This is a genomic window from Winogradskyella haliclonae (genome assembly GCF_014635865.1).
Taxonomy (GTDB): Bacteria; Bacteroidota; Bacteroidia; order Flavobacteriales; family Flavobacteriaceae; genus Winogradskyella; species Winogradskyella haliclonae.
In genome coordinates this window covers 633,658-749,000 of sequence record NZ_BMDQ01000001.1, presented here as the reverse complement: position 1 = coordinate 749,000, position 115,343 = coordinate 633,658, and the positions used below count along the sequence as shown (strand labels likewise).

Annotated in this window: 105 protein-coding genes (2 of these 105 only partly in view); 36 read left to right on the top strand and 69 right to left on the bottom strand. The window is 33.3% G+C overall.

Going from position 1 to position 115,343, the window contains the following annotated elements; all coding sequences use genetic code 11:
* The 17 genes from hemC to IEV10_RS03325 all read left to right on the top strand — a co-directional run.
* A protein-coding gene (gene hemC / locus IEV10_RS03405; protein WP_188373287.1) for a hydroxymethylbilane synthase crosses the window boundary here: on the top strand, nt 1-944 show its 3' portion. 634 nt of this gene lie to the left of the window's left edge; 944 of the gene's 1,578 nt are visible here — the last part of the coding sequence; its start codon lies off the left edge, out of view; the stop codon is at nt 942-944.
* A gap of 3 nt (nt 945-947) precedes the next feature.
* A complete protein-coding gene (hemE, locus tag IEV10_RS03400; RefSeq protein ID WP_188373286.1) occupies nt 948-1,979 on the top strand; it encodes a uroporphyrinogen decarboxylase in 1,032 nt (343 codons plus the stop codon).
* A gap of 65 nt (nt 1,980-2,044) precedes the next feature.
* A complete protein-coding gene (locus tag IEV10_RS03395) occupies nt 2,045-2,833 on the top strand; it encodes an EI24 domain-containing protein (protein ID WP_188373285.1) in 789 nt (262 codons plus the stop codon).
* Nucleotides 2,833-3,399, top strand: coding sequence for a GNAT family N-acetyltransferase (locus IEV10_RS03390; RefSeq protein ID WP_188373284.1), 567 nt, complete (start codon nt 2,833-2,835; stop codon nt 3,397-3,399). The genes IEV10_RS03395 and IEV10_RS03390 overlap by 1 nt, the downstream gene beginning before the upstream one ends.
* Nucleotides 3,400-4,302: an oxygen-dependent coproporphyrinogen oxidase gene (gene hemF, locus IEV10_RS03385; protein ID WP_188373283.1), complete on the top strand. Its 903-nt coding sequence runs from the start codon at nt 3,400-3,402 to the stop codon at nt 4,300-4,302. It begins immediately after the preceding gene.
* Nucleotides 4,303-4,355: 53 nt separating this feature from the next.
* Nucleotides 4,356-5,345 (top strand): porphobilinogen synthase, encoded by a 990-nt coding sequence (gene hemB, locus IEV10_RS03380; protein WP_188373282.1) that lies wholly within the window; start codon nt 4,356-4,358, stop codon nt 5,343-5,345.
* 358 nt (nt 5,346-5,703) lie between these two features.
* On the top strand, nt 5,704-7,098 hold the full coding sequence (locus IEV10_RS03375; RefSeq protein WP_188373281.1) for a sensor histidine kinase: 1,395 nt from the start codon (nt 5,704-5,706) through the stop codon (nt 7,096-7,098).
* Between the two features lie 11 nt (nt 7,099-7,109).
* The gene (locus IEV10_RS03370) at nt 7,110-7,796 is read left to right on the top strand and encodes a response regulator transcription factor (RefSeq protein ID WP_188373280.1); all 687 of its coding nucleotides are present in this window, start codon (nt 7,110-7,112) and stop codon (nt 7,794-7,796) included.
* A 106-nt stretch (nt 7,797-7,902) separates the two neighbouring features.
* Nucleotides 7,903-8,553, top strand: a complete 651-nt coding sequence (locus tag IEV10_RS03365) for a hypothetical protein (RefSeq protein ID WP_188373279.1) — start codon at nt 7,903-7,905, stop codon at nt 8,551-8,553.
* 112 nt (nt 8,554-8,665) lie between these two features.
* Nucleotides 8,666-9,784: a CNNM domain-containing protein gene (locus IEV10_RS03360; protein ID WP_188373278.1), complete on the top strand. Its 1,119-nt coding sequence runs from the start codon at nt 8,666-8,668 to the stop codon at nt 9,782-9,784.
* Nucleotides 9,784-10,257: a methylated-DNA--[protein]-cysteine S-methyltransferase gene (locus IEV10_RS03355; RefSeq protein ID WP_188373277.1), complete on the top strand. Its 474-nt coding sequence runs from the start codon at nt 9,784-9,786 to the stop codon at nt 10,255-10,257. The genes IEV10_RS03360 and IEV10_RS03355 overlap by 1 nt, the downstream gene beginning before the upstream one ends.
* Complete coding sequence (locus IEV10_RS03350; RefSeq protein ID WP_188373276.1) at nt 10,257-10,778, top strand: PaaI family thioesterase; 522 nt, start codon at nt 10,257-10,259, stop codon at nt 10,776-10,778. Before IEV10_RS03355 ends, IEV10_RS03350 begins: the two co-directional genes overlap by 1 nt.
* 12 nt (nt 10,779-10,790) lie before the next feature.
* Nucleotides 10,791-11,945 carry a serine hydrolase domain-containing protein gene (locus IEV10_RS03345; RefSeq protein ID WP_188373275.1) on the top strand — a complete coding sequence of 385 codons (1,155 nt, stop codon included), beginning with the start codon at nt 10,791-10,793 and terminating at the stop codon, nt 11,943-11,945.
* A 12-nt stretch (nt 11,946-11,957) separates the two neighbouring features.
* Complete coding sequence (locus IEV10_RS03340) at nt 11,958-12,917, top strand: hypothetical protein (RefSeq protein WP_188373274.1); 960 nt, start codon at nt 11,958-11,960, stop codon at nt 12,915-12,917.
* A gap of 41 nt (nt 12,918-12,958) precedes the next feature.
* A complete protein-coding gene (locus IEV10_RS03335; RefSeq protein WP_188373273.1) occupies nt 12,959-15,379 on the top strand; it encodes a penicillin acylase family protein in 2,421 nt (806 codons plus the stop codon).
* A gap of 1 nt (nt 15,380) precedes the next feature.
* On the top strand, nt 15,381-15,737 hold the full coding sequence (locus tag IEV10_RS03330) for a hypothetical protein (RefSeq protein WP_188373272.1): 357 nt from the start codon (nt 15,381-15,383) through the stop codon (nt 15,735-15,737).
* 12 nt (nt 15,738-15,749) lie between these two features.
* Nucleotides 15,750-16,463 (top strand): 3'-5' exonuclease, encoded by a 714-nt coding sequence (locus IEV10_RS03325; RefSeq protein ID WP_188373271.1) that lies wholly within the window; start codon nt 15,750-15,752, stop codon nt 16,461-16,463.
* A 49-nt stretch (nt 16,464-16,512) separates the two neighbouring features.
* On the opposite strand, the gene IEV10_RS03320 is transcribed toward IEV10_RS03325, so the two are convergent.
* Together IEV10_RS03320 and IEV10_RS03315 are read right to left on the bottom strand one after the other, a co-directional pair.
* The gene (locus IEV10_RS03320) at nt 16,513-21,156 is read right to left on the bottom strand and encodes an immunoglobulin-like domain-containing protein (protein WP_188373270.1); all 4,644 of its coding nucleotides are present in this window, start codon (nt 21,154-21,156) and stop codon (nt 16,513-16,515) included.
* A 257-nt stretch (nt 21,157-21,413) separates the two neighbouring features.
* Nucleotides 21,414-21,587: a T9SS type A sorting domain-containing protein gene (locus IEV10_RS03315; RefSeq protein ID WP_188373269.1), complete on the bottom strand. Its 174-nt coding sequence runs from the start codon at nt 21,585-21,587 to the stop codon at nt 21,414-21,416.
* 72 nt (nt 21,588-21,659) lie between these two features.
* Between IEV10_RS03315 and IEV10_RS03310 the strand changes: the two genes are divergently transcribed.
* A complete protein-coding gene (locus tag IEV10_RS03310) occupies nt 21,660-23,351 on the top strand; it encodes an ABC transporter ATP-binding protein (protein WP_188373268.1) in 1,692 nt (563 codons plus the stop codon).
* 339 nt (nt 23,352-23,690) lie between these two features.
* Here the strand turns inward: IEV10_RS03310 and IEV10_RS03305 are convergent, their stop codons facing one another.
* The 6 genes from IEV10_RS03305 to trhO form a co-directional block, all read right to left on the bottom strand.
* On the bottom strand, nt 23,691-24,344 hold the full coding sequence (locus tag IEV10_RS03305; RefSeq protein ID WP_188373267.1) for a CoA transferase subunit B: 654 nt from the start codon (nt 24,342-24,344) through the stop codon (nt 23,691-23,693).
* Between the two features lie 3 nt (nt 24,345-24,347).
* Nucleotides 24,348-25,049 carry a CoA transferase subunit A gene (locus IEV10_RS03300; protein WP_188373266.1) on the bottom strand — a complete coding sequence of 234 codons (702 nt, stop codon included), beginning with the start codon at nt 25,047-25,049 and terminating at the stop codon, nt 24,348-24,350.
* A 94-nt stretch (nt 25,050-25,143) separates the two neighbouring features.
* Nucleotides 25,144-27,501, bottom strand: a complete 2,358-nt coding sequence (locus tag IEV10_RS03295) for a penicillin-binding protein 1A (protein ID WP_188373265.1) — start codon at nt 27,499-27,501, stop codon at nt 25,144-25,146.
* A gap of 2 nt (nt 27,502-27,503) precedes the next feature.
* Complete coding sequence (locus tag IEV10_RS03290) at nt 27,504-28,001, bottom strand: gliding motility lipoprotein GldH (protein WP_188373264.1); 498 nt, start codon at nt 27,999-28,001, stop codon at nt 27,504-27,506.
* Nucleotides 27,985-29,172, bottom strand: a complete 1,188-nt coding sequence (locus IEV10_RS03285) for a PSP1 domain-containing protein (protein ID WP_188373263.1) — start codon at nt 29,170-29,172, stop codon at nt 27,985-27,987. Before IEV10_RS03285 ends, IEV10_RS03290 begins: the two co-directional genes overlap by 17 nt.
* A gap of 151 nt (nt 29,173-29,323) precedes the next feature.
* Nucleotides 29,324-30,388: an oxygen-dependent tRNA uridine(34) hydroxylase TrhO gene (gene trhO, locus IEV10_RS03280; RefSeq protein WP_188373262.1), complete on the bottom strand. Its 1,065-nt coding sequence runs from the start codon at nt 30,386-30,388 to the stop codon at nt 29,324-29,326.
* Between the two features lie 397 nt (nt 30,389-30,785).
* Here trhO and recA point away from each other — a divergent pair, with 397 nt between their 5' ends.
* The 4 genes from recA (at nt 30,786) to IEV10_RS03260 (ending at nt 34,381) form a co-directional block, all read left to right on the top strand.
* Nucleotides 30,786-31,793: a recombinase RecA gene (recA, locus tag IEV10_RS03275; protein WP_188373261.1), complete on the top strand. Its 1,008-nt coding sequence runs from the start codon at nt 30,786-30,788 to the stop codon at nt 31,791-31,793.
* A 103-nt stretch (nt 31,794-31,896) separates the two neighbouring features.
* On the top strand, nt 31,897-32,304 hold the full coding sequence (locus IEV10_RS03270; RefSeq protein WP_188373260.1) for a hypothetical protein: 408 nt from the start codon (nt 31,897-31,899) through the stop codon (nt 32,302-32,304).
* Nucleotides 32,305-32,325: 21 nt separating this feature from the next.
* Nucleotides 32,326-32,868, top strand: coding sequence for an RNA polymerase sigma factor (locus IEV10_RS03265; RefSeq protein ID WP_188373259.1), 543 nt, complete (start codon nt 32,326-32,328; stop codon nt 32,866-32,868).
* A 1-nt stretch (nt 32,869) separates the two neighbouring features.
* Nucleotides 32,870-34,381 carry an outer membrane beta-barrel protein gene (locus tag IEV10_RS03260; RefSeq protein ID WP_188373258.1) on the top strand — a complete coding sequence of 504 codons (1,512 nt, stop codon included), beginning with the start codon at nt 32,870-32,872 and terminating at the stop codon, nt 34,379-34,381.
* A 92-nt stretch (nt 34,382-34,473) separates the two neighbouring features.
* On the opposite strand, the gene IEV10_RS03255 is transcribed toward IEV10_RS03260, so the two are convergent.
* Entirely contained in the window at nt 34,474-35,220 is a 747-nt protein-coding gene (locus IEV10_RS03255) for a lysophospholipid acyltransferase family protein (protein ID WP_188373257.1), read from the bottom strand.
* A 103-nt stretch (nt 35,221-35,323) separates the two neighbouring features.
* Here IEV10_RS03255 and trpS point away from each other — a divergent pair, with 103 nt between their 5' ends.
* The gene (trpS, locus tag IEV10_RS03250; RefSeq protein ID WP_188373256.1) at nt 35,324-36,295 is read left to right on the top strand and encodes a tryptophan--tRNA ligase; all 972 of its coding nucleotides are present in this window, start codon (nt 35,324-35,326) and stop codon (nt 36,293-36,295) included.
* Here trpS and dprA read toward each other — a convergent pair.
* On the bottom strand, nt 36,292-37,407 hold the full coding sequence (gene dprA / locus IEV10_RS03245) for a DNA-processing protein DprA (protein ID WP_188373255.1): 1,116 nt from the start codon (nt 37,405-37,407) through the stop codon (nt 36,292-36,294). The genes trpS and dprA overlap by 4 nt on opposite strands.
* A gap of 194 nt (nt 37,408-37,601) precedes the next feature.
* On the opposite strand from dprA, the gene IEV10_RS03240 reads away from it, so the two are divergent.
* Genes IEV10_RS03240 through IEV10_RS14415 form a run of 3 tightly spaced genes read left to right on the top strand, consistent with a single transcriptional unit; the run spans nt 37,602 to nt 39,376 of the window.
* Nucleotides 37,602-38,540: an HU domain-containing protein gene (locus IEV10_RS03240; protein ID WP_188373254.1), complete on the top strand. Its 939-nt coding sequence runs from the start codon at nt 37,602-37,604 to the stop codon at nt 38,538-38,540.
* Nucleotides 38,541-38,593: 53 nt separating this feature from the next.
* Nucleotides 38,594-39,103, top strand: a complete 510-nt coding sequence (locus IEV10_RS03235; RefSeq protein WP_188373253.1) for an acyl-CoA thioesterase — start codon at nt 38,594-38,596, stop codon at nt 39,101-39,103.
* A gap of 54 nt (nt 39,104-39,157) precedes the next feature.
* A complete protein-coding gene (locus IEV10_RS14415) occupies nt 39,158-39,376 on the top strand; it encodes a DUF6515 family protein (protein ID WP_308694008.1) in 219 nt (72 codons plus the stop codon).
* Here IEV10_RS14415 and IEV10_RS03230 read toward each other — a convergent pair.
* The 22 genes from IEV10_RS03230 to IEV10_RS03125 form a co-directional block, all read right to left on the bottom strand.
* A complete protein-coding gene (locus IEV10_RS03230; protein ID WP_188373252.1) occupies nt 39,373-40,593 on the bottom strand; it encodes a murein hydrolase activator EnvC family protein in 1,221 nt (406 codons plus the stop codon). The two genes, IEV10_RS14415 and IEV10_RS03230, sit on opposite strands and share 4 nt — an antisense overlap.
* A 1-nt stretch (nt 40,594) precedes the next feature.
* A complete protein-coding gene (lolB1, locus tag IEV10_RS03225) occupies nt 40,595-41,383 on the bottom strand; it encodes a lipoprotein insertase outer membrane protein LolB1 (RefSeq protein ID WP_188373251.1) in 789 nt (262 codons plus the stop codon).
* Nucleotides 41,384-42,745: a tetratricopeptide repeat protein gene (locus tag IEV10_RS03220; RefSeq protein ID WP_229719578.1), complete on the bottom strand. Its 1,362-nt coding sequence runs from the start codon at nt 42,743-42,745 to the stop codon at nt 41,384-41,386.
* Nucleotides 42,746-42,765: 20 nt separating this feature from the next.
* Nucleotides 42,766-43,785, bottom strand: coding sequence for a sugar phosphate nucleotidyltransferase (locus tag IEV10_RS03215; RefSeq protein ID WP_188373250.1), 1,020 nt, complete (start codon nt 43,783-43,785; stop codon nt 42,766-42,768).
* A 22-nt stretch (nt 43,786-43,807) separates the two neighbouring features.
* Nucleotides 43,808-44,242, bottom strand: coding sequence for a dUTP diphosphatase (gene dut, locus IEV10_RS03210; protein WP_188373249.1), 435 nt, complete (start codon nt 44,240-44,242; stop codon nt 43,808-43,810).
* Complete coding sequence (locus IEV10_RS03205) at nt 44,239-45,696, bottom strand: oligosaccharide flippase family protein (protein WP_188373248.1); 1,458 nt, start codon at nt 45,694-45,696, stop codon at nt 44,239-44,241. Before IEV10_RS03205 ends, dut begins: the two co-directional genes overlap by 4 nt.
* Nucleotides 45,697-45,785: 89 nt before the next feature.
* Nucleotides 45,786-46,277 carry a hypothetical protein gene (locus tag IEV10_RS03200; protein ID WP_188373247.1) on the bottom strand — a complete coding sequence of 164 codons (492 nt, stop codon included), beginning with the start codon at nt 46,275-46,277 and terminating at the stop codon, nt 45,786-45,788.
* 52 nt (nt 46,278-46,329) lie between these two features.
* A complete protein-coding gene (locus IEV10_RS03195) occupies nt 46,330-47,022 on the bottom strand; it encodes a fibronectin type III domain-containing protein (protein ID WP_188373246.1) in 693 nt (230 codons plus the stop codon).
* Nucleotides 47,023-47,026: 4 nt separating this feature from the next.
* Entirely contained in the window at nt 47,027-50,839 is a 3,813-nt protein-coding gene (locus tag IEV10_RS03190; protein ID WP_188373245.1) for a PA domain-containing protein, read from the bottom strand.
* 213 nt (nt 50,840-51,052) lie between these two features.
* Nucleotides 51,053-51,916 (bottom strand): ATP synthase F1 subunit gamma, encoded by an 864-nt coding sequence (gene atpG / locus IEV10_RS03185; protein WP_188373244.1) that lies wholly within the window; start codon nt 51,914-51,916, stop codon nt 51,053-51,055.
* A gap of 56 nt (nt 51,917-51,972) precedes the next feature.
* A complete protein-coding gene (atpA, locus tag IEV10_RS03180; RefSeq protein WP_188373243.1) occupies nt 51,973-53,553 on the bottom strand; it encodes a F0F1 ATP synthase subunit alpha in 1,581 nt (526 codons plus the stop codon).
* 27 nt (nt 53,554-53,580) lie between these two features.
* The gene (atpH, locus tag IEV10_RS03175; RefSeq protein WP_188373242.1) at nt 53,581-54,117 is read right to left on the bottom strand and encodes an ATP synthase F1 subunit delta; all 537 of its coding nucleotides are present in this window, start codon (nt 54,115-54,117) and stop codon (nt 53,581-53,583) included.
* A 6-nt stretch (nt 54,118-54,123) separates the two neighbouring features.
* On the bottom strand, nt 54,124-54,618 hold the full coding sequence (locus IEV10_RS03170; protein WP_188373241.1) for a F0F1 ATP synthase subunit B: 495 nt from the start codon (nt 54,616-54,618) through the stop codon (nt 54,124-54,126).
* A 74-nt stretch (nt 54,619-54,692) separates the two neighbouring features.
* Complete coding sequence (gene atpE / locus IEV10_RS03165) at nt 54,693-54,902, bottom strand: ATP synthase F0 subunit C (protein WP_188373240.1); 210 nt, start codon at nt 54,900-54,902, stop codon at nt 54,693-54,695.
* A gap of 19 nt (nt 54,903-54,921) precedes the next feature.
* Nucleotides 54,922-56,127 carry a F0F1 ATP synthase subunit A gene (gene atpB, locus IEV10_RS03160; protein ID WP_229719577.1) on the bottom strand — a complete coding sequence of 402 codons (1,206 nt, stop codon included), beginning with the start codon at nt 56,125-56,127 and terminating at the stop codon, nt 54,922-54,924.
* A gap of 6 nt (nt 56,128-56,133) precedes the next feature.
* Nucleotides 56,134-56,529 (bottom strand): hypothetical protein, encoded by a 396-nt coding sequence (locus tag IEV10_RS03155; RefSeq protein WP_188373239.1) that lies wholly within the window; start codon nt 56,527-56,529, stop codon nt 56,134-56,136.
* A gap of 8 nt (nt 56,530-56,537) precedes the next feature.
* Nucleotides 56,538-56,789, bottom strand: a complete 252-nt coding sequence (locus IEV10_RS03150; RefSeq protein WP_188373238.1) for an AtpZ/AtpI family protein — start codon at nt 56,787-56,789, stop codon at nt 56,538-56,540.
* A complete protein-coding gene (locus tag IEV10_RS03145; protein WP_188373237.1) occupies nt 56,737-57,162 on the bottom strand; it encodes a bactofilin family protein in 426 nt (141 codons plus the stop codon). The genes IEV10_RS03150 and IEV10_RS03145 overlap by 53 nt, the downstream gene beginning before the upstream one ends.
* A gap of 11 nt (nt 57,163-57,173) precedes the next feature.
* Nucleotides 57,174-59,762, bottom strand: coding sequence for a type IX secretion system periplasmic lipoprotein PorW/SprE (porW, locus tag IEV10_RS03140; protein ID WP_308694006.1), 2,589 nt, complete (start codon nt 59,760-59,762; stop codon nt 57,174-57,176).
* Between the two features lie 180 nt (nt 59,763-59,942).
* Entirely contained in the window at nt 59,943-60,668 is a 726-nt protein-coding gene (locus IEV10_RS03135; protein WP_188373236.1) for an ABC transporter ATP-binding protein, read from the bottom strand.
* Nucleotides 60,669-60,680: 12 nt separating this feature from the next.
* A complete protein-coding gene (locus tag IEV10_RS03130; RefSeq protein ID WP_188373235.1) occupies nt 60,681-62,159 on the bottom strand; it encodes a DUF5687 family protein in 1,479 nt (492 codons plus the stop codon).
* Nucleotides 62,160-62,378: 219 nt separating this feature from the next.
* The gene (locus tag IEV10_RS03125) at nt 62,379-63,764 is read right to left on the bottom strand and encodes a hypothetical protein (RefSeq protein ID WP_188373234.1); all 1,386 of its coding nucleotides are present in this window, start codon (nt 63,762-63,764) and stop codon (nt 62,379-62,381) included.
* Between the two features lie 349 nt (nt 63,765-64,113).
* Between IEV10_RS03125 and IEV10_RS03120 the strand changes: the two genes are divergently transcribed.
* The gene (locus tag IEV10_RS03120; RefSeq protein ID WP_188373233.1) at nt 64,114-65,169 is read left to right on the top strand and encodes a ferredoxin--NADP reductase; all 1,056 of its coding nucleotides are present in this window, start codon (nt 64,114-64,116) and stop codon (nt 65,167-65,169) included.
* Nucleotides 65,170-65,190: 21 nt separating this feature from the next.
* On the opposite strand, the gene IEV10_RS03115 is transcribed toward IEV10_RS03120, so the two are convergent.
* Together IEV10_RS03115 and IEV10_RS03110 are read right to left on the bottom strand one after the other, a co-directional pair.
* The gene (locus IEV10_RS03115; protein ID WP_188374177.1) at nt 65,191-66,183 is read right to left on the bottom strand and encodes a glycosyltransferase family 9 protein; all 993 of its coding nucleotides are present in this window, start codon (nt 66,181-66,183) and stop codon (nt 65,191-65,193) included.
* A gap of 49 nt (nt 66,184-66,232) precedes the next feature.
* A complete protein-coding gene (locus tag IEV10_RS03110) occupies nt 66,233-66,841 on the bottom strand; it encodes a DUF4254 domain-containing protein (protein ID WP_188373232.1) in 609 nt (202 codons plus the stop codon).
* Nucleotides 66,842-66,911: 70 nt separating this feature from the next.
* Between IEV10_RS03110 and upp the strand changes: the two genes are divergently transcribed.
* Nucleotides 66,912-67,571 (top strand): uracil phosphoribosyltransferase, encoded by a 660-nt coding sequence (gene upp / locus IEV10_RS03105; RefSeq protein ID WP_188373231.1) that lies wholly within the window; start codon nt 66,912-66,914, stop codon nt 67,569-67,571.
* On the opposite strand, the gene IEV10_RS03100 is transcribed toward upp, so the two are convergent.
* Nucleotides 67,560-68,477 carry a DUF6427 family protein gene (locus tag IEV10_RS03100; protein ID WP_188373230.1) on the bottom strand — a complete coding sequence of 306 codons (918 nt, stop codon included), beginning with the start codon at nt 68,475-68,477 and terminating at the stop codon, nt 67,560-67,562. The two genes, upp and IEV10_RS03100, sit on opposite strands and share 12 nt — an antisense overlap.
* A gap of 41 nt (nt 68,478-68,518) precedes the next feature.
* On the opposite strand from IEV10_RS03100, the gene IEV10_RS03095 reads away from it, so the two are divergent.
* On the top strand, nt 68,519-68,746 hold the full coding sequence (locus IEV10_RS03095; RefSeq protein ID WP_188373229.1) for a DUF6341 family protein: 228 nt from the start codon (nt 68,519-68,521) through the stop codon (nt 68,744-68,746).
* Here IEV10_RS03095 and purD read toward each other — a convergent pair.
* Nucleotides 68,741-70,012 carry a phosphoribosylamine--glycine ligase gene (gene purD / locus IEV10_RS03090; RefSeq protein ID WP_188373228.1) on the bottom strand — a complete coding sequence of 424 codons (1,272 nt, stop codon included), beginning with the start codon at nt 70,010-70,012 and terminating at the stop codon, nt 68,741-68,743. The two genes, IEV10_RS03095 and purD, sit on opposite strands and share 6 nt — an antisense overlap.
* An 84-nt stretch (nt 70,013-70,096) precedes the next feature.
* On the opposite strand from purD, the gene IEV10_RS03085 reads away from it, so the two are divergent.
* A complete protein-coding gene (locus IEV10_RS03085) occupies nt 70,097-71,413 on the top strand; it encodes a phenylacetate--CoA ligase family protein (RefSeq protein ID WP_188373227.1) in 1,317 nt (438 codons plus the stop codon).
* Nucleotides 71,410-72,561, top strand: a complete 1,152-nt coding sequence (locus IEV10_RS03080; protein ID WP_188373226.1) for a glycosyltransferase family 4 protein — start codon at nt 71,410-71,412, stop codon at nt 72,559-72,561. Before IEV10_RS03085 ends, IEV10_RS03080 begins: the two co-directional genes overlap by 4 nt.
* On the opposite strand, the gene IEV10_RS03075 is transcribed toward IEV10_RS03080, so the two are convergent.
* The 11 genes from IEV10_RS03075 to IEV10_RS03025 form a co-directional block, all read right to left on the bottom strand.
* Nucleotides 72,558-73,967: an exopolysaccharide biosynthesis polyprenyl glycosylphosphotransferase gene (locus tag IEV10_RS03075; RefSeq protein ID WP_188373225.1), complete on the bottom strand. Its 1,410-nt coding sequence runs from the start codon at nt 73,965-73,967 to the stop codon at nt 72,558-72,560. The genes IEV10_RS03080 and IEV10_RS03075 overlap by 4 nt on opposite strands.
* Nucleotides 73,968-73,970: 3 nt before the next feature.
* On the bottom strand, nt 73,971-74,966 hold the full coding sequence (locus IEV10_RS03070) for a UDP-glucuronic acid decarboxylase family protein (protein WP_188373224.1): 996 nt from the start codon (nt 74,964-74,966) through the stop codon (nt 73,971-73,973).
* Nucleotides 74,966-76,264 carry a UDP-glucose dehydrogenase family protein gene (locus tag IEV10_RS03065; protein ID WP_188373223.1) on the bottom strand — a complete coding sequence of 433 codons (1,299 nt, stop codon included), beginning with the start codon at nt 76,262-76,264 and terminating at the stop codon, nt 74,966-74,968. The genes IEV10_RS03070 and IEV10_RS03065 overlap by 1 nt, the downstream gene beginning before the upstream one ends.
* A gap of 3 nt (nt 76,265-76,267) precedes the next feature.
* A complete protein-coding gene (locus IEV10_RS03060) occupies nt 76,268-78,235 on the bottom strand; it encodes a polysaccharide biosynthesis protein (protein ID WP_188373222.1) in 1,968 nt (655 codons plus the stop codon).
* Between the two features lie 75 nt (nt 78,236-78,310).
* Complete coding sequence (locus IEV10_RS03055) at nt 78,311-79,438, bottom strand: DegT/DnrJ/EryC1/StrS family aminotransferase (protein ID WP_188373221.1); 1,128 nt, start codon at nt 79,436-79,438, stop codon at nt 78,311-78,313.
* Between the two features lie 4 nt (nt 79,439-79,442).
* Nucleotides 79,443-80,045, bottom strand: coding sequence for an acetyltransferase (locus tag IEV10_RS03050; RefSeq protein WP_188373220.1), 603 nt, complete (start codon nt 80,043-80,045; stop codon nt 79,443-79,445).
* Complete coding sequence (locus tag IEV10_RS03045; RefSeq protein WP_188373219.1) at nt 80,038-80,643, bottom strand: sugar transferase; 606 nt, start codon at nt 80,641-80,643, stop codon at nt 80,038-80,040. The genes IEV10_RS03050 and IEV10_RS03045 overlap by 8 nt, the downstream gene beginning before the upstream one ends.
* A complete protein-coding gene (locus tag IEV10_RS03040) occupies nt 80,636-81,814 on the bottom strand; it encodes an O-antigen ligase family protein (RefSeq protein ID WP_188373218.1) in 1,179 nt (392 codons plus the stop codon). Before IEV10_RS03040 ends, IEV10_RS03045 begins: the two co-directional genes overlap by 8 nt.
* Entirely contained in the window at nt 81,801-83,045 is a 1,245-nt protein-coding gene (locus IEV10_RS03035; protein WP_188373217.1) for a glycosyltransferase family 4 protein, read from the bottom strand. Before IEV10_RS03035 ends, IEV10_RS03040 begins: the two co-directional genes overlap by 14 nt.
* Nucleotides 83,035-83,931, bottom strand: coding sequence for a UDP-3-O-(3-hydroxymyristoyl)glucosamine N-acyltransferase (locus IEV10_RS03030; RefSeq protein WP_188373216.1), 897 nt, complete (start codon nt 83,929-83,931; stop codon nt 83,035-83,037). Before IEV10_RS03030 ends, IEV10_RS03035 begins: the two co-directional genes overlap by 11 nt.
* A 1-nt stretch (nt 83,932) precedes the next feature.
* Nucleotides 83,933-84,571: a PIG-L deacetylase family protein gene (locus tag IEV10_RS03025; RefSeq protein WP_188373215.1), complete on the bottom strand. Its 639-nt coding sequence runs from the start codon at nt 84,569-84,571 to the stop codon at nt 83,933-83,935.
* 91 nt (nt 84,572-84,662) lie between these two features.
* Between IEV10_RS03025 and IEV10_RS03020 the strand changes: the two genes are divergently transcribed.
* Nucleotides 84,663-85,424 carry a LamG domain-containing protein gene (locus IEV10_RS03020; RefSeq protein ID WP_188373214.1) on the top strand — a complete coding sequence of 254 codons (762 nt, stop codon included), beginning with the start codon at nt 84,663-84,665 and terminating at the stop codon, nt 85,422-85,424.
* A gap of 15 nt (nt 85,425-85,439) precedes the next feature.
* Here IEV10_RS03020 and IEV10_RS03015 read toward each other — a convergent pair whose 3' ends face one another.
* The 3 genes from IEV10_RS03015 to IEV10_RS03005 form a co-directional block, all read right to left on the bottom strand.
* Nucleotides 85,440-86,546 (bottom strand): glycosyltransferase, encoded by a 1,107-nt coding sequence (locus IEV10_RS03015; protein WP_188373213.1) that lies wholly within the window; start codon nt 86,544-86,546, stop codon nt 85,440-85,442.
* A complete protein-coding gene (locus IEV10_RS03010; RefSeq protein ID WP_188373212.1) occupies nt 86,530-87,453 on the bottom strand; it encodes a hypothetical protein in 924 nt (307 codons plus the stop codon). Before IEV10_RS03010 ends, IEV10_RS03015 begins: the two co-directional genes overlap by 17 nt.
* Nucleotides 87,454-87,772: 319 nt before the next feature.
* Nucleotides 87,773-89,050, bottom strand: coding sequence for an O-antigen ligase family protein (locus IEV10_RS03005; RefSeq protein WP_188373211.1), 1,278 nt, complete (start codon nt 89,048-89,050; stop codon nt 87,773-87,775).
* 91 nt (nt 89,051-89,141) lie between these two features.
* On the opposite strand from IEV10_RS03005, the gene IEV10_RS03000 reads away from it, so the two are divergent.
* Nucleotides 89,142-90,413 carry a lipopolysaccharide biosynthesis protein gene (locus IEV10_RS03000; RefSeq protein ID WP_308694002.1) on the top strand — a complete coding sequence of 424 codons (1,272 nt, stop codon included), beginning with the start codon at nt 89,142-89,144 and terminating at the stop codon, nt 90,411-90,413.
* Nucleotides 90,388-91,692, top strand: coding sequence for a phenylacetate--CoA ligase family protein (locus tag IEV10_RS02995; protein WP_188373209.1), 1,305 nt, complete (start codon nt 90,388-90,390; stop codon nt 91,690-91,692). Before IEV10_RS03000 ends, IEV10_RS02995 begins: the two co-directional genes overlap by 26 nt.
* Nucleotides 91,693-91,700: 8 nt before the next feature.
* Here IEV10_RS02995 and IEV10_RS02990 read toward each other — a convergent pair whose 3' ends face one another.
* The 11 genes from IEV10_RS02990 to IEV10_RS02940 form a co-directional block, all read right to left on the bottom strand.
* Complete coding sequence (locus IEV10_RS02990) at nt 91,701-92,669, bottom strand: Gfo/Idh/MocA family protein (RefSeq protein ID WP_188373208.1); 969 nt, start codon at nt 92,667-92,669, stop codon at nt 91,701-91,703.
* Nucleotides 92,669-93,247, bottom strand: a complete 579-nt coding sequence (locus IEV10_RS02985; RefSeq protein ID WP_188373207.1) for an acyltransferase — start codon at nt 93,245-93,247, stop codon at nt 92,669-92,671. The genes IEV10_RS02990 and IEV10_RS02985 overlap by 1 nt, the downstream gene beginning before the upstream one ends.
* Nucleotides 93,248-93,252: 5 nt before the next feature.
* On the bottom strand, nt 93,253-94,524 hold the full coding sequence (locus IEV10_RS02980; protein ID WP_188373206.1) for a nucleotide sugar dehydrogenase: 1,272 nt from the start codon (nt 94,522-94,524) through the stop codon (nt 93,253-93,255).
* Nucleotides 94,525-94,658: 134 nt separating this feature from the next.
* On the bottom strand, nt 94,659-95,510 hold the full coding sequence (gene rfbD / locus IEV10_RS02975; RefSeq protein ID WP_262890108.1) for a dTDP-4-dehydrorhamnose reductase: 852 nt from the start codon (nt 95,508-95,510) through the stop codon (nt 94,659-94,661).
* Nucleotides 95,510-96,055, bottom strand: coding sequence for a dTDP-4-dehydrorhamnose 3,5-epimerase (gene rfbC / locus IEV10_RS02970; protein WP_188373204.1), 546 nt, complete (start codon nt 96,053-96,055; stop codon nt 95,510-95,512). Before rfbC ends, rfbD begins: the two co-directional genes overlap by 1 nt.
* Nucleotides 96,056-96,058: 3 nt before the next feature.
* Nucleotides 96,059-96,922: a glucose-1-phosphate thymidylyltransferase RfbA gene (gene rfbA, locus IEV10_RS02965; protein ID WP_188373203.1), complete on the bottom strand. Its 864-nt coding sequence runs from the start codon at nt 96,920-96,922 to the stop codon at nt 96,059-96,061.
* Nucleotides 96,923-97,936 carry a dTDP-glucose 4,6-dehydratase gene (gene rfbB, locus IEV10_RS02960; RefSeq protein ID WP_371862925.1) on the bottom strand — a complete coding sequence of 338 codons (1,014 nt, stop codon included), beginning with the start codon at nt 97,934-97,936 and terminating at the stop codon, nt 96,923-96,925.
* A 5-nt stretch (nt 97,937-97,941) separates the two neighbouring features.
* Nucleotides 97,942-99,048, bottom strand: coding sequence for a hypothetical protein (locus IEV10_RS02955; RefSeq protein WP_188373202.1), 1,107 nt, complete (start codon nt 99,046-99,048; stop codon nt 97,942-97,944).
* A 3-nt stretch (nt 99,049-99,051) separates the two neighbouring features.
* A complete protein-coding gene (locus IEV10_RS02950) occupies nt 99,052-100,743 on the bottom strand; it encodes a DUF6909 family protein (RefSeq protein WP_188373201.1) in 1,692 nt (563 codons plus the stop codon).
* A gap of 26 nt (nt 100,744-100,769) precedes the next feature.
* Nucleotides 100,770-102,272 carry a GH3 auxin-responsive promoter family protein gene (locus tag IEV10_RS02945; protein ID WP_188373200.1) on the bottom strand — a complete coding sequence of 501 codons (1,503 nt, stop codon included), beginning with the start codon at nt 102,270-102,272 and terminating at the stop codon, nt 100,770-100,772.
* Nucleotides 102,272-103,138, bottom strand: coding sequence for a M23 family metallopeptidase (locus IEV10_RS02940; protein ID WP_188373199.1), 867 nt, complete (start codon nt 103,136-103,138; stop codon nt 102,272-102,274). Before IEV10_RS02940 ends, IEV10_RS02945 begins: the two co-directional genes overlap by 1 nt.
* Nucleotides 103,139-103,253: 115 nt before the next feature.
* Here IEV10_RS02940 and IEV10_RS02935 point away from each other — a divergent pair, with 115 nt between their 5' ends.
* Nucleotides 103,254-103,436 carry a twin-arginine translocase TatA/TatE family subunit gene (locus IEV10_RS02935; protein WP_188373198.1) on the top strand — a complete coding sequence of 61 codons (183 nt, stop codon included), beginning with the start codon at nt 103,254-103,256 and terminating at the stop codon, nt 103,434-103,436.
* Between the two features lie 64 nt (nt 103,437-103,500).
* Here IEV10_RS02935 and IEV10_RS02930 read toward each other — a convergent pair whose 3' ends face one another.
* The 3 genes from IEV10_RS02930 to IEV10_RS02920 form a co-directional block, all read right to left on the bottom strand.
* Complete coding sequence (locus IEV10_RS02930; RefSeq protein WP_188373197.1) at nt 103,501-104,478, bottom strand: DUF4837 family protein; 978 nt, start codon at nt 104,476-104,478, stop codon at nt 103,501-103,503.
* A gap of 22 nt (nt 104,479-104,500) precedes the next feature.
* Nucleotides 104,501-106,177: a lytic transglycosylase domain-containing protein gene (locus IEV10_RS02925; protein WP_188373196.1), complete on the bottom strand. Its 1,677-nt coding sequence runs from the start codon at nt 106,175-106,177 to the stop codon at nt 104,501-104,503.
* A gap of 64 nt (nt 106,178-106,241) precedes the next feature.
* Entirely contained in the window at nt 106,242-107,429 is a 1,188-nt protein-coding gene (locus tag IEV10_RS02920; RefSeq protein ID WP_188373195.1) for a phosphoglycerate kinase, read from the bottom strand.
* Nucleotides 107,430-107,493: 64 nt separating this feature from the next.
* On the opposite strand from IEV10_RS02920, the gene IEV10_RS02915 reads away from it, so the two are divergent.
* Entirely contained in the window at nt 107,494-108,657 is a 1,164-nt protein-coding gene (locus IEV10_RS02915; protein ID WP_188373194.1) for a DNA polymerase III subunit, read from the top strand.
* 28 nt (nt 108,658-108,685) lie between these two features.
* On the opposite strand, the gene IEV10_RS02910 is transcribed toward IEV10_RS02915, so the two are convergent.
* From IEV10_RS02910 to IEV10_RS02890, 5 genes are all read right to left on the bottom strand, one after another.
* Entirely contained in the window at nt 108,686-109,210 is a 525-nt protein-coding gene (locus tag IEV10_RS02910; RefSeq protein ID WP_188373193.1) for an OmpH/Skp family outer membrane protein, read from the bottom strand.
* 224 nt (nt 109,211-109,434) lie between these two features.
* On the bottom strand, nt 109,435-110,283 hold the full coding sequence (locus IEV10_RS02905; RefSeq protein ID WP_188373192.1) for a class I SAM-dependent methyltransferase: 849 nt from the start codon (nt 110,281-110,283) through the stop codon (nt 109,435-109,437).
* Nucleotides 110,284-110,367: 84 nt separating this feature from the next.
* Complete coding sequence (mnmG, locus tag IEV10_RS02900) at nt 110,368-112,239, bottom strand: tRNA uridine-5-carboxymethylaminomethyl(34) synthesis enzyme MnmG (RefSeq protein ID WP_188373191.1); 1,872 nt, start codon at nt 112,237-112,239, stop codon at nt 110,368-110,370.
* A gap of 82 nt (nt 112,240-112,321) precedes the next feature.
* Nucleotides 112,322-112,732, bottom strand: a complete 411-nt coding sequence (ybeY, locus tag IEV10_RS02895) for an rRNA maturation RNase YbeY (protein WP_188373190.1) — start codon at nt 112,730-112,732, stop codon at nt 112,322-112,324.
* On the bottom strand, nt 112,725-115,343 hold the 3' portion of the coding sequence (locus IEV10_RS02890; RefSeq protein WP_188373189.1) for a DUF4175 family protein. The gene runs 933 nt beyond the window's last position; only the last 2,619 of its 3,552 coding nucleotides appear in the window; its start codon lies beyond the right edge, outside the window — the gene reads right to left on this strand; the stop codon is at nt 112,725-112,727. The genes ybeY and IEV10_RS02890 overlap by 8 nt, the downstream gene beginning before the upstream one ends.

Here is a 115,343-nt window from a genome sequence, read left to right as displayed (position 1 = left end):
AGATTAATCATCCTGAGACTGAGATAGGAACAACTATTGAGCGTGAATTTTTAAATCGTTTAGAAGGTGGTTGTACTGCTCCAATCGGTGCTATTTGTTATATCAATAAAGATAATGAAGTTCATTTTAAAGGTATTCTTCTAAGTAAAGATGGATCCAGAAAAATTGAAGTTACTAAAGTTATGCCATTTGGAAAACATGAGGGTATTGCTAAATTTTGTGCAGATTATGTTATCGAAAAAGGTGGAAAAAAGCTAATTGATCAATTACAACGTAGCGACAAAAAGACGACTATTTATTCGACCAAAACATTAACAGAAGACCAAAAGTTGTTGTTTCATAACGAAGTGGTTTCTGAAAGTAATGATGCTATAAAAATTAGCCTCAACAGAATCTCAAAAAAAGTTGTCAGAAACGAAATTCAGAATGTCATAATCACAAGTCAGAATGCTGTTGAAGCTTTATTAACTAACTTTTCTAATGAAGAGTTACAGTTCAAAAATATCTACTGTGTTGGGCGCCGCACCAAACGTACGATTGAGAAACGTATTGGTAAAGTTGCTCACATGGCACCAAATGTAAAGAAGTTAGCAGAATATTTAGTTGAATATATTGATGGGACTGAAGTCACTTATTTCTGTAGTGATTTACGTTTGGATGATTTACCAAACATCCTAACTAAGCATAACATTACGGTTAACGAAGTTGAGGCTTATCAAACCAAATATGATGCTGTAAAACTAGAGGATAATGTCGATGGCATTATGTTTTATAGCCCATCCACAGTTGACAGTTTCTTAAGGCAAAATCGTGCCAAAGGCATTGCATTTTGTATTGGAGAGACTACAGCAAATGCTGCAAAAAAACACTTTGAAGACGTTAGAATTGCAAAAGTACCAACGGTTGAAAGTGTCATAGAATTAGTAAACGAATACTACGTTTAAAATATGATTAAGAACGATTTATTTTTAAGAGCATTAAAGGGCGAAACTGTTGAACGCCCTCCAGTTTGGATGATGCGTCAAGCTGGTCGTTATTTACCAGAGTTTATGGAAATAAAGGCTAAGTACGATTTCTTTACACGTTGCCAGACTCCTGAATTGGCAAGTGAAATTACTGTACAGCCTATCCGAAGATACGGCATGGACGCTGCGATTTTGTTTAGTGATATTCTAGTGATTCCTCAAGCAATGAATATTGAGGTACAGATGAAACCAAATTTTGGTCCGTATTTACCTAATCCTATTCGTTCTCAAAAAGATGTAGATAATGTCGTTGTCCCTGATGTGACCGTAGAATTAGATTACGTTTACCAAGCTATAAAAGCCACTAAAGAAAAACTAAACAACGAAATTCCCTTAATAGGTTTCGCTGGTTCACCATGGACAATTTTATGCTATTGTGTGCAAGGGCAAGGTTCTAAAAACTTTGATAAGGCTAAAGAATTTTGCTTTACAAATCCTATTGCAGCACACAGTTTACTTCAAAAAATTACAGACACAACTATTGCTTATTTAAAAGAAAAAGTGAAAGCTGGCGTTAATGCTGTTCAAGTTTTCGATTCTTGGGGAGGCATGTTGTCTCCAGTAGATTATCAAGAATTTTCTTGGCAATATATTCAACAAATCATTGATGCTGTAAAAGTCGAAACACCAGTCATCGCTTTTGGAAAAGGTTGCTGGTTTGCCCTTGGCGAAATGGCAAAATCTGGTGCTTCGGCACTAGGTGTAGATTGGACATGTTCTGCTAGAAATGCACGTTATTTAACAGGTGGAAATATCACCTTACAAGGTAATTTTGACCCAACACGATTGTTTTCTCCACCTGCAGAAATCAAAAAAATGGTGCATCAAATGATTAACGATTTTGGAAAAGATAAATACATCGTTAACTTAGGTCATGGAATTTTACCAAACATTCCTTTAGATAACGCCAAGGCTTTTATCGATGCTGTTAAAGACTATAAAAGCCCAAACTAGCGTAACACAATGCCAGTTTAAGCGTCTGTTTAGTAGTTAACTCTATTATCAAAAACAAGAAAACGATGGTTCAAAACATCTTTAAAGGCTTACAAGTGTATTCAGGTGCTTATGCACTTATTTCTAAATTAAAACTTTGGAAATACTTTGTTATTCCAATACTAATAAGCGTTGTTGTTTTTATTTTGATATTTGTTTCTGCCTATGGACTCTCAGATAATCTTGGCGAATGGATAGCAGGTATATGGCCTTGGGAATTTGGCAAAGGTACTTTCACAGCTATCTCTACCTTTATTTCAGGAATTGTAATATTTGCTATTGGACTTATACTTTTTAAGCATATTATTATGGCGTTGTCCTCACCTTTTATGAGTCCCGTTTCAGAGAAGATTGAAGAATATTACACTGGCCAACCTGCAGAAAATCACACCAATGCCACATTTTCAAAACAACTCGTTCGCAGTGTTCGAATTGGATTAAGAAACTTAACTAAAGAGCTTATATACACGCTACCCATACTTTTATTAAAGTTTATACCAGTAGTTAATATTTTTTCAACGGCTTTATTATTTTTAGTTCAGGCGTATTATGCAGGTGTTTCTAATATGGATTACACACTAGAGCGTCATTTTAGTTATAGAGAGAGTATTGCTTTTATAAAAAAACACCGAGGATTAGCCATAGGGAATGGTATCGGGTTTTTACTCTTATTATTTATACCAGTAATTGGTGTTATACTCGTATTGCCATTGAGCGTTACCTCAGCATCAATAATCACTGTAGATTTATTGTTTGATGATGATGAAGGCGAACATATTGGTTTTGAGCCTTTTAAAATTATAGAAAATAGGTAATGATTGCACAATTCAATGGCTTTGAAATAAATCCTGTGCATACTGGAGATGCATGGAAGATTTGTGATTTAGTTGTTGCTAATGAAGACCGTTTTAAACGCTTTTTCCCAGAGACTCTTAAACAAAATTTGAGTCCTACTTTATCTCAATATTTTATTGAAGCAAAGGTAAAAGCCTTTGAAAACAAAGAGGTATTCTTATTTACTCTAAAACATTCTGAAACTAGGGAGCTTGCTGGACTTATTTACATAAAAGAACTCGATTGGAACAAAAAACAAGGCGAGTTTGCCTATTGTATTGGCTATAATTTTGAAAACAAAGGCTTAATCTCTCAATCTGTTAAAGCATTATCAAAACATGCTTTTGAAAATTTGGGTTTAGAAATACTTCAAATCATATCTCATAAAACTAACATTGGTAGCGTTAAAGTTGCAGAAAAAAACAACTTTAAATGGGTAAAAACTCTTAAAGAAAGTTATGCACCTCCTGGAGAAAAACCACTGGATATGGAGTTGTTTGAGTTATATATAGAATATGCCACATTTTGTAATAAAACAATGGTATAGATGAAAGATAAATTTTACGAATACATACAAATTTTACAAGACCGCATCACCTCAAAACTTGAGGAAATAGATGGTATTGCTAGGTTTCAAGAAGATTTATGGAAGCGCCCAGAAGGTGGTGGTGGACGCACACGAGTTATAGAAAATGGCCGTGTTTTTGAAAAAGGTGGCGTCAATATTTCTGCTGTTCATGGCGAATTACCTAAAACCATACAGCAACATTTTGGTGTAGCAGATGCCAACTTTTTTGCTTGTGGCTTAAGTCTGGTTTTACATCCTAAAAACCCAATGGTACCAACCGTACATGCCAATTGGCGTTATTTTGAAATGTATGATAACGAGGGAAATATTGCTGACCAATGGTTTGGCGGTGGCCAAGACTTAACACCTTATTATTTGTTTGATGAAGACGCTAAACATTTTCATCAGATTTGTAAAATAGCTTGCGACAGACATAACTCTGAATTTTATCCAAAATACAAAGCGCGTTGTGATGAGTATTTTTATAATGCACATCGCAACGAAGCTCGTGGTATTGGTGGTCTATTCTTCGATTATTGTAAAGCAAATGAGGCTATGCAAATGCAAGATTGGTATAATTTTGTAACCGAGGTTGGTGATAGCTTTCTTGATGCTTATGTTCCTATTGTAGAAAAAAGAAAAGATTTGGAGTATACAGAAGCACAACGCAACTGGCAAGAAATTCGTCGTGGACGTTATGTTGAATTTAATTTAGTGCATGATAAAGGCACATTATTTGGCTTAAAAACAAATGGACGGATAGAAAGTATTCTTATGAGTTTACCACCTCATGTACAATGGGTTTATAACCATAATCCAGAAGTTGGCAGTGAAGAAGAGCGCTTAATTAAAATATTAGAGAATCCCGTAGATTGGGTTTAGAGTTTGAGTGAGAAACTCATAACTTTACACTTACAACTTATGATTGAAAAGATATGTTCCCAATAAGAAGAAATAGAAGACTAAGAACCAATGAAGCTATTAGAAGTTTAGTAAGAGAAACCTATATCTCACCAAACGACTTCTTAGTACCACTTTTTGTTGTAGAAGGTTCTGGCATCAAAGAAGAAATTGATTCGATGCCTAATTATTACCGATACAGTTTAGATTTACTAAAAGACGAGATAAAATTACTTTGGAGTTTAGGTCTCAAGTCCGTTTTGCTCTTTGTAAAAGTCCCTGATACCCTTAAAGATAATAAAGGTACTGAAGCTTTAAATCCTGATGGATTAATGCAACGCGCTATTAAAACAGTAAAATCTGTTTGTCCAGATATGTTGGTGATGACAGACGTCGCACTTGATCCATTTTCTTCTTACGGGCATGATGGAATTATCGAAAATGGAAAAATCATAAACGATACTACTGTTGAAGTTTTAGCCGAAATGAGTATTTCTCATGCTGAGGCAGGTGCTAATTTTGTAGCGCCAAGCGACATGATGGATGGCCGTATTTTAGGCATTCGTGAAGCCTTAGACCAATCCAACTTTTTAGATGTTGGTATTATGAGCTATTCTGCCAAATATGCTTCGGCTTTTTATGGTCCTTTTCGGGATGCTTTAGATTCAGCACCTGTAGATGTTCAAGATGTTCCAAAGGACAAAAAAACATATCAAATGGACTTTGCCAATCGTGAAGAAGCCATCCGTGAAACAGAAATGGATATTAACGAAGGTGCGGATATTGTTATGGTAAAACCGGGATTGTCTTACTTAGATATTGTTCGTGATATTAGAAACAGTTTTGATGTCCCAATTGCAGTGTATCAAGTGTCTGGCGAATATGCCATGCTCAAAGCTGCTGCCGAAAAAGGTTGGTTAGATCATGATGCCGTAATGTTAGAACAAATCACCTCTATTAAGCGTGCAGGCGCAGATATTATAGCAAGTTATTTTGCTAAGGATGTGGTTAAATTAATGTCTTAGATATCATTTTTCTTTGTTAACAAGAGTTTAATCAAACTCTTTATTTTATAGTAAAAACAGTGTTTCCTCATGTTTTAAGGTTAATGCTAGGTTAACCTTCCTTATTTTCTTTTTTCTCTAAAATCATCATTCTAGATTTGTATCATCATCAATCAAAAATCATTTAATTATGAGAACTTTAAACAACAATCAAATTACAGAACGAGACCAAAGAACTAAAGCGTATAACTGGAATATTAAAAGACGCTTTAGATAATGGTTTTAATTTCTCAAACAGAGTTTATAGTGTCATCAATCAAAAAAAATCAATCAATCTTAAAACTATAAACTCTGTTTTATTTTTAATTTAGAGTATTATATGAAAAGAAAAATAAATCTTTTAATCATTGTTTCTATTCTTGGCTTAATAGCTTTGTCTATCATTCAAGGCTACTTAATTAATAATACTTACAAGCTTAAAAAATCAGCTTTCATTACAGAAACAAGGCGCTCTATTTCTCAGTTAGATGATTTTTCTCCCGCTTTAGATTCGCTATCTGATATTTGGCAAGAAAAGTTTCTTAATAACTTAACAGATTATAAATATGGATTAGCGGAAAGAGGTGATGTTATTGACGGGTTAGAATTTATAATTGATTCTATTAACGACACCTACAGAACAGAATATCAAAAAGAACTCATAAAAAATAATATCCCTTACGGTATTAAGTTTCACAAAAAAATAAACGCTATTATTTTATTAGACTCCACAAAAAACGATACCATTTTTGATATTAAAAAAACACCGAAGCTGATTGTTTTAGGCGATTCTATTAGTGAAGAAAATGCACATCGCGTAAGTACTACAACATGGCAAACTGACCATACTTCTAGTAGGTTAATAAATGGAGAAAACAAAGAAGTGACTTTCTATCTTTTATTTATAACTCAAGACCAAATGGATATCGAAAACTGGAAATCATTGGTATTTAATAGAATGCGAGGACTGCTTTTATTATCGCTACTGATTTTTGCAGTTGTAATAGGGCTACTTTATTATTCCATTAAAAGTTTAATCACTCAGAAGAAAATTGCTGATATCAAAACCGACTTTGTCAATAATATTACTCACGAGCTAAAAACGCCTTTGGCCACTTTGACTTTGGCTACCAAAATGTTAAAAACAGACCATGTAAAACAACAACCAGAGATTATTGATAATACTGTAAATACCATTGAGCGCCAAAACAAACGCTTACAAAAACTTATTGATCAAGTTTTAAATAATAGTTTAGGCTATCGCGAAATTAAACTCACTAAAGAAAACATTGCTATAGAAGACTATATCAATACCCTTCTAAATGATTTTGAGTTATCTCTAAATGATAAAACTATTACTGTAAACAGGTCATTCTCTGGTAAAACTAAAACTATAGGTATCGATAAGTTTTACTTTACTACAGCCTTACTAAATATCTTAGAAAATGCCGTGAAATATTCTGGTAATGCATTAGTAATAGACTGTCACGTAACAGTAGATAATGCTCTAAAAATCGAAATTAAAGACAATGGCATTGGTATTTCTGACAAAGACCAACAGCAAATCTTTGAGAAGTTTTTCCGAGCAGGAAATAGAGAGATTCATAACGTAAAAGGGCTTGGGCTTGGCTTGTATTATACCCATCAAATTATAAAAGCACATCAAGGAGATATTACTGTTAAAAGTAAAAAAGGCAAAGGCACTACTTTTATTTTAACCATTCCTTTTAACTAAAACCTTGTCTTATGAAACGTATTTTATTAGCAGAAGATGATTTGGATTTCGGAAATATTCTAAAACAATATTTAGAAATCTCTGGCTATTTCATTACTTGGGCAAAAGATGGTGAAGAAGCTTTAGAATTACTCAAAAAAGACAACTATAATATTTGTGTCTTTGATGTGATGATGCCAAAAATGGATGGTTTTACATTGGCAGAAAAAGTAATAGATTATAACCCTGAAATTCCTTTTATATTCTTAACGGCTCGTAAACTCAAAGAAGATAAAATTAAGGGTCTCAAGCTCGGTGCAGATGATTACATCGTTAAACCCTTTGAAGCTGATGAGCTAGTTTTACGCCTTAAAAATATTCTAAAACGTACAGAAAAGGCTTCGACACAATTACAGCAGTCAGAAACCATAACCATCAGTAATTACCGCCTTGACACCAAAAGATTAGAATTGACCTGTAAGGACTATAAAAAACAACTTACTCAAAAAGAAGGAGAACTCATACTCTTTTTATATCATCATAAAAATCAACTTTTAAAACGAGAAGATATTTTAAAAGCCGTCTGGAAAAATGACGACTTCTTTTCTGGTCGTAGCATGGATGTCTTTATCAGTAGACTTCGCAAATACTTTAAACAAGACCCATCAATCTCTATAGAAAGTATTAGAAATGTTGGGCTAGAATTCAAAGTAAGTTAATACAGCATAAGCGCTTGGTTAATGCTAGGTTAACGCCTAGCATTTTCTTTTTTACACCGGTTTTGTCATCTACATTTGTATCATAATCAATTAAAAACGAATACTTATGAATTTCAAAAAATCAAAAAACGTAGACCAAAGCATCAGAATAATAGATGTAAAAAGAACTGTTTGTTTAATGTTTATGATGGCTTTATGTTCAACATTAAGCCTTAATGCACAAAGAACACCAGAACCTCCAACACCGCCAAAAGCTCCAGGGACAAATTCCTCTTCAGGAACCTCATATTCTATTACAATTGAAAATGACGATGACAAGCAGCATAACAGTTCTGTCTCTATTTCAGAATCAGATGACACGTATAAGTTTAGAGCAAGTTATCACAAATCTAAAAACCAAGGCGTAAAGCAAATTTTACTAGAGAAGCTTGGTCGAGAAGGATTAAAAGTCAACGGGAACACCTATTTGTGGTCAGAAAGCGAAAATGGAGATGAGGTTTTTGAATGTAAATTAACCAGCGGAAAACTTCGAATCTACTTAGATTTAGAATCATCTTCGGATAAATTTTTAGCTAAGCTTAAAAACATGGGGCAAGATTTAAAATATTACATCTCGGGTTCTAGTAAGGAAGAAGAACAAGCTAAAAAAGTTGAACGTGCTAAACGCGATATGGAACGTGCACAACGAGACCTTGAGCGTGCCCAAAGAGATTTAGAACGAAGTAAAAGAGCTGCTGAGCGCGCCAAAAAAAATTAATAAAATTCTTTTAAAAAATATAAAAGCCCATGACTTTAAGAGTTATGGGTTTTTGATTTATTTTTAATCTTTCATTTCGTAAATTAGCAGTAACTAATTCAATATACCATTAATGGGTTTACTCGTTTTTTACGCACTTATTTCAATATTTTTTTCGTTTTTATGTTCCATTTTAGAAGCTGTACTATTAAGTATTACGCCTACTTTTCTTAATCTTAAAAAGAATGAAGGTAAAGCTTATGCTTCGGATTTAGAGGCGCTAAAAAAAGACGTGGATCGACCGCTAATTGCTATTTTAACCTTAAATACAATTGCCCATACTGTGGGTGCCATCTTAGTTGGTGTACAAGCTAAAGTCGCTTATGCAGAAATTTATGGTACTGAAACGCACTCTGTTTTAGGTCTTGAATTTACCGAAGAGGTTATGGTTGGTGTCGTGTCTACAATTATGACCATTTTAATATTAGTGGCTTCAGAGATTATCCCAAAAACCATTGGTGCTACCTATTGGAAACAACTTGCTAATTTTACTACTAAGGCTCTCAATGTTTTAATATTTCCATTAAAATGGACAGGCATCTTATGGGTATTACAACTCACCACAAAGCTTATTGGCGGTAAAGGTCACGGTAGTGTTTTAAGCCGTGAAGGTTTTGTGGCAATGACTGAAATTGCACATGAAGAAGGTGTTTTTGAAGAAAATGAGAGTAAAGTCATCAAGAACTTACTCAATTTTAAAGATGTACAAGCCAAAGATGTGATGACTCCCCGTACGGTTATGAAAACCGAAAATGAAACCATGACAGTAGAAGCTTTTTTTAATGCCAATTCAAATATTAGATTTTCTAGAATTCCTGTTTATACTGACGAGTCCGATAATATTACAGGATTAGTTTTAAAAGATGATGTTTTTAAAGAAATGGCCTTTGGAAATGGTGCTAAACTCTTGTCTGAGTTAAAACGAGATATCATTATCATTAATCGAAGCTTACCAATTCCAACCTTATTTGAGCAACTGGTAGAAAGCCGAAACCACATGGCTTTGGTTGTAGATGAATATGGCTCAGTAAGTGGTTTAGTGACTATGGAAGATGTCATTGAAACGCTTCTTGGGCTAGAAATTATGGACGAGAGTGATAATGTCTCTGACCTTCAAATGCTAGCACGTAAAAGCTGGGAAACCAGAGCCAAACGTTTGGGCATTATTGAAGAAGATAATACAGAAGATTAATGCAAAGTTGTACTATTGAAACGCCATTAGGTCATGCCAAAATTATTGGTGATGCAAATGGTATATCTAAAGTTTCAATAGGAGATACAACTGAAGAGCTGTCAGAATTTATTCCTGAAGATTTATTGGATTGTGTTACGCAACTCAAAGCCTATTTTAGAGATGAATTACAGGATTTTGACTTAAAACTCAACCCTGTCGGTACTGATTTTCAGAAAAAAGTATGGCAATACTTACAGCAAATTCCGTTTGGAAAAACCTGTTCTTATCTAGAATTGTCAAAGAAAATAGGTGACCCAAAAGCGATAAGAGCTGTTGCCAATGCTAATGGCAAGAATCCACTTTGGGTAATTATACCATGTCATCGTGTTATTGGAAGTGACGGTAGCTTAACAGGATATGCTGGAGGTTTACATAGAAAACAATGGCTTATTAATCATGAGAGCGAACATAAACAGCAAACCTTATTTTAATGTATAAGTCAGGCACAGAGTTTTTAAAACGATTCGTCAAAGTTTCTACGATTTATAAATATGGTTTTAATTGGTCACCAATGTACAGACGCTCAACCGCTAAATTAATTGAGGTCAGCGAAGATTTGCATTATGTAAAAATTAGGCTTAAGCTTAATTGGAAAAATCGCAATTATGCAGGTTCTATTTTTGGAGGCAGCATGTTATCTGCTACAGATCCAATATATATGATTCAGCTCATCCAAATACTTGGTAATGATTATGTTGTATGGGACAAAGCAGTAGAAGCACGTTATAGAAGACCTGCAAAGAGTACTATTTATGGTGAATTTATTTTTACTAAAGATGAAATTGAAGCTCTAAAACAAAATATTGCCAACGATAACGAAACAGATATTGTAAAAACCATGAATCTCGTTGACGAAAAGCAGAATATAATTGCTACTTTTAATAAAACACTTTACATCGCAAATAAACATTTTTATAAAGAAAAACTCCAAAAGCGTAAAACAAAGAACTAATACATTCTATTAATGAAATTCCTAAAAAAACTATTCAAATTCCTAATCATATTTTTTGGTTTACTAGTTGCTGTACTTTATGTTACAGATACAGATTATTTATTAAAGGCTGTAAGAACTATCTATTTTAGAGGGCACACAACTGCCTATCTTGAGGATTACAAGCATTTTGATAATCAATCGATAGATGCAAGTAGCAATCCACAAGCCTGGCCCAATCATATAGATTACAATTCTGTAACTGAAACGGAGCGTTTGTCAAAAGCTAATGCTGATTGGGGAAGCATTGCCTATGTAATTATTAAAAACGATAGTATTTGGTTTGAAAATTATTACGACGGATTTAATGAAGACTCTAAATCCAACTCGTTTTCTATGGCAAAAAGTTATGTGTCTGGTTTAATGGGAAAAGCGATTATGCAAGGTCATATTAAGAGTTTAGACCAACCCGTTTGTGATTTTCTTCCTGCGTTTTGCGAGGGTAAAGCTGCAAAAATGACGGTTGGTGACTTAAGTAGTATGGCATCTGGCACCAATTGGGACGAAGCCTATTATTCGCCATTATCAATTACCACTCGCGCTTATTTTGATGATGATTTAGCTAAAGTCATGAATGGTCTTAAGATGGAAACTGACCCTGGACAAGCATTTAAATATGCCAGTGGCGATACTCAAATGCTAGCTATGGTTATAGAGAAAGCAACAGGAAAACCGCTATACGATTACTTTGAAGAAAGCTTTTGGAAACCGTTAGGTAGTGAAAATGCTACGCTTTGGCAGGTCGATAGTGAAGATCATGATTTGGTAAAAGCCTATTGCTGTATTGCTAGTAATGCCAAAGATTTTGCACGCTTTGGAAAACTCTACAAAGACCACGGAAAATGGAATGGAACGCAAATTTTAGATTCTGCTTTTGTCGCCAAATCTGTAGTGCCACGTTTTCCTGAAAGCCCAGAATATGGTTATGGTTGGTGGTTAAAAAAACACTTAGGTAAAGACTTTTTTATGATGCGCGGACACTTAGGGCAATATGTATTTGTACAGCCAGAAGATAACGTAATTATTGTGCGTTTAGGCCATCAAAAATCTCCAGACATTGGGACTAAAACCTTCACGGATGATATAAGCTTATATATTGAAGAAGGTTATAAAATGCTTGAAAAATAATTCATAAAAAGTATGAGTACAGAGGGAATAATATCTATTGCCATAACATTAGTCTTAGGAATACCAAGTTTAATTACTCTCTTCAAAATTAATCAGACTAAAATAGTCTACTTAGAAAAACAACTAATCAATCTTAAAGATGATTTGCTCAAAAACTTTGACGACCTTTCAATAAAATATAAAGGCGTTGAAGTACAAAAGAATATTTTTTTTATCAGTGGTTTTATAATCTGTCATGGGAAAAAAGATATTTCTAATGAAAAAAATACTATAAACATAACTATCCCTGAAAACTCTAAATGGCTGGATTATAAAATTGTTGATAAGTCAAAAGGGATGAAGATTAAAAAAGATATTAATAAAAATGAAGTGAGTTTGAATTTTGATTTGTTTAAAAGCAAAGAATTTTTTGAATATGAGGGAATTGTAGAAATAAATGAAGATGTTGATAAACTAAACTTAAAAAAAATTATAGAGTTTCATCATAGAATACCAAATATTCCAACAATTAATAAATTTAATATTGAAACATTAAAATCAAGTTTTTTTATTTTGATAATATCAATCATTCTCTTGATTTTGCCCCTTCAAATAGCATATTATTATAATGATATAAATACATATGACATAACTGCATATAATTCTGAAACAAACAAAAAGTTAGATTACTCTGCTATTTATTCTTACAAAAATATTAGAAGCTTAAAAGAAAAAATAGTGGAAGAAAGGTCTGGGTTTATTCTATTATTTGAAGGAAAAACAGAAGATTTCCCAGTTGATATTGATGATAAATATGGGGAAAAGGACACGAAATCAACTTCTGTATATTTTAAAATGAATGATTTGGGTGCGTCCTCTTGGATGTATTTTTCGTTCCTATTTTTACTTTTCATAGTATCCATGACAGGAGTCGTATACTCTATTACTTTGTTTTTCTACAAAAAAAGATACTTAAAATTTATAGACAAATAATTTTCTAAAGTTTAGATTTTTATTAAATCACATAATTTATAATGAAATACTTAAAACTACTATTATCTTTTATCCTCACAGCAGCCATTTTTTATGGCCTAAATAACAAGTTTGGAGACATCCCTGCATTAGGAAAATTCTTGGCGCCAAATCAAGGCATTTGGCAAAACGAAACGGATGATATCATCACTGGAGAAGTTAATATTCCTAGCCTTAAAGATGTCGTAACCGTACATTATGATGCACAATTGATTCCTCATATTTTTGCAAAAAACGACTCAGATTTATACAAAGCTCAAGGCTATATTACTGCTAAGCATCGCTTATGGCAAATGGAATTTCAAACTTATGCTGCGGCTGGTCGCTTATCTGAAATAATCGGAGAAGGCGCACTTGATTATGACCGTTCGCAACGTCGTAATGGTATGCTTTTCGGTGCAGAAAACAGTTTAGATGTCGTAAAGCAGGACCCAGAAGCTCTAGCACTTCTCGAAGCTTATAGTTATGGCGTTAACGCATATATCAATAGTCTAGAACCAGAAAAATATCCCGTAGAATACAAACTTTTAGGCTACAAACCAGAAGCGTGGACTATTGATAAAACCATGCATCTTCTCATGTACATGACCGACATGCTTTGCGGTCGTGATTACGATTTGGAGTTTACCAATACCATTAAAAAATTTGGTAAGAAACGTTTTGATATGTTATTTCCTGACTTTTACGATAGCATTGATCCTGTAATTCCTAAAGAAACCGATTGGAGCTTTATTGATACACCAATGGCAGAAATTCCGAAAGACGAAATGGTAAAAGATTCTGTTTCAATTTCTGAAATGATGGCTAAACCACACCCAAATAATGGAAGTAACAATTGGGCAGTTGGGCCTTCAAAATCTGTTTCAGGAAACGCAATTTTAGCCAACGACCCACATTTGGGCTTAAATCTGCCTTCTATTTGGTTTGTAATGCAGCTATCTACTCCAGAGCATAATGTCTATGGCGCTACTTTACCAGGAGCTTTAGGCGTTATTATTGGGTTTAATAATGACATTTCTTGGGGTGTTACCAACGCCACACGTGATGTAAAGGATTGGTACAAAATCGATTTTCAAGACCAAAGTCGAAAAGCCTACAAGTACGATGATCAATGGAAAGACACCTCAGTAAGACTTGAAGACATTAAAATAAAAGGTAAAGAGACTTTTATAGATTCTGTAATCTACACACATCATGGTCCAGTGAGTTATGACCATAAATTTAAAAGTGATAATGAGCTTAAAGGTTATGCTATGAAATGGGCAGGTCATATTGGTCATAATTTTACGGATTTGTTTTATAAACTCAATCGTGCTAAAAATTATGACGATTACAGAAATGCGATTAAAAACCATGTAGCGCCTGCACAAAACTTTGTATTCGCCTCAAAAACAGGAGATATTGCTATGTGGGTACAAGGACAATTTCCAAACAAATGGAAAGGTCAAGGTAAATTCTTAATGGATGGTAGTAACCCAGACCATGACTGGAAAAATCTTATCCCATCAGATTATAACGCACATACCAAAAATCCTGAACGCGGTTTTGTAAGTTCTGCCAATCAGCATCCAACGGATTCTATGTATCCGTTTTATGTGTTTAACGATGGCTACGACACCTACCGTTCACGTATTATCAATAACTTCTTTAGGTCTAAGGAGAAGTTTAATGTTGAAGATTTCAAAGATTTACAGAATAACAATTTCAATTTAAAAGCAAGTGAAATTGTGCCCTACCTTATTAAAAACTTAAATATTTCTGATTTTAATCCAGATGAAAAAGAAGCTTTGGATATTTTGAAAAATTGGGATTTCGACAATCACATCGATAGTAAAGCACCAGGCCTATTTGCAAGTTGGAATAACAATCTTTACACGATGATTTGGGATGAATTTGATGTTGAGGATGAAACTTTAAAATGGCCTTTTACCTATCAATACATGTATATGTTAAAAAATCATCCTAATGATAAATTCATGGATGTTTTAGAAACACCTGAAATAGAAATAGCAGAGGATTTAATTCAGCAATCTTTTAAAGAAACGGTTGAAAAATTAAATAAATGGAAAGAAAAGAATGGCGATTATGATTGGAAAAACTACAAGCGTTCTTATGTTGGACATTTGCTACAAGCATTGCCTGCATTTTCAGTACAAAATATCCCAATTGGTGGCGATGGTAATACCGTAAATGCCATGACAAGAAATCATGGCCCTTCATGGCGAATGATTGTAGAAATGGGAGATATACCAAAAGCTTACGGCATCTATCCTGGTGGACAATCTGGAAATCCTGGTAGTAAATATTACGATAATTTTATAGACGATTGGGCAAAAGGCAACTATTTTGAGATTAATTTCATGCAATCTGAAAGTGATTCCACTTCAATCCAATCTACTCAAACTTTAAAGCCCTCTAAATAATATGAAACGTAATAGTATCAACTTTATCATTACAATTGTTTTAGCTATCATTTTATCGCAATTTCTACCATGGTGGTCAATAATGCTGGCAAGTTTTATTTCGGCATTATCAATTCGTTTAAAAAAGAGTGCTGTCTTCTTTGTGCCTTTTCTCGCAATTACCTTGTTTTGGATAGCTTATGCCTTTTATTTAGGTAACGCCAATGATTTCATACTAGCTAAAAAAATAGCTGTTTTATTGCCTCTAGGCGGAAACGAATATCTGCTTATGCTAGTTACAGGAATAGTAGGCGGTATTGCTGCTGGGATTTCGGCTTTATTTGGAAAACAAGTATCTTTATTAGTGACCTCTAAATAGTTTTCTTGCACTATGATTTCTAAACTTCATCTTGAAAATATTTTATTCTTAGATATTGAAACCGTTCCTGAAACACATAATTTTTCGGATTTAGACGAAACCAAACAACAGCTTTGGGAACTAAAATCAAAGTATCAGCGAAAAGACGATTTTACAGCAGAGGAATTCTATGACCGCGCAGGCATATGGGCAGAATTTGGGAAAATCATCTGTATTTCTGTAGGTTATTTTAAGATGCAAGGTGATATTAGAAGCTTCAGAGTTACCTCCTTCTATGGTGATGAAATTCAAATTCTAAAAGATTTTAAAAATCTATTGATTTCACATTTTAGTCAGACTAAACATTTACTTTGTGCTCATAATGGAAAGGAATTTGACTTCCCTTACATCGCTAGACGTATGATTATACATCATATTGAGTTACCTTATAAACTCAATTTGTTTGGAAAAAAACCTTGGGAAGTTCCGCACTTAGACACTTTAGAATTGTGGAAGTTTGGAGATTACAAAACCTATACGTCCCTTAAGCTTTTGACCAATGTTTTAGGCATACCTTCTCCTAAAGATGATATCGATGGAAGTGATGTTTGTAGTGTTTACTATAATGACAATGATATAGATCGCATTATTACCTATTGCGAAAAAGACACGATTGCTGTAGCGCAAATACTTTTGCGACTAAGAGGCGATGAACTTCTTCATGAAGATGAAATAAAACATATATAAAAAAGCCCAGCATTACTACTGGGCTTTTTTGTTAATGAGAATCTTATCTCTAGTTCTTGATAAACTTTCTTGATACTGATTTATTTTCTGTGCTTACCTCTAAGAAGTACACACCTTTATTTAATCCACCAACTTCTATTTGGTTAATATTAGACCCGCGTAATACTGTTTGACCTAGCATATTTACGATTCTGTATGTTGCGTTATCAACACCTAGAGTCTCAACGTATAAGGTATTAGTTACCGGATTAGGATACATTTTCATACCAAATGCATCTTCATCTTCATTACCCAATATATCTACTCTTTCACCAAAAACGATTTTATCTTTAGATGTTGTACAAGACGTTTCATAGATTTTTACGTTAGCAAATGTAGAGTTATTACCAGAACCCGCATCATTATCATTTATAAACACTAATCTGTCCATAACTCCAGTGTAAGAATCACCCACAGGAATAACATATGTTCTAGTTCCACTTGTATAATTATCAAAGTTAGTAATACCATAATTTTGCGTTCCGTGGAACTTAAAATAGAATGAAGACGTTAATGAATTATCATTTTCAAATCCAATTCCATGAATTTCTCCTTCAGAAGTACTACTAAATTCTAACTCAATTACAGTATTTGTAGTAACTGTATATGGGAAATCGATATATTTCCATGTATTATTACTTAATGTTAGTGAAGTTCCGCCATTGCCAATAGAGTTTGCTCCGTTACTATCTTGTGTAGAGAATGAATTTAACGTATAGTTATTAAAATTAAGCACATCACATCCTCCAGTAGAACCGCCATCAGTAGTTAGTGATAAATTATCAACTGCAATATCACTTCTCCAACTAGATCCTGTTATACCAACAAATCGCATTGTTATTGACTGACCAACGTAAGACGCTAAGTCTACAGATACTTGATTCCATTGATTACCTTGGTTACCTGATAAATTCCATACTGAAGTCCATGAACTTCCCTCATCTGTAGATACATCTAAAGATAATGACCCTATGTTTGTACCATACATATGATTCTGGAAACTAAAAGTAGCTTGAGTTTCATTGGTTAAATCAAAACATGGACTTACTAAAATAGCTGTTGCATTAGGACCTATTTGTCCTGGGCTATTATTAGTTGATGCCTCTAAGAACATATAGAAAGAACCATTCACAGCTGAACTTGGGCCTGTTGTATTTGATGGTGTACTACCACTATTTCTAACCCAATTACCATCATCACCACCTGCTTGTGTCCATCCATCACCAGATTCAAAACTCTCAGTATATGGGAATGTTGAAATACCTCCTGAACAACCAGTTGATACCTCATTTACATTCACAGTTCTCACTACTGGTGTTGCCGCATTTCCTGCTGCATCACTAACATTATAAGTCAATGTATAAGTCCCTGCTGTATTGGTATCTACACTTCCCGTTACAACAATACTTGATGTTAAGTTGCCATCAATATTATCCGTTGCTGTAGCTCCAGCATCTGTATAAGCATCACCCACAGTTAAGTTAACCGTTGCTGAACCTAATAATGTAATCACTGGTGCTGTTGTATCTGCACTTACAACTACTGTTCGGGTTGCACTTGCCGAGTTTCCTGCAGCATCACTTACACTATACGTTACTGTGTAGGTGCCTGCTACGTTGGCATTAACAGTTCCTGTCGTTACAATACTCGCTGTTAAATCACCATCTATATTATCTGTAGCTGTAGCGCCTTGCTCGTTATAAGCATCGCCTACATTTAAGTTAATCGTTGATGCACCATTAAGTGTGATTACTGGTGCTGTGGTGTCTGGATTTACAGTAACTGTTCGGGTGGCACTCGCATTATTACCTGCCGCATCACTTACACTATACGTTATTGTATAAGTCCCTGCCAAACTTGTATTAACTGACCCTGTAGTAACTATACTCGACGTTAAATCACCATCTACATTATCTGTAGCTGTTGCGCCTAATTCTGTGTAAGTCTCTCCTAACTCTAAACTAATATTAGAGGAGCCATTCAACGTAATCACCGGTGCAGTAGTGTCTGGTCCAGAACCTTCTATTACAACTGTATAATCTTCAACTTCTCCGTATTGGAATGACTCACATGATGTTGGAGCTGCATTGTATTTCATAGACACACGCATACGTGTAGCACCTTCAACAGCAGCCTCCGGGGCTGTAAAGTTTCCACTTACAGGTGTAGCTTGTGTTGGTGCTTGTGCAAATACTTGTTCTCCGGCATCTGTAAAATCCCCATCCTTATTATAATCTATCCAAACAGCATAAGCTTCATTATACAATGTTCCTGTCCAAGTTGGCGTAATAGTAATGGTGTTAGATACTCCTTTAGTCAATACTGTAGATTGCGACGTAAAGTCTGCATAACCTCCAGTAGATGCTCCAGAAACATTATCGATACTACCTAGCTGAACTCGCGAAATGTATTCATCTGTAATAATCTGACCATTAGACGCACAATACGTTAATTGTACTTCAGTAGTTGTAAAGTTTACTGAAGCACTATACGATGAATTACTTCCTCCAGTACATTTACTTCTTACTTGAGCTTCATACTGCGTTTGGGTAGCAAGTCCTGTTAGGTTAGAAGATATTCCAGTTACCCCATTTGTTGTCCATGTTGAAGACCCCACTACTCTATATCTTAAATCATAAGATGCTCCTGAAACTGCATTCCAACTTAAAGTCGCTGTAGAAGACCCAACATTTGAAGCGGCTAATCCACTTGGTGTTGTAGCATTACAAGTTACTGGCGCACCAATAGTAAAATTAGCATTAGAAATATCAAAGAAGATGTGGTTAGAACCTCTAACCATAATTCTGTTTTGAGATCCTTGGTTATTAGGTACTACAATATCATGTGACCCATCATTAGTAACTCCTGAAGCTAAAGTGATAGGGTAAGTATCTCCACCATCTGTTGATAAAAAGATATCTACATTTGCAGCATTTACGCCATTACCTGTTGTACCAGCAACATCCCATGTTACAGTTTGCGTTGTACCAGCATCCCAAGTAACACTCGTATTTGGTGAGTTAAGTACAAAAGGTCCAGCTGTACCATTTACTGTAATACGTGTGTCATCACTATTATTAGTTCCACCTCCGGCTCTATTATCTCTAACTGTTAATCTAAAATTTAAAGTTCTTGCAACATTTGGAACTGCCTCCCATTCCCATGCTGTAGCTCCAGTCTTAATTGTAGATAACCTAGGGAAATACCTCTTATTGTCTGTACTAGGATTGTAAGACCTAAAAGCTGGTCCTGAAGTAGCAGTGACACTAGGCTTAGAAGTTGCTGAATCATTTTCATCTATCTGCTCCCAACAATACGTCAATACGTCTTGCGAATTAGCATCAGACCCTGCTCCTGTTAAAACAAATGCTGTTCCTTTTGGGATAGTGTAATTAATTCCTGCGTTAGCAGTAGGCACAGCATTACCAGTATTTGTATTTGTTTGACAGCTTGTACTTTTAACATAATTAGTGACTTGCTGAATAGAAATTGCATGAAAATAAGGATCACTATTAGGTTGTACATCAGTATTTGGTCCTGTAATACCAGCATATCCCATTATTGTAGTACCACTACCTGGTTCCATTTGTACATTTCTACCTTCGTTTCCGCCATGTGTCCATGTATGGTTAGCTCCAAATTGATGTCCTAGTTCATGAGCTACATAATCTACATCAAATGGATCTCCTTCTGGAGTTGAACGAGATGTAAATGCACTACCCTTTTGCCCATTAACACAAACACAGCCTATACATCCTGCGTTACCATTATCTGAAGCCCTTGCAAATAAATGACCAACATCATAATTCGCTTCACCTATTATACTTGTTAAAGTGTTTTGCACTTGACTATTAAAACTGCCATTAGAATATGGATCCGAATTACCATTAGTATATATCACATCATCCGTATTAGCAATTAATACCATAGTCACGTTAAAATCGGTTTCGTAAATCCCATTCACACGTGTCATCGTTGTATTAATTGCTGCTAAAGCTTGTGCTTTTGTACCTCCATGATATTGAGTGTATTCGCCTGTCGTAGAAACGGCTAATCTATACGTTCTCAAAATTGAGTCATCTGCATTTCTTAGTGCATTTCCATTTCCTTGTATAAGGCTGTTAGCCTTCGCAATCACTTCACATTCAAAATTATCTTGATCGGCTAATTTATCCTGTCTTTTGTATACTGCATACTGAGATAAATCATTAGTATAAGGCTCAATAAATGTTGCTGGTTTATCAGCAGATAATCTCATACTCTGCAAACCTAACGGTGATATACTGAAACGAATTCTATCAGAAGGATTGTCAACACCTTGTCCTGCATAAGATTTAATATTAGGGTATTTAGCTTCAAGATCAGGATGCATTACTGAAGCTTCCATAACACGATATCTTTCAAACTCACCATTATCATTTGGAAAAGTTATAATGACATCAGATTGTCCACTAAACTCTCCTCTTTTGGGAGCTAGTTCCAAAGCTGATTTAAGATTATTAATATCTAACGAGTAAGTTTCCTTATTTGGAAGATTCTTCCTACTTTCTTTAATGTTAGAAGTGCTAGCGTTTTGTTTTTTCCATAGCGATTGCCCTTGCGAAAATGCAATTATAGTGCTTAAAAAAAACAGAGTGAGTATTGTTTTTTTCATAAAAAGTAAAATAATTTAGTATTAAATTTGTTAAATTCTCTGTCAATGTATTAAAATTATGCTAATTCAAAAATTACCTAAGCTGTTTTTCGACGAATAACATTAACATTTTTTTAACTACGGTTTTTCCACACCTATATTGAAGAAAACAGCTACAAAAATTATATGAAAATTAAAAAAACCAGATGATTTCTCATCTAGGCTTTATATCAAAATTAGATTTAGGTTATACTTATTTTTTCATAAGTTTTTGTATCTTATTTACCTGTCAAGTCATAAATGGATAACGTCATATCAACAGCTCCGTTTTGCATATCCATTCTTAAACCTACATTTACTGAAGATGATGCAGGGTTTGGATAAAATCTTAGAGTGTTTTCGATAGTCCAAAATATTAAAATAATGTTAACGGTCAGTGAAATTCTCAACATTTTCGATAAAATGTTGTCAATTTCTCAATAACAAGTGTTTTTTTGCATAGAATTATTACATTAAATTTACACATGCAAAACTCTGAAATCCTTAAAATACAGAATCTTAGCGTCAGCTTTTGTTCAAAAAAAGATGAAATTGAAGTAATACGTGATGTGTCTTTCAATTTAAATTCTAATGAAATTGTAGCCATAGTTGGCGAATCTGGTTCGGGAAAATCAATCACATCTCTGTCTATTATGGGACTCTTACCTAAAAGGATTTCTAAAATCACTTCTGGGTCTATTAAATTTGAAAAAAAAAACTTAAGAACACTTTCAGAAAAAGAGTTTCAATCTATTAGGGGCAATGATATTTCAATGATTTTCCAAGAACCTATGAGTTCTTTAAATCCTTCTATGAAATGCGGGAAACAAGTTGCCGAAATTATTACACAACATACTTCTTTGTCTAAAGTTGAGATAAAAAAAGAAGTGTGCTCTCTCTTTGAAAAAGTTAAACTTCCTGAACCAGAACGCACTTATCATGCATATCCACATGAAATCTCTGGCGGGCAAAAACAACGAGTTATGATAGCCATGGCTATCTCTTGCAAGCCGAAAATATTAATTGCTGATGAGCCTACTACGGCGTTAGATGTCACTGTACAGAAAGACATTTTAGACTTACTTAAAACATTGCAAGAAGACACTAAGATGAGTGTTATATTTATTTCGCACGATTTAGCATTAGTATCTGAGTTAGCAGATAGAGTATTGGTTATGTATAAAGGTGAAATTGTTGAGCAAGGCGATGTTCATCAAATTTTTACAGCTCCAAAACACATTTACACTAAGGCCTTATTTAATTCAAGACCATCACCTAAGGTAAGATTAAAGCAGCTTCCTACAGTAAGTGATTTTTTAAATGATACGCTAAAAACAGATGTTATTTCAGAATCTGAACGCAAACTAAAGCATGAAGATTTGTATAAACAACCGCCTATGTTAGAGGTTATTGATTTGGAAAAGACTTATCTTTCTAAAAAAGGATGGTTTGGTCCAAAATCGCAATTTAAAGCCGTAGATAACGTAAGCTTTAAAGTATATCCTGGTGAGACTATAGGTTTGGTAGGAGAATCTGGTTGCGGAAAATCTACTTTAGGAAATGCGATACTGCTATTAGATAAAGCGACTTCTGGAATCATAAAATATAATGGTAAAGACATTACTAATCTCAATAAAACAGAATTAAGAGCACTTCGTAAAGACATTCAAATTATTTTTCAAGATCCTTTTGCTTCTTTAAATCCTAGACTCACTGTTGGTTATGCAATTATGGAACCTATGAAGGTCCATAATATAGAAGACAATACCAGTCAGAGAAAGAAAAAGGTTTTAGAACTATTAAACCACGTTGGTCTTAGTGAAGGTGATTTTAATAAATATCCTCATGAGTTTTCCGGTGGTCAACGTCAACGTATTGGTATAGCAAGAGCTATTGCTTTAAATCCCAAACTCATTGTCTGTGACGAGTCGGTTTCTGCATTAGATATTTCTGTACAAGCGCAAGTATTGAATCTTTTGAATACTCTTAAAGAAGAGTTTGGGTTTACCTATATATTTATTTCCCACGACTTAGCTGTGGTCAAGTATATGGCAGACCAACTTATGGTTATGAATAAAGGTAAAATTGAAGAGTTAAATGAAGCGGATTATATTTATAGAAATCCACAAAAAGAATACACAAAAAGACTAATAGATGCTATTCCAAAAGGGCTATAGAAAAAATATCTTTTTAGTTAAATAAAATACGCCAGAAACTAATCTTAGCGTATTTTTTAATTTAGAAGTTTTCTCTTCAAAAGTAGGTTCTGGTAGATTTGGTTTATTTTTCATAAGTATAAATTTATGATAGATTTGGGGACAAATCATAAATTAAGTTTATGGTAAATCTGGTTAACTTGGTTATCTTGATTTGGGACTGCTAATATGAAACAATTTTTCATTTATAACGATTAAATACATTAATAATCGATGAAATGCATTAAATTTTAACATTTACTGCGTTTTAGACACAAAAAAGCCGCTTTTACATAAGCGACTTGTAATGCTGTATTGAACTTAAATAGTCATTTCGGGGATATCTCCTTCTATAATTAAGTGTCCTTCAGTAGCAGTTTTTATGTCCTCAACAGAAACTCCTGGAGCGCGTTCTAGTAATTTAAAGCCATCTTTAGTCACTTCCATTACTGCTAAATTGGTAACTATCTTTTTTACACAGCCAACACCTGTTAATGGTAATGAACACTTTTTAAGTAATTTTGAAGCACCTGCCCTGTTGGTATGCATCATAGCAACGATTATATTCTCTGCACTAGCTACCAAATCCATAGCGCCACCCATACCTTTTACCATTTTTCCAGGGATTTTCCAATTGGCAATATCTCCATTTTCTGCAACTTCCATAGCGCCTAGAATTGTTAAATCTACATGCTTACCTCGTATCATAGAAAAGCTTGTTGCTGAATCAAAAAAAGAAGCCCCAGGTAAAGTTGTGATTGTTTGTTTACCTGCATTAATAATATCAGCATCTTCTTCTCCTTCAAATGGAAAAGGCCCCATTCCTAAGACCCCATTTTCGCTCTGAAATTCAACTTCGATATCTTCTCTTACAAAATTTGCTACAAGCGTTGGTATGCCTATGCCAAGGTTAACATAGTACCCATCTTTGACTTCTTTTGCAATGCGTTTAGCGATGCCATTTTTATCTAACATAAATTAACTTGTTTGTCTAACTGTTCGCTGCTCAATTCGTTTTTCATAATGTGCTCCCTTAAATATACGTTGCACAAATATCCCTGGAATATGAATTTGATTTGGATCTAGTTCTCCAACAGGTAAGAGTTCCTCAACCTCAGCCACAGTAATTTTTGCAGCGCCACACATATTGGGATTAAAGTTTCTAGCAGTACCTTTAAAAATAAGATTCCCTGCAACGTCACCTTTCCATGCTTTTACAAAGGCGAAATCTGCCTTAAACGCATGTTCTAAAACATACATTTTACCATCAAACTCTCGTGTTTCTTTTCCCTCAGCGACTTCAGTACCATATCCTGCTGGTGTATAGATTGCTGGAAAACCTGCCTGTGCTGCTCTACAACGTTCGGCAAGTGTGCCTTGAGGTATTAACTCAACATCTAACTCACCGCTGAGCATCTGGCGTTCGAACTCATCATTTTCACCAACATAAGAAGACACCATCTTTTTGATTTGCTTTCCTTGGAGTAATAATCCTAAGCCAAAATCATCAACACCTGCATTATTAGAAATACAGGTTAAGCCATTTACTTTTCTTTTTACAAGCTCAGCTATAGCATTTTCTGGAATGCCGCTAAGCCCAAATCCACCTAACATAAAGGTCATGTTGTCGGCTACACCATTTAAAGCTTCCTCTACGCTAGTTACTTTTTTATTAATCATACTTATGGATTATTTGCAGACGTAAATTACAAAAGAATAGTAGAAAATACTACCGTAATTTATATTAAAACCTTAATAAATGAAGAAATGATATTTAGAAGTCAATACCGAAGTCTTCGTCTACATTATCATCTCCTGAGACATCATTATTTGACGCTTTGCTACAATCAGTATTAATGGATAAATCAGAAGGTTTTTCAAATTCTGCTTTAGAAACATTTAGGCTTTTATCTTCGTAACATGCCTTCATATAAAGCGCCCAAATTGGTAATGCTGTAGATGCGCCTTGACCATACTTTGTATCTCTAAAATGTGCAGCTCTATCTTCACAACCTACCCAAACACCTGTAACCAGATTAGGCACCATACCCATAAACCATCCATCACTATTATTTTGTGTCGTCCCTGTTTTCCCTGCAATAGGATTAGTTAATTCCCAAGGATACCCCGTTAACATTTCTTTAGTAAAGCCCTGATTTTTTCGCCAGTTATCTCTTAAACGTGCACCCGAACCAGATTGTACAACACCTTCCATTAAATTTACTGTAACATAAGCTACTTCTTCACTTAAAACATCTCTACTCTCTGGTTTAAACTGATACAATACCGTTCCGTTTTTATCTTCGATACGCGTTACTAAGACAGGCTTATTATAAACCCCTTTATTAGCAAAGGTAGAGTAAGCTGCTACCATTTCGTAAACACTAATATCTGGTGTTCCTAATGCAATTGCCGGTACAGGTAAAATCTCCTGCTCAACACCTAGTTTTTTGGCCATTTCTACTACAGGCTGAGGTCCAATTTCATTCATCAAACGTGCAGTAATTGTATTTGTAGAATTTGCTAAAGCTGCTTTTAATGTCTGATAGCCTTTGTAATTGCCGCCCGTATTTCTAGTGGTCCAAGGTTCAGGGTTGCCGAACTTGTTTGCCTCAATTGTAATTGGCGTTCTTGGCAAGCTATCACAAGGTGATATTTGTAACTGATCTATGGCTGTTGCATAAACAAATGGTTTAAACGTAGACCCTACTTGACGCTTACCTTGTTTTACCATATCGTATTTAAAATGCTTATAATTCATACCGCCAACCCACGCTTTTACATGTCCTGTTTGTGGGTCCATAGACATCATAGCTGGGCGCAAAAACGATTTGTAATAGCGCATAGAATCCATAGGCTTCATAACCGTATCTATCTCTGTATACTTTCCATCTTTCCATGCAAAAATTTCCATTTGAACGGGTTTATCAAAAGACGCTATGATTTCTTTTTCTGACTTTCCTAAATCATTTTTCATATGACGCCAACGCTCACTTCGACGCATGCCTACATTCATTAGGCTTTTAATTTCTTTTTGATCGAGCTCTAAAAAAGGTGCTGTTGGATTACGTTTTGGCGTGTTTTGATTATCAAACTCCGCTTGAAGTTTAGGCATGTGTTGGGCTACAGCTTCTTCAGCATATTTTTGCATGCGATAATCTATAGTTGTATAAATTTTTAACCCATCATTATATAGATTATACTTTTCTCCATCTGGTTTTGGATTATCATTAATCCAATCTTTCATAAATTCTGCTAAGTTCGCTCTAAAGTATGTTGCTAATCCTTCTCGATGAGATTCTGGAGAATAGTTAAGATTCAATTCTGTTTTTTGAAGAGAATCTTTTACTGTCTCAGTGATGTATTCGTATTTAGCCATCTGAGCTAAAACCACATTACGTCTATTTTTGGTCCCAACAGGATTACGGTGTGGGCGAGGATTATATAATGACGAATTTTTAAACATCCCTACAAGCATTGCCGACTCTTTTAAATCTAAATCTTTAGGTTCTTTGCCAAAATAAATACGTGCAGCAGAACGAATACCATCTGCATTGTTACCGAAGTCATAGATGTTAAAATACATCGCTATGATTTCTTCTTTAGTGTATTGACGCTCTAAACGTGTTGCAATAACCCATTCTTTTACTTTTTGGGTTAACCTTTCTATGGTGTTCTTTGATGCAATTCCAACAAATAATTGTCTAGCTAATTGTTGCGTTATTGTACTGGCTCCCCCTTTATCTCTCAGTGTAAGTTTAGCAAATATGGCTCTTAAGAACCCTCTAGCGTCTATCCCTGAGTGTTCGTAAAAACGAATATCTTCAGTAGCTACTAATGCGTCAACTAAATTTTTTGGCAACTCATCAAAACCGATTGGGGTTCTATTATCTTCAAAATAGAATTTAGAAAGCGTTTTATTATCAGATGAAATGACCTCTGAAGCTAAATTTGTACGAGGGTTTTCTAATAAAGTGTGGTCTGGCATTTCGCCTAAAGCTCCCCAAGATGCCAATAGAAATATTAGTATTACAGACAATATCCCGAATGAAAATGTCATCCAAAACCAACGAATATATTTTGAAAAATCTTGAGTATTACTCTCCTTTTTTGCCGCTTGCTTTTTAGCCATAATTATTTGTTTTCTACTCTAAATCCTATTTCTGTAACTCCATCTAAATCTTCAACTCCAGTTGCATTACCAAACTTTCTCATGGCTTGCTGAACTTGAAATGTATATGTACCCGTTTCTTTAAAAACAAAAGGTGATTTATACCCTTTATACCACAACTTATTTTCTTTGACGTCTGCAAATCCAGTTCCTAAAAGTGTGCCGTCTGGAGCAGCCATTTTATATTCTAAAGTATCGATAAGAGTCCTACCATTTGGATACTCTAAACTTGTAATTAGAAACAAATTACTGTATTTGTAATCACTATTATTTCTAAGGTTAACATATAAATTATATGCATTTATTGTATCTGGCGCTTCTACTTTAAATGAAATAATATTGTCTTTATTCCATTGGTTTGGCAATGATTGATACTCATCATAAATAGCTTTAGAATCACAGGATGTTAACAGAACTATTAAAAACAATCCTAAAAAGAAGACATCAGCTTTTCTTGGCATTATTATTTGTGTTTCGGTTACGACGTTTATTATTTCGGTTACGGTTCTTATTATTTTTACGTCTCTTATTGCGTTTTGGATTATCAAAGCGCGTTAAACTGTCTTGACCAACAACGTTTTCGAACTCCACTTTAGTGTCTTCAATATGCTCTGCTGCATACTCTTCAAGGCTAGCAACTTTTTCACCTTTTTTGTTTAGCGCTATAATTTCATTGGCTTGTTCTGTAGAAATAACATGCCAATTCATCCACTCACCTTCATAAGCATACCAAATTAATCCCTTAAAAATATCGGTCTTCTGACAAACGGCTGTACCTTTTTCGGTTTGTAATTTTTTCTCTTTTTTAGGAAATGCTTTTAATGCATCTAAATAAGAATCCAATTCATAATTAAGACAGCATTTAAGTTTACCACACTGCCCTGCCAACTTTAATGGGTTAAGTGATAATTGTTGATACCTTGCCGCAGAAGTACTGACTGACCTAAAATCGGTTAACCAAGTAGAACAGCACAGTTCTCGACCGCATGAGCCTATCCCACCAAGTCTAGCTGCTTCTTGTCTAAACCCTACTTGACGCATCTCAATACGTGTTCTAAACTCTCTGGCAAATACTTTTATAAGCTCTCTAAAGTCTACACGTTCTTCAGCGGTATAATAATAAGTAGCCTTACTACCATCGCCCTGAAACTCAATGTCAGAAATTTTCATTTTAAGGTTTAAGTCAATAGCAAATTGCCTTGCTTTAACCTTCATTGGTTCTTCTTTATCTCTGGCCGCAGACCAAATGTCTATATCTTTTTGTGAAGCCTTTCGGTATATTTTTAAGACATTTTCTTTGTCGTCTATATCTACCTTTTTGCGCTTCATTTGTACACGAACTAGCTCTCCGGTAAGTGTGACCATACCTACATCATGGCCAGATTTTGCTTGAGTAGCAACGATATCTCCTATGCTTAAGGTTAAGTTTTCTGTGTTTTTATAATATTGTTTTCTGCCGTTTTTAAACCGAACTTCAACCCCTAAAAAAGGGTCTTGTCCGTTAGGAAGCGACATGTTGGCCAGCCAGTCAAAAACAGTGAGTTTATTGCAGCTATCTGTGCCGCATGTACCATTGTTTTTACATCCTTTTGGTTGGCCGTCTTTGCCAGTTGAGCAACTGTTACAAGCCATAATAATGTATTATATATACTTCAGAATTGTATAAAATTCTGAAAGAAGGATTCATAAATCTTAAAGAAGTAAAGATAAAATTATTTATGGACTTTATGCTATTAAATGCATAGCAATGAAAAAGCCTTAAAGATGTCTTTAAGGCTTGAGTTTATTTGTTTAGTGTATCGAAAATATTTCGTAAATCTTTTTTGTAGGGTAGATGGTCCGCTCGACCCTTTTTAAAAATGTCGTTACTATTACCTTGACCTTTGCGTAATTCTTTTTGCTCTTCGTATGGCAACTTGATAATTTCCATACAGTTGGTAGAGCAGCAATTATTCATTTTTTCTTTACAGCTATCGCATTGTATAAACAATAGATGACAGGCTTCATTTATACAGTTAGTATGCATATCTGCTGGCTCACCACATTGGTGACAATTTGCAATTACATCATCCGAAATTCTTTCAGAACGCCGTTGATCAAATACAAAGTTCTTTCCTATAAATTTATTTTCTAAACCTTCAGCTTCAATTTGGCGTACGTAATTAATAATGCCGCCTTCTAGCTGAAATACATTTTTAAACCCTTTGTGTTTGTAATAAGCACTTGCTTTTTCGCATCGTATGCCGCCCGTGCAATACATGACTAATTTCTTATCTTCTTTGTGCTCGCGTAAGTCTTCTTCTATTAAATCTAAGGATTCTCTAAATGTGTCTACATCTGGTGTTATCGCATTTTTAAAATGTCCTATTTCACTTTCGTAGTGATTGCGCATATCGACCAAAACAGCATCTGGATCCTCTATAAGTTGATTGAACTTTTCTGCATTAACATGAATCCCTTTGTCCGTAACATCGAAAGTTTCATCATTTAAGCCATCAGCTACAATTTTATTTCGCACTTTCACTTTTAGCTTTAAAAATGCAAAATTATCATGCTCAACAGCAATATTTAGTCTTACATTTTCTAAAAAAATGATTGAATCTAAATGACTTTTAAACACGTCAAAGTTATCCGCCGGAACAGATAATTGCGCATTAATACCTTCGTGAGCAACATATATTCTTCCTAGAACGTCCATATCATTCCAGTTGATAAAAATATGATTTCTAAAAAGTTCGGGGTTTCCGATTTTGGCGTATTTGTAGAAAGAGATCGTAAGCCGGTCTTTGCCTGCTTTTTTAATAAGTTCTGCCCTTTCTTTACCGCTTAAGTTATTGTACAGTTGCATGCTATACTAATTTTTAAGGTTAAAGATTGAATTTTCAATTGCAAAGGTAATTTTTTAAGCGAAAAAAGCACTTTGATTTTTACCAAAGTGCTTTTTTGAGGACTAACTCGTTATTAATATTAATTTTTTTTAAATTAAATCATATTATAACGAGCTAACCTCCATCGGCTTTACAACAGCAGAATAAGAAGACGGCTGTTGTCTCACCTAAAGTTTTACTGAGAACAATTTTTCCTAAAAATTTCATTTTACCTAAAACCTTAAGCTAATTCATAGCAATTATTTCCTTTTTCATTAAGTAGATGTAAAAAGTGTAAAATGGTTGCGTCGTAAATTGTAATCTCTTAAAAGAAGTGTTATTTTTATCGTCACGATTAATAGAGAAAATTTAGAATAAATGAGTAGTGAAAAAGACGCAAAATTAAAAGCTTTAAAATTAACTTTAGACAAGCTAGATAAGGCCTATGGCAAAGGCACCGTAATGAAAATGAGTGATCAAGCGATTGAAGATGTCGATGCAATATCATCTGGTTCACTTGGTTTAGATATTGCTTTGGGTGTTGGCGGATATCCTCGAGGAAGAGTTATAGAAATATACGGTCCTGAATCATCGGGTAAAACAACACTGACCCTTCATGCTATTGCTGAAGCTCAAAAAGCTGGAGGTATTGCTGCATTTATTGATGCAGAACATGCTTTTGATCGTTTCTATGCGGAAAAACTAGGTGTAGATTTAGAAAACCTGATTATATCTCAACCAGATAATGGTGAGCAAGCATTGGAAATTGCTGATAATTTAGTGCGTTCAGGTGCAATTGATATTATTGTTGTAGATTCTGTTGCGGCTTTAACGCCAAAAAGTGAAATTGAAGGTGAAATGGGAGATTCTAAAATGGGGCTTCATGCACGTTTAATGTCTCAAGCCTTAAGAAAATTAACAGGCTCAATTAGCAAAACCAACTGTACAATGATTTTCATTAATCAATTACGTGAAAAAATTGGTGTAATGTTTGGTAATCCTGAAACTACTACTGGTGGTAATGCACTGAAATTTTATGCTTCTGTAAGACTAGACATAAGACGCTCTACTCAAATTAAAGATAGCAACAGCACTGTAATGGGTAATAAAACTAGAGTTAAAGTGGTGAAAAATAAAGTAGCGCCACCTTTTAAAATGGCCGAATTTGATATTATGTATGGAGAAGGCGTTTCTAAAGTTGGTGAAATCTTAGATATAGCAGTTGAGCATGATATTATAAAGAAAAGCGGATCTTGGTTTAGTTATGATGACACTAAATTGGGACAAGGACGAGATGCTGTTAAAGCATTGATTAAAGACAACCCAGAATTAATGGACGAACTCGAAGAAAAAGTAAGAGAAAAAGTCAATGAAAATGTGGCTTAACAAAAAAATCCTGAAATTTTCAGGATTTTTTTGTTTTGAGACGCAACCATTTTATAGTTTTTGCATCTTGCTTAAAGCAAGTAGTGAAATCAAATGTAAAATAATGAAAAAGCTAATAATACTTATACTCTTAATAACTTTCTTCTCATGTGATATAGGTGGTGAAGAATTACAAGACTTTACAGTAGAAATAATGCCTATAGAAAGTGTTGAAGTTCCTACTGAGTTTATAATTGGTAATACACATGTGATTACTGTAAACTATACAAGACCTAATGGATGCTATGAATTTAATAGCTTTATCCCACAAACTAATGGAAATACAAGGACAATAGCTGTAGTTGATACAGTATATTCTAATATTAGCTGTACACAATCTAGTATTGAAGCCTCTGTTTCTTTTGAATTTTCTGTAACAAGTGCTGAAACACATATTTTTCAATTTTTTCAGGGAACCTCTCAAGCTGGGGAAGACCAATATTTAATAGTTGAAGTACCGGTTATTCAATAAATTAATTAAACCAATTAAAATGTGAGTTTAAAAGAACTCATTAATCAATGTAAAGAAAAGGATGCTAACGCACAGGGTCAGTTATACAAGCAATATGCAAGTAAATTATTTTCTCTATGCCTTAAGTATTCCAAAAATTATGTCGAAGCAGAGGATAATCTGCAAGATGCATTTGTGACTATTTTTAATAAAATAGAACAGTATAAGCAAAAAGGTTCTTTTGAAGGTTGGATGAAACGCATAGCTATAAATACTGCTTTGCAACGCTACAGACAAATAGGCGTTTTTAATATCATTGACGAAAATGCTATTGAAGATGTTTCTATAGAGATTGATAACGATGAAATAGATTTAGATTTTCTACTTCAAATTATTCAAAACTTGCCAGATAGGTATCGATTGGTATTTAACCTATATGTAATGGATGGGTTTTCGCATAACGAAATAAGTAAAATGTTGGATATTTCAACTGGAACCTCTAAGTCTAATCTCGCAAGAGCTAGACAGATTTTAAAGCAAAAAATTGAAAATTACAAAGCGAATTTAAATTCGCAATCATTATAAAATGAGCGATAAAAAACATATCGACCGTATCTTTCAAGAGAAGTTTAAAGACTTTGACGTTATGCCAAACGATGCTGTTTGGGAAGGTATTGAAGCTAGACTTGAGAAAAAGAAGAAAAAACAACGTATTATTCCTATTTGGTGGCAATTAGGTGGTGTTGCTGCTGCCATTGTACTCATGTTTACCGTTGGTAATATGCTAATCAATAATAATCCTGACACGCCAATTATAGTAGATATAGACAAACAACAGGTAGAAGATACGACGAAAAACAATATTGATAATGCATCTCAAAAAGGCAGTACTCAAATAGCTTCAGAAGACATAATTGACTCAAATGAGAATAATGAATCTTCAACAGTAAATGAAGAAGAAAAAACTTCGCAAAAACAACTTTATAAATCTAATAATAAAGAAGACGTAGTCGCTTATCAAAATTCAACATCAGAAAAATCTAAAGAAAACACAACAAATCTCATCTCTAAAAACAATAATAAAAATACTATAGAAACTATTGTAGCATCTACTAATAGCACTAAGTCTATCACGACTGATAACTTACAAATAAAATCAGAGTCAGAGATTAATGAAATAATTAATTCTTCTACTAAATCTGCTACAACAGTTGCGTCAACAGAAAAAGAAGATGGTAAGGCCGGAGAAGATAAAGTCTCTAAAATCTTAAAAGAAAAAGAGACTAAAGAAGAAAAAGGACAAGATATAGAAGAAGCTATTGCTGAAGCTAAGAAAATAAATGAAGAAGAAGAAAAAGAACTACGCCGGTGGAGCATTTCGCCTAATGTAGCGCCGGTGTATTTTAATTCTTTAGGTCAAGGCTCCTCAATTGATGCACAGTTTAATGATAATAACACTAGTAGTGACATAAGTATGAGTTATGGCGTTAAAGGAAGCTATGCTGTAAACAACAGACTTAAAGTGACTGCGGGTATTAACAAAGTTAGTTTTAATAATACAACAAATGATGTTATTGCTTTATCAGATAATGCATTTTCATCTAGAGCTTCAAACTCTTCAAACGGTAATCTAGAGAATGTAAAACTAAGCAACAGTGTTAATCATGCATCATTAATGCTTCTAAGCCGCTCTTCAATTAGTAATAATACTGTGTCAGAAGCCATTAATACTTTACAAACAGGTAATCTTGAACAACGCTTTGGTTTTATTGAAATTCCTCTTGAAGTAGAGTATCGCCTTGTAGATAAAAAACTAGGTGTAAACCTTAGTGGTGGTTTTAGCACATTACTACTTAACGAAAATGAAATTTTTGCAGATGTTAACGGGCAAAGCACACAGATTGGAGAGGCCAATAACCTTAGAGACACTAGCTTTAGCGCTAATTTTGGTGTAGGTGTTGATTACAGTTTAACAGATAAGATTAATATAAATCTTGAACCAAAGTTCAAGTATCAAATAAATACATTCAATAATACCTCTGGTGATTTTAGGCCATTTTTTATTGGAGTATATACAGGCTTAAGTTTTAAGTTTTAGGTTTTTAGTTAGATAGGTAGTTATTGTAAACTCTATAAAGCAATGATGACAATAACTATAAAAAAAGTCGCTCAGTGGTTTGAGCGACTTTTTTAGTCTATGAGTTTTTGATCTTGATAAAGGTTTTCTAAAATCAATACTCTTACAGATTTATTTAAGTCTTTTGTGTCTTCAGTAGTTAAGCCTTCTGTAGAAAAGAAATTGTGAATTTTAACTCGCATTTTTCCTGGACCGCCACTAAAAAAAGAAAAAGGAAAACGCTTTTTATTATCGTAAAACGTCATCGGAACAATTGGTATTTGTTGGTTAATTGCCATTCTAAAAGCACCATCTTTAAACTCATCTAACAAAATAGACTCATCTGGGACACCACCTTCAGGAAAAATACAGATACTCAATCCTTGTTGTAATCGTCTTTGAGCTCTTAAAAAAACAGCTTGTCTACTTTTAGGACTACTACGGTCTACCAAAATACAAGTGCGTTTATAAAAGAATCCGAAAAGTGGAATTTTGGCTAATTCCTTTTTTCCAACAAAAACAAAGGGGTTTTTTACAGACACTAGCATTAACATAATATCTGTCATCGAAGTATGGTTAGCTACAAACATGTAACTGGATTTTGGATTGGGAATCTCCTCTTTCTTAATTCTATAACTAAAACCCATTCCTACTAAAATAAACTTAGCCCAAAAGCGCGCTAGTTTAAAAAAGTATGGATACCATTGTTCCCTAGATATAGATATTAATAACAGAGGCATTAATCCTATAATAGGAATTGCCACAAGTACATAAAACCATACGCGATAGAAAATCCAAAAGATGTACTTAAATAATTTCACAGCTTCAAAACTAGACAAATAAATTAAATAGTATAATAGAAAAAATTACCTTTGTTTCTTAGTTTGAATTTTAAAGAAATTCCTGTTTGCACGGGAAATGATTATGGCAAGAATACTAACAGGAATACAAAGTACAGGAATACCTCACTTAGGTAATATTTTAGGCGCAATAATTCCAGCGATAGAAAAAGCAAAAAACGACGCTAACGACTCGTATTTATTTATTGCTGATATGCATTCGCTAACGCAAATAAAAGATGCTGAAAAACTAAGACAAAACACTTATTCTACTGCTGCAACTTGGTTAGCTTTTGGATTAGACATTAGCAAAACAGTGTTTTATAGACAAAGTGATGTGCCACAGGTGACTGAATTATCTTGGTATTTGAGCTGTTTCTTCCCATATCAAAGATTAACCTTGGCGCACAGTTTTAAAGACAAAGCTGATAGATTAGAAGATGTTAATGCTGGACTATTTACCTATCCGATGCTAATGGCGGCCGATATTTTATTATATGATGCAGAGATTATCCCAGTTGGTAAAGACCAAGAGCAACATATTGAAATGACCCGCGATGTGGCGTCTCGTTTTCATGCTAAAATCGGCGGTGAAACTTTTGTATTACCAAAAGCTGATGTCCAAAAAGATACGATGCTTATTCCTGGTACTGATGGCGCAAAAATGAGCAAGAGTAAAGGCAATATCATTGACATCTTTTTACCAGAAAAGAAACTCCGCAAACAAATTATGTCTATCCAAACCGATAGCACACCACTTGAAGAACCTAAAGATTGGTCTACATGTAATTGTTTTGCTATTTATAGTTTGTTAGCAAATGATAATGCTATTGACCAAATGAAAGCTAACTATGAAAATGGTAATTATGGATACGGACATGCTAAACAGGCTTTGTACGAACTCGTTTTAGAGCGTTTTACAGAACCTCGTGAGCGTTATAATTACTATATGGCAAACCTCAACGAAGTTGATACTGCTTTAGCTGTTGGTGCAAAAAAAGCCAGCGATGTTGCTAATGAAGTATTGAAGCGAGTTCGTGAAAAAATTGGCTATTAAATAAGCTCAAACAATTTACCAGGTAAAGGTCTGACGACTCCTTTTAATTCCATATTAAGTAACAGCCCTGCAAGTTTGTAGGTTGGCATATTACAGTTTAGAGCAATAACATCGAGTAATGCCTTATTGTTTTCTTTCAAAAAATTATAAATGATTTTTTCATCAGAATCTAATTCCACAAATAGCTGCTTCTGTACATTTTTCTGGGATGCCGAGCTCGTCGAAGCATCTAATTCCCAACCCAACAAATATGGCACATCCAAAGGACTTGATAACAAATGAGCTTGGTTGGTTTTAATCAAATTATTACAGCCTACACTCTGACTATCTGTTGTTCTTCCTGGAACTGCAAACACATCTCGATTATACGAATTTGCAATATCTGCAGTAACCAAACTTCCTCCTTTTTCGGCTGATTCTACAACTATAGTCGCTTCACTTAATCCAGCAATGATGCGATTTCGTTTTAAAAAATTTTTCCTATCAAATGTGTCTGAACTCCAAAAGTCAGTGAAAAACCCTCCATGCTTTTCAACATCTCTCATATATTTTTTGTGCACTTTTGGATAGATTTGATTTAAGCCATGCGCTAAGCAGCCAATAGTTTGTAGGTTGTGTTTTAAAGCTGCCTTATGAGCTGTAATGTCTGTTCCGTAAGCAAATCCAGAGATAATTACTGGGTCGTATGGCGCCAATTCTTCAACTAGTTTTTCGCAAAAAGTAATGCCGCTTGTTGTAATTTTCCGGGCACCAACAATACTAATGATATATTTATTTTCTAGATTAATGTTCCCAGATTGAAATAATAATAGTGGTCCATCAATACAATGTTTTAACCGTTCTGGATAATTGTTATCTGTAAAGTACGAAAAGCCAATAGCGTTATCTTTTATATATCGTATTTCGTTTTTGGCTTCTTCAAAATGAATCTTGTCATGCAAACCTTCTATTGTTACTGTGCCTATACCATCAATTTTCAGAATATTACTTTTCCGCTCTTTAAAAACAGCTTCTGCACTACCGCAATGTGCAATTAGTTTTTTAGCAGTAGTTGCACCTATTTTTGGAACATGCTGTAATGCCAGAATATTTAAAAGTTCTTCTTCAGTCATTTAAATCTAGATAGACTTTAAAAATACTATTTTTCTGAGATGTTAATAAATTAGATGTTATACTTGGATATCGCATTCAAAAATTTCTAAATTTGTTATACTCGATAATCGAGATTTGGCATTTAGTGAAAGACGTTGTAATGCCTTAATTTTTTTACCTTAAAGTCTTTGCGCTTTCTATAGACCATTGATATATGCAGTTAGAAACTTACATCAGCGATTTATTATACAGATATGACTGTGTGACTGTACCTAATTTTGGTGCATTTTTAACGCATCGTGTGTCTGCCAAAATACACGAATCTACACATACATTTTATCCTCCAAAAAAGGTGTTATCTTTTAATGAGCAACTTCAAAATAATGATGGACTTTTAGCAAATTATATTGCTGAAGTAGAGAAGATTCCGTATCAAGTTGCTGTAGAAAAAATTGCAAAACAAGTGAAGTCTATTACGTCTTATTTAGTAGAAGGCGAAACTATTTCATTTCAGAATATTGGTGATTTATTATTAAATAAAGAAGGTAGTATTGTGTTTAACCCTTCGTATCACATTAATTATTTAACAGATGCTTTTGGCTTATCACATTTTAATGCTAAAGATGTTACTCGTGAAGTTTACAAGCAAGACGCAGAAGCTATTGAAGAAAAAGCGCCTATTGTATTAACACCAGAAAAGCGTTCTAGCAATTGGTTAAGGTATGCCGCTACAGCAGTTATTATATTAGGTTTAAGTGGTTTTGGTGTTGGTAAATATTATAGCAATACTATTAGTCAACATAACCAAGTTGCACAGCAAGAAGCTAACGAGCAGATTGATAACAAGATACAAGAAGCTACTTTTTTTATTAGTAATCCATTACCAGCTGCAACATTTTCTGTAGAAAAGCAAATAGGTAATTACCATATTGTTGCCGGTGCTTTTAGAGTAGAAGCAAACTCCGATAAAAAAGTAAAGCAACTCCGAGATTTGGGTTATAAAGCTCGTAAAATTGGTGTTAATAGGTATGGCTTACATGAGGTTGTTTACTCAAGTTATGACAATAGAACTGAAGCACAACGTGCCATGTACACTATCCGAAAAGCGCATAATAAGGATGCTTGGTTGCTCGTCAAAGATTTGAGCAAATAATTACTTCCTGCTTCCTTCTTTTTAATTTACCTTTGTCGAGAATTAAATATGTTATGGAAGCAAAAACAGCATTTCAGTCTAAAACTATAGTAACTGACCTCGTTTTACCGAGTGAAACCAATCCAATAAATAATCTTTTTGGTGGTGAACTTTTGGCACGTATGGATCGTGCCGCTAGTATTGCTGCGCGTCGTCATTCAAGACGAATTGTAGTCACTGCTTCTGTAAACCATGTGGCGTTTAATCGTTCTGTACCACTAGGAAGTGTTGTAACTATTGAAGCTAAAGTATCCCGTGCATTTACATCTTCTATGGAAGTCTATATGGATGTTTGGATTGAAGACCGTGAGTCTGGCGAATGCATTAAAGCTAACGAAGCTATCTATACATTTGTTGCCGTTAATGAAACTGGAAGACCTACAAAAGTGCCTGAACTTATACCTGAAACTGAATTAGAAAAAGAACGTTTTGAAGCCGCTTTAAGACGTAAACAACTAAGCCTTGTATTGGCTGGTAAAATGAAGCCTGATGATGCTAGTGAGTTAAAAGCATTGTTTAAGTAATTAAACCTATTCTACTTTTTTAAGTCTTACTCATTGTTAAACCTAAATCTTTTAATGATGAGAAATTTATTTGTTTTACTCGGTCTTATATTTTTTTTAAGTCTAAATTCTTGTGCACGACGCGTAGTTGTTAGACAACCTACAAATGTCACAGTCGTTAAAAAACTTCCTAAAAATTATAAAGTAGTCCGTGTTAATGGGAAACGTTATTATACTTGGAATGGGAAACGTTACCGTAAAACTAGAAACGGTTATGTTATCGTAAACATCTAGTTTTTAGATAACCAATATTCGGGGTTTTGGGTCGCGTCGTTTTTATAGACTCTAAACCCTAATAAGGTTTTTCCTGTTTTTTTATTGGTAAATGCTTCGCCTATAACTTGACCAGTTTTTACTTTCTGACCTGGCTTTACATTGATTTTAGACATATTCATGTAAACAGTCGTATAGTCTCCGTGAGTTATTAATATTACAGGGTTACTATTTTTAATCAATTGTATTCTGAAAACTTCGCCATTAAAAACCGCTTTTACTTTAGCATTTTTCTCTGTAGCTATATAAATACTCTTATAATTATTTTTTACTGACTTATCTGTAATAGAACGCTGTAATCCATATCTACTTTTTATAACGCCTCGGTCTACTGGCCAACGTAATTTACCGCGATTAGCCTCAAAATTAGCGGCGAGTTTTTTTGCAGCAGGTGTTAATACAAATTTTCCTGTTGAGGTTGTTTTACCTGCTTTTTTATTAGAAGCTGCAATCGCTTCTTTAATTAATTTATTGATTTCTCTATCTATACGGTCTGCCTCTTGACGCTTTGCACGTATCTCTGCTGCATGCTTTTTTAAATCCTTACGTATTAAAACCATAAGCTCTTCTTGAGCTTTCATTTCTAATTCAAGTGCCTTTTTAGCTTTCCTATTTTCGGCAATAAGTTTCTTTTTATCTTCTTTTTGTTTAGATAATTCCAGATTAAGGTTTTGCAAATCTAAAGTCTTAGCCTTTATATCCTCGGCTTGTTTCTTCTGGTAAGCTTTGTATTGATTAATATATTGCAAGCGTTTATAGGCCTGTTTAAAATTATCCGACGAGAGTAAAAACATGACTTTACTTTGCTCTGACTTGCTCTTGTAGGACTTTACAATCATCTTAGCATAATCTTCTTTAAGCTCTTTTAATTGATCTCTGAGCTGAGTAATCTCGCTTTGGTTGGCATTAATCTCTCGTGTTAATTGATTAGCCTGTTCATTAATAACTTTTATAAGATTTTGCTGAACTCTAATTTTAAAATTAACATCTTCGACTTGCTCAACTACAGACGTTTCTTTTTTCTTGTCTAACCTGTAAAGAGAATTAAGTTGATTAATCTCTTTTAAAAGACGCTGACGCTCGGCTTCTAAAGCTTTTTGTTTGTCACTTTGTGCCGATACTACTGAAACCGAAAAAAGAGTTATAATTACAAGTATAAAAATGCTTTTCGCGCGCATATTACTTTAATTCTATTTCTTTATATCCTGAAGGAATTCTGAAAGGAAAACGTACTTCACCATTTAAACTTACAGATTTTATTTCCATATCAATTAAAGCTTCATCTGTATTTTCAACAGCAATAACCTTTATTTCTTTTGGAATGACGTTTTTATCTATGTCTTGGTAAGATTTATAATCTACCTGAAGAATTCTTCGCTTTACCTGTTGCGCCATTTGCAAAGAATTAAGCTTAAAGTGAGACGCATTCATTAAATAAAACAACTCTAACAAAACATCTTGCTTCTTTGGCTGCAATACATACGAATTGTCCTGAATATCGACCTCATGGGCTTGTCCATTTAAATCATATATCGCTTGTCCCATTAAAATATTTTGCACTTTTAAAAAGTCTAATTCAAAACCTACAAAATCACTTAACAATGCATAATCACCATCAAAATAAGTGTTATCTGTTTTGTTATAAAACTGAACCTTTTTGGGAGTAATCATCATACGTGCTAAGCCTAGTGGTGCACTCAGCCAAATAACTTCATCTTTTTTTATACGAAGATTAAAGGTTGCGCTTTGCTTTTTTTCGCCTTGAGTAATATCAATTTTTGCTTTGGCCTGTAATGTTTTAAAATTAACATCACTTTTGCCGTGCTCTTTAATAACCTGTTTCGCCGAAAGTTTTGAGCTTGCAACACCAGAAGATATAATAGCCTTTGACGACTTACAACTTGTAAAACCAATTATAAGTGTGATGGCTATTATCTTTATCGTATTACCATTTAGAATTTTCATCATTTATTGCTGGACTTTTATAGCTTCTGCCTTTTTAGCAAACGTTCTAGACTTGGCATTATTATTAACTAATTTATACGCCTGACTTAATTGTAGGTAAAAATCACGTTCCATTTGTGGGTTTTCTACAAGAAAATCAAGCCCCATTTCTAGGTTTTCAATTGCTTTTTGGGGTTGACTTAAATTGATATTAGAAACTCCATTTAATAAATACAAAATAGGTTGCGCTGGGTATAATTCTAAAGCGCTATTGGTATCAGTTAACGCCTGCTCATAATTCTTTAATTCAATTTGAATTAAAATTACATCTCGTAATAATTTAAAATCACTTGGGTTTTTACGCAACGCTTCTTTATAATTTTTAAGTGCTTTTTGTTTGTCTCCAGTCTTTGAATAATAGGCACCTAAATTTGAAAGAGATTCTGAGTTTTTTTCGGTATCAACATTATCTGTTGCTTCAATGAGGTCTTTTTGATATTGCGGATTTTTTTCAACAAATTTTACAAAATCCTGGAGAACTTTAGATTTTACTTGCCCATCTATTTCAGGAGTGTTTAACACTAGTTTCATAGATGCAACTGCCTTATCTACTTCATCTCCATCTAAGTAGAATTTATATAATGCTAAATGGACTAACTTAGAGTCTGGCTTTATTCTCAACAGTTCTTTTGCTGCTTCAAATGCTTTTTTTGTTTTTCCCGTTTGACTATATCTGTAGATAAGTTGTAAATGATTGTTTTCATTATTTGGATTAGCAGAAATTCGAGCTTTAAGGTTATCTATTCTATCTTTTGCATCTCCAGTTTTATTATAAATACTATTACGCATTTGGTCACGCAAATCATTTGTTCCCAACTCTTGATCTAACTCATCTAAAACTCGTAAAGCGGTATTAAATTTTTCTTTTTTGATGTAAAGGGTGGCTAAATCCATCTTATAATCAGGATGATACTTTACCAGTTGTTTAACTGTTTTGATGGCATTGTCTACATCATCCTGCCTGTAGTAAACATCATAAAGTTCATCTAAAAACCACTCATTATCTGGTTGCATAGAAATGGCTTTTTTTAAAGCATCTTCAGCAGCTCCAAAATTTTTGAGTTGGTTATAATTTTTACCAAGTTCGAAATAAATAACAGGTTTTGTATTATCTATCTCTAAACACTTTTGAAGCGCTTCAACGGCACGTTCGTAATTTTCAATGCCTTTTTGTTTTAGTGCTTCAAAAAAATGCTCTTGATATTCGTCTTTTACATTTCCTAAATCATCGTCAGGCTTTTTATTAAAATCTACTTGAGCCAATGCAAACATTGGTACTAGCAGAAGTACAGTAAAAAGCTTTGTAATGTTTAAGTTAGGTTTCACGATATGAAGCTATTCAAATTTTATTCCATTTGCGTATAATCGCCAATACTAATTTTGGTAAACCCACCATTATATTTAACATGATTACCAATCATAGCCTCATCTAAAGTAGCGTTTTTCACAATGGTTTGCGTTTGAATTAAGCTATTTTTAACGAAGGAATTTTCGATAATGGTATCATTTCCGATAGAAACATTAGGTCCTATTGTGCTGTTTTTTAGCACTACATTTTTACCAATAAAACAAGGTTCTATAATTGTTGAATTTTCTAAAATCACAGAATCATCAACCAATTTTTCTTCTCCATCCGCCTTAAGAAAACCTAGCATTTTAGCATTAGTTTCAAGAGTAACAGCTTTATTTCCGCAATCCATCCACTCATCTACTGTCCCTGTTTTAAAGATTCTACCATCTGCCATCATGCGTTTAATGCCATCATTAATTTGGTACTCGCCACCATTCATAACGTTTTCATCTAATACTTCTTGGAGTTTCGATTTTAAAACGGCAACATCTTTAAAATAATAAATGCCTATTACAGCTTGGTCACTCACAAAAGTTTCAGGCTTTTCTACAAGCTCTACGATTTCTTCTTTATCATTTAGTTTTACAACACCATAAGCTTCTGGATTAGCAACACGTTTTGTCCAAATAACGCTATCAGCATTGGGATCTAAGTCAAACTCAGCTCTAATTAAGGTATCTGCATAAGCGATTACAGCAGGACCAGATAAAGATGGCTCAGCACTCATAATAGCATGCCCTGTGCCTAAAGGTTGGTCTTGTCTATAAATTGATGCTTTTGCTCCTAAACCTTCTGCTAATTGCTTTAAACTCGATACAACATCTTCTCCAAAAAAAGCTGGGTCTCCAAGTACAAATGCAATTTCTTCTATAGGTTGCTTTAAAACTTTTGTAATGTCTTTTACCAAACGATGAACAATCGGTTGACCTGCAACAGGAATTAATGGTTTTGGAACGGTTAAACTATGTGGTCTTAGGCGTGAGCCACGACCTGCCATTGGGACTATTATTTTCATATTTCTAATTTCTTTTTCTTAATTATTTTATTCCAGTGCTACCGAAACCGCCTTCACCACGAGATGTTTCGGATAAGACTTCTACTTCTTCCCAATCTGCACGTTCATGTTTTGCGATAACCAATTGAGCGATGCGCTCTCCGTTTTCTATTGTGAAATCTTCATTTGAAAGATTAACTAGAATCACGCCTATTTCACCTCTGTAATCTGCATCTACTGTTCCTGGTGCATTGAGTACTGTAATTCCTTTTTTTGCTGCCAAACCACTTCTTGGTCGAACTTGTGCTTCTGTGCCAATGGGTAACTCAATAAACAAACCTGTTTTTACAATGGTGCGTTCTAATGGTTTTAAGCTTATTGGTTCTGAAATATGTGCGCGCAAGTCCATCCCCGCTGATGCAATGGTTTCATAATGCGGCAAGTCATGGTTGGATTTGTTAATTATCTTAATCGTCATTTAGTATTTAATAATTTTTTCAGTTCTTTTCTTTCCAGCAAAAATACAATTCCTATATAGGTTAGTAGTAAAGGAATTCCAATAAAATAGTCTTGTCTAAATTGATAAAAGTAAATTCCTGAAAATACTATGGATAACCCTAAGTAAGTTCCTATTCTCTTTAAATTATATGGAATTGGGTAATGCTTTCTTCCGTAATAATAAGATAACAATACCATGCTACCATAAGCGGCCAAAGTTGCAATTGCTGAACCTTTGTATCCTATTATAGGAATCAACCAAAAGTTTAGTCCTAAAGTTACGATTGCGCCAAATACCGAAATATATGCACCAAATTTGGTTCTGTCTGTAATCTTATACCAAACTGAAAGGTTATGGTATATACCTAAACAAAAACTAGCCAAAAGTACAATAGGGACAATCCACATGGCTTCCCAAAACGCCTCATCTCTAATAATTAACGCTTTAATTATATCTGAAAATACGACTACGGCTAAGAGAATAATAGAGCCTAAGGCTACAAAATATTCTAATATTCGAGCATAATTTTTTTGAGGATTATTGCTTTTTGCATGACTAAAAAAGTACGGCTCAATCCCTAATCGAAATGCAGTAGCAAACAAAGTCATGAATAATGCAATTTTATAACACGCCGAAAACATACCAACTTCTGCTTCGGGGTCTGCCGCATTTGATAGTGGACTGTCTAGCAAAATCCTATTAAACATTTCAATAATTGTATACGCTAAGCCAGCAATTAAAACAGGAAAAGCATAACCCAACATTTGCTTCCAAAGTTTAGCGTCGAATATGTATTTAATTTTACTATAAAACGGAACCATTAATAATAGTGTTATACCGCTTGCTGCTGCATTAGCTATAAGCACATAACTTATCTCAAAATTTAGTTTGTATATTGACTCAAAGAAAGAATTACCAGTTGCTAAGTCTGCAAGCCATAAAAAGAAGAATAAGTTTAGCCCAATATTAATAGCCACATTTGCAATTTTAATTACTGCATATTTTATTGGTCTCTCTTTAGCACGCAACCAAGCAAACGGAATAATAACTAAAGCATCTAGTAATAAAATCCATATCACAAAATTGATATACTCTGCTTTAATATCAGTAATTTGAGCTATCTCACTTTTAAACAGAAATGCAAATGCAAAAATTACTAAGGATGTAAAAATTATTGATAAAGCTGATGTACCAACAACACGCTCTTTATCCTCTTTTTTATTAAAAAACCTAAAGAATGCTGTTTCCATTCCGTAGGCTAAAATCACATTAAAAATAGCAAACCACGAAAAGATAATGGTCACTTTACCATAAACACCAACAGCCATAACATCGGTATAAAGTGGTGTTAACAAGAACGTCAACATTCTAGGAAGCACCGTTGCTAGCCCATAAATAAACGTCTGCTTAAAAAGTTTTTGAAATGCGCTCAAGGATATTGAATATTATTGCTAAAAATACCATTTTTAAAACAAAAAAACCTCACTGATATAGTGAGGTTTTTATTATATAATTTTGGCTCTTAGTTTTTATTAGGCGGTGTAGACATTGGTAAAGCATCTGTTTGTCGTTCTATAATATTGCTTAGTTTGTAATATCTTGTCTTTCCTTCTTTTATATAGCTTACTACACATTCGTTATTTTCTAACTCGAAAGGGAAATCTTTGCCACTTATTATATCACTTTTAGAGTTTTCTAAATTGACGCCTTCAGTATTAGATGTAGATAAAAATCGGCCTATAAATAATTGTCTGTTTTTGGGCTTGGTTTCTAATTTAGATACTTTCCCTCTAAAAAACACACTATCTAAAACGATATCATCCTTAAGCGTTTCAATAAAAATATTAGTGCCTGAGCCCCCACCTTTAACACCTGCAACCCAACTCTGGCAATATACGTCTCCAAAGGTAGTAGGTGCTTCTTTTTCTAATTTCATAGTACTAGCACATTGAGCAAAGCTAACAGATATAATAGCTATGGATAAAAATCTAAATGCTTTACGGATCAATTTCATAATGAATCTTTTCTATAACAACTACAATGTTTCAATAGCTATGCCAAATATTTTAGTTGGTATCAAACGACCATAGTTGTCCGATAGTTTTAACCCCGGAATCATCAATTGTATCTATTCGCCAATAATAAGTATTCCCCGAAACTGTAGTTACGTTAGTGTTTTCAGTTGATAATCCTGACTCAATCAAAGGTGGATCCATTGCTAAACCAAAATAAACATCAAAAACGAGTATATCTCCAGTATCTGTATCGCCACCGGTCCAATTTAAATTTACTGTTCCGGCTGTTACACTACTTTCATCTCCTGGCGCATTTAATGCCGCTGTAAAAGGCGCATAATTAGAAATACCAGGTCCTGAAGTAAAAAATGCTAATGTTGTTGATGCATCGGCCTCGTTACCTTCGCTATCAATTGCTGTAACACTCCAATAATAGGCAACACCTTGTTGTAAGGTTATTGTCACACTATTTGTAGTTACTATTCTATTTTCTACAATATTGTTTAAGTCTCTGTCTGTCGCGATTATAATTCTATAAGTAATTGGGTCATTATCTACATCAGTAGAAGCATTCCATTGAAATGTAATTGTATTATCTGTACATAACAAATTTGACGTTGGAAATACAACTTGAGATACTTGCGTTGGTGCAGAATTTGGTGGTGGCCCATCATCACTACCTCCACATGCAACTAATAGTAATACTGAAAATATGGCTATTATTAATTTTATTTCTTTTTTCATGATTTTATTTTTTAATGATTTTAATCATTTCAGCTTTTTCTATATCGAGTCTTACGAAATAAATCCCTTGGGTAAGATTAGCAAATGGAATGTTAATATAAATACCATTTTGAACAGATAAATTCTGATTTACAATAAGTTTTCCATGAACATCATATACTTGTACACCTACACCATTTTCTGGGGCGTTAGGTATGTTTATTCTTAAGTCATTAACAACTGGGTTAGGTCCATAACTCAACGTTAACGGAGTAAAGTCTTCTACAACTCTACTAAGTTTACCCTCACAAGCTATGGCTGAAGTCACTTCTAGAAGACCACCTCCAGAAGTATCTACATTAAAAGACGTTTGGCTTGTTACCATAACAACCTCGTTATTAAACACTACTGTGTATGGCGCAGTTCCTGTTTCAATATTTACAGCAGTGCTTGAAGCTCCTGATGAAGAACTTTCGTTTCCATCATTATTACTAGCAACACTAAATACACCACCTAAGGCAGGTGCAGCATCAATATTGATTTCAAAACATTGTTCAAAATCCCTTCCATCTACATTAACGCAAACTGTATAAGAACCAACACTCAAATTTGTAAATACTGAAGTTGTATTTGCTCCAGTAATTGTTTGTGTTTCATTAATTCCTGTACCCGTCAAACTTACCGTGTAATTCACAAACGTTTGAAATATCGTAACTCTAGCTTCACCATTTTCTTGACCTTCACATCGCTCAGATGTTATTTCTAAAGTTATATTGTTTGGGTCTTCATAACTTGTGTCGCAAACATCTCCTATTCCATTTCCATTAGAATCTTGTTGGTCTGAATTTGCATTATCTGGGCAGTTGTCAATGGCATTTAGAATCCCATCTCCATCGACATCTTGACTTGGGTCGATAGCAAATTGTCCAGAAAAAACACCACGTCCATATGTGGAGACATATATTGCATTATCGTCTCTTAAATCTATATCGGTAATTCTTACATTAGACATGCCTGCTTGAGATGAAGTCCAATTTGGACTTGATGAAGAAAAATTACTAGTAGCCCAAATCCCAAGTTCTGTACCTATTATAACCTCGTTTAAGTTCCCTGGATTTTGAAGAATGGCTTTTACTGGTAAATCAGGAAGATCACCTTGTTTAGAAGACCACGTTAATCCACCATCGTTTGTATACCAAATACTATTAACACCATAATTATGGACTGTAGCAAAAATATCGTTTTCTGTGACTCCAAACTGTACGTCTGATATACTTCCTACAATGAGATTATCTGTTTCAATGTTTGTCCATATTGGAGTAGAATCTGCATTTTCAATTTTAATGATATCTCCTAATACAGTACCTGCTATAAGAGTTGTAGAAGATGTTGTAAATGGAGAAACTTCTAGTGCTGTTGGTCTACTAGTTAAAACGGGGTTGCTTAGATTTGTTTTTTCTAAAGTTCCAGCTGATTTGATGCCTGAATATCTTCTTATTATTGAATTTCCACCTGAAGAGTAATTAGAATATAAAATATCTAAATTAGAGTCTAATGCTTGCTGATTTATAAAAGATCCATTACTTGTGTTCTCACTATTTATAGTAACATTAGGTCCATTGAAATTAAATAAATTTACTGCCCGATTAAAGACAAAGTTGGTTATGTAATACCTGTCTGTACCATCTTGATCGAAGAAACTTGCAGCACCGTCACCCCCAAATGCCGTGCTAGAGCTATTTATTCCTGCCCCAACACCATTAAATAATTGTGTTCCATTATCTTGAAGCCCGCCTATAAAATGATCTGTATCTCCTGTAAAGGCATCTGTGGGTGCAACACCAACTGTGTAAAACTGAGATGTTATAAAACCGTTATTTCTTGAACTTATATTATTACCGTCGTTTGTTGAATAGTAGACGCCTCCATCATTACCAAAAATTGCGATAGTTGAATTACCAGGGGAAAAAACCATCGCGTGCTGATCTGCATGAACTAAAGGTACATTTAGATTTGCTAGATTGTTATTATTAGACCATTTGGAAATTTGTTCCCATGAATCTGAATTGCCATCTTCTCCTCCATTGGTAGACTTAAACAAATCAATTCCGCCTGCATATAAGGTTTGATCATTATTTGGGTCAACCTCTAGCAGCAAATCATAAAATGCTTGACCTCGAGTAAAATCATCAGCAGGAATCCCATTGTCTACATCGTTTGGTAATTCAAGATTAAATATATCTGAAACAAAGCCATCTGTTGTGCCTTGCATGAAAACGCCCCCGGGAACTTCTGCTAATACATAAATAGTTCCTGCATTTTGAGAAGATACAGCTATTTGTGTTCTATCAGCATTATTAATTGTATTCTCCAATTGGAAATTTTGTCCATCATTCGAAGAAAAAATAGCGCCGCCTCCATCACCAAAAATAGAGCTATCTGTTGTAGACATCCATATTTTGCCATCAGCTCCAACTTCGATGTCATTTGGTTCGTAATCATTTCCATTTGGTGTTTGAGGTATGTTTGCCTGAGTCCACGTTGCTCCTTGATCCACAGATTTAAATATGCCTAATTCTGTTCCTCCCAAAAACGTAGCAACATTTGCAGATCCATAAAAGGCATCCCCTGCAGCCACATATACTTCAGAAACACCATTATTATCTTTTATTTTAATATCATTGATTTGTTGGATTCCTGGCACTAAAGTTCCAGTAAAAGTTCCTGTTGCGGGATTTACTGAACCATTCACCGTACCGGTTTGCATGGCCGCAACTATAGCGTCACCATCTTCCTTGGAAATCATAACTGCAGGAATTGTAATAGAACCATCTGTACCTCCCATGTCTATTGGTGCGCCACCAACATTATTTAGCACAATAGCAGCAATCGCTCCAGCATCTTGAGCATTTCTTACCTTGTCAATGAAAGGACAATTTCCTCTTCTGATTAAGGCAATTCTTCCTGTCGCATCTGCACCAAAACCATTACATCCTTCTTCTGGAGTTCCTGTTGGATCATTAGCTAAAATTAGATTTCCTGTAACAACTGAAGATGCTTGAATTCCAAAATTTGTTGACTCTCTAGAGTTGTAATCTCCTGAAACACTTGCCGGAGCATTAATCGTAATATTTGATGCTGACTCAAAAGTTGTTGGACCTGAAACACCTCCTAAAACTCTCGCCCAGGTTGTACCAGCGTCTGTCGATTGCCACACACCGTCACCACTTACATCTCCATTGGTGTAAGATTCTCCTGTTCCTATATAAAATATATTAGGATTATTTGGGTCTGCAACAATAACAGAAACATTTAGATTTTCAGGTAAATCCACTCTAGTCCATGTAGAGATTGGACTTGAAATATTTGTATTTTTCCATAAACCACCACTTACGCCTCCAGCAAAAACTGTTTGATTACTTGCATCATTAGGGTCAAACATTAAACCTCTTGTTCTACCACCAACATTATCTGGCCCACGGGATTCCCAATCATTATCAACACCATCTCCAGGAATACGAGCAAAAGCTTGATTTTCAATAGATTCTCTTATGGATTCTAAGTTTTCTGGAGTTGGTCTTCCCAACAAAGGGTTCATGGTCAACTCGTACTCATCTTCATAATACCTATCTGGAGGAATACCTAAAGCTTTACGTTCTTTTTTGGTCAACTTTAAGGTTTCCTTAAAGGGGCTATTATCTAAATTCTCTTTGTGAATTTTTACAATATCATCATTTGAAAGTTTCTCAGATTTAGGGTTCTGACTCGGGAACAATAATGTAACAATAAATGCCAGTCCAAGCAGGATACTTGAACCAAATAAAAGTTTCTTTTTCATTTTACTTTTTTTGGAAATCAAATATCTTCAATTTTATTCGATATTGAAAATATGATTAAGATATTCTTAAATAGACGCAACTAAATGCAATACATTACATCAAAAAAGTAATATTTTATAGTTATTACGCCTTTCTATTTATAAAACAATAATCCATAAAAAAACCCCACTTAAAAAGTGAGGTTTTTAATATTTTAAATATTTGACTTAAGTCTAATTATTAAGCGCTTCTGCACCACCAACAATCTCAAGGATTTCATTAGTAATAGCAGCTTGTCTTGCTTTGTTATAAGTTAGCTTAAGTTGATCCCTTAGCTCTGTAGCATTATCCGTTGCCTTATGCATTGCGGTCATACGTGCACCGTGCTCAGATGCGAAAGAGTCTCTAATGCCTTTAAATAATTGTGTCTTTAATGATTTGGGTATTAAAGTTTCAACTATTTCTTGTTTAGATGGTTCAAATATGTAGTCTAAATTTGCATGTGCATCTTCACCTTCAATAGGAACAATAGGTAAATACTGCTCTGTCATTACAATTTGAGTAGCAGCATTTTTAAAGCTATTATAAACTAACTCAACTTTATCATATTCACCTTCTACAAACTTCTTCATTATCATCTCGGCAATTTCAGCAACATTTTCAAATGTTAATGCATCAAATACCTCACTTTTGTTTGCAATGACCCTGTCTTGTTTAGCAAAAGCATCATTTGCTTTTTTACCAATAGCTAAAACAGAAACATTTTTATCTGAATAAACATCATTAATCAAAGCATTAGTCTGTTTAATAATGTTAGAATTAAAAGCACCACATAAGCCTCTATTAGATGTTATAGCAACAACTAAAACATTGTTAAGTTCTCTTTCAACAGAATACTTACTGCCAGAGTCAGCGTCTAAAGTAGCGCTTAAACTCTGAAGTAATTCTGTTAACTTATTAGAGTACGGACGCATTGCAGTAATAGCGTCTTGGGCCTTCTTTAACTTCGCAGCAGATACCATTTTCATGGCACTTGTGATCTGCATCGTAGAGGATACTGACGATATTCTGTTACGTATTTCTTTTAAGTTTGCCATCCTTTATATTATAAAGACTCTTTGCAACTAGGCTCAGAGTGACATTAGTTTAATTATTAAGCTCTATACTTTCCTGTAAGGTCTTTTGCCACATTTGTTAATGTATCAATTACCTCATCAGTAAGCTTACCAGACTTTAATGTGTCTAAAGTGTCTCTATGCTTTGCATTTAAGAACTCAACAAAATCTCTTTCGAATTCTTTTACCTTCTCTACAGGAACATCTTTTAATAAGTTCTTAGAACCAGCATAGATGATTGCAATTTGATCTTCAACAGTAAACGGGTCGTTTTGAGCTTGCTTTAAAATCTCAACATTACGCTTACCTTTTTCAATTACGTTTAATGTAGAGGCGTCTAAATCAGAACCAAACTTAGCAAACGCTTCTAATTCACGGAATTGTGCTTGATCTAGTTTTAATGTACCTGATACTTTTTTCATAGATTTAATCTGAGCATTACCACCAACACGAGATACAGAAATACCTACGTTAATTGCTGGACGAACACCTGAGTTAAATAAATCCCCATCTAAGAAAATCTGACCATCAGTAATAGAAATCACGTTAGTTGGAATATATGCAGATACATCACCAGCTTGTGTTTCAATGATTGGTAAAGCTGTTAAAGATCCACCACCTTTTACCATTGGCTTAAGAGAATCAGGTAAATCATTCATCTCCTTAGCTATAGTATCATCATTAATAATTTTTGCAGAACGCTCTAATAATCTTGAGTGTAAGTAGAATACATCACCAGGATACGCCTCACGTCCTGGAGGACGACGTAATAATAAAGATACCTCACGGTAAGCTACGGCCTGTTTAGATAAATCATCATAAATGATTAATGCTGGACGACCAGTATCTCTAAAATATTCTCCAATAGAAGCTCCAGTCATTGGTGCATACACTTGCATAGCTGCTGGATCTGATGCATTAGCAGCTATAATCGTAGTATAAGCTAAAGCGCCTCTTTCTTCTAATGTTTTTGCAATATTTGCAACTGTTGAGGCTTTTTGTCCAACAGCTACATATATACAGTATACAGGCTCACCTGCATCATAAAATTCTTTTTGATTTAAGATGGTATCGATACAAACCGTAGTCTTACCTGTCTGACGGTCACCAATTACCAACTCACGCTGACCTCTACCTACCGGAATCATAGCATCAATTGCCTTAATACCTGTTTGTAATGGTTCAGTTACTGGCTCTCTATAGATAACACCAGGTGCTTTACGCTCTACTGGCATTTCATAAGTCTCACCCGCAATTGGTCCTTTACCATCAATTGGGTTACCTAAAGTATCAACAACACGGCCTACAATGCCTTCACCTACTTTTACTGATGCGATACGCTCAGTACGTTTTACAGTTGATCCTTCCTTTACAGCTTTAGAATCTCCTAATAGTACTATACCTACGTTATCTTCTTCAAGGTTAAGTACAATGCCTTCTGCACCACCTTCGAATTCAACTAATTCTCCATATTGAGCATTAGCTAATCCGTAAGCACGTACAATACCATCACCTACAGTTAATACTGTTCCTACTTCGTCTAATGAAGCACCTGCTTCAAAACCTGAAAGTTGTTGTTTTAAGATTGCTGATATTTCAGCTGGTTTTACTTCTGCCATCTTTATTTATATTAGATAGATATTATCTTAATTTAATGTAAATTCTCTTTTTAATTTGTCGAGCTTGTTTGCAATACTAGCGTTATACTGAATATCACCCACTCGTAAAATGAAACCACCTAAAATGGTCTCGTCTATAATGTTTTCTAATTCTGCTTCTTTACCTGTAAGCTCTTTTACTTTAGCTAAAACTTTAGTTTTTAATTCTGAAGTTAAAGCTACAGCTGTAGTTACTTTTGCAATTTGACTTCCTCTTAACTGGTCGTATAAATTGATATAACTAGAAGCTACTTCATTTAATAAAGCCAATCTTTTATTAGAAATTAATGTATCTATAAGATTGGTTGTATTAACATTTGCATTAGCAAATACTGAAGACAACACTGCTTTTTTGTCCGAAGATCTTACAACAGGACTTTGAAGCATCTGGCTTAGCTCATCACTTTTAGCAATAGCATTAACGATATGTTTCATATCTCCATTTACTGCATCTGCTGCTTTTTGATCTTGCGCTAGAGCTAAAACTGCTTTAGCATATCGTATTGCTGCTCTTGATCCTGACATTTATAATTAGTTTAAAGTTGCTTCACCTAACATCTCTTCAACCAATTTCTCTTGACTGTCTTTGTTAGATAATTCTTTACGCACTACTTTTTCTGCGATATCTATTGATAGACCTGCAACATGGCTTTTTAATTCTGCCATAGCTGCTTTCTTTTCACTTTCTATTGCTGCTTGAGCTTGCTCAATTATTTTGTTAGCCTGCTCTTGTGCTTCGTCTTTTGCATCAGCAATCATCTTATTTTTCATGTCACGAGCATCTTTTAACATGGCTTCACGCTCAGCACGTGCTTCTTGTAAAATACGCTCGTTATCTGCTGTAAGGTTTTCCATTTCTTGGCGTGCTTTTTCAGCAGAGGCTAAAGCATCTTTGATACCCTCTTCTCTATCGCTTACAGCACCAAGTATTGGTTTCCAAGCAAATTTTCTTAATATAAAAAGTAAGATTAAAAATGTAATTAAGGTCCAAAAGACTAATCCAAATTCCGGTGTAATTAAATCCATTCTTGTTTTGTTTTAAATAACTTAAATTTTAAAATACAGAAGCAACCAACCGTTACTTCTGTATTCTAGTTTCATTACCCTTGTAAGAAAGCAACAACAACACCAAATAGTGCTACCGCTTCTACGAAGGCTGCTAAGATTAATGCAGAAGACTGAATCTTTCCGTGCATCTCAGGTTGACGTGCCATAGCTTCCATAGCCGACCCACCAATTCTACCGATACCCATACCAGCTCCAATAGCTGCTAATCCAGCTCCAATAGCTGCAATTCCTGTAATAGTCATAGTATAAAATTTAAATTAATTAATGATGTGCTTCTTCAGTTGCCATACCAAAATATAAGGCTGACAATATTGTAAATATATATGCCTGTATTGCCGTTACAATAACCTCTATAACCGTTATAAATAATGAAAACGCTACAGAAACTGGTGCAATTGCAATTGTCTTAAATACAAATATTAATGACATTAATGCTAGTATGATAACGTGACCTGCAGTAATGTTTGCAAACAAACGAATCATAAGAGATATTGGTTTTACAAACATTCCGATAATCTCAATTGGCATTAAAAATATTTTCATTGGTACAGGAACGCCTGGCATCCAGAAAATATGTTGCCAATAGTTTTTGTTACCACTAAATGTTGTTATGATAAATGTGATAGCTGCTAAAGTAAAAGTAAATGCAATGTTACCACTTAAGTTAGCGCCATTTAGTATTGGAATCAATCCAAAGATGTTATTGATCCATATAAAGAAAAATATCGTCAATAAATATGGCATGTATCTTTTGTACTTATGCTCACCAATCATTGGCTTAGCAATTTCATCCCTAACAAACAAAACTAATGGCTCAATAAAGCTTGCTATTCCAGAAGGTATATTGTCTTCTGACTTTTTGTAACGCCTCGCTGCAGTTAAAAATATTAATAATAAAACAGCTATTGACACCCACATCATAAATACATTTCTAGTGATAGAGAGGTCAAACTTAGGTCTATGGGCATTTGTAGGGTGGTGTTCAGCGTCATAAGTTACTCCCGATGCTCCTTCATCTAACACATATACTTTCTCATGAACGTTTACAAAACGTTGTCCATTCTTTTCTACAATAACTTCTCCATTATAATCATGGTGAAATTCCGATGAAGAAAACATTGTTAAACCCTTATCAGTGTAAGTGATTACAGGTAATGGGATAGACACAGGATGGTCATTCCAGTCGAATAAATGCATGCCGTAAGCATCTTTTACGTGATGTAAAATCATTTCTTTTGGATCGAACTTTTCATCCTCTCCACCTTCTTTTGTTTCAGAGGCAAAACTTACACTAAATACTGCAATAAATAATGCAGATAATATGATGTTTTTTAAAGTGTTCATTCTCATTCTTACGGGGTTAAAAATACCTTGCTTTAAATTCGGTGCAAATGTACGGACATTAAATGAATTGACAAACACTAATTTTGATATAATTTTTAAAGTGTTTTTTGCATTATATTTCATTGGTTTTTATACCTTTTGAAGAAACTTGGTCAGTGCATAAACTTCAAAAAATAAATACATAAAATAAGGAATGAAAAAATTGAAAACATCAGGTTGCTTGTTTTCAAAATCAGAAAGTAATAATGGTAAGAGAAAAAGAATTGCAAAAATCATTTTTACAAATGTAAGTCCCATAAACAAATTGAAGATGTTTGTTTTACCAGACGAGAATCTATGATTAATGATTGTATAGAATGCTGCAGTGACTAAAAAATGAAATACATAAATATGCCAAACAGGGAAAAAGAAATCTATTTCCTCAGCAAAGTAACTTAATAAATATATGTGAAGCCCTAGTAAAATAGCTGTCACAGCAATAAGTTGTAATAAAAACGAAATCTGTCTCTTTTTAAATGCTTCCATGGTAACTTCTAAGAATTATCTTTTGAGGCTGCAATAATACGTCTTATTACATAAACTATTGATGTAATTACTGACCCTAAAGTAAAACCAAGTGTAAAAAGGTTGCTTTTATTAGGGTATTTCTTGTCGAGTTTAACACCAACAAATGTCCCTATGGCAATAATAGCTGCCATTTGTATGGCAATACCAGAAAAACGAGCATAGATATTAAGCCGTTCTTTCTGTTCCTTTATCGTTTTTTTGGGATGTTTTTTCTCCATTGTTAAGTGCTTTAACGGCACCTTTCATACTACAGGTTGCATTAAATGTTGCTCCTGGCTCTACTGCAAGTTTACTGACTTGTACTTCGCCTTCAATATGAGCTGAAGATTTTAGTGATAATGTTCCTTTTATTAGAAGCTTTCCAGAAAACTTCCCTTCTACATCTACATTAACACCTTCTAGGGTTCCTGTGACATTACCTGCTTTACCAATGACAACCTTACCTTCGGTTCTAACGTTACCTTCAACTGAACCGTCAATTCTAAAAGGACCTTTACTTTCAATATCCCCAACGATTCTTGTCCCATGTGCAATGATATTTTGTTGTGAGCTTGTATCCATAATCGATTTTTGTTTTTTGTCTGAAAACATGATTAATACTTTTATTCTGGATTAATGTAATCTCCTAAATTTTTGTGTCTTTGAACAATGGCGTAATTAGCAGAAGATATTGTAAAATATTCCTTTGTAATACCTTTCGTGTTTTCTTCTTTATAATCTTGAAGTGTAGGACCAAAACCTAAAGCCGATGTAATATATTTTAAACCATGAACTACTATAAAGGTAGTGTTTTCATCGTATACATCTTTTGAAAGACTTATATCTGGGTATGGCAATCTTTCCATTATTTTTGAGAGCTCTTCTTTAAATTGTTTTATATCTTCTTTATTTGAGCTATCGAATTGATAAATAACATGGAACGAATTGCCTTCATCTTCGGGCAAGAAATCTTTGTTTTTAAGTGCAGGAAGTGCATTCGCTAAAATTTGCTGCGCTTGTTTTCCTTCTTCGGAATTAGGATAAGTTAATGCCACATAATTTACAGCATCCTTGTACGCTTCGTATCCTTTTAAGCGGCCGAGTGCTGAGGCTTTTAATATTTCAAACTTTGGTACAAAACCATCACCTTCAAAGCGCTTAATATTTTCTTCAGCTGACGCAACAACTTCTACATATTCTTGAGCTTCAAACTTCCTATATAAATTCTCATATACGGTTTCTGGATTATTTTGATCTTTGGCTAATTGAGAATCTGGGTTACGTAATATTTCGGCGTATCTAGAATCTGGATGTTCGGCAATAATTCTGTTTTTTGCAATTTCGGCCTCGTCATTCTGTCCTAGAAGTAAATATATTTTATATAGTTGGTATTTTGAAGGTAAAATTAAGCGTTCTTCAGGGTTGTTTTTTAGCAGCCCTTCAAGTTTATCTTTGGCTAAGACATACTCCTTAAACTTTTCCTTGTAGATTAATCCCAATTGGTAATACGCAAAGTTTCTTTCTTTACCAATACTATCTAAAACGACTTTATCTGTCGGTAGTCTTTTGATGTAAAATTCAGGGTCATAGCGCTCAAGTTGAGTAATATTTTCTTCAACACCTTCTTCTTTTCCAGAACCAGAACCAGAATTACCACGAGCGTTAGAAAGCCTCCAGTTGTCTTGATTTTTTCGTTCTCCCCATAATTTTAAAAATTCATTTTTACCATAAGCTACAGTTGACTGGTTGTAGAAATAAAAATCTGTATTGCCTCCACTATTATTACCTGGAATACCTGGTAAATTAGCACGTTGAGGTTTATTAAATCCCGCTATACCATTTCCTTTCCCGGAAGCTTTACTCGCTATTTTTTGTGCTCTTTTCTTTTCAACTTCGGCAGCAATAGAATCTTGAGCTTTTAATTCTTTTATATAATCAGTATAAAGTGCTATTTGCTGCTCTTTAGGTAAACTTACAGCATTAAGTATACTATCACCTGCCCTTGCAACACCTTCGTAATAAATAACATCATCAAGGTTTATTCTTTTTTTCTTAACTACACGATATGGTTTTGTCTTTTCAACCATATTTGTAAGTGTGCTATCATAGTATGCTCCAGCTGTTTTGTATTCTGTTCTATCAAAATACATATCACCGAGTATGAGATAGTTCCTAGAGTTTAATTCTTTATCTCCTTGTGTTGCTTTTATCGATTTATTATAGTAGACTTCAGATAGACTATCTCTACGTTCTGCTTGATGGAATCTAGCAATCCTATGGTATATTTTGTCTAAGAAAGGACGGTTTTCTCTATTATCTTCTAGCTCTGTGAGATATTCCATAAATAATAACTTATCCCCATTTTCGGTATCAAAATTATCGGATTTTGCTAAATGTGCATTGATGTAAAATGCCCTAGGGATTTTACGATGCATATCTATAATCTCATCAAAAGCCATATTGGCACTATCTTTTTTACCAAATTGATTGTACAATTGACCTCTAATAAAATGATATCGCGCTTTTTGCGCATTAATTTTTGTAGCAACAGCTGCAGTATCCAAATATTTTAATGCCGTGTCTTTTTCCTTAATGACTAAATAAGCATCTGCTAATACTGCTGTTATATCAGCTAAATCTTGTCCTTCAACTTCTTCTTGTTTTAAGTGACGTTTAAGATTTTTTATCGTTAACTCTGGACTCCCCAAACGAAGATTGGTTTTTTCTCGCCAAACTTTTACTTGGTTAATCTTATCGCTCGTTGGATATTTATTTAAGATATTATTGAATGCTGCTAATGCAGGTATAAAACGTTGATCGTAATATCTTGCCTTTCCTAACAAGAGATATGATTCATCGATTTGTGGGTTTTTTTCTTTCCCGTTAATAGTCATGCTGTGCTTTTGAATGGCTTTGGTTGCTTTTTCTTCAGCGCGTTCAAAGTCTGAATTTTCGGCCTCATTACCAAGGCGCACTTCATCCTTAGCCTCAAAACGTTCTATAGGTAGTTGCTCCCAAAAGTTTTCTGTAAACGCATTATTAACAGTTTGTAGACCTTGTTGTAATGCAATTTCGCCATTGTATAGTATGTTGTATTCTGTACCTACAGAATGCCATGCCCTATTGATAAAGTTATCTTTTTTGCGAGAGCAACTCTGAGCGATAATCGCCATTAAAACGACTAATATTGAGACTTTTGTAAATGTTTTCAAAAGATGGTTTTTTGGTTTATGAATAACGAAAACATTAGGGTTTTGTTATCCTAAGTCGTAAAAATAAACATCTTTTTGAATTTTCGACCAAAATTCAATGGTTTTAGAGGATTTGCAATTGTTTTAAAAATAAAAGAGCCTAATAAAATCTTAGACTCTTTTTACTTTAAGTATAATATACTATTCTTCCTCTTGAGAAACCGAAACTGCACTTTTAGCAAAATGTGCTTCTAGCTCCTTTAATGTTGTTGGATTGGTTTCTAAGTCTTTTACGACTTCACCTTTTTCTAACACCACAATACGCTCGCAAACATCTGTCACATGCATTAAATCATGACTAGATACCAAAACAGTAACACCTTGTTTTTCTGCTAAATCTTTTAAGATTTGCTTTAAACGGATTTGTGTAGTTGGATCTAAGTTAGCAAATGGCTCATCTAAAATAATCACTTCTGGATTACCAATAAGTGCTGCAACAATGCCCGCTTTCTTTTGGTTACCCTTACTTAAGTCACGAAGGTATTTTTTCTTTCCGATGATTTCGCCATTAAAGAAATCTTCAAACTTAGCCGTTAACTTATCAACGTCTGCTTTATTTTGACCTCTTAAATCACCTATAAAATAGAAATACTCTTCTGGTGTTAAATAGCCTATTAAGAAGGTTTCATCTATAAATGCCGATGTAAATGGTTTCCAGTCCTCGCTTTGCGATACCACAACACTATTGTTAGTAATTGTCCCTGTAGAAGGGTTAATTAAATCTAATAGCAAACTAAAATACGTCGTTTTACCAGCACCGTTGTTTCCAACAAGTCCAAAACTTTGCCCCTTAGGGATTTCTAATTCGTCTATTTTAAGAACTTGTGTTCCGCTATATGATTTTGAAATGTCTTTTGTATATATCATGGTTGTATTGTATTAAGAATCTTTGCCAAAGGCAGCAATCATTTTGTATTTAGAATCTAGATATTTTTGAGTAATAAATGCCATTAGTTTTTTATGGAGTAATATTCCTATAACACCCATAATTACTAGAGTAGCTATAGCTATTTCAAAATTAATAAGCCAATTAAGCAATCCAAATAAAGCCATTGGTAATGCCATTAAAGGAATACCAATTAACCATTGTACTGCGCCTGTGCCTTGGTAATTAAAAGCCGCTTTTTTGTCAAGTTCTATCTTTTTTCTATTGTAAGAACCACCCCATAAAATGACATGAGAATTCACCCCTATATTGTAAACTGCAGCTGCTGCATGAGCAATTAAGATTTTCCATCCAAAAAATGCGTATGGTATACCAAGTACAAACATAATGACCACACTCATGACCATGAGTATAAATTTAGAGCGCAAGTATTGCTCATATTTTATATTCTGGCTCATTAGCATCTTGTAATATCCACTGTCCCACGCAGGAATAAACTGCCCAAAATTGATTAAGAAAAATCCTGTAGAAAAAATTCCGATAAAAGCCCACATAAACTCCATTTCTCTATACATAGGTTGTGGGTAGAAAAACAATCCATACAATAACCCTATAACCATTAAAAAAGCCATAGATTTTGTACGCTTATTGCGCCATATGAGTTTTAAATCTAATTGCATAAATGGCGCAATATCTCCAAAACGCTTTGTCCATGATAAGTCCGAAGCATTTACTTCTTTAACCTTTGTTTTTAGTGATGCATCAAGGAATAGCTTTTTGCGCAGTATGCTATAATTGAACGTGTATAACGCAACTAATACCACGAATGGAATTAGTAGATATATGGGATTTTCTGTAATTGCTAAAATTCCACTGCTAACAATGTCTTGAAATGAAATGATTTCAAAATAATTTAGTCCATACAATCCTCCCACAAGAATTATTAATGGTAGAAAGGATAGCTCTCTTTCTGCTGAAAACGCTTCAAGTATAAAGTTTAAAAAGTTTGCAATAAGTGATATTAAAAACATTGTGGCTAGCCATGTTAAAACCACACTTGCTGAATATCCATTATTTAAAAGTGAAATACCAAACGGTATTGTCAAAAACAATGGAAAAAAGTTAAAAAATGATAATGCCGATTTTCCTAGGACGAAATTAACTATCGTTGATCGTTTTATCGGTAAAGTCAATAATGGCTTAACGCTCATGACCGGTAATTTTTGAAGAAAAAATCGCATACCAATCTCTCCCAAAATCCAGAAAAATATAAAGCTATTTGCAACAATAAATGGGTCTTGCTCAGGAAACATTTTTGATAATATCTTAAATAAGAATATTCCCAAAAACACAAATATCCCAATCATATATAGTGCAAAAAACACTAAAAGGATATTAAGCGCTAGATTTTTTTGCCAATAGGAAGAACGGAAATACTGTTTCCATTCTAAATTCAAGAAGTGCTTTATCATAGTTTGGTTAGGTTATCTGTTGGTGTTAGTAGCAGTTATAAACTATTTGTTACACAAATTAAGTGAATTTATAACTTTAAAAAGAACTCGTCTGCAGTTTTAAAAATAAAAGAGGCCGCACAGAATGATATCTATACGACCTCTCAATCAACCAAAACATAAAAAAGTAGGTTTTATGTTATTGTCCTCCCAAACAATCAAAGTGGCAGAGTTAGGCTTTTACCAAAACGTAGATCCAAATTCATCTGCGTTACCATTAAACGTATACGATGGTCCTCCGTTTATAAAATTGTTAGCATCATCCCAACGACCCGCTGTTACTGCTTGAGCAACTCTTGCTTGGTTTCCTGCACCCCATTGTACATAATCTAACAATATATTAGGGTCACTTGAGCCAAAGGAGTTTGTTGAGAAAATACTTAAGCCACCTACAGTTTCATTGACATCATAAGACAACATTACATTCTCTCCAGGCGCTAAGTTTGTTGAAGCATTTGTTGCATCCGAAACTCTAACATAAGTCCCAGGTCCTAAGCATAGAAAGTAATCTCCAACATCTACAGAAACATTACCAAAATTTGCTAACCAAACTTGGTCTGTATTGGCATTAACTTGTGCTATTCTTACAACTGTAGACTCTTCTTCTTCTGTTCCTTCCCAAAATGTTGAACCAAATTCATCTGAATTTCCATTAAAAACATATGGCGATCCGTTTGCTACAAAGTTATTGGCGTTATCCCAACGACCTGCTGTTACCGCTTGAGCAACTCTTGCTTGGTTTCCTGCACCCCATTGTACATAATCTAACAATATATTAGGGTCACTTGAGCCAAATGTGTTTGTCGAAAAAATACTTAAGCCATCTTCAGTTTCGTTGACATCATAAGACAACATTATATTCTCTCCAGGCGCTAAGTTTGTTGAAGCATTTGTTGCATCCGAAACTCTAACATATGTCCCAGGTCCTAAGCATAGAAAGTAATCTCCAACATCTACAGATTCTGTTCCAAAGTTTGATAACCATACAAGATCAGCAGTAGCATCCACTTGTAATATACGCACTATAGGTGTCGTTTCTTCTGCTGCAATAGTCTCATAAAACGAAGCTCCAAATTCATTGGCTTCTCCAATAAAATTATAAGAAGCGCCTACAGGCACAAAATTGTTTGCATTATCCCAACGACCAGCGCTTACCGCTTGAGCAACTCTTGCTTGGTTTCCTGCACCCCATTGCAAATAGTCTAATAAAATATTTGGATCACTGGAGCTAAATGTGTTTGTAGAAAAAACACTTAATCCTCCAACAGCTTCATTTACATCATATGATAATGTAATGCTTTGGTTTGGGGCTAAATTTGTGTTGCCATTAGCTGCATCAGAAACTCTGACATAAGTTCCAGGTCCTAAGCATAAAAAATAATCAGCGATATCTGTAGTCGTTGTTCCTAAATTTGATAGAACTACCAAATCTGCTTGCGTATCTACCTGTGAAATTCTTATAACACCAGGTGTTATATTTTCTTCTTCAATAACTATACTATCGTCATCGTTGCTACAGTTTAAAATAAATGCTGGTAATAGTAATAATAAAATAAACTTTTTCATTTTTTTCATGTTTTCTTTTTTTTAAAAATCAAATTTTTTTAATCAGGCCTTTAGTGGCCGAATTCAATATAACCTAACAATGACGGGGCTTAAAAGAACATGAAGAGGAAAAAAAAGCTTTAAAAAGGAAAAATCAGGGCGCGAAAAAGCAATATAATTTTAATTATTTTAAATTCTATAAGGTTTAATTAAGATTCTAATCCTATTTCAAACTATATAATTAAAAAATAGCTCCTTGATTTGATAAATTTTAAAAAATTGAGATGCTTTTTTTAGACTTTGGCTCAATATGTAACCAAGATGCTTCATAAAACAAAAGCCTTCCTTATTTTTGCAAAAAAATATTGCAATGGCACAATTCCATAATCTCACTATAACATCTATTAATCGCATTACAGAAAAATCTGTGGTATTAACTTTTGGTATTCCTGAAAATTTAAAAGACAATTTCAAATTTAAAGCGGGTCAGTACATCACTCTTAAAACAGAAATTAATGGTGAAGACGTTCGTAGAGATTATTCAATCTGTTCTTCAGTAAATAGTGGTCATTTAACTGTTGCCATTAAGGCCGTAGAAAATGGCACTTTTTCAGTTTATGCAAACGAAAAGCTCAATGTAGGTGACACTATTGACGTTGCTGAACCCAATGGTCGCTTTGTCTTTGAAGCTAACGAGGCCAAAACAAGAACTATTGCTGCATTTGCTGCTGGTAGTGGTATTACGCCAATTTTAAGTATTACTAAAACACTTTTGGAAGATGAACCTTTTAGCAATTTTATTTTGGTTTACGGTAATAAAAAGCTAAATGATGCCATGTTTGCTAAAGAGATTGTAACATTAAAACAAAAATATGGTAATCGCTTCCATGTGCATTTTATTTATAGTCAAGCTCAAGAGGCGGATGCTCTTTTTGGTCGTATCGAAAAAAGCACTGTCAACTTAATGGTTAAAAACAAGTACAAAGGCGTCACTATAGATAGTTTCTACCTTTGCGGACCAGAAGCGATGATACATACCGTAAAAGATGTATTGATTGAAAATAACATTAAGGAAAAGAACATTTATTTTGAGTTGTTTACAGCGCCAACAGAAACTACTGAAACTTCAACTGAAGTAGGTCATGGAAAATCACAGTTAAAAATTATTGTAGATGATGAAGAGTTTGAGTTTGAGACGGCTCAAGATGTTTCTATCCTTGATGCAGCTTTAAAAAAAGATATTGACGCTCCTTATTCTTGCCAAGGCGGTATTTGCAGTAGCTGTATAGCACGAGTTACTGAAGGCGAAGCTGCGATGAGGCAAAACAATATTTTAACAGATAATGAAGTCGCTGAAGGTCTAATCTTAACTTGCCAAGCTCATCCTACAACTGCGAAAGTTGTTGTCGATTATGATGATGTTTAAAAAGATTATAGAAGTAAGATTTTAGACTGCTTCGCTGTTAGAAATAATGGTTTTAATTTTGGATACCACAGTTTCTGCAGAAATACTTCCTGCAGCATTTTCATAAGCCTCAGGTTGTTTATTACCATATATGGAGGTTGGTATTTCAGGATATTGCTTTCTATCTGCTAATAACGCATAATCTTTAGGCTGATTGAATGGCGCGAATCCAGCATATGGGTGTGTAACACCCCAAATGGTCACTACCATAATACCTAACATTGCGGCAATATGCGCATTCCCTGAATCCATAGATAGCATCACATCTAAATTGGAAATAATATCTAACTCTTCATCAAGGCTTAACTTTCCTGCAACAGATTCAGTGTTCTCAAATTCTGCTTCAAAAACATCTAGTTGTTCTACTTCAGTTTTTCCGCCACCAAACAGTATAATATTATTATTTTTTGAAAGCTCTTTTATGACCGACTTCATTTTATCTAAAGGATACATCTTACCTTCAAATGCTGTAAAAGGTGCAATACCAATTACAGGTAAGTTAGAATCACTTATATAGGTCTTTAATTTAGGGTTTAATTCAACTATATCAGGAAAAACTGGGTTGGATAAATCTACATGTAACCCTAACTTAGTAAAAACATCCGCATAGCGTTGGTGTGTTGTTTTAAGTTGCTCAAATTTTTCTCCAGAAACTAATGCCTTTTTTTCAGTACGACCCTTATCTATTTGTACAACTTTTTTTCCTGTTAAAAACAACTTTAATATTTTAGTCCGTAGTACATTATGTATGTCGGCAACAGCATCAAATTCTAAAGCTTTTAAGTCTTTGGATAGTTTATAAAGCCCTAAAATGCCTTTGTATTTTGTTTTTAAATCTACCTCGTAAATGACAACATTTTTTATACCTCTAAAAAAAGGAGCGAAAAAACGTCTGGTTACAACAGTGATTTTTACATCTGGATTTTGAGATTGTATTGCACGAATAACTGGTACAGACATTGCTACGTCTCCCATTGCCGAGAAACGTAAAACGAGTATGTGTTTTGGTTTTGGCAAAAGTTAATTACTTCTGGCCTCGAAGTACAGGATTAAGCTCATCGTCATTGTACATTTTCATCTGTTTGTAAACTTTCATGTACTTGTCGCCATTAGCTATATCATTTAATAAATCATCTAAAGCAGTACTTAAATCAACACGTTGTTCTAATAAAACATCTAGTTTTTTCTGGCAAGCTGCTTTATGACTATCGCTAGCGTCCTCACGCACAGTTTCTATATGCATGTGGTAAATTTTTAATGCCAAAATAGATAAACGATCAATAACCCATGCAGGGCTTTCAGAATTAATCTTAGCATCAGACTTTGGTGTTACATTTTTATACTTGTCTAAAAAATAGCTATCAATATATTCAACCGTATCCGTACGGTCTTGGTTAGATGCATCAATCATACGCTTAAGTTTTAAAGCGCCAACAGGGTCTATATTTGGGTCTCTAATAATGTCTTCGTAAGCCCATTGTACAGTATCAATCCAACATTTTCTGTATAATAGATGCGAAATGACATCTTCGTTTTTATCAAACTTGTTCGTAAATGGTTGGTCAACTGTGTTTAAGACTTTATAGGTTTTAATAACGTCTTGAAATATGGTGTTTGCTTTTTCTGAAAACATTGTAATAAAATTTAATATGCAAATATAGTCTGAATTATTAACTTTAAAGATTCAATACTCAACTGAAATTATGCACATTCACCATCTTTCTGAAAGGCCTTCAATTTTAAATACATTTATATCTGAAATTAGAGATAAAACCATCCAAAAAGATAGTATGCGTTTTAGACGAAATATTGAACGTATTGGCGAAATTTTAGGTTATGAATTGAGTAAATCTCTTCAATATAATTCTAAAACCGTAACAACGCCTTTAGGAAGCTTACAAATGCAATTACACAACAAAGATATTGTGCTTTGTTCAATCTTAAGAGCAGGTGTCCCACTACATAATGGGTTATTAAACTATTTCGACACCGCCGAAAATGCGTTTATTTCAGCATACAGACATCATAAAGATAATCCTGAAAGTTTTGAAATTGTAGTTGAGTATTTAGCATGCCCAAATCTTGAAAATAAAACCTTGATTCTGGCTGATCCAATGTTAGCAACAGGCCAATCTATGGTTGCCACTTTTGAAGCTTTAAAACCTTTTGGCACACCCAAAGAGATACATTTAGTCAGTGTTATTGGCGCACAAAAGGGTATTGACTTTGTGGCCAAAACTTTTGATATTAATTCTCATTTATGGATTGCTGCTATTGATGATGAATTAAGTGATAAAGGCTATATAATTCCTGGACTAGGTGATGCTGGTGATTTGGCCTTTGGTAAAAAATTACAACACTAAATTTAATATTGGTATCAAAATTAAAAGTGCGACAAAAACTTCTTTAAACCAATACTCTTCTATAGTTTCGATATAATTTGCCGTTATAATTGCAAACGGAACAAACAAAAACACAAACTCACTACCATTTTTGTTTGGTGCTAAAGCAAAAATAAATACTGCAATTATTGAAGCTACAACCACTAGTGTATGTACTGGCCTTATTTTTTTGTTTTTTCCTGAAAAGCTCTTTAAATAGAACAGTAAACTCCAGAAATAAATAGTAGCCATTACAGTTAGTCTGATAATATTTGAAAGGCTATTATAACTTGAAAAGTCTAAACTAAAGGCTATATTAAAATTACTCTCTAAGAAATACTCACCTTTTAGGATGATGTTGTAAATTATAAGTAGTAGAACTATAGTTAGAAGTCCGATTATTGAAACTGCTATATATTTTCCTTCGTTTTGCCAATAATAGGCTAGTGCAAAAAACACAACTATTATATACAAAATTGCCCAAGTGTAAAAAAGGGACGCTAAACCAATCCAAAACGCTGCATCAAAAAACTTTTTTATAAGTTCTCGTTTTGTATGTAAACTAAACAACCTTCTTAGGGCAAACAAAACGAGGAGGTTAGCAACAACAATATTAAAATTGGTAAATACTTCAGGAAAACTAAAAAATAACAAACCCAAAATCATAATGCTATAACTATGACGGTTTGTAAGGTCATTTTTAGCAATTATAAAGTCTGTAATAAACACATAGAAAATTGCAATCATAAGTATCAATGCACTTAAACCAAAAGAGAAGTCATCCGTGTTTATTTGAGAAAATATTTTTAAAGCAAATGATAGAACAACAACAATAACAACTATAATGAAGTTTACGGGTTTTGATTTACTAAAAATGCTTGTAATCATTAACTCTTTTTGTATTTTTGTACTGTAAATTTATTAAAGTTATGAAGGATTTCTTTTACGGCATACAAGATTTATTTGTAAATACACTTTTTGCTCCATTTGACGCACTTAGAGAATTAGAGCTAACCAATTGGTTTGGTGCTAATATTATGTCATGGATTTTTATGGCAATTGGTTCTGTTGCATTTGTATATTGGATGCTTGAACTAAAAAAGTATAACGATAATAACGAAGAAGATAAAAGCGTTTCGGCTCATTCTTATTTATAAGTCAAAACCAATATCTTTTCTAAAATTCATCTTATCAAAACTTAGTTTATCTATGGTTTGATAAGATTTTTTTATGGCCTCTTCGTAATCGTTTCCAAAAGAAGTAATGGCCATTACACGTCCACCTGAAGTTACAATTTTATGATCTTTTAATTGTGCTCCTGCATGAAAAGGAATCGAGTCTTTTATGGTTTCTAAACCTATTATTTCCTTACCTTTTTCATAGGCTTCTGGATATCCTCCTGAAACAAGCATAATCGTTGTTGCCGCTCGATTATCTATTTCTAGATTAATGCTTGAAAGTGTTCCGTTACCCATTGCTTTAAAAATTTCGACTATATCTGTTTTTAATCTCGGTAAAACAACTTCCGTTTCAGGGTCACCCATTCGTACATTATACTCAATAACTTTTGGGTCATCTCCAACTTTAATCAATCCAATAAACACAAACCCTACATATGGTAAATTATCTTTTTGTAGGCCGTCTATTGTAGGTTTTACAATTTGTTGTTCAATTTTTTCTAAAAATTCTTTAGTAGCAAATGGCACAGGAGAGATGGCGCCCATTCCTCCGGTATTTAAACCTGTATCACCTTCTCCAATACGCTTGTAATCTTTTGCTGTAGGTAATATTTTATAATCTTTACCATCTGTTAACACAAAACAACTCAGTTCTATACCATCCAAAAACTCTTCAATAACCACTTTTGTACTTGCGTTCCCAAATTTTGAACCAACAAGCATTTCTTTTAATTCAGCCTTAGCTTCATCTAAGCTATCAAGAATTAAAACACCTTTCCCTGCGGCCAATCCGTCTGCTTTAAGAACATATGGTGCTTTTAAAGTTTCTAAAAACTCATAGCCTTCTTCTATATTTGAAGATGTAAAACTTTTGTATGCTGCAGTAGGTATATTATGGCGCATCATAAATTCCTTTGCAAACTCTTTACTACCTTCTAATTCTGCGGCTGCTTTTTGCGGGCCAATAACTTTAATGTCCTTTAAGGTTTCATCGTTAAGAAAAAAATCATGGATTCCTTGTACCAAAGGGTCTTCAGGACCAACAACTACTAATTCTATTTTGTGCTTTACAACTGTATTTTTAATCGCTTCAAAATCAGTAACTGATATTGGTAAGTTGGTTGCTATTTCTGAAGTTCCGGAGTTACCAGGCGCTACAAAAAGTGATTTACAAAGTGGACTTTGAGAAATTTTCCATGCAAAAGTATGCTCTCTTCCTCCAGAGCCAAGGACTAAAATATTCATGAGTTGTGTGTTGTTTGCGCAAAAATAATTGCTTTTAAGCTTAAAAAACAATTAATTTACATAAACCTTTTTGCTTCAAAATTTTTGCGAATATTCGACCTTTCACTTCTTGTAAAAGGCTTTGCTATTAACAAAGCCAAACAACTCTTATCAGAAATACAGGAAAAAAGTGACGAGGATTTTGAGACTTATATTTTAAAGCGTAAAAAAAGCATTTTACACTACCACGAAAAGCATAACTCTTTTTATAAATCTAAAGTAAAGAGCATCGACCTCAACAATTGGGTAGACATTCCTATAATAACTAAAAAAGATTTGCAACAGCCTTTGAGTCAATTATTAACCGAGGGTTTTAATTCAAAAAATGTTTATATCGGTAAAACATCAGGCTCCTCTGGAGATCCTTTTGTTTTTGCCAAAGACAAGTTTTGTCATGCATTGACTTGGGCGCAAATAATGAATCGGTTTTCATGGTATGGTATTGACTTTAATTCGTCAAAGCAAGCGCGTTTTTATGGTATTCCATTGGATAAAAAAGGTTACTCTAAAGAACGAATTAAGGACCTTTTTGCAAACAGATATCGATTTTCTGTTTTTGATTTAAGTGATGAAGCTTTTGAAAAAGTCCTTGAAAAATTCAGAAAAACACCTTTTGATTATATCAACGGTTATACTAGTCCAATTGTACAGTTTGCAAAATTTTTAAAGCGAAAAGACATTGTTCTAAAGGATGTTTGTCCAACCTTAAATGTCTGTATTGTCACCTCAGAAATGCTATATGAAAAAGATAAGGATTTGTTAGATCTCCAATTTGGCATCCCAACTGTTAACGAATATGGTGCTTCAGAATTAGACTTAATTGCTTTTGAAAACCCTGACGGTGAATGGCAAATTAATAGCGAAACGCTTTTTGTTGAAATTCTTGATAATGACAATAAGCCTGTCCCATATGGTACAGAAGGTCGTGTGGTGATAACATCACTATACAACAAAGCATCTCCTTTTATTAGATATGATATTGGAGATATTGGTGTTTTGTCTAAACAAAGCACTCTAAGAAAACCTATTTTAGAAAAATTAGTTGGGCGTACTAACGATATTGCAATACTCCCAAGCGGAAAAAAAGCTGCTGGGCTAACTTTTTACTACATTACAAAAAGCATTATAGAAGAAGATGGAAACGTAAACGAGTTTATCATTGAGCAATTAGAGTTTAATCATTTTAAAGTTAGTTACGTGTCCAAAACAAAATTAACAGCACAAAAAAAGGAAACCATAACAAATGCGATGGTTACATATTTAGAAAAAGGCATAACTATTACTTTTGAAAAGTTCGAAAAACTTAACCGTTCTAAAAGCGGTAAATTAAAACAATTTACGTCTTACGTTTCTACTAAATGAAAGATCTCTTAATCATATCTAACTATTTTCCACCAGAAATGGGAGCGGCTTCAAATCGGATTTTTCAATTGGCAGAAGGCCTTTCTAAAAACCAAAATGTAAGTGTTATTTGTCCTTTTCCAAATTATCCAACTGGAAAAGTTTTTAAGCACTACAATAATAAAGAGACCATTGATGGCATTACGATTAAAAGGCTTTGGGTGGCGCCTTCTGTATCCAAAAATAAGTTTGTTCGTTTGTTTTCTATGCTATCTTTTAGTTTTAGTATTGTTTGGTTTTTTCTTTGGAACAAAATTCCCAAAACTATCATTGTTAATTCGCCACCATTACTAGTGGCATTTACGTCTTTGTTCTTTTTAAGTGCTAAAAAACACAGGCTCATCCTCAATGTAAGTGATTTATGGCCAAAAGCTGGCTTAGAGCTTGGCGCTATTAAACAGGGTTTTAGCTATAAGATGCTTCAAAAAATTGAACGTTTTAATTACAATAAAGCGGATTTAATTTTAGGCCAAAGTGAAGAAATACTAATCCATATTAAAACTATTGTTCCTAAAACAGAAACTTTGCTTTACAGAAACTTTCCAAATTTCTCACCTCCAAAAATTGAACCTAATGACGTAGATCATTCGACAAAAATAAAAATCGTATATGCTGGACTTTTAGGAGTTGCACAAGGTGTATTTAAGCTCTGCAAAAATCTAGATTATTCTAAGATAGAGCTACATATTTATGGTTCTGGTGCTGAAGAAATTCAAATTAAAAACTTTATAAATGACAACCCGACGCTACCAATCACTTTTCATGGAAGTGTATCGAGAAATGAGCTGCATCGAGAACTTTTAAAATATGATGCGACTATAATTCCACTGTTAAACAGAATTTATGGCTCTGTGCCTTCAAAGATTTTCGAATACTCAAGACTTGGTTTGCCCATCATATATTTTGGTGGCGGTGAAGGCGAAAATATCGTTAAAGACTATAAACTAGGCTGGGTAGCTGAATCAGGAAATTATAGTGCTTTAAATGAGGTTATTTCTCAACTTCAGCGTTCTGATTTTGATTCAGGTTTAAAAATACAAATACAAAAAACAGCGCTTAAAAACTTTGATGCTTCTGAGCAATTAAACGTATTAAACTCACTCATTTAATAGGCCTTCTCATCACCTTTAATTACAGATATTATTGTTCTTCCTATAATATCTAAATCCAAAAGTATTGACCAATTTTCTATATAAAAAATGTCATACTTAACACGGTTAATAATGTCTTCATCGGACTTTATTTCACCTCTAAAACCTTTTACTTGTGCTAAACCTGTTATTCCAGGCTTTACATTATGCCTAAAAATAAAATTGTATGGGTCTATTTTTTTTGAATACGCATCTGTATAGGATAACATATGTGGTCTAGGACCTACAACCGACATTTCTCCTTTTAATACATTTATAAATTGAGGCAATTCGTCAAGGCTAGTTTTTCTTAAAAATCGTCCAATTTTTGTTACTCTATGATCTCTTTCTTTTACATAATCTTCAGCTGTTGTAGAATTTATATGTAAAGATCTATACTTATAACAATTAAACTCCTTATAATTTATTCCGTTGCGCTTATGTTTATAAAACAATGGGCCTTTTGATTCTAAATTAATGAGAATATAAAGGATTGGACTCATCCACGATAATATAAACACAATAACAAATGCTGCAAAAACAATGTCAAAAACACGTTTTAAAACTCTATTGAATGGCTTATTGAGTGCTACTTCTTGAATTGATAAAACAGGTAGATAATTGTAAAAATCAGTCTTTAAACGTTTGCTAAAGAAATTTGTAGTTTTAGGAATGAATTTAATATTAAACTGATGAAGTTCTGCATATTTTACAAAGGTACTTATCTCTTTTTCGGATAATTCATCCATTGCACAATATATTTCGTCTATAGATTCATTATCAGAAATAAATGTTATTGCATCTTCTATACTTCCATTAATACCGTCAGCCAAATTGCTACTGTAAACACCTAAGAGATTATAACCATATTCTTTTTTATCTGTGAAAAAGGTCTTTAATTCCTGAGCACCTTCAGTATTTCCTATTATTAGTACGCGTCTATTATTTCCATTGAGATATTGTCTATATCTTTTAAGCGAAAAAAACATTAAAAACTTAACTAAGCCTATAAGAGAAATACTAGTTACAACATATTTTAAGATTGTTATTTTGCTAATTTCAATACCTCTATAAAACCCAATGAATGCAAATACAATAACAAAAAACATTAAAAATTGCTTAATCAAAAGCCCTAGAATATTTAATGCTGTTGTATATCTGTATACATTATAAAATTTTATTGAATACGTTGAAATTAACCAAAGAATACTAGCGTAGATAACAAAAACAGTGGCTTTACTTTTTAAAAACCCAATAGACCAATACGGCAACCCAAAGGTTTTGAAATCTATAAAATATGATGCTAAAGAAACAATTATAGCCACATCGAAGAAAATAAGTGCTGGTCTTAATAACCAAGAATATCTTCCTCTAATGTAACTCATGTTTTAATGTTTATTATAAGTAGAAAAGTCTTTATGCTCCTTTTTATACAACTCCTCTTGTGTTAAGCCTTTAAAATAATCAAAAGTAATCTTCATGCCTTGCTCTCGATGTATTTTTGGTTGCCAATTTAATAGTTTCTTAGCGAGTGTAATGTCCGGTTGTCTTTGTAATGGGTCATTTTGAGGCAATGGCTTATATACTATCTTTTGGGTAGAATTGCCAAGACTAATAATCTCTTTAGCAAAGTCTAGTATTGTTGTTTCATTAGGGTTTCCAATATTAATTGGGTAAGAATAGTCGGAAAATAGTAGTCTAAATATGCCCTCGATTTGATCATCTACATAGCAGAAAGAACGCGTCTGCAAACCATCTCCAAAAACAGTTAAATCTTCCCCTCTTAATACTTGTCCCATAAATGCTGGAATAACCCGCCCATCATTTAATCGCATTCTAGGACCGTATGTATTAAATATTCTAACTATTCTAACATCTAATCCATGAAATCTATGATAGGCCATAGTGATAGACTCTTGAAAACGTTTGGCTTCATCGTAAACTCCTCTTGGGCCAATTGAGTTAACATTACCAAAGTAAGATTCTGGCTGAGGGTGAACTAATGGGTCTCCGTATACCTCAGATGTAGAAGCAACAAGGATTCTTGCTCTTTTAGCTTTTGCTAAACCCAACAAATTATGAGTACCTAAAGATCCTACTTTTAATGTCTGGATAGGTATCTTAAGGTAATCAATAGGACTTGCTGGTGATGCAAAATGAAGTATATAATCTAAATTCTCATCAATTTTAATAAACTCTGTGACATCATGTTCTATAAACCTGAAATTTGAATGATGCTCTAAATGAGAAATGTTTTTTTTATCACCAGTAATAAAATTATCCATTCCAATAACCAAAAAACCTTCACGAATAAATCTATCACATAAGTGTGACCCGAGAAACCCTGCAGCTCCAGTTATTAATATACTTTTTTTAGAGTTCATTATCTCCCTATTGATATATAATCAAAGCCTTCTTTTTCTATATCTTTAATATCATAAAGGTTTCTTCCATCAAATATGGACTGGCCTTTCATTAAATCTTTAACCTTTTTAAAATCTGGTGTTCTAAACACACTCCACTCTGTACATATTATTAATGTTTCTGCATTTTTTAGAGCATCATACATACTTTCAGCGTAAGAGATTTTATCCCCTAATTTTTGCTTCACATTGGGCATTGCCTCAGGGTCATATACAGATATATTACAGTTGTATTTTAAAAGTGTATTTATGATTTCTAAAGAAGGTGCCTCTCTAATATCGTCGGTTTCTGGTTTAAATGCTAATCCCCAAATGGCTATGGATTTCCCATGTAAATCATTATTAAAATATCTCTTTATCTTTGGTATTAGGGCTAGCTTTTGCTTGCTATTAACATCTATGACTGCATTTAGAATTTTAAAATCATAGTCTAAATCAGCACCGGATTTATGAAGTGCTTTTACATCTTTTGGGAAACATGAACCTCCATAGCCTATTCCCGGAAAAAGGAAACGTTTTCCTATTCTTGAATCTGTTCCCATTCCTATTCTAACTTTGTCTACATCAGCACCAACTTTTTCGCAATAGTTGGCAATCTCATTCATAAACGTAATCTTGGTAGCTAAAAATGCATTTGACGCATATTTTGTAAGTTCGGCTGACTTCTCATCCATAATGATAATCGGATTTCCAGACCTCACATATGGATTATACAGTTTTTTCATTTTTTCGATAGCGCGCTCACTACTTGAGCCAATAACTATTCGTTCGGGTTTTAGGAAATCATCAACAGCAAAACCTTCTCTTAAAAATTCTGGATTACTTACCACATCAAATTCAACGCTTGTGTGCTGAGAAATAGCAGCTTCAACTTTTTCTGATGTTCCTACTGGCACTGTACTTTTATCTACAATAATTTTATACTCGGTAATGCGTTTTCCTATATCTTGGGCCACACCAAGAACATATTTTAAATCAGCAGAGCCATCTTCATCTTCCGGAGTTGGTAATGCTAAAAAAATAATTTCGCCATGGTCTAAACCATCTTGAAGTGACGTTGAAAAGTTAAGACGACCTGCATTAATGTTTCTTTCAAAAATGATATCTAAATGAGGTTCGTAAATAGGAACCTCACCTTTTTTCATTCTAGCTATTTTATCGGCATCAATATCTATACAGATTACATCATTGCCTGTTTCGGCAAGGCAAGTTCCTGTTACAAGGCCTACATAACCCGTTCCTACTACCGTAATATTCATAAATTAACTTGCTTTTTCTTTTCTTTTATCAAACTTTTCATAGTCTGAATTCATGCTTACAAATTCCGGTACTATGGTTTTCATTTTTTTCACAATATCACCTTTGGTTCCTTTTTTTGAAATATCAATAAGTTCTTCTATATCCGACATTATTTGAGTGATACCTTGTGTGTTTACCTTAGCAATCATTATTTTTTCATTGTATGTAGGCAATGTTGTTGTTTTGTCGTTAAGTAACTCTTCATACAACTTCTCTCCAGGTCTTAACCCAATAATTTTAATAGACATATCTTTATTAGGTGTATAACCTGCTAGCCTAATTATTTTCTTAGCTAAATCAATGATTTTTACCGCCTTACCCATATCGAATATAAAAATCTCACCTCCATTACCCATTGCTCCAGCTTCTAAAACTAACTGACAAGCCTCAGAAATTGTCATAAAATAACGTATAATATCTGGATGCGTAATAGTTACTGGACCTCCTTCTTCAATTTGTTTTTTGAATAGTGGGACAACAGACCCGTTGCTTCCTAAAACATTACCAAATCTAGTTGTTACAAAACCTGTGGTCTTCTTGAGGCTTTTATTATTGTCTTCTTGTAACGCTTGTACATATATTTCGGCAATACGCTTTGATGCTCCCATAACGTTGCTAGGGTTTACGGCCTTATCTGTTGATACCATAACAAATTTTTCCGTGCCGAACTCTTGAGATAAATCTGCAACATTCTTTGTGCCTAAAACATTAGCGAATACAGCTTCAGATGGATAGTTTTCCATCAACGGCACATGCTTATATGCTGCAGCATGATATACAACATCTGGTCTATATTTATTAAAAATTTTCCTAATCTTTTCAATATTTCTAACATCACATATTACAGCTTTATAGGTGAGTTTAGGAAAATTGTTTTTTATCTCATTTTGTACATTGTATAATGGAGATTCAGCTTGATCTAAGATGATTAATCTGCTAGGTTTATAGCCTGCAACTTGCCTTACTATTTCGCTACCAATAGAACCGGCGCCTCCTGTAACCATGACACATTTGTTAAATATCTCTTTTGCTACCAGCTTATTGTCAAGTTTAATTGGCGCTCTTTCTAGTATGTCTTCAATCTGAATTTTTTCTATCTGACTCGTAATATTCTTATTTTCTTCTATATCAGATAATAATGGAGCCCTGTAGACTTTTAGGTTATAATCTAAACATTTATCAATAATAGCAATGTTTTCTTCTTTTGAAATTTCTTTGTCTGCAAGTATAAGGGCTTGAGCACTATGAATACGCAATGTAACAGCTATGTTGCGATTTATATTAAAAATCGGCAGGCCTAATATCTGCTTGCTTTTATTCTTTTCCGCTTTATCTATAAAGCCGAGTACCGAGAATCTATTTGGTTTTTCTGACTTTAAAGCGTTTGCTATAGCTATTGCATTCTCATCTGTACCATAAACTAATACCTTGAGTTCATTCTGTTTGTTACTGAAATTTAAATAAACTTCAAATATTTGTTTTACTATAACCCTGAATAAAAATAACCCACAAAACGAGATAAGAGCATATATTAATAATGAAGGAATGAAAATAATCTCAGTAGAATTATAGAGATAATTGATATAATATACTACAAGAATAGTAATGAGAGTAGATATTGTAGCTACCAAAAATCTGACAGCATCTAGAAATGTAGAATGCCTTATAAGTCCTGCATAGGTTCTATATAGGATAAAAAAAGCAATATTAACAGATATTATTACGACTTCTGTAGTAGAAAAAGAAAGTTCAAAGGGCTGGTTTTTAATCTTACTAACTACCAATTTCGCTACTAGAAGTGAAATAAATATAATGGTAGAATCAAAACCTAAAATTGCCCATCTAGGTAAATATCCAATATTTTTAAAATCTAGTCTTTTTTTACTAGACTCTAATACTTGATATAATGCTTGTTTAAACCTTTTGTACATCTTTGGGTTTGCTCTTTTTAGTATCTGCAAATATCTTAATTATAATGGGAATAGAGAAATTTAAAAAATATGTCTCTACAGAAAACTTCTTACTACCTCAGAAATTCTACTTCTATCGTCATCTGATAAGTTGGAGCCACTTGGTAAGCACAATCCTTTATTAAATAATATTTGACTTTCATTATTGCCGTAATAAGACGCGTCTTTATATACAGGTTGAAGGTGCATTGGTTTCCATAAAGGTCTGGTCTCAATATTTGAAGCGTCCATTGATTTTTGCAAACTCTCTTTAGTTAAATTACCTTTTTCTTCTATTGTAATACAACTAAGCCAATGGTTAGATAAGAAATTATTATTGGGCTCCTTAAATACTTTTACATTATCAATTTCTCTAAAAACCTCTTGATAAAATACATTCATATTGCGTCTTAACCCAACATGCTTATCTAATACTTCCATCTGTCCTCTTCCTATTCCTGCACTTATGTTACTCATTCTGTAATTATACCCTATCTTGTTGTGTTGATAGTGAGGTGTATTATCTCTAGCTTGGGTTGCGTAAAAAATAGTTTTTTGTTTTTCTTCTTCTGAACTACTTACTAATGCGCCACCACCAGATGTGGTAATAATTTTATTTCCATTAAACGACAAGACGGAAAAATCACCAAAAGTTCCACATTTTCTGTGCTTATAAGTTGACCCTAATGCTTCAGCAGCATCCTCAATAACAGGGATTTCATATTTCTTTGCAACTGATAAAAGTTCATCCATTTTTGCAGGCATTCCGTATAGGTGAACAATAATAATTGCTTTAGGTTTTTTACCTTTTTTAATTCTGTCCTTTAATGCGTCTTCAAGGTGATTTGGACACATGTTCCAAGTGTCTGTTTCGGAATCTACAAAAATAGGTTTTGCGCCCTGATAAATTATTGGATTTGCAGAGCCGCAAAACGTAAATGTTTGACATATCACCTCATCATTATGCTCAATTCCTAGTTGTACTAATGCTAAGTGAATTGCAGCTGTCCCAGAGGATAAACAGGCTACATGCTTATTTTCTCCAATATACTGTTCAATATCGGCCTCAAATCCTGAAACATTTGGGCCTAATGGAGCTATCCAATTTGTGTCGAATGCCTGATTAACATAATCTCTTTCTGTTCCACCCATATGCGGCGAGGATAACCATATTTTAGAATTCATTATTTTATTTTTTGATAATTTTTCCAGGGTTCCCAACTACAGTTACATTATCTGGTATGTCATTTATTATGACACTTCCGGCTCCAATAGTCACATTTTTACCAATTTTTACGCCTTGAATTATGACACTTCCGGCTCCCACATGAGAGCCTCGTCCTATAGTTACACCTCCGCAAAGTGTTGAGTTTGGGGAAATATGTACAAAATCTTCTATCACACAATCATGATCTATAGATGAAGATGTATTTATTATACAATGTTTTCCTATTATCGATGAAGAGTTTACTACTACTCCTCCCATAACTACAGTGCCTGACATTATTGTAACTGTTTGATCTACTATAGCACTTGGATGTTTGATAGAAGTAAAGCAATCTTTATTTATTTTTCTTACGACTTTTTCTCTAATAGTATTGTCTCCAATTGTTACAATTAAGTTTGATTGAATGTCTTCTTCAGAAAAATTGTTTATAATATTAAAGTCTAAAAACTTTGTTTTAGAGCTATCGTCATCATAAATCTTACATATTTCGCCTCCATTAAGTTTAATTATATCAATTATCACCTTACAATGACCGCTGGCTCCGTAAAGATAAAATTTATTCATTTCCTTTAAATGGTGTTGTTGTCGCTTCTCCTGCATTGTTGATTCCTTCAGACTTAAAAACTTTAATTACTGTTAAAAAAAATATCTTTAAATCTAGAATAAAACTTACGTTTTCTACGTACCAAACGTCAAAATTAAATTTCTCTTGCCAACTAATTGCATTTCTACCATTTACTTGAGCCCATCCTGTAATTCCAGGCTTTAAGTCGTGCCTTTTTTTTTGATAATCATTATATAGTGGCAAGTACTCTGGCAATAATGGTCTTGGCCCTATGATGCTCATATCCCCTTTTAAAACATTAATTAATTGAGGAATTTCGTCCAGTGATGTCTTTCTAATAAAGGCTCCTAATTTTGTAAGTCTTTCTGAATCTGGTAACAATTGGCCTTTATTATTTTTTTTATCCGTCATAGTTTTAAATTTTATGACTTTAAACACTTTTTCATCTTTTCCTGGTCTTTTTTGGAAGAAAAAAGGAGTCCCTCTATTGTAGAAAGCTAATCCTATAGAAATTGTAATAAATAATAAGCTTAAGGTCAAAATACCAATTAATGAAAATATAAAATCTAATACTCGTTTAAATACGTTTTTATACATCGCTTCTTTTACTATTTAATAAGGTTGATACAAATAATAAAAGAATCATTGAGATTGCGCTTGTTAACAACCCTCCTCCTAAAAAGCTGCAGGTGAAAACAATAATAATCAGACCGCTTGTAATTTTATTTTTTTTAATAAAAATTTGCCCCAACATTAAACAATAAATTAACATTCCGGCTATTCCAAAAAAAATAAATAAATCTATCCCATCCATCTGAGAGATTACAAAATCATTTGTATAAAAACCTCCTCCGACTATATAGTTAAAAGTACTCCAATTGGAATTTAAATATTTAATATTCTGACAAACTAAAACATCTCTATTAGACAATAGTAAAGTTAAAACATTAATATCTTCAATATTACTCCAAAAACTAAATAATCCAAAAAAATATTTTATTATAGTATTAAAAAAAAATAAAACCACTATAACCAATCCTAATGCTGTTCTCTTAACAAATTTATTGCCATTGAATATGAATAAAAAATGAAATATAAATAATAAAGAAAAGAAAAGAAGTATTGACTTTGTCCCTAATAATAGAGAAATGATTGAAATCGTTATAAACAAGATGGGGGTTTTAGTTTTGTCTACAAAAGATTTATAGTACAAATAAACTATATAAATTATATAAACTATACTAATCTCGTTTGGTTTATTAAACAAGCCGTCATAACCAAATCTATTTGAATTAATATAAGATTTAAAAAAATCAAGATTAAATAAAAAGGCAAATAAGATAATTGCAGAATTCACCAACAATATTATCTCGATGTACCTAAATGACGTTTTTACAATATCTACTTGATTTTTCCTTGACAATAACATTAAAGCAAACAAAATTATTAGTATGTATCTATCAAAAAAATAAATACTTCCTTTTGTTAGAAGCCATATAAAGTTATGATTTAACAACGGGTTTAATAAAGTACTTATGCAAAAAACAAAAATGAATCCTATTAATAAATAAAGGATTTTTTTGTTGAGATTTTTATATTTTATTAAAAATAATATGATTACTTGAAATGTTACTTTATATATACCTAGTATTCTTACTTTATTATAATCTATAAGTTGTGTATATACAGTAACAAAGGCCTCTAAAGCAAAGAGTAAGATAACTAAGACACCTATAACTTTAGTTATTTTAAAATCACCTGATTTCATAAAACTCTTTGAAGATTTCTATATATTTTAAAGCTAAAGCTTGGTATGTGAAGTTGTTAAGTAAATACTCTTTTCCATTATTTCCCATTAAGAGTCTTTCTTTGATGGGTTTATTGTAGTACTCTAAGATTACTTGTCTTAATTCTTCATGATTTTCTGCTGGTACTACACTACCACATTTTGCCAACTCAATAGCATTGTTTTTTGTAGGGGCGCTAAGGATAATAGGCTTTGAGGCATACATATAGTCAAATGTTTTATTTGCAGATATACCATACTTGTATATACTTATGTTTTTTGAACTAAAAAAAAGTAAATCACACTCCTCTAGAAAAGATTGGACTTGATTTTTGTTTACAGAATTCAAAAAAATTGTATTGGAGTTGTTATTTGCTCTTTTTATTAAATTATCCTTTTCATTTCCATCACCAATAAGACAAAGAACTATATCTTCTTCTTTTAATGATTTTAATACATCTATTATTGTTTCCATTGCATTAGCTGTGCCTAAAGCACCTGCATAGCCTATTACAAATTTGTTCTTAGGTATTCTTTCTTTTAGGTTAGAATCCAAGGGTTTATAATATGAAGTATCTTCTAGGTTGTACCCGTTTGAAATCCATGAGTATCTGAAATTCTTGTGTCCTAGTATATTTTCTATATGGATATTTGCGTCCATTAAAAGAGAGACTATATAATCAGCTTTTTTGTATCCTAGTTTTTCTACGTAGCTTAAAAATTTAATAAGCATATTTTTTGAACTGTAATTCCCTATTTCAAGTATTGTAAGTGGCCAAATATCTCTTATTTCTAAGATGAACTTTGATTGCTTGAATTTTTTCTTTAATTGAAAGTGAACATTTAATATTGGTAATAATGATATTGATGATACAATAATTATATCGGGTTTTGGCAGCTTTTTAGTAGGGATAAAAAAAAGTAAGAATGAGAACACAACCCAACTCATCATTCTTGAAATTCCATTAGTGTTGTTATACTTATTTCCTTTAATTAAAACAGTTCTTATATCATTATTAATGATTTTAAAAAAACCTTTGAAATGATTATTTCTTTTTCCTATATGAGAATATGAAGATGTAATTAAAGTAACGTCATAGCCTTTTTTCTGCCATTCTTTTGCCAAATAATAGTGTCTATGACCGTCTCCATTTAATTCTGGAGTGGTTGCATATTGATTTATTAACCAAACGTGTTTATTATTATTTCCCAATACTTCTTATAAATCTTGAAGGGTTTCCCGCAACAATGGTATTATCCTCAACACTCTTAGTTACAACAGCACCCATACCCACTAAGGCATTACTTCCTATTTCTTTTTTATTTAAAATAGAAGATGATGGTGCAATCCAAGAGTCTTCTCCAATTTTAACACTCCCTGCGACCATTGCATTTGCTATAACAACAGAGTTACGTCCCACAACAACCCCATGTGCAATATGCACTAAATTATCTATTTTTACATTTTCTTCTAAAACAGTGCTGCCAAGCACAGCTCTATCTATACATGTATTATTTCCTATATCTACATTATTTTTGATAATGACATTGCCTATGTGCGGTATTAATTCAAAATCACCCGAAGCATTTTTCTCATAACCAAAACCTATGCCTCCAATAGTGTTGTTAGAGCCTATAGTAACTCCGCTACCAATAATTGTATCTGATAAAATAGTTGTATTGTGAAGTATTGTTGTGTTGTCTCCTATTATGCAATTTTCCTCAATGACAACATTGTGGCCAATGAAAACATTTTTTCCTACTTTAACGTTATCTGCTAAAAAAGCACTTTTACTCACAGATGGCGTTCTCTCTCTACTAAAAAACATTGTTAAAACCTCTTGAAAAGCTCGTCTTGGGTTTTCAACAACTAGGTAATTTTTTAATTTAGAGACATTATCATTTTTATTGCTAACAATAACCAAGGAATCAGTGTTTATATCATTAAGCAAATGCGAATTTTTATCCCCACACCAACTTAATGCATCGCTAACATTATTAATCTCATTTATAGGGATTACACTTTTTATAGTTAGTTTCCTGTTTCCAGTAAAGCTATGATAATTAATTTTTTCTAATATTTTATTTATCTCTACCATTTTACGATATTATTCTTACAACTTCAAAAACTTCACAATATTCTGTACCCACCTGTGTTCCTCTTACTTTAGCTAATCCTTTTATAAAATCCTCAGATGCATAGTTTCTAATTGCTATTTGGGATTTGTATTGACTTAATGAGTTTAGTTTAGTTAGAACTTGATTTTCAGACAATTTAAAAAAGTAATCCATAGAAAACTTAAAATTATTCCATGGTAGCTCGTAAGATAATATATTTCTATTTTTAAATGCTCTTACAGCTTCTGTAGCAATGGTCATATGGTCTTGATGAACGTCGTTTATCGATGGAATAAAAATTAAATCCGGATTAATTTTCTTCCTAAATAGAATTAAATCTTCTAAAATCTCTTGCCTTTTAGATGTAAAATATCTTACCTTATAATCTAAAATATGCAAATTTTCAGGTTTTATTCCAAGAACTGATGTTGCATTTTTTACCTCTGATTTTAAGATATCTTTAGGAAACCCTTGAGGCACGGACTCTTCGCACCAACTAAATGCGACGTAATGTACAGTGGCTCCTTGGTCAATTAATCTAGAAATCGTGCCACCACAACCAAATTCTCCGTCGTCAGTGTGAGGTGCTAATACTAAAACGTTTTTAAATTTCGATATCATAAAAAAAATTTCTTCAAAAATAAAATATAAAACTTAGTTTTGGGTTTATAAGGATGACATAAGTTTAAATTAATCCATTTAATATAATAATATGAAAAAAATTATTTCTTTACTGACAATTGTATTTATGTTTTCTTGTGGAGAAAAGAAAGAAGAAAAAATAGAGCCAATAACAAAAAAAGCAATCGTTAAGGAGCAAATAGTTGATATAAAAGACCTTACATACTCAATGCTATTTGATGGAATTAGAAACGAAAACGAAAACGACGATGTATTTGGAAAGTATGTAGCAAATCGTTTTGGAGCCGAAAAATCTGCTATATATCTTGACGGTATCGCTGACCATGTAAAAGCTTTTAACTTGGATGGGCTTAATTCCCAGAAGGAACTGACAATATCCGTTTGGTATAAGCCAATATCTTTTAAGGGAAGTGGTAATGACCCTATTGTTATTAAACCTAGTGACTCAGAAGATTCTACTCTGCCTCAATATTATATAGGTGCTACTGGTAATGAACACCCTAGTGATAAAGTAAGGGGTTCTTTTAGATTTGGTCTGGTTATAAATGGAAAATACAATTCTATAAGAACAAAACCAGATACATGGTTCCCTGAAAACTGGTATAACATTATTGGAACTTATGATGGAAAGTCTATGAAGCTCTATGTAAATGGTAAGGTCTTAAATAATAGAACAATTGAAGGTGAATTATTAAACAACTCCTCAGACTTATTGTTAGGCATGCATAATTCTATGAAGTATGGTGCGCCAGGGGTTTATGATAATTTTAGATTTTATAAAAGAGGTTTAAGTAAATCCGAAGTAGATCAAATTGCCCTTAATAAGAATTAAATTAAGCTGGGTGAATTATAAGTTCTGATATAGGTTTAATAATCTATTTTCAGCTAAATTCCAGTTGTACTTACCTATGACAGACTTGCGCCCATTAGCTCCAAGTTTTTTCTTTTCTTCAGGATTATTATTTAAATATTCAATAGCTTTAACAACTTCTTCGTGATTTGTAGGGTCAACATTTATACCGCAATTATTTTCCTTGTTAAACGCTTTCCACTCTCCAAAGTCTGGCATTATGACAGGAATTCCATTTCTCATGTATTCAAATAACTTAATGGCATACGATAGGTAATACTGACCTACATTATTATATAAAATTAGACCTATTGAAGATGTTTTATAGTATTTGCTTACTTCATTAAATGGTATTAGGCCTAAGTAGTCTACATTATCATACTCCTCAAAATTCTTTAACTCATTTAGTGTTTTAGAATTAATATTACCCGCCAAAATTAAGCGATTCGGTTCCTTTATTTTAGAGTATACCTCAAGCATATTGAGTAATCCACGCTCTTCGGTTAATGCGCCAGCATGGAACGCCGTAGTTGTCGAATAATCGACTTCAATTTCAGGGTTCTTGTTATCAAGAATTACAAAGTTTTCGACTAAAACGGTATTAGAGTTATATTTTAAATATTTGTGTTTCATATATGGCTGTGGCACTATTAGGCCATCCATTTTTTTAGCTACAAAACCCTCTATAATTTTGAACAACTTTATGAAAATTGGCTTTAAAAATTTATTAAGCCATGGCTTAATCTCTAATTGTTTTGCCAAGTCTTCATGAATATCATAAACAACTTTTCTAGTCTTACTCTTAAGCATTAACCCGTAAAGCATTAACTCTGGGTCATGAAAATGGTAAATATCTGCATTTATTGATTTTGCCTTTTTATATACCTTATTGCTACTTCGCAAAATCCTACTAAATCGCCCTTTTTCCTTTCCTACATCAATTATATTAACATTAAAAATATGTTCATCACCCAACCCATCTGCAACGATTAGAGTCACGTCATAATCAGCTTTAGCTATACTTATACACTCTTTTATGAAAACTCGTACATCATACCTCGTGTGCACAGATGTGATATGACATACTTTAACCTTCTTTTTCATTAAGCAAAAAAATTGATAAAATTAATAATGCAAACGCTCCGTGTGTAAGTAGGACAGTTAAGGTAGAAGAACTTATAAAAGCTAATACTACCAATAAATAAATACCAAAATATCTGTATTTAATATTTAAGTTACTAAGTATCATAAAATATACTGAAACTATTAATATATTGACCAAAACACCTATAGAGCCAAAGTTCATAAACCCTTCGGAAATTAGTCCATTGTTAGCATTCATATCTGGATTCTTAAAATAATATTCTCCTATAAGTTTTGTATAGGGTTTTTCAAAAGGATAGTCTTTAATAAAATTTAAAAACGATTGAGACCAATATGTATGCTTTCCCTCAAAAAACTGCAAATATTGTAAATCTAAAATTGCTGGAGTAAAATGTACTCTTCTAAATAATAATATCCACAAATAATCAAATTTAAAAAAAGCCAAAACTGCAGATATGACGATTAATATATTAGATATTTTTATAAGCTTTATTATGGTCTTTAAATATGTAAACCTATAAAAAATTAATATTACAATTAACCCTAAATATACTGTCTTGTGAGCACCAAAAAGATAAAAAAGAATAACATACAACACTCCAATAATTGCAATCCACCACTTTTTTAATTCTAAAGCAAAAACAATTAATAGTGGTAATAATATTTTTGTATATAAAGAATATGTATAGCCAAAATAAGGGTTGTTTATTCCTCTGACATTCAATCTAGTTTCATAAACATCTATAAGAAGAAGGTTTTTAAGGTTTATATATGGTCCATAGGCAATTAAATAAGGTATTATTCCTAAGGAACATAGCAAAAATAAAATAAGCAATGCTTGTTTTTTATTAACTGTAGGGATTTTATGAAGAGGGATTTTAACTCTAGAAAAATAAACTACAGCCAAAAATAAAGCTTGATGATATATCAATAGTTTTAGAGGGTACAGGTTTTTAGATATTGCCGAAATTAAAGAGGGTATGGTAAGTAGCATAAATAATAAAGCTGCAATTGCAAATATTATTTTTTCTTTATCTAATTTTAGAAGTGTTCTTAAGTTAAAAAAGAACAAAGGAACTACTATTAGGAAACGGAAAAAAGAAAAATCAAACTTAGAATCATTTAGGTAGGCAAAATAATTCCAAGTAGGATAAGTGACTATTTTATAATAGTATAAAAATAGTAGCATAAAGAAATATGCAACAAAATAAAACCTAATATTTAGCTTAATCTTTAGCATATTGTATGTCTTTCTTTAATATTTTAGTTGGGCTTTTATAAAACATAAATAAGCAATAAAAAAAACAGAAAAAAGCTAGTCCAGAATATTGATTTAAAATACTTTCAAAAAAACTATTAAACACAATAATTATTATAAAGCATGTAATAATATAATTACTATCTCTAGATTTACGTCTGACTATTAGATTTTTTATAGTAAAACCAAACAATAATAATCCAAAGACTCCACACTCTACTAAAAGTTGTAAATACTGATTATGAGAGTTTAATCTTTCTCTGTAAGGGTAAATATATCTTTTTTGTCTGTATACTTGTTTTAACTCATTATAGGTGTCTCCAATACCTACACCAACAATCGGGTTCTTTTTTATGATTTCTAATGATGCATCCCAAGTCATAAACCTTTGAGACATACTACCAATATCTTCATTGTCAAAATTTAGCCCTTTATCTATAAGATTATCAACTGTTTTTTTTATTCTAGGATTAAATTGAGATACCATAAATGAAGAGATTAGTACTAGAGTTAAAAGAGTAAAAAACTTTAGTCTACTCAAAAATTTAAACAAATAAAAAACATAAATAATCAGTAATGTTACTAAACCTGCTCGAGAAGAAACTTGTATTAAAACTATACTTAAAAACACCAAAAAGCTTAGCCTTATTATTTTATTTCTAAATAGAGGTTTTTTAAACAACAAAATAGCTATCGCCAAATTAATGTACATTCCAAAATAAGTAGTATGATGTAATGAAGAAAAAAAAGATCCAAAGAAATGATTGCCTCCACGAATCGAAGATTCTAAAAATCCAGAATCTGCATTAACTTGAGGTCGAAAAGTTAACGCACCATCAATAAAAGATATTGAATTTGTTAAGGCTATATAGTAGCAATAAAGTCCCGACAAAACACAGCCATAAACAAAAAAAGATAAGATTTTTTCAGTAGTATTTTTTGATAGCTTCTTTCCAATTAGAAAAAATATTAGTGGGAACGCTAATAATGATGCTTTTTGTTCAAAATATTTAAAGCCAAAATTCTCAGTGTATATAAGTGATAGAGTATATACGAAATAAAGCCCTACCAAAAAAAGTAATTCCTTTTTAAATAGAAATTTTGATTTTTTTAAAAAAACCAATGACAATAATACGGATAAAAGAATTACTACTGTGGACAAGCGCTGGCTTAAAGGCAAACAAAATGAAAACATCACTAACAAATAAGCAGCTCCTTTTTCTTTTAAACCTTCAATAATATTCATTGTTTGCATTTGATAAGCAAATTTATAGTTTTATAGATTATGAATACAGCTTATAATTGAATTATTTAGATAAATTTGTATCTCATTCTTATTGATATCTCATTTGAATTCAAAGACATTTCTAAAAAATGTAATCACCCTGTTAAGCGGTACTGCTTTAGCTCAAGCAATCCCAATAATAATAAGTCCGCTTTTAACCAGAATGTACACTCCGGGAGAGATAGGTGTTTATACAATATTCTTTGCTACTTCAAATATTTTAGCCATACTTAGCTCTGGCAGATTAGAACAAGCTATCTTAATACCAAAGCATAAGAAAGACAGTTTTAATGTGGTAAAATTAGCTTTCTATTTTTCTATAATAGTAAGTACAATATCATTTTTAGCACTTTTATTTTTTAAGAATCAAATAAGTACTTTTCTTGGGTTGTCAACAATATCTAATTGGATTTTTTTAATCCCACTAACATCTTTCTTTATTGTAGTTTTCCAAGTTTACAGTTTTTGGTTAAACAGAAATGACAAATACCTTTCTATTTCTAAAGGAAAAGTGTCTCAAGGTGTTTTTATGGCTTTTATCCAAGTGAGTTTATCTATTTTAGGTTCTGCCGGATTAGTATTAGGCAGGTTTGTTGGAGCCTTGTTCTCTTCTATTTATCTGTTTTTATTGTCAATAAAGCTTTCTCCTAAATTATTCCCATTCAATAAAAGTGAATTAAAAACTACATTAATTAAATATAAAGATTACCCCATTTACACAATGCCAAATGCATTACTTAACTCAATTTCTAATAATCTGCCTTTATATTTGCTTGAAAATTTCTTTAATGCTAAAGCAACAGGGTTTTACTCTTGGTCTGTAAGAATTGTTCAAGGCCCAATGGGTATGATAATCGCATCTTTACAACAAGTTTTTTTTAGAGAGGCAAGTAAAAAATATAACAATGGAGAATCTATTTTTTCATTGACTAAAGGAATTTTAAAAAAATTATTTCTGATTGGAATTATTCCTTACACAGTAATATATTTTTATTCTCCGAGTATTTTTGCTTTTGTTTTTGGAGAAGAATGGAGAATTGCTGGAGAGTACACCAAATATTTAGTGCCTTGGTTTTTTATGGTTTTCTTGACTTCACCTATTAGTTCGATTATTTTAATTTTCAATAAACAAAAAATTTATTTTTTATATGAGTTTCTCTTGTTTGTTTCAAGATTCATTGCTCTATATTGTGGTTACAGATTTTTTAATGACCCTTCTTATTCAGTAATTTTTTATGGAATAGTTGGTTTTATATTTAACTCTACCTTATTGGTAGTATTGATAAAGCTTTCAAAAAATGAAAAACACTTCATTATTAATTAAAATTTCATACAAACTTAAGGGAAGAGAAGATTTTAAGTTATATGAAAAATTTAAACTACAAACAGATGATTCTATCAAAATTCTTGAGCAAGAACAGCTAAAGGCTTTTTTAAAATTGTTTGAGTTTTGTGAAAAAAATATTCCTTACTACACTAGTCTTTTTAAAGAACTAGGGTTAAGTCTCAATGATTTTAAATCCTTAGAGGATCTTAACAAAATACCTATACTAGATAAATCAACTATACTAAAAAATTATAACGGTTTTTTTCCATCTAACTATTCGGTTAAAAGTGTAGCTGGATCTACTGGAGGTTCAACAGGAACTTCTTTAAAATATAAAATGAGTATTGAAGATTATTCTATAGGAACAGGTTTACTTTATAGGGGTTTAGGCTATGGGGGGTATTATCCAGGTGATAAAATTGCGGTAATAGCTGGAGGGTCTTTGGTGAAAAATGAAACAACCTTTAAATCAAGAATAAATAATCAAATCCTTAATTATAAAAAATTCTCCTCTTTTGGCGTAGATGATAATGACTTAAGTAACATATATAAAGAATTAAAAAAATGGAAGCCTAAATTTTTAAGAGGTTATGCAAGCTCTTTAAGTCTCTTTGCGCAATATTGTATTGAAAACAATAAGAAATTAAAATTTCAATCTGTTTTTTCTACCGCAGAAATGTTATTGCCTAGTCAAAGAAAGATAATAGAAAAAGCCTTTAGTACTAAACTGTATAATAACTATGGGCTTAACGATGGTGGCGTATCTGCATACGAATTGGGAGTTGAAAATGAGTTTGTTATTGATACTGAAAGAGCTATTTTAGAGATTGTAGAGGATGGTACAACAGAAAATGTATTCAATAAAAATGGAAGAATTATTGCAACTTCATTATATAATTACGCTTTCCCTTTTATACGATATGATACAGGTGATTATGCAACTCAAATAAAAAGTAAAACAAACTCAAGGCATGTTTTAACAGATTTAAAAGGAAGAACGACTGATTATATTAAACTTAATGGCAAAACTGTAGGAAGCCCTGTATTTACAGTCTTAATGGGTAAAATTGATGTTTTAAAATATCAAATCATTCAAAAAAAGAATCAATCTTTAGAAATTAGGTTATTAAAAGGGGCTTCTTATAATAAAGAACAAGAAAGTTTTATACTAAAATCAATTAAAAGCAACCTTGGAGATTCTGTACCAATAAACATTATTCATACAGATGAATTTATCAATTCTAAAAATAAACACAAGTTTATTATAAGAGAATAAACATGTGCTTATTTTGAAAAAGGGTGTTTAGAAAGTGGTTTTTTAGCAAAAGGGTGATAATCTCCTACCAATCCTTTGGGCTCAGAATGCCTAATATTATGAACAATTTCTATAGCTTGTCTAGCATCTTCTAAGCCGTAACCTTTTCCATCTAGAATACTTTCATAAACACGGTTATGTAAATCTGTAAACCCGCCACTGAATTCTAACTCTTCTCCTTCAATAGTAATTGATCTGAAGGTGCGTTGCCCTTTCGCTTTAACATCGTCTGGTAGCACATCTTCATTTATTGATAAAAACCATCTTACACGAGCTCTTTCTAGCTCTAAATATCCTGCCGCTCTATCATGCTCGTGAACATGAACAATGTTTTCTTTAACATCGCCAAAAATCCATGATAACATATCATAAAAGTGAACACCTATATTTGTGGCTATACCTCCAGATTTGGAAACATCACCCTTCCAAGATGTATAATACCAGTTTCCACGTGATGTTAGATATGTTAAGTCTACATCAAAAACTTTGTCTTTTGGCGCCGCATCAATCTTTTTCTTTAAGTCTATTATACTTTGATGAACTCTTAACTGTAGTATATTATATACTTTTTGCCCTGTTTCTCTCTCAATATTAGCCAAAGAATCTATATTCCAAGGGTTTAATACTAATGGTTTTTCACAAATGGCATCTGCACCTCTTCTTAAAGCCATTCTAATATGAGAATCATGGAGGTAGTTAGGTGTACAAATACTCACGTAATCTAAATCAATACTCTTTTCATACTTTAATTTTTCAAGATGCCTATCAAATCTCTCGAATTCAACAAAAAAATCGGCATTAGGGAAATAACTATCTATTATACCAACACTATCAAACCTGTCGTATGCTGCAAGAAGGTTGTTGTTTGTATCTTTTATTGCTTTTAGGTGTCTTGGGGCGATATAACCAGATGCTCCAATTAATGCAAAATTCTTCATTAATCCTCCTGTATTTTAATTACTTTATTATTTTCTAACTTATATTTTTCTTGACTTTCTTGACATATTGCTATGTTTAAGTCGTTAAACTCTAGTCGATGGCCATATTCACTCATCCATCCAATTTGTCTTGATGGATTGCCTACAACTAAAGCATAATCCGGAACCTCTTTTGTCACAACTGCTCCTGCTCCTATAAAAGCAAAATTACCAATATCATTTCCACAAACAATTGTAGCATTAGCGCCTATAGAAGCTCCCTTTTTTACAACGGTTTTTAAATACTGATTTCTTCTGTTAACCGCACTTCTTGGGTTAATAACATTTGTAAAAACCATAGATGGCCCAAGAAATACATCATTCTCACAAATTACTCCCGTGTAGATTGAGACATTATTCTGAACTTTTACATTATCTCCTAAAATTACTCCAGGTGAAACAACAACATTTTGTCCGATATTACAATTTTTACCAATAATAGAGTCTGGCATAATGTGAGAAAAATGCCAAATTTTAGTGCCTGCTTTTATAATAACATTATCATCAATGACAGCTGTTTCGTGGGCAAAGTATTCCATGTTTATTACAATCTTTTGTTTGCTACTTCTTTTGGTAAGCTTCCTTTAACATCGTAAACTACGCCATTTGTCTTTTTTATGGAATCAAAATCCAACTCCTCATACTCTTTATGTGCAACTACGTGTACAATAACATCATAATCACTTGACGGATTAGATATCATATCTATTCCATATTCATTCTTTACTTCATTAAAATCTGCCCATGGGTCGTACACATCTACAAGCATTCCATACTGACCTAATGATTTATAAACATCAATTGCTTTTGTATTTCTTATGTCTGGGCAATTCTCCTTAAAAGTAATACCCAACATCAAGACCTTAGCTTTTTTAACTGGTATGTCACTCAGAACCATTAGCTTAAGAATTTCAGTAGCAACATACTCTCCCATACTGTCGTTTAAGCGACGACCTGCAAGTATTATTTCGGAGTGATAACCAACCTCTTGAGCTTTCTGTGCTAAATAAAAAGGGTCTACCCCAATGCAATGTCCTCCTACAAGTCCTGGTTTAAAATAAAGAAAATTCCATTTTGTTGCAGCGGCCTCTAAAACATCATGAGTATCAATTCCTAACTTGTTAAAAATAATAGCTAGCTCGTTAACAAAAGCAATGTTTACATCTCTTTGCGCATTTTCTATAACCTTAGAAGCCTCAGCAACTTTTAGAGTTGGCGCTAAATGTGTTCCCGCGGTAATTATTGATTTGTATAGGTTATCAACTATTTTACCTATTTCTTGTGTTGACCCGGATGTAACTTTTTTAATATTAGCAACAGTATGTTTCTTATCCCCGGGGTTTATTCTCTCAGGAGAATACCCACAGAAAAAGTCTTTGTTAAATGTCAGTCCACTATGCCTTTCTAAAACAGGTACGCATTCGTCTTCAGTGACTCCAGGATAAACTGTAGACTCATATATAACAATATCATTGGGTTTTAAAATTTTTCCAACTGTCTCTGATGCTTTAATAAGTGGTGTTAATATAGGTCTATTATTTCTATCTACTGGTGTAGGCACAGTGACAATGAAAACATTAGAATTCTTAATTCCATTGACATCAAAGGTTAAATCTAGCCCTTTGCTACCTTCACTATTTAACACTTTGGATAAATCTTCATCACTCACTTCTAATGTGTGGTCATGACCCCCTTTGAGTTCATCAACTCTATCTTTATTAATATCAAAGCCTACGACTTTATATTTTTTTGCAAATTCTACTGCCAATGGTAATCCGACGTACCCTAAACCAATTATGGCTATTTTATGACTCATGTTTTTTATCAATAGTTAGTGAGTATACTCTTCCTTAATACATGCTTTAAAAGAGAAGCTAAAGGAAGTGTAAACTCTTAATACATTAATTTTGCAAATATCGTTTATTTTTCAAGATATACTAATACAAAACCTTAATTGTAGTTAAGGAAACACTTCTGTAAACTCTCATTCCATTTAATGGCCTTAATGTTAAAAGACTTTTGAGCTTTAGATGAGTCTAAGACGCTATAGCTTGGGCGAACGGCATGAGTGATGTAATCTTTAGCCTTTATTGGATTTATCTTTAGGTCTAATTTCCAAGTTTTAGAAATTTCTAAAGCAAAATCATACCAACTTATTTTCCCTAGGTTACTGTAATGGTACGTCCCGTAATTATTCGATTTTGAACTTATAATTTTTAGTGTTAAATGAGCTAAATCTAGAGCATAAGTGGGGCTTCCAAATTGGTCATTTACTACACTAATTTCTTTTCGCTCCTTTGCTATTCTTAAAATCGTTTTTAAAAAATTAGAGCCTTTTTGTGAATAAAGCCATGATGTACGAATTATAAAATACTTTTCTAACGTCTTCTCTATCTCTAATTCTCCATCTCGTTTGGTTTTACCATATACATTGATAGGGTTTGTATAATCTTCTTCTATATATGGTGTCTTCTTTTCTCCATCGAAAACAAAATCAGTAGAAATATGAATAAGAATGCTTCCATTTACTTTGCATGCTCTTGCAATGTTTTGAGCCCCAATAGTATTTACGGTTTTAGCTCTTAGGGGCTCTGTTTCTGCTTTATCTACATTAGTATATGCTGCACAATTGATGCAGTAATTAAATGTATAGTCTTCAAAGATTTTTTTTACTGATTTTTCATCGGTAATGTCTAGTTCTTTGGAATCTTTATAACTAAAATCAATTTCCGGGAAGTTTTTTTCACAGTCCATAATACACTGTGCTAGTTGACTATCCTTGCCTATAACCAAAACCGACATCATAGAAAAAGACTTTTGAGTTTAGTTAGTTTCAAATCTTTTTCCGAAAGTTTATACTTTACACCTATTTCTTTCCAATTAATATTTAAATCAATGTCGTTATAAATAATCCCTGTTTCACTTTGTTTGTTGTAATAGTTATTACACTTATAACTGAAAATCGTATCGTCCTCAAGTACTAAAAACCCATGAGCAAAATCTTTTGGAATAAATAGCTGAGTGTTATTTTTTTCAGATAACTCAATTGAAAAATAATTGCCAAATGTTTTTGATTTTGGCCTTAAATCTACAACTACATCTTGTACGGATCCTTTAACTACTCTAACTAGTTTTGCTTGAGCAAATTCTCCTTTCTGAAAATGTAAGCCTCTCAAAACCCCTTTAGAGGATTTTGATTGATTATCTTGAATAAAATTAACATCAATCCCTGTTAATTCTTTGAACTTTTTCTGGTTATAACTTTCAAAAAAATATCCTCTTTGATCTTCAAATATTTTAGGTTTTAAAACATAACAACCTTCTAAACCAGTCTCTATTAAGTGCATACTCTACTCGTTAATTAAGCTCAATAGGTGCTTTCCGTATCCACTTTTTATAAGCGGTTGCGCAATTCTCCTTAGTTGTTCTTTGTTAATATATCCCATGGAATAAGCAGCTTCTTCAATGGCTCCTATTTTAAGGCCTTGGCGTTCTTCTATGACTTCAACAAATTGAGATGCTTGTAGCAGCGACTGAAACGTTCCTGTATCTAACCAAGCAGTCCCTTTATCAAGTATGCTAACTTTAAGCTTCCCTTTGACTAAATAGGCTTTATTTACATCAGTAATTTCTAGCTCACCTCTTTGGCTAGGTTTTATTTGCTTTGCGATGTCAATAACTGTATTGTCATAAAAATATATCCCTGGTATAGCAAAATTAGATTTTGGTTGCTCAGGTTTTTCTTCTATAGATACTGCGTTAAAATTTTCATCAAATTCAACAACTCCATATCTTTCTGGGTCAAGTACATGATAGGCATATACAACACCTCCGTCTGGATTACTATTCTGCTGAAGCAATTCCGATAGGCCTGTCCCATAAAATATATTATCTCCTAAAATTAAAGCAACTTTATCATTTCCTATAAAATCTTCACCTATTATAAACGCTTCTGCCAATCCGTTTGGTAATGCTTGTTCTGCATATTCAAATTTACACCCCAATTGACTCCCATCCCCTAAGAGTTTTTTGAATAATGGTAAATCTTGAGGAGTAGAAATTATTAATATCTCTCTAATGCCTGACCACAGGAGAGTAGATAATGGGTAATAAATCATTGGCTTGTCATAAATTGGCATGAGCTGCTTACTAACTGCTAGTGTTAGTGGATGTAATCTTGTGCCAGAACCTCCAGCGAGAATTATGCCTTTCATCTAAGATGTATATTTATTTAAATACCAATTTACCGTTTTTAATATCCCCGACTCAAAATTTTCGTCTGCTTTCCAGCCTAACTCTTCTTCGATTTTTGAAGCATCAATTGCGTATCTAAAATCATGTCCAGGGCGGTCTTTAACAAAGACTATTTGGTTTTTATATGGCGTATTTCTTGGTCTTAATTTGTCTAGAATATTGCAAATTTTATTGGCAATATATAGGTTGTCTTTTTCGTTTTTACCTCCAATATTATATGTTTCTCCAGCCTTACCTTTTTGAAAAGCCAAATCTATACCTTTACAATGATCTAAAACATAAAGCCAATCTCGGATGTTTTTGCCATCGCCATATATCGGGATTTCCTCACCGTTTAATGCCTTTCTAATTATTGTTGGTATCAACTTTTCGTCATGCTGTTTTGGGCCATAATTATTACTACAATTAGTGGTTACAACATTCATCCCGTATGTATGAAAATAACTTCTTACCAAGAAATCAGAAGAGGCTTTTGAGGCACTATATGGGCTATTAGGTGCATAAGGAGTCGTTTCTTTAAACAATCCATGTTTACCTAAGGTACCGTATACCTCATCTGTAGAAATATGATGAAACCTATTACTTTCACAGCCTTTTTTTGGTATAAATGGTGAGTTCATCCAAAAATTTCTTGCTACATCTAATAAATTAAATGTACCAACAACATTAGTGTTTATAAAAGCGTCAGGGCTATTTATGGAGTTGTCCACGTGAGACTCGGCTGCAAAATGAATAACATGACAAAAATTGTATTTGTCAAAAAGCTCTTGAATAAGTTGCTTGTTACAAATATCTCCCTTAACAAAAGTATAATTATTGTTTGAAGTCACAGAGTTTAAATTAGAAAGATCGCCAGCGTAAGTGAGTTTGTCTAAATTAACTATTTTAAATTCAGGGTGTTTCTCTAAATAGTACTCTGTAAAATTAGAGCCTATAAATCCTGCGCCTCCTGTTATGAGAACTGAACTATTCACAATAATTACTCAAGCAATTTTTCTTTACTTCCATACTCTTTGATATATTTTTCTATACTTAAATTTCTTAATACAAAAAACAATACAGCTAAAAGCATAAACACAATAGGGAATTTGAGTTTTAATTCTTTATAATTACCATCTACTAATGTTGGACTAGCAAAATCTTTCTGAAGTTCAATAATGTTTTCCTTTCTAGATAATTGAGCTTGTAACTCATTTAATTTTTCTCTATTCTGTTGTTGTATTTGAAACAGTTCAAATTCTTTTGTGTCTATTTTATCCTTATTGTTTGCTAAATTAAGATTTAAAGTACTTTGTTTAGTATTTTCAGACCCTTCAGAATTTCCGTAATACTTATCTAAAATTTTAAAATATTTATCTTGTAAACTATCTGATTTTTCAATCGTTTTTTGAGTCAGTTTAATTTCATTTTTTAAGTTTTCTATTACCTCTTCTCTTTCTTTTAAGAAGAACGGACTATTATTGATGGCATTAATAATTGATTTTGATAAACCTTCATAGACGTCTGAACTATATGATCTAACCGTAATACTTTGAATTGATGAAGAGCTTAAATCTACATTTTGAGAATAGGAACCAAATGATGGTTTATCAATAGAGTCCATGTCTTTTATATATAAAGTATACTCCTCTAAAAGTTGATTCTTATTTCTGAAACCAGTAATTGAAAATTCCGATAAATTAACAGCCTTGTCTAGGGTTAAATTCAGCTCTTCTGACAAGCTTGTTGAGTCTCTCATCGCAGCCAAATCATTATATCTTGCAATATTAGAATATAGTACACTACCTGTACTATAGTTTTGCTTTATTAGCATTGAAGCACTATATATACTTTTACTGGTTTTTTCTAGGAAAAAAGGGATTGCAAAACCAAAAACTCCCAATAAACCAATAATAATAAAATGCTTTATTATTACATTAACTATTAAAAGTAAGAAGACCAAAAATTTCCCAAAAGCATACATTAAAAAGCCAAATAACTTAGATATTAACTCGCCTATTTTCTTAAATACTTTTTCTATATAAACAAATATCTGTCCTAAGTCAACCTCGTCATTTTGTGGGGTTGGTTTTGTATTTTCACTCATAACCTATTGATTAAAAATTTGTTGTAATATTTTCTTTGTAATAACATATGTTGGTTTTACACCTGTTGACCCTAAGCCTCCTGATGCCAGTGTACTACCTGTCTCTAAAGGATTATCACTAGCATAATACGCATATCTCACTTTTACATCTTCATTAATACTACCTCTAACTCTTGATGCTGCTTGTATGGCTTTTTGATAATGAGCACCTTCCATTTCTAAACCTATGACATTCCAGGTGGACTTCTTAAAGAACTTTAAAATCTCTTTATTTTGGAGAGAAGTTCCTAAAACTGTTATCATAGAGCCTTCATAAACATCGACACCGCAATCTACCATATCTGCTTTACTTAACTCATTTTTAAACGGATAATTGTCTGCAGTACCTTCAAAAATATGTGCTGAAGGAATCATCACGTCACCTTTTCCTCCTTGAAGAATACCCGCTTTGCCCATAATAGATATAGATTTTACATCTAAATGTATCTTTTCTCCTTTTACTGATACGGGTTTTAAAAGCTCGTCCATTGTCTCATATGCCTGTTCTCCAAAGGCGTAGTCCATCACAATAATAACAGCTTTTTCTTCTGTTCTGTCTTCGTTATACTCAAAAGCCGTTTTTGAAAAATCTATCTGTGCAGTATCAAAAATCTGTACATTAATATTTGTGCCAGAAGTATCTTTGATATAGGTCATCCCGTTTTTGAAAGCAAACGCTTCAACCTTAGTGCGCATGGCTTTATTTTCGGGTTGACTTAAATCCTCAAATATGGCAAAAATATCTTTTTTTTCTTTTGCAGTTTTCAAAGTGGTCTCTGCAAAAAGTGAATTCATAACACTATGCATATTAGCGCTTATAATATGAATTGGGCGTTTCAATAAATGGTTTTTATTAAGTATAGACTTTATGTTATCTGCCCATACTTCGCCATGTATATGATGTCCTAGTCGCTCTCTTAACACAGGGCTAAAAGTCACTGTGCGTTTATTATTATTTACTGTCTCTTCGATTGCTAATTTCCCTAACCAATATACAATGTTTAAAAACCGTTCGGGTTGCGTATCAGTAGCAAAATCTGCATAAGTATGCGAAATCTCATTAAACGTGCGACCTAAAATGTGTGCTGTGTGCGTTATTGCTATTTCTCGCTCTTTTTGGGTTAGCTTTTTATTCTTTTTTACAGCAGACTCTAACTTACCCCAATCTCTTATCGTTGTCCCGTTATCATCTATTAATACGCGCTTACTTATTTTATGAGATTCTACAAAAAGAAAGGTTAAGTGAGTAAGAATATCGTAAATTTCAGAACGCCCTCGGGTGATTTCAATATTCATCTGCTCATCATCAATACGATAACAGTTACGTCTTCTTTTGGGAGGAATAATAACCTTAAAATGCGAATCTCCATAGCCTTCGTCACTAGTTAGGTTTATAAAAGAACACTCTTCTATCCCTTGGGGTAAACGGTCTACCACATACAACAGGCCTTCCAACTCTGCTTTATCATCTGCTATAGAACCATAAATCTCTGGTCTTAAAAGCAGTAGTGCCTCTCGAAGTGTTTCTCCAGAAACACCCATGGGCTTATAAAACCCTCGATTAAAAAGATGACGCATGGTTACATACATCCGCTCAATAGCATTTGAGCTCCGTTGTGCCCGCGTTCTTTTATGTATTTTTTTAGTGTTATTCATTCTTATGTTTAACCTGCAAATATAAACTATTTAACGAGTTCTCTTTTATATAAAGCATCTGCAATCTTACGATCATTGGCTAATCTTGGAATTTTATTTTGCCCTCCTAATTTACCAATAGATTTCATATAGTTTTTAAAACCTTCTGTTTTAATTTGTGTAATTTTCAATGGCTGAAGAACTTTACCGTCAATCAAATCTTTGTAATAGCTGTTTTGCTCTTGAAGAGATTGTTCTATTCTACTAGAAAAATCTTTAAAATCAATTGGTATATTCTCGAATTCTACGAGCCATTCGTGATAAGGTAAACCACTTTTAGGGTTGATTTGTGGCGCTACAGTAAATTCATTTATGGAAGCTCGAGTTGCTTTTAAAGCTTCATTCATAGCTTGTTCTACTTCTTTCCCAATAACATGTTCTCCAAAAGCTGAAATAAAATGCTTAATACGTCCAGAAACAATAACTCTATAAGGCGATGTACTTGTAAACTCTACAGTGTCTCCAATATTATATGCCCAAAGTCCTGCGTTTGTAGAAATAATCATGACATAGTTTACACCTATTTTTACGTCTTTAATTGTGTGCCGCTGAGGATTTTCTTCAAAAAAATGCTCGGCCTCAACAAATTCATAAAACATCCCTGAATTAAGCTGAAGCAACATGCTCTTCTCTTCTTGTTTGTCTTGGAATGCGAAGAAACCTTCACTTGCTGGATACAGTTCTATGCTGTCTACTTTTCTACCAATTAAGTTTTCAAACTTAGCACGATAGGGCTCGTAATTAACACCTCCAAAAATGAAAAGATTAAAGTTTTTAAAAATATCTCCAACTTTTTTATCCGTCTTTTCAATAAGTTTTTCAAAATACATTTGTACCCAAGATGGAATCCCAGAAATAATAGTCATATTCTCTGGTAACGTTTCTTTTACAATAGCATCGACCTTAGTTTCCCAGTCTTCTATACAGTTGGTTTTCCAGCTTGGTAGCCTATTTTTTTGAAGATATTTTGGGACATAATGTGCAACAATACCTGAAAGCCGGCCTAATTGAATTCCTTTTTGTTCTTTTAGGATAGGGCTTCCTTGAAGAAAAATCATCTTGCCATCAACAAAACTCGAGTTACCAGTCTCGTTAATGTACATTAAAATGGCATTCCGAGCCGCTTCAACATGACTTGGCATGCTTTCTTTAGTGATAGGAATATATTTTGCCCCAGACGTTGTGCCCGAAGTTTTTGCAAAATAAATGGGTTTGCCTTTCCATAATATGTTTTCTTCGCCATCAACAACCCGCTCTATATAAGGTTTTAATGCCTCATAATCTCTAATAGGAACCCGCTTTACAAAATCTTCATGATTGTTTATACTTATAAAATCGTGGTCTTTTCCAAATGTTGTGCTCGCTGCTTCCGATATTAATTTTTGAAACACGCTTTCTTGGGTTTCAATTGGATTTGAAGACCATTTTTTAATACGTTTTGCTATTTTTTTTGCAAATGGTTTTGCTAATAATGCTTTAATAGATGCCATTATTGGAAATCAATAAAGTTTGTTGGATTAATTGGATAACCTTTACTCCAAAGCTCAAAATGTAAGTGTGGTCCAGTACTCAAATCGCCTGTGTTACCTGACATAGCAATAACCTCTCCTGCTTTTACTAAATCACCTTGTTCTTTGGTAACAGACCTATTATGCTTATATATAGAGATAAGCTCATTACTATGCTCAACAATAACCACATAGCCTGTAGATACCGTCCACTCAGAAAATATTACAGTTCCGTCGGCTGTAGATTTTACAGGGGTGTTTTCTGGGGCAACTACATCTACAGCATAATGTTTTTCTTCAAGGTTATAAGCTTCAGAAATTGTACCATTAAGCGGAGGAAACAATACAAAATTTGAACTGTTTGTCTCAGAATCGAAAAGATTATACTTATCTTCTTTTGCAGCTTTTGCTCTTAATAATGAGTCTTCTTTGTTTGGAAAAATATCTACGATATCTTCGTTCTTAGCTGCCTCAATAATAGAGTCTCTATTAAACTCTATATCTGTTACATCTCCTGTAAGCACTTTTCTTATTGAAGCATAATATCTATCGTTAATTAATAATTGTTGTTGTAAAGAATCGGCTTTGTATGTCAAACCCGTGGCTTTCTTTTTTAAAGATGTGGAAGAATAACCCGGAATATATTCTCTTAAAGGTGTATAAGCTATCAAAAGAGTTGTAAAACCAACTAAAAAAATTGTAGATAAGGCGGTTAAAACAAATACATTAAGCCTATTAAGCTTAATAGCATAGCGTTCTTCAAAAGTGTCTTCATTTAATACCACTAATCGATATTTGTGAAGTAGCTTTTTTTTAAGTTCTTTTTTGTTTTTTGTTTTATTGGCCATATTGAAACAAAAGTATATAAAATCCCGCTATTGCTAAGTTATTAAATCCTAAAGTTAGCCCAATAACGCCGTAATTAAACTTTAATTATTAACTTTGCTCTCTAATTTAATTATTATGATTACAATGTCAATATTTTTAGCAATTGGTCCATGGCAGTGGGTTATTATAGGGCTAGCTATTATTTTATTATTCGGTGGTAAGAAAATTCCAGAATTAATGAAAGGTTTAGGTAGTGGTATAAAAGAATTTAAAGACGCAAGTAAAGAGGATTCTTCTGAAAAAAAAGAGGATAAATAAGTCTTTTACAATAAAAACAAAAAGCCAACTCAATTGAGTTGGCTTTTTTTATAAGCTATACTTACTATTTAATCTTAATAGATTTTATAATAGACTCAAGTTCAAAAACGTATTCTCTTTTGTCTAGAGAGGGTGCGTATACATAACCTTCTGCTACTAAATATCTATTATTTACTTTATCTTCAATGGCATAGTTTACAAATGGACCGGCCATAGGTATTTTTTCATCAGCGATTTTCCAAACACCTCTAATTTCATAGGCTGGTTTATTGTCTATTATGGCTTCGTATATAGAAGGCGCATAGGCTTTTTCCGTAATCATCTGCATGCCATCCTCTCCTGGAATCCCCTTTGCAATCATAGTATCTCTCATGTTAATGATATCTACTACCGTGCTGTCAGTTTTTCGAATTGAATCTAATGGATAGCTATAAAACATTAAATCCATAGTTTTGTTGTTACTTAAGCTTTTTCTAACCCAATAGAAATCATCACTTGTACTCGCTATTCTGTATGCAGAAGGAATATCTATTGTAAAGCCCATAGCATTTTCCATTGCTTCATCCTTAAGTAAGGATTTATTGATACGCCTAAGTTTTTCTGCAACTTCTCTTTTTGTAAAAGCATCAATAATCTTAGGTAAATTTTCTTTCAGTTGATTTATAATATCCTGATCTGTTTTTCCTTTTACAATAACAATAGTTTGTGGTTTTGCATACACATCTTCTTTTGTGAAAACACCTGACTCATCCGTTTTTTCGATTTTTAGAACAGTTCTACTTCTTGCCGCAAAACCACTAAAAACAGGTGTTGGAATTTGCCTTAAAGAAAACATTGGCTCGTCCTGAGGTAATCCTTTTGCTGGTGCTGCTAAAACTTCTCGGATAGCTTCACCAACTTTACCTTCCCATAGTATATTATCTGCAACTACTGATATAGAATTGATGTTTCCTGATGATTCTGAAAGGTAACGTACATTGTCTTTCTTCTCATTACAACTTAACACTAAAAGCAAGCAAAAAAGGGAAATAATATGTTTCATTTTATTGAAATTTTGAATTGGTTTACTTGGACACCACAAGAGTCATTCCAATTTTAAGTTTGTTACTACTAATATCGTTCCAATCTTTTAAATTCTGAACAGAAACTCCAGAAAATTTCTGCGCAATACTCCATAGAGAATCTCCTGATTTGACTTTATAGGTGCTTTTCCCTGCGGTGCTTATTGATTTTTTAGACTTCGTTTTAGATGGTGTTGAAGACGACGATTTTACAACTGGATTTCTCGGGTAGATTGTTAGTCTCTGCCCTATTTTGAGATTATTACTACGTAACCCATTCCATCGTTTTATACTGCTTACCCTAACACCATATTTGCGTGCAATCTTTCCTAAGTAATCACCACTTCTTACACGATATCTTACCTTAGTGTCGTTCTCAAAAAACTGAGGTAAGGGCTTTTCTCGCTTATCAAATTCTGCCTTGGCAAAAGCATATATTTTATCCTCATTTGCTACAAAACTACCAATAGCATATCGTGGCAAACGAAGTGTGTAATTTTCATCTTTTATAAACGGAATAATATCTAGTTTATATGATGGGTTTAAATATTGAAGCTCTTCTATCTTAACATCTGTAACCTCTGCCACTTGATCTAAGGTTATCATTTGTTTTACGCGTATCGTATCTGTTTCTACGTACTGATATTTTGGCCGCTCTGGTTTAAAACCATGTTCGTCGGCAAACTCAAAAATATACATCGTTGCTAAAAATGCTGGTAAATAGCCCGCTGTTTCACGTGGAAGATTTTGCCTTATATTCCAATAATTAGTGTAACCTCCTGAGCGTCTAATGGCCTTAGATACATTACCTGGACCAGAGTTATATGATGCTAATGCCAAATCCCAGTCACCAAAAATTTTATATAATCTTGCCAAATATTTTGCTGCGGCTTCTGTTGATTTTACAGGGTCACGTCGCTCATCTACATAACTACTCACATCCAAGTCATATTCTTTTCCTGTTCCAAACATAAACTGCCACAAACCTGTTGCACCAACTCGCGAACGCGCTCTTGGTTTTAAGGCAGACTCAACAATGGCTAGATATTTAACTTCTAACGGAATATCTTCTTTATCCAAAGCTTCTTCAAACATCGGGAAATAAAAATGACTCAAGCCCATAAGTCGCTCCATAGATGCTCTACGTGTTTTTAAATAACGTTTAATAACACTTTCTAATGATGGGTTATATTCTACATTAAAAGGGGTACGCGCATTAAGTCGCTTTAACCTTGCTTTTAAAGTGTCCGTGGGCAATTCTGGATAATCTATAGGTTTATAATCAAGTTCGGTAACCGATTTGTAAATCGTATCGTAAAGAGAATTACTGTACAGTTCTTCGAGCCATTTTTCATCAATCTTAGCAGCAAACTCATTATCATCTAAGGTTTTTATTTTGGTCGTGTCATTTACTGCAGGAATAATTTTTTCAGTAATTAGCTTACCATCGATAGCCTTGTTTGAAGTCGTTTTAGACTGTTCGATTTTTGTTTTGTTTTGGGTATATTCTTTATAGTACTTTATACCACTAATAATTGTATCAATAGCATAGGTTTTACCAGACACAAAATTCTTTTCTGTAATACGCTTTTTGGTTGGTTTAGGAATAGAATCCTGCGAAAAAACAGGCATACTCATCAACACCACTGCTGTAAATAAAAAAAGATGTTTAATGTTCATATATTGATTGTTTTAACAATGCTAACGAAAAATGCAGTTAAAATCGTGCTTTACCATAAAATAATTAATCAAGTATCGCAGCAATGCCAGGTAATGTTTTTCCTTCTAAGCTTTCAAGCATTGCCCCACCACCCGTACTTACATAACTTACCTTATCTTCAAACCCAAACTGTTTTACTGCCGCAACAGAGTCTCCTCCACCAACTAACGAAAATGCTCCATTTTTAGTGGCTTCGGCAATAGAATTACCTAGTTCTATTGTTCCGTTAGCAAAACTTTCCATTTCAAAAACACCTAATGGGCCGTTCCATAAAATAGTTTTACATTGCTTTACTACGTCATCAAAAATTAGTTTTGATTTTGGGCCAGCATCTAGGCCTTGCCACCCATCTTGTATTTGCGTAACGTCTACAACTTTAGTTTCTGCATCGTTACTAAAAGCATTAGCTGCCAGTACATCTATAGGCAAATGAACTTTTACATTTTTAGCTTCGGCTTGTTTTAAAATATCTAAGGCAAGTTCCATTTTATCATCTTCGCAGATTGAATCTCCAACATTTCCACCTTGAGCTTTTATAAAAGTAAACGTCATACCTCCACCAATTATAAGGTGATCTACTTTGTCTAAAATATTTTCAATTATTGTAATTTTTGAAGACACTTTTGCTCCTCCAAGTACCGCTAATACGGGTTTATCTCCCGTTTTCATTACCTTTTCTATGCTCTCAATTTCCTGAGCTAATAAACTACCAAAACACTTATTTTCTGGGAAAAATTCCGCCACTACGGTTGTAGACGCATGTGCTCTATGGGCTGTTCCGAAGGCATCGTTTACATAAATATCTCCAAGTCGCGACAGTTGCTCTGCAAAATTTTTGTCACCAGCCTTTTCCTCTTCATGAAACCTAAGGTTTTCTAATAATAAAATCTCTCCTGGCTTTAAGTTATTTGCCAATTCTTCAACATCAGCTCCGACACAATCGCTAGCAACTTTAAGCTCTACACCAATAATATCTTCAATAGCGTTTTCAATATGTTTTAATGAAAACTTCTCTTCAATCCCTTTGGGTCTTCCTAAGTGAGACATCAACACACAACTTCCGCCGTCTTCTAAAACCTTAATAATTGTAGGTTTTGCAGATTTAATTCTAGTATCATCGGTTACCTCAAAATTTTCATTGAGAGGAACATTAAAATCAACACGTATCAATGCCTTTTTATCTTTAAAATTGAAGTCTTTTATGGTTTTCATTGTGTAAGTTTTATTGAACAAATATATAGATTAGAAACCTAATTTTTTTACATAGATTTGCTTTATGCTTTTTTCAGAAATTTTAGGGCAAAATCATATAAAAAGTCATCTCACTAAAAGTGCAGATTCTGGCAGAATTCCTCATGCACAATTGTTTGTTGGCCCTGAAGGTTCTGGCACTTTGCCTATGGCAATTGCATACGCTCAATACATTTTGTGTAGCAATACCAATTCTGAAAACACAGAAGGACATCAAGCGTGCAACCTTAAGTTTACCAACCTATCGCATCCTGATTTGCATTTTGCCTTTCCAGTGACTACTAATGATAAAATCAAACGTCACCCTGTTTCTAATCATTTTTTAGAAGAGTGGCGACAGTTAATCGACCAACAACCTTATGGTAATCTATTTGACTGGTACAAAATGCTAGGTGTTGACAATAAGCAAGGTCAGATTGGTGTTGATGAAGCTCAAGACATCGTAAAATCTTTAAGCTTAAAGCCATATGAAGGTGGTTATAAAGTGATGCTAATTTGGATGGCCGAAAAAATGAACACTGCCTGTGCAAATAAGCTGTTAAAACTTATTGAAGAGCCACCAGAAAAAACCATTTTTATTCTCATTGCTGAGGAAGAAGAACAACTTATTAGCACTATTAGGTCGCGATGTCAAGTGCTTCATTTTCCGCCTTTAGCTGAAGTGGTTATCGCAGATGCTTTGGTAAAAAAATACGAGATAGAACAAAGTATTGCCAATAAAATAGCACAGCAGTCTAATGGAAATTTCAACAAAGCATGCGATCTAATTTATCAAGATAGCGAAGACATTCAGTTTGAGAAATGGTTTATTATTTGGGTACGCTCCGCCTTTAAAGCAAAAGGTAATAAATCTGCTATTAGAGATTTAATTGGCTGGTCTGAAGAAATAGCAAAAACTGGTCGTGAAACTCAGAAGCAATTTTTACAGTTTTGCATAAACTATTTTAGACAGGCTATGTTGCTAAATTATAAGGCTAATGAACTGGTCTATTTGGAACCAAAATCGGATAGTTTTAAGCTTGAGAAATTTGCACCTTTTGTTCATGATGCAAATATTTTAGAAATCTCTAAAGAGCTTCAAGACGCTATTTATCATATTGAGCGTAATGGTAACTCTAAAATTATCCTTACAGATTTGTCAATAAAACTAACACGGTTATTGCACAAAAAAAGCCAAGCAAATGCTTGACTTTCAGATATTTAAACATAATTTTGTTTTATTTTTTTTCTTCTGGTTTATATTCAGCGTTTAATGCTTCTGTAATGGTTTTGGTTAAATCGTTTGCTTCTTGACCATACATTACACTGCCAGCTTCATTTTTTCCTAGAATAAATGTATAGCCATTAGCTTTTCCATATTCACTTACAAAATCATCTACTTTAGAAATAATAGAATCCATTTCTTTAGCAAATGCTTGTTGCATCACTTGTTGTTCTATTTGAAATTGCTGCGTTAATTGTTGGTTTTTTTGACCTAGCTCATTGTATTTTTCTTGAGCTTTATTTTGAGACATTTTTGCTTGAGCTAATTGAAACGCTTTAACTTCAACCTGAAAATCTCTATTAATGCTATCCATTCGTTTTTCAAATGCTTCCTTTTTCACTTTATAAGTTTCCTCTACATCAATCTTCATCTTATAGTCATTGATGACATCTCCATTATCTATAAAACCAATTTTTTGCTGTTCTTGGCAAGAAGAAAATAAAAGTGCAATTATTAATAGCTTAAATATAGTTTTCATGTGGTCTTGATTTTTGAAATTAAATTTTGGCAAATGTATAAAAGTTGGCCGATAATCGGCATTAAATATTCATCATTAGTTTTTTCTATTAAAATTATTAAATGAATAATTATTGTCTATTTGAAACGGATTAAAATTAAGTACTAATTTAACTGGTTCGTTTTACCCTAATACATATTTAGGTTTGAGTGCTAAAACCTTCTTAAAACGCTTTATTTATGGTTTTAGTCCTTTTTAAAGATGTATATAAGAGATGAATACTCTCCAGAGTGTTTTGCTTTTAAGTTTGACCTTAAGCCAATCCAAAATGCCTTAAACGGATTCATAAATCCAGATTTATATTTTTCGGAAAGTAGGCTCACATAAAACGAATCAAAATACATTGGATAAGTTTTGTCTAATAAAAGTCCTTTCTCTTCAAAAATACGTTTCATCCCTTTTTGAGAAAAATGCCATAAGTGTCTTGGCACATCATATGCTGCCCAAAACGATTTATAATGTTCCGCATCGTAGCATTTATAATTTGGAACGGCAATTATTAAATGACCATTTGTTTTTAAAAGGCGATTAAAAATTCTAAGGTGTTCTTCCAAATTCGGTAAATGTTCTAACACATGCCATAATGTAATGACATCAAAACTGTTGGCGTCGAACTCTGAAAGCTTAGAACTATCAAAAACTTTGTTCCCCGTTTTTGAATTGGCAATGTTTCGAGCATCTGAATTGGGTTCAATTCCTGAAATTTTCCAGTCATCCTCTAAAGCTGTCTTAAGAAAGTCCCCAGTACCACAACCAATATCTAATAGTGTTTTTTCTTCAGTCTTAAACGAGTTGATTAAACTTAGCTTATTTTTTAGAGCGCGTTTTCTAATAAGATGATAAACGTGTTCTAGAAGATTTCTTTTAGTGTCTGTATGAGAAATGTAATCTTCGCTTTCGTAATATTTAGACAAGTTATCAGCATGAGGTTGTGGTGTAGTTACAAGGATGTCTTGTTCTTCATTTGGTATTAAATCAAATGATTCTCCAGAAACTGAATGGTCTTTTACAGTAATATATTTACTCATATTCATCTCATAGACTTGTCCAAAAATTCTCTTTAGAATGAGAAATTTTAATGTTAACGCAAGCTATGTTCCACGTGGAACACACACTAATTATCGCCCCAAATAAACTAATAAAACAGAAATATCTGCAGGTGAAACACCACTAATTCTAGAAGCTTGCGAAACCGTAACGGGCTGTATTTCGTTTAGTTTTCCTCGTGCTTCTAAGCTCATAGATTGTAGTTTTGAGTAATCAAAATCTTTTGGGATTTTGACATTCTCTAAGCGCTGAAGTTTATCCGCGTTGCTTTTTTCTTTTTCAATATATCCAGCATATTTAACCTGAATTTCCGTTTGCTCTAAAACCTCACTATCTAGATTGTTATCCACAACATAGTTATTTACAGACGCCACTTTTCTCATATCATCTATGGTAATATTAGGTCTTGCAAACAACTTAAACATCTTATCTTTCTGTTTAACTTGAGCAGAATTTTTCTCTTCTAGAATTGGATTTATTTCCTTGGGATCAACACTTGTGTCTTTAAAGAATTGAATAAAATTATCAGATTTAGATTGCTTCTCTTCCATTCGTTTTAAACGATTTTCTGAAGCTAAACCTAAATCAAAACCCTTAGGCGTCAACCTAAAATCTGCATTATCCTGTCTTAATAAAGTTCTGTATTCTGCACGAGATGTAAACATGCGATAAGGTTCTTCCGTTCCTTTTGTAATTAAATCATCAATCAACACACCTATATAAGCCTCATCTCTTCTGAGTGTAAAAGCTTCTTTTTCTTGAACCCGTAAACTAGCATTTATACCCGCCATCAACCCTTGAGATGCCGCTTCTTCATAACCTGTTGTTCCATTGATTTGACCTGCAAAAAATAAGCCATCAACTAACTTAGTTTCTAGTGTATGCTTTAATTGTGTTGGTGGGAAATAATCGTACTCAATAGCGTAACCCGGTCTAAAAAACTTTACATTTTCAAAACCAACTACAGAGCGTAATGCTTTGAACTGAACATCTTCTGGAAGTGATGTAGAAAACCCGTTGACATAAACTTCGCAGGTGTTCCAGCCTTCTGGCTCCACAAATAATTGGTGTCTGTTTTTGTCCGCAAAACGATTGATCTTATCTTCGATTGAAGGGCAATATCTTGGGCCAACACTTTTAATTCTTCCATTAAACATGGGTGAGCGATCGAAGCCTTCACGAAGTAAATCATGAACTTCTTCACTAGTATATGTCATGTGACATGAGCGCTGATTTTTAAGAGCCTGTGTGGTGTCCAAATAAGAAAATTTATCTGGGTTTTCGTCTCCAGGTTGTTCAGTCATTTTAGAATAATCTAAAGAACGTCCGTCAACTCTTGGCGGTGTTCCTGTTTTCATTCTTCCAGAATCAAAACCTAAATCAACAAGCTGTTCAGTAATTCCTGTTGCTGCTCTTTCACCTGCTCTGCCGCCTCCAAAATTCTTTTCACCAATATGGATTAAGCCATTTAGAAATGTGCCGTTAGTTAATACAACTGTTTTTGCTTTAACCTCAATACCAAGAGATGTCTTAACGCCTTCAACTTTACCATTATTCACAATCAAACCCGACACCATTTCTTGATAAAAATCCAAGTTCTTCGTATTCTCCAAAAGCAATCTCCAATCTTCAGCAAATCGCATACGGTCACTTTGAACTCTTGGACTCCACATTGCGGGACCTTTAGATTTGTTAAGCATCTTAAATTGAATAGCAGAAGTGTCAGAGACAATACCACTATAACCACCTAAAGCGTCAATCTCACGAACAATTTGCCCTTTTGCAATTCCTCCCATTGCGGGGTTGCAAGACATTTGGGCAATATTTTGAAGGTTCATTGTTATTAATAATGTTTTGCTACCCATATTCGCAGCAGCTGCAGCAGCTTCACTACCAGCATGACCTGCCCCAACAACTATAACATCATAAACATCATTAAACATAACTTATATTCTTATTGTTCCACGTGGAACACTGTTGTAATTAAAAAATTCAGTTTGCAAATATACGCTGAAAATGTGGAAATTAAATACGTTTGGACAAGTAGTAATCTTCTTTAAATCGCATAAGTTTAGACTCTTCACTAGACTTGTCTTTATAGCCACAATAATGCAAAACACCGTGTGCCATAACTCGAGATAATTCGTTTACAAATGTTGTGTCAAAATCTTTTGAATTATCCCTAACTCTCTCTATTGAAATATAAATATCTCCGTGTAGTTCTTTTCCCACAGAATAATCAAAGCTAATAATATCCGTGAGTGTATCGTGATTTAAGAAATCTACATTTATTTTATGTAAATAATCATCTGAACAAAAGATATAATTAATCTCTCCTTCTTTACAATTCTCTTCACTAATTAAATCTGAAATCCATTTAGAAACCTGTACTTCATCCTCTAGTTTAAAATCAATCTCGTAATTAAAATTAATCATTGGTGTTTTTAAAATAGTCTTGCAATTTCTTTTTGAATTGCGAACGCAAAGGTAAGGCTTGCCTGTTTAATATTTCTGTAGTATTGAAATATTCTTTTGCTGTTGGTATCTGACTTTTAGACGTCGTATTGTATTCTTTTCGATTGGTCTTAGATTCTCTTTTTTCATCTTCACCTTGCGTAAATGTAGCGTTCTCTAGCTTTAATAATTGATGTTGCAAGTCCATCATTTTTTGGAGCGTTTGATTTGTAAACCCTTTGTTTATTAAATCTAATTCAATCTCCTCCATTTGTCTAATGAGTTTACCTGCTTCGCCTTTACCGCCATCTTTTCCAATCTTATCCTGAAGCGCTTGTCGCAATTGTTGTTGTTGTTGAAAGATTTTATAGAGTTCGCCATTAAACTCCTCGCTTCCTCCTTCGCCATAACCGTCTTTTTTATCTCCTTCTCCATCTTTATCACCATCCTTTCCATTCTTACCGTCCTTACCGTTTTTACCTTCAGAATTCTGACCTTCATTTCCGTTTTCACCTTCTTGTCCTTCTTGACCATTTTCTCCCTGTTTTCCTTCTTTACCCTCTTGACCTTCCTTTTCACCTTCATCACCCTTTTCACCTTCTTTCTGCCCTTCCTTTTCACCATCTTCTCCTTTTTTACCTTCCTCTCCCAGCTTCTTCATAGCTTCTTCCATCTTTTTGTTTAATTCTTCTTGGCTCATAATAATATCTGGAAGTTGCATCTCGCCTTCTCCACCTTCACCCGGTTGCATATTCATAGACATTTCCATATTATCTAGAATATTACTCAACATGTTTGCTAAAGAATTAGCTGCTGTTACAGTGTATTGCTGAGAAGAAACACCCTGGTAAATTCTATTTTCAGTAAGCTGACTTAAACTCTTGTCTATATTAAAATATACATCTGTGATTTGTGAGTTTATCTTTTCTGAAATTTTAGGGTTGCGCAAGGACAATGCAAAAAGACTATCGTCAACATGCTCAAAATGCTCTTTTAGTGTGCTTTGTTTGATAATGAATTTTCCGTATTGATTATGATTAACATCAATTTCATTAAATCTATCCATTAATGCTTCTTGATCAAAAGAAAACAGCACCAAATTATCTAGAATTTGACGTAACATCTCTGCGTCTTCTTCCATTTTATCTCCTCCTGCGCCTCCGGACATCATTGACTGTTTCATCATCTCACTAAGTTGCTTCATCTTTTTAGCTGCAGCTTTTTGCTTATTTTTTGCTTTCTGCATCTCTTGAGGTGTCATTGGTGAACCTTCTTTCTTCTCTTCATTTTGCTTCACTCCTTCTTTTTGAGATTCATTTTTTTCTAGACTTTCCTTCGCTTCTTTTTGATCTTCTTTTATACTTTCTTCTGTGAGTTTGTCTCTCTCAATATCCTCAGGTTTTCTAAGTTTTCTGTTCTCGCTCATTAACTCTTCAATCCCTTTTTGGATATCCTTAAACTCTTCGTTTAATTTCTCTTGAGCTTCTTTAGTATTTTCTTTTTCGTCCTTTTTAGAAAGTTCTTCTTGTCTTTTAGAAATATCCTCTAACTGCTTCTGAAGCTTTTCTTGCTTTTTAGTGACATAAAAACGTTTGGTTAGCTCAAGCAGTTGCTGCATGCTTCGCTTTTTGTTTTTGTTTTGCTTTGCTAACTCTTCAAGCTTTTGACTGAACTCTTCTTTATTAATCTTCTCCGTCATTTTCTCTAACTCCTCAAGAAGCTTTTCGTCTTTTTTAAGCTGTTCTTCGTTTTCTTTGAGCCGCTCTTTTAAATCTTCTTTAAACTCATCTTTCTTTCCTTCTTCTTTATCCTTTTGAAACTCTTCGAGGTTTTCTTGCAGTTTTTTGTTGAAATTTTTCATCAACTGCTCTTGTTGTTTCTGACGCTTTAAAAAATTCTCAAACTTCTTTTTATCATTAAAATTAAGCGCCTCTTTTTCTTTTTGAGTTTTAGATAATTCTTCTAGTTTTTTGTCTTGTTCTTCTAGTTTTTCAAACGTTTTACTGATGTTTTTAATGGTTTCGTTTTGCTCGTTTAATTGCTTGGTTTCTTCTTCGTCCTTTGTACGCTTTCGGTAACTAAAAACGCTGCTTTTTACATTCTTAAAGTTATGAATCGCATCATTATCAAAAACTTCGAAATACAAATCGTAAGCAATACCATCTTTGACATTGAGCTGATCTGGGAAGGCGCTTACGAATTCAGAAAAGTTAGATTTAGAAATGTTTATAGGGACAATTTGTTTTTGAGATTCGTCTTCAGAAGGATAATATACAAGCTGCAATTGCTTTAATCCATAATCATCACTTACTTGTCCATAAAAATAGAGGCTCTGTTGGTCAACAGAGTCTTTTTCAACCTTAATGTCTAATTCCGGGTAAGCATCTTTAACTACATTAATAGCAAAGGCTAAGCTTTCATAATTGGTTAAGCTCTTGTTGCTGGTGTTTATGCTGTAACTATAGTTTCTGAATAGCCTTTTAGTAGCTTCAAAATTACCCGACTCATTACTGTTAAAGACAATGGTATCATTAGCGTATATATTAACTTCTGATGTCGACTTTGTATTTACTTTCCAGGTAATTTTAGTGCC

Excerpts from the sequence above, each read along its gene's own strand:
- hemE (WP_188373286.1), top strand. The coding sequence starts at position 948 with ATGATTAAGAACGATTTATTTTTAAGAGCATTAAAGGGCGAAACTGTT.
- IEV10_RS03395 (WP_188373285.1), top strand. The coding sequence starts at position 2,045 with ATGGTTCAAAACATCTTTAAAGGCTTACAAGTGTATTCAGGTGCTTAT.
- IEV10_RS03390 (WP_188373284.1), top strand. The coding sequence starts at position 2,833 with ATGATTGCACAATTCAATGGCTTTGAAATAAATCCTGTGCATACTGGA.
- hemF (WP_188373283.1), top strand. The coding sequence starts at position 3,400 with ATGAAAGATAAATTTTACGAATACATACAAATTTTACAAGACCGCATC.
- hemB (WP_188373282.1), top strand. The coding sequence starts at position 4,356 with ATGTTCCCAATAAGAAGAAATAGAAGACTAAGAACCAATGAAGCTATT.
- IEV10_RS03375 (WP_188373281.1), top strand. The coding sequence starts at position 5,704 with ATGAAAAGAAAAATAAATCTTTTAATCATTGTTTCTATTCTTGGCTTA.
- IEV10_RS03370 (WP_188373280.1), top strand. The coding sequence starts at position 7,110 with ATGAAACGTATTTTATTAGCAGAAGATGATTTGGATTTCGGAAATATT.
- IEV10_RS03365 (WP_188373279.1), top strand. The coding sequence starts at position 7,903 with ATGAATTTCAAAAAATCAAAAAACGTAGACCAAAGCATCAGAATAATA.
- IEV10_RS03360 (WP_188373278.1), top strand. The coding sequence starts at position 8,666 with ATGGGTTTACTCGTTTTTTACGCACTTATTTCAATATTTTTTTCGTTT.
- IEV10_RS03355 (WP_188373277.1), top strand. The coding sequence starts at position 9,784 with ATGCAAAGTTGTACTATTGAAACGCCATTAGGTCATGCCAAAATTATT.
- IEV10_RS03350 (WP_188373276.1), top strand. The coding sequence starts at position 10,257 with ATGTATAAGTCAGGCACAGAGTTTTTAAAACGATTCGTCAAAGTTTCT.
- IEV10_RS03345 (WP_188373275.1), top strand. The coding sequence starts at position 10,791 with ATGAAATTCCTAAAAAAACTATTCAAATTCCTAATCATATTTTTTGGT.
- IEV10_RS03340 (WP_188373274.1), top strand. The coding sequence starts at position 11,958 with ATGAGTACAGAGGGAATAATATCTATTGCCATAACATTAGTCTTAGGA.
- IEV10_RS03335 (WP_188373273.1), top strand. The coding sequence starts at position 12,959 with ATGAAATACTTAAAACTACTATTATCTTTTATCCTCACAGCAGCCATT.
- IEV10_RS03330 (WP_188373272.1), top strand. The coding sequence starts at position 15,381 with ATGAAACGTAATAGTATCAACTTTATCATTACAATTGTTTTAGCTATC.
- IEV10_RS03325 (WP_188373271.1), top strand. The coding sequence starts at position 15,750 with ATGATTTCTAAACTTCATCTTGAAAATATTTTATTCTTAGATATTGAA.
- IEV10_RS03320 (WP_188373270.1), bottom strand. The coding sequence starts at position 21,156 with ATGAAAAAAACAATACTCACTCTGTTTTTTTTAAGCACTATAATTGCA.
- IEV10_RS03315 (WP_188373269.1), bottom strand. The coding sequence starts at position 21,587 with ATGTTGAGAATTTCACTGACCGTTAACATTATTTTAATATTTTGGACT.
- IEV10_RS03310 (WP_188373268.1), top strand. The coding sequence starts at position 21,660 with ATGCAAAACTCTGAAATCCTTAAAATACAGAATCTTAGCGTCAGCTTT.
- IEV10_RS03305 (WP_188373267.1), bottom strand. The coding sequence starts at position 24,344 with ATGTTAGATAAAAATGGCATCGCTAAACGCATTGCAAAAGAAGTCAAA.
- IEV10_RS03300 (WP_188373266.1), bottom strand. The coding sequence starts at position 25,049 with ATGATTAATAAAAAAGTAACTAGCGTAGAGGAAGCTTTAAATGGTGTA.
- IEV10_RS03295 (WP_188373265.1), bottom strand. The coding sequence starts at position 27,501 with ATGGCTAAAAAGCAAGCGGCAAAAAAGGAGAGTAATACTCAAGATTTT.
- IEV10_RS03290 (WP_188373264.1), bottom strand. The coding sequence starts at position 28,001 with ATGCCAAGAAAAGCTGATGTCTTCTTTTTAGGATTGTTTTTAATAGTT.
- IEV10_RS03285 (WP_188373263.1), bottom strand. The coding sequence starts at position 29,172 with ATGGCTTGTAACAGTTGCTCAACTGGCAAAGACGGCCAACCAAAAGGA.
- trhO (WP_188373262.1), bottom strand. The coding sequence starts at position 30,388 with ATGCAACTGTACAATAACTTAAGCGGTAAAGAAAGGGCAGAACTTATT.
- recA (WP_188373261.1), top strand. The coding sequence starts at position 30,786 with ATGAGTAGTGAAAAAGACGCAAAATTAAAAGCTTTAAAATTAACTTTA.
- IEV10_RS03270 (WP_188373260.1), top strand. The coding sequence starts at position 31,897 with ATGAAAAAGCTAATAATACTTATACTCTTAATAACTTTCTTCTCATGT.
- IEV10_RS03260 (WP_188373258.1), top strand. The coding sequence starts at position 32,870 with ATGAGCGATAAAAAACATATCGACCGTATCTTTCAAGAGAAGTTTAAA.
- trpS (WP_188373256.1), top strand. The coding sequence starts at position 35,324 with ATGGCAAGAATACTAACAGGAATACAAAGTACAGGAATACCTCACTTA.
- dprA (WP_188373255.1), bottom strand. The coding sequence starts at position 37,407 with ATGACTGAAGAAGAACTTTTAAATATTCTGGCATTACAGCATGTTCCA.
- IEV10_RS03240 (WP_188373254.1), top strand. The coding sequence starts at position 37,602 with ATGCAGTTAGAAACTTACATCAGCGATTTATTATACAGATATGACTGT.
- IEV10_RS03235 (WP_188373253.1), top strand. The coding sequence starts at position 38,594 with ATGGAAGCAAAAACAGCATTTCAGTCTAAAACTATAGTAACTGACCTC.
- IEV10_RS14415 (WP_308694008.1), top strand. The coding sequence starts at position 39,158 with ATGATGAGAAATTTATTTGTTTTACTCGGTCTTATATTTTTTTTAAGT.
- IEV10_RS03230 (WP_188373252.1), bottom strand. The coding sequence starts at position 40,593 with ATGCGCGCGAAAAGCATTTTTATACTTGTAATTATAACTCTTTTTTCG.
- lolB1 (WP_188373251.1), bottom strand. The coding sequence starts at position 41,383 with ATGATGAAAATTCTAAATGGTAATACGATAAAGATAATAGCCATCACA.
- IEV10_RS03215 (WP_188373250.1), bottom strand. The coding sequence starts at position 43,785 with ATGAAAATAATAGTCCCAATGGCAGGTCGTGGCTCACGCCTAAGACCA.
- dut (WP_188373249.1), bottom strand. The coding sequence starts at position 44,242 with ATGACGATTAAGATAATTAACAAATCCAACCATGACTTGCCGCATTAT.
- IEV10_RS03200 (WP_188373247.1), bottom strand. The coding sequence starts at position 46,277 with ATGAAATTGATCCGTAAAGCATTTAGATTTTTATCCATAGCTATTATA.
- IEV10_RS03195 (WP_188373246.1), bottom strand. The coding sequence starts at position 47,022 with ATGAAAAAAGAAATAAAATTAATAATAGCCATATTTTCAGTATTACTA.
- IEV10_RS03190 (WP_188373245.1), bottom strand. The coding sequence starts at position 50,839 with ATGAAAAAGAAACTTTTATTTGGTTCAAGTATCCTGCTTGGACTGGCA.
- atpG (WP_188373244.1), bottom strand. The coding sequence starts at position 51,916 with ATGGCAAACTTAAAAGAAATACGTAACAGAATATCGTCAGTATCCTCT.
- atpA (WP_188373243.1), bottom strand. The coding sequence starts at position 53,553 with ATGGCAGAAGTAAAACCAGCTGAAATATCAGCAATCTTAAAACAACAA.
- atpH (WP_188373242.1), bottom strand. The coding sequence starts at position 54,117 with ATGTCAGGATCAAGAGCAGCAATACGATATGCTAAAGCAGTTTTAGCT.
- IEV10_RS03170 (WP_188373241.1), bottom strand. The coding sequence starts at position 54,618 with ATGGATTTAATTACACCGGAATTTGGATTAGTCTTTTGGACCTTAATT.
- atpE (WP_188373240.1), bottom strand. The coding sequence starts at position 54,902 with ATGACTATTACAGGAATTGCAGCTATTGGAGCTGGATTAGCAGCTATT.
- atpB (WP_229719577.1), bottom strand. The coding sequence starts at position 56,127 with ATGAAATATAATGCAAAAAACACTTTAAAAATTATATCAAAATTAGTG.
- IEV10_RS03155 (WP_188373239.1), bottom strand. The coding sequence starts at position 56,529 with ATGGAAGCATTTAAAAAGAGACAGATTTCGTTTTTATTACAACTTATT.
- IEV10_RS03150 (WP_188373238.1), bottom strand. The coding sequence starts at position 56,789 with ATGGAGAAAAAACATCCCAAAAAAACGATAAAGGAACAGAAAGAACGG.
- IEV10_RS03145 (WP_188373237.1), bottom strand. The coding sequence starts at position 57,162 with ATGTTTTCAGACAAAAAACAAAAATCGATTATGGATACAAGCTCACAA.
- IEV10_RS03135 (WP_188373236.1), bottom strand. The coding sequence starts at position 60,668 with ATGATATATACAAAAGACATTTCAAAATCATATAGCGGAACACAAGTT.
- IEV10_RS03130 (WP_188373235.1), bottom strand. The coding sequence starts at position 62,159 with ATGATAAAGCACTTCTTGAATTTAGAATGGAAACAGTATTTCCGTTCT.
- IEV10_RS03125 (WP_188373234.1), bottom strand. The coding sequence starts at position 63,764 with ATGAAAAAGTTTATTTTATTATTACTATTACCAGCATTTATTTTAAAC.
- IEV10_RS03120 (WP_188373233.1), top strand. The coding sequence starts at position 64,114 with ATGGCACAATTCCATAATCTCACTATAACATCTATTAATCGCATTACA.
- IEV10_RS03115 (WP_188374177.1), bottom strand. The coding sequence starts at position 66,183 with ATGGGAGACGTAGCAATGTCTGTACCAGTTATTCGTGCAATACAATCT.
- IEV10_RS03110 (WP_188373232.1), bottom strand. The coding sequence starts at position 66,841 with ATGTTTTCAGAAAAAGCAAACACCATATTTCAAGACGTTATTAAAACC.
- upp (WP_188373231.1), top strand. The coding sequence starts at position 66,912 with ATGCACATTCACCATCTTTCTGAAAGGCCTTCAATTTTAAATACATTT.
- IEV10_RS03100 (WP_188373230.1), bottom strand. The coding sequence starts at position 68,477 with ATGATTACAAGCATTTTTAGTAAATCAAAACCCGTAAACTTCATTATA.
- IEV10_RS03095 (WP_188373229.1), top strand. The coding sequence starts at position 68,519 with ATGAAGGATTTCTTTTACGGCATACAAGATTTATTTGTAAATACACTT.
- purD (WP_188373228.1), bottom strand. The coding sequence starts at position 70,012 with ATGAATATTTTAGTCCTTGGCTCTGGAGGAAGAGAGCATACTTTTGCA.
- IEV10_RS03080 (WP_188373226.1), top strand. The coding sequence starts at position 71,410 with ATGAAAGATCTCTTAATCATATCTAACTATTTTCCACCAGAAATGGGA.
- IEV10_RS03075 (WP_188373225.1), bottom strand. The coding sequence starts at position 73,967 with ATGAGTTACATTAGAGGAAGATATTCTTGGTTATTAAGACCAGCACTT.
- IEV10_RS03070 (WP_188373224.1), bottom strand. The coding sequence starts at position 74,966 with ATGAACTCTAAAAAAAGTATATTAATAACTGGAGCTGCAGGGTTTCTC.
- IEV10_RS03065 (WP_188373223.1), bottom strand. The coding sequence starts at position 76,264 with ATGAATATTACGGTAGTAGGAACGGGTTATGTAGGCCTTGTAACAGGA.
- IEV10_RS03060 (WP_188373222.1), bottom strand. The coding sequence starts at position 78,235 with ATGTACAAAAGGTTTAAACAAGCATTATATCAAGTATTAGAGTCTAGT.
- IEV10_RS03055 (WP_188373221.1), bottom strand. The coding sequence starts at position 79,438 with ATGAATTCTAAAATATGGTTATCCTCGCCGCATATGGGTGGAACAGAA.
- IEV10_RS03050 (WP_188373220.1), bottom strand. The coding sequence starts at position 80,045 with ATGAATAAATTTTATCTTTACGGAGCCAGCGGTCATTGTAAGGTGATA.
- IEV10_RS03045 (WP_188373219.1), bottom strand. The coding sequence starts at position 80,643 with ATGTATAAAAACGTATTTAAACGAGTATTAGATTTTATATTTTCATTA.
- IEV10_RS03040 (WP_188373218.1), bottom strand. The coding sequence starts at position 81,814 with ATGAAATCAGGTGATTTTAAAATAACTAAAGTTATAGGTGTCTTAGTT.
- IEV10_RS03030 (WP_188373216.1), bottom strand. The coding sequence starts at position 83,931 with ATGGTAGAGATAAATAAAATATTAGAAAAAATTAATTATCATAGCTTT.
- IEV10_RS03025 (WP_188373215.1), bottom strand. The coding sequence starts at position 84,571 with ATGATATCGAAATTTAAAAACGTTTTAGTATTAGCACCTCACACTGAC.
- IEV10_RS03020 (WP_188373214.1), top strand. The coding sequence starts at position 84,663 with ATGAAAAAAATTATTTCTTTACTGACAATTGTATTTATGTTTTCTTGT.
- IEV10_RS03015 (WP_188373213.1), bottom strand. The coding sequence starts at position 86,546 with ATGAAAAAGAAGGTTAAAGTATGTCATATCACATCTGTGCACACGAGG.
- IEV10_RS03005 (WP_188373211.1), bottom strand. The coding sequence starts at position 89,050 with ATGAATATTATTGAAGGTTTAAAAGAAAAAGGAGCTGCTTATTTGTTA.
- IEV10_RS02995 (WP_188373209.1), top strand. The coding sequence starts at position 90,388 with ATGAAAAACACTTCATTATTAATTAAAATTTCATACAAACTTAAGGGA.
- IEV10_RS02990 (WP_188373208.1), bottom strand. The coding sequence starts at position 92,669 with ATGAAGAATTTTGCATTAATTGGAGCATCTGGTTATATCGCCCCAAGA.
- IEV10_RS02985 (WP_188373207.1), bottom strand. The coding sequence starts at position 93,247 with ATGGAATACTTTGCCCACGAAACAGCTGTCATTGATGATAATGTTATT.
- IEV10_RS02980 (WP_188373206.1), bottom strand. The coding sequence starts at position 94,524 with ATGAGTCATAAAATAGCCATAATTGGTTTAGGGTACGTCGGATTACCA.
- rfbD (WP_262890108.1), bottom strand. The coding sequence starts at position 95,510 with ATGTCGGTTTTGGTTATAGGCAAGGATAGTCAACTAGCACAGTGTATT.
- rfbC (WP_188373204.1), bottom strand. The coding sequence starts at position 96,055 with ATGCACTTAATAGAGACTGGTTTAGAAGGTTGTTATGTTTTAAAACCT.
- rfbA (WP_188373203.1), bottom strand. The coding sequence starts at position 96,922 with ATGAAAGGCATAATTCTCGCTGGAGGTTCTGGCACAAGATTACATCCA.
- IEV10_RS02955 (WP_188373202.1), bottom strand. The coding sequence starts at position 99,048 with ATGAGTGAAAATACAAAACCAACCCCACAAAATGACGAGGTTGACTTA.
- IEV10_RS02950 (WP_188373201.1), bottom strand. The coding sequence starts at position 100,743 with ATGAATAACACTAAAAAAATACATAAAAGAACGCGGGCACAACGGAGC.
- IEV10_RS02945 (WP_188373200.1), bottom strand. The coding sequence starts at position 102,272 with ATGGCATCTATTAAAGCATTATTAGCAAAACCATTTGCAAAAAAAATA.
- IEV10_RS02940 (WP_188373199.1), bottom strand. The coding sequence starts at position 103,138 with ATGGCCAATAAAACAAAAAACAAAAAAGAACTTAAAAAAAAGCTACTT.
- IEV10_RS02935 (WP_188373198.1), top strand. The coding sequence starts at position 103,254 with ATGATTACAATGTCAATATTTTTAGCAATTGGTCCATGGCAGTGGGTT.
- IEV10_RS02930 (WP_188373197.1), bottom strand. The coding sequence starts at position 104,478 with ATGAAACATATTATTTCCCTTTTTTGCTTGCTTTTAGTGTTAAGTTGT.
- IEV10_RS02925 (WP_188373196.1), bottom strand. The coding sequence starts at position 106,177 with ATGAACATTAAACATCTTTTTTTATTTACAGCAGTGGTGTTGATGAGT.
- IEV10_RS02920 (WP_188373195.1), bottom strand. The coding sequence starts at position 107,429 with ATGAAAACCATAAAAGACTTCAATTTTAAAGATAAAAAGGCATTGATA.
- IEV10_RS02915 (WP_188373194.1), top strand. The coding sequence starts at position 107,494 with ATGCTTTTTTCAGAAATTTTAGGGCAAAATCATATAAAAAGTCATCTC.
- IEV10_RS02910 (WP_188373193.1), bottom strand. The coding sequence starts at position 109,210 with ATGAAAACTATATTTAAGCTATTAATAATTGCACTTTTATTTTCTTCT.
- IEV10_RS02905 (WP_188373192.1), bottom strand. The coding sequence starts at position 110,283 with ATGAATATGAGTAAATATATTACTGTAAAAGACCATTCAGTTTCTGGA.
- mnmG (WP_188373191.1), bottom strand. The coding sequence starts at position 112,239 with ATGTTTAATGATGTTTATGATGTTATAGTTGTTGGGGCAGGTCATGCT.
- ybeY (WP_188373190.1), bottom strand. The coding sequence starts at position 112,732 with ATGATTAATTTTAATTACGAGATTGATTTTAAACTAGAGGATGAAGTA.